The organism is Nonomuraea sp. NPDC003214, assembly GCF_053590035.1.
On sequence record NZ_JBSFSX010000003.1, the window covers coordinates 1 to 115,105 of the forward strand.

95 protein-coding genes (1 of these 95 cut by a window edge) are annotated in these 115,105 nt (G+C 73.3%); 39 read left to right on the plus strand and 56 right to left on the minus strand.

Annotation, left to right across the window (positions count from 1 at the left end; genetic code table 11):
* Positions 1–48: 48 nt before the first annotated feature.
* From ACWDXC_RS09040 to ACWDXC_RS09080, 9 genes are all read right to left on the minus strand, one after another.
* A complete protein-coding gene (locus tag ACWDXC_RS09040; RefSeq protein WP_449979827.1) occupies positions 49–2,058 on the minus strand; it encodes a hypothetical protein in 2,010 nt (669 codons plus the stop codon).
* Positions 2,059–2,063: 5 nt separating this feature from the next.
* Positions 2,064–2,312 carry a hypothetical protein gene (locus ACWDXC_RS09045; RefSeq protein WP_219517961.1) on the minus strand — a complete coding sequence of 83 codons (249 nt, stop codon included), beginning with the start codon at positions 2,310–2,312 and terminating at the stop codon, positions 2,064–2,066.
* 216 nt (positions 2,313–2,528) lie between these two features.
* Positions 2,529–2,831: a hypothetical protein gene (locus tag ACWDXC_RS09050; RefSeq protein WP_449979829.1), complete on the minus strand. Its 303-nt coding sequence runs from the start codon at positions 2,829–2,831 to the stop codon at positions 2,529–2,531.
* Positions 2,832–2,834: 3 nt separating this feature from the next.
* Entirely contained in the window at positions 2,835–3,422 is a 588-nt protein-coding gene (locus ACWDXC_RS09055; protein ID WP_449979832.1) for a hypothetical protein, read from the minus strand.
* The gene (locus ACWDXC_RS09060) at positions 3,419–5,476 is read right to left on the minus strand and encodes a hypothetical protein (RefSeq protein ID WP_449979834.1); all 2,058 of its coding nucleotides are present in this window, start codon (positions 5,474–5,476) and stop codon (positions 3,419–3,421) included. Before ACWDXC_RS09060 ends, ACWDXC_RS09055 begins: the two co-directional genes overlap by 4 nt.
* 148 nt (positions 5,477–5,624) lie before the next feature.
* Positions 5,625–7,169: a hypothetical protein gene (locus ACWDXC_RS09065; protein ID WP_449979837.1), complete on the minus strand. Its 1,545-nt coding sequence runs from the start codon at positions 7,167–7,169 to the stop codon at positions 5,625–5,627.
* 85 nt (positions 7,170–7,254) lie between these two features.
* A complete protein-coding gene (locus ACWDXC_RS09070) occupies positions 7,255–8,331 on the minus strand; it encodes an ADP-ribosylglycohydrolase family protein (protein WP_449979840.1) in 1,077 nt (358 codons plus the stop codon).
* Positions 8,328–8,621: a hypothetical protein gene (locus tag ACWDXC_RS09075; RefSeq protein ID WP_449979842.1), complete on the minus strand. Its 294-nt coding sequence runs from the start codon at positions 8,619–8,621 to the stop codon at positions 8,328–8,330. Before ACWDXC_RS09075 ends, ACWDXC_RS09070 begins: the two co-directional genes overlap by 4 nt.
* Before the next feature lie 33 nt (positions 8,622–8,654).
* Positions 8,655–9,026, minus strand: a complete 372-nt coding sequence (locus ACWDXC_RS09080) for a DUF5997 family protein (RefSeq protein ID WP_449979844.1) — start codon at positions 9,024–9,026, stop codon at positions 8,655–8,657.
* A gap of 54 nt (positions 9,027–9,080) precedes the next feature.
* Between ACWDXC_RS09080 and ACWDXC_RS09085 the strand changes: the two genes are divergently transcribed.
* A complete protein-coding gene (locus ACWDXC_RS09085; protein WP_449979847.1) occupies positions 9,081–9,824 on the plus strand; it encodes a LysR family substrate-binding domain-containing protein in 744 nt (247 codons plus the stop codon).
* Between the two features lie 20 nt (positions 9,825–9,844).
* Here ACWDXC_RS09085 and ACWDXC_RS09090 read toward each other — a convergent pair whose 3' ends face one another.
* Positions 9,845–11,533: an acyl-CoA dehydrogenase family protein gene (locus tag ACWDXC_RS09090; protein WP_449979850.1), complete on the minus strand. Its 1,689-nt coding sequence runs from the start codon at positions 11,531–11,533 to the stop codon at positions 9,845–9,847.
* 31 nt (positions 11,534–11,564) lie between these two features.
* Here ACWDXC_RS09090 and ACWDXC_RS09095 point away from each other — a divergent pair, with 31 nt between their 5' ends.
* On the plus strand, positions 11,565–12,281 hold the full coding sequence (locus ACWDXC_RS09095) for a PaaX family transcriptional regulator C-terminal domain-containing protein (protein ID WP_449979853.1): 717 nt from the start codon (positions 11,565–11,567) through the stop codon (positions 12,279–12,281).
* Here the strand turns inward: ACWDXC_RS09095 and ACWDXC_RS09100 are convergent.
* Positions 12,271–13,272 carry a hypothetical protein gene (locus tag ACWDXC_RS09100; protein WP_375074819.1) on the minus strand — a complete coding sequence of 334 codons (1,002 nt, stop codon included), beginning with the start codon at positions 13,270–13,272 and terminating at the stop codon, positions 12,271–12,273. The two genes, ACWDXC_RS09095 and ACWDXC_RS09100, sit on opposite strands and share 11 nt — an antisense overlap.
* 116 nt (positions 13,273–13,388) lie before the next feature.
* Here ACWDXC_RS09100 and ACWDXC_RS09105 point away from each other — a divergent pair, with 116 nt between their 5' ends.
* The 3 genes from ACWDXC_RS09105 to ACWDXC_RS09115 all read left to right on the plus strand — a co-directional run bounded on the left by ACWDXC_RS09105 (position 13,389) and on the right by ACWDXC_RS09115 (position 16,574).
* A complete protein-coding gene (locus tag ACWDXC_RS09105) occupies positions 13,389–14,786 on the plus strand; it encodes a glutamate--cysteine ligase (RefSeq protein ID WP_357593146.1) in 1,398 nt (465 codons plus the stop codon).
* 64 nt (positions 14,787–14,850) lie between these two features.
* Complete coding sequence (locus ACWDXC_RS09110) at positions 14,851–15,888, plus strand: zinc-dependent alcohol dehydrogenase family protein (RefSeq protein ID WP_449979857.1); 1,038 nt, start codon at positions 14,851–14,853, stop codon at positions 15,886–15,888.
* Between the two features lie 80 nt (positions 15,889–15,968).
* Positions 15,969–16,574, plus strand: a complete 606-nt coding sequence (locus ACWDXC_RS09115) for a response regulator transcription factor (protein ID WP_219517947.1) — start codon at positions 15,969–15,971, stop codon at positions 16,572–16,574.
* Here the strand turns inward: ACWDXC_RS09115 and ACWDXC_RS09120 are convergent.
* The 9 genes from ACWDXC_RS09120 to ACWDXC_RS09160 form a co-directional block, all read right to left on the minus strand.
* Complete coding sequence (locus ACWDXC_RS09120; protein ID WP_449979860.1) at positions 16,458–18,527, minus strand: prolyl oligopeptidase family serine peptidase; 2,070 nt, start codon at positions 18,525–18,527, stop codon at positions 16,458–16,460. The genes ACWDXC_RS09115 and ACWDXC_RS09120 overlap by 117 nt on opposite strands.
* Positions 18,524–20,266 carry an ATP-binding cassette domain-containing protein gene (locus ACWDXC_RS09125; RefSeq protein WP_449979862.1) on the minus strand — a complete coding sequence of 581 codons (1,743 nt, stop codon included), beginning with the start codon at positions 20,264–20,266 and terminating at the stop codon, positions 18,524–18,526. Before ACWDXC_RS09125 ends, ACWDXC_RS09120 begins: the two co-directional genes overlap by 4 nt.
* The gene (locus ACWDXC_RS09130) at positions 20,263–22,695 is read right to left on the minus strand and encodes an ABC transporter transmembrane domain-containing protein (protein ID WP_449979864.1); all 2,433 of its coding nucleotides are present in this window, start codon (positions 22,693–22,695) and stop codon (positions 20,263–20,265) included. The genes ACWDXC_RS09125 and ACWDXC_RS09130 overlap by 4 nt, the downstream gene beginning before the upstream one ends.
* Positions 22,696–22,774: 79 nt before the next feature.
* A complete protein-coding gene (locus ACWDXC_RS09135) occupies positions 22,775–22,906 on the minus strand; it encodes a SapB/AmfS family lanthipeptide (protein ID WP_156325919.1) in 132 nt (43 codons plus the stop codon).
* A complete protein-coding gene (gene lanKC / locus ACWDXC_RS09140) occupies positions 22,878–25,457 on the minus strand; it encodes a class III lanthionine synthetase LanKC (protein ID WP_449979866.1) in 2,580 nt (859 codons plus the stop codon). The genes ACWDXC_RS09135 and lanKC overlap by 29 nt, the downstream gene beginning before the upstream one ends.
* A 93-nt stretch (positions 25,458–25,550) precedes the next feature.
* Positions 25,551–26,675, minus strand: coding sequence for a sensor histidine kinase (locus ACWDXC_RS09145; RefSeq protein ID WP_364168746.1), 1,125 nt, complete (start codon positions 26,673–26,675; stop codon positions 25,551–25,553).
* A 117-nt stretch (positions 26,676–26,792) separates the two neighbouring features.
* Positions 26,793–28,487: an AMP-binding protein gene (locus tag ACWDXC_RS09150; protein ID WP_449979869.1), complete on the minus strand. Its 1,695-nt coding sequence runs from the start codon at positions 28,485–28,487 to the stop codon at positions 26,793–26,795.
* A 130-nt stretch (positions 28,488–28,617) separates the two neighbouring features.
* On the minus strand, positions 28,618–29,052 hold the full coding sequence (locus tag ACWDXC_RS09155; RefSeq protein WP_219507399.1) for a peptidase inhibitor family I36 protein: 435 nt from the start codon (positions 29,050–29,052) through the stop codon (positions 28,618–28,620).
* A 44-nt stretch (positions 29,053–29,096) separates the two neighbouring features.
* The gene (locus ACWDXC_RS09160; protein ID WP_449979873.1) at positions 29,097–29,954 is read right to left on the minus strand and encodes a hypothetical protein; all 858 of its coding nucleotides are present in this window, start codon (positions 29,952–29,954) and stop codon (positions 29,097–29,099) included.
* Between the two features lie 155 nt (positions 29,955–30,109).
* Here ACWDXC_RS09160 and ACWDXC_RS09165 point away from each other — a divergent pair, with 155 nt between their 5' ends.
* The 9 genes from ACWDXC_RS09165 to ACWDXC_RS09205 all read left to right on the plus strand — a co-directional run bounded on the left by ACWDXC_RS09165 (position 30,110) and on the right by ACWDXC_RS09205 (position 45,736).
* Positions 30,110–33,766, plus strand: a complete 3,657-nt coding sequence (locus ACWDXC_RS09165; RefSeq protein WP_449979876.1) for an nSTAND1 domain-containing NTPase — start codon at positions 30,110–30,112, stop codon at positions 33,764–33,766.
* 10 nt (positions 33,767–33,776) lie between these two features.
* Positions 33,777–34,745, plus strand: coding sequence for an aldo/keto reductase (locus ACWDXC_RS09170; RefSeq protein WP_449979878.1), 969 nt, complete (start codon positions 33,777–33,779; stop codon positions 34,743–34,745).
* Between the two features lie 89 nt (positions 34,746–34,834).
* Positions 34,835–37,453, plus strand: coding sequence for a hypothetical protein (locus ACWDXC_RS09175; RefSeq protein ID WP_449979881.1), 2,619 nt, complete (start codon positions 34,835–34,837; stop codon positions 37,451–37,453).
* Positions 37,454–37,456: 3 nt separating this feature from the next.
* Positions 37,457–38,749 (plus strand): hypothetical protein, encoded by a 1,293-nt coding sequence (locus ACWDXC_RS09180; protein ID WP_449979883.1) that lies wholly within the window; start codon positions 37,457–37,459, stop codon positions 38,747–38,749.
* A 62-nt stretch (positions 38,750–38,811) separates the two neighbouring features.
* Positions 38,812–39,708, plus strand: coding sequence for a hypothetical protein (locus ACWDXC_RS09185; RefSeq protein WP_449979886.1), 897 nt, complete (start codon positions 38,812–38,814; stop codon positions 39,706–39,708).
* Between the two features lie 39 nt (positions 39,709–39,747).
* On the plus strand, positions 39,748–41,430 hold the full coding sequence (gene polX / locus ACWDXC_RS09190) for a DNA polymerase/3'-5' exonuclease PolX (protein WP_357590709.1): 1,683 nt from the start codon (positions 39,748–39,750) through the stop codon (positions 41,428–41,430).
* Positions 41,431–41,634: 204 nt separating this feature from the next.
* Positions 41,635–42,681, plus strand: coding sequence for a sulfite oxidase (locus ACWDXC_RS09195; RefSeq protein WP_449979888.1), 1,047 nt, complete (start codon positions 41,635–41,637; stop codon positions 42,679–42,681).
* Positions 42,682–42,851: 170 nt separating this feature from the next.
* Positions 42,852–44,750 (plus strand): wax ester/triacylglycerol synthase domain-containing protein, encoded by a 1,899-nt coding sequence (locus ACWDXC_RS09200; protein WP_449979891.1) that lies wholly within the window; start codon positions 42,852–42,854, stop codon positions 44,748–44,750.
* A gap of 56 nt (positions 44,751–44,806) precedes the next feature.
* Positions 44,807–45,736 (plus strand): aldo/keto reductase, encoded by a 930-nt coding sequence (locus ACWDXC_RS09205; RefSeq protein ID WP_449979894.1) that lies wholly within the window; start codon positions 44,807–44,809, stop codon positions 45,734–45,736.
* 119 nt (positions 45,737–45,855) lie between these two features.
* On the opposite strand, the gene ACWDXC_RS09210 is transcribed toward ACWDXC_RS09205, so the two are convergent.
* Positions 45,856–46,923 carry a polyprenyl synthetase family protein gene (locus ACWDXC_RS09210; protein ID WP_449979897.1) on the minus strand — a complete coding sequence of 356 codons (1,068 nt, stop codon included), beginning with the start codon at positions 46,921–46,923 and terminating at the stop codon, positions 45,856–45,858.
* 121 nt (positions 46,924–47,044) lie between these two features.
* Between ACWDXC_RS09210 and ACWDXC_RS09215 the strand changes: the two genes are divergently transcribed.
* From ACWDXC_RS09215 to ACWDXC_RS09245, 7 genes are all read left to right on the plus strand, one after another.
* Positions 47,045–48,397, plus strand: coding sequence for a cytochrome P450 (locus tag ACWDXC_RS09215; RefSeq protein ID WP_449979900.1), 1,353 nt, complete (start codon positions 47,045–47,047; stop codon positions 48,395–48,397).
* Positions 48,394–49,272: a terpene synthase family protein gene (locus ACWDXC_RS09220; RefSeq protein WP_449979902.1), complete on the plus strand. Its 879-nt coding sequence runs from the start codon at positions 48,394–48,396 to the stop codon at positions 49,270–49,272. The genes ACWDXC_RS09215 and ACWDXC_RS09220 overlap by 4 nt, the downstream gene beginning before the upstream one ends.
* Positions 49,269–51,176, plus strand: a complete 1,908-nt coding sequence (locus ACWDXC_RS09225) for a prenyltransferase/squalene oxidase repeat-containing protein (protein WP_449979905.1) — start codon at positions 49,269–49,271, stop codon at positions 51,174–51,176. The genes ACWDXC_RS09220 and ACWDXC_RS09225 overlap by 4 nt, the downstream gene beginning before the upstream one ends.
* Before the next feature lie 156 nt (positions 51,177–51,332).
* On the plus strand, positions 51,333–53,738 hold the full coding sequence (locus tag ACWDXC_RS09230; protein ID WP_449979908.1) for a nitrate- and nitrite sensing domain-containing protein: 2,406 nt from the start codon (positions 51,333–51,335) through the stop codon (positions 53,736–53,738).
* Positions 53,735–54,139, plus strand: a complete 405-nt coding sequence (locus ACWDXC_RS09235) for a roadblock/LC7 domain-containing protein (protein ID WP_219507418.1) — start codon at positions 53,735–53,737, stop codon at positions 54,137–54,139. The genes ACWDXC_RS09230 and ACWDXC_RS09235 overlap by 4 nt, the downstream gene beginning before the upstream one ends.
* The gene (locus ACWDXC_RS09240) at positions 54,136–54,495 is read left to right on the plus strand and encodes a DUF742 domain-containing protein (RefSeq protein ID WP_219507419.1); all 360 of its coding nucleotides are present in this window, start codon (positions 54,136–54,138) and stop codon (positions 54,493–54,495) included. The genes ACWDXC_RS09235 and ACWDXC_RS09240 overlap by 4 nt, the downstream gene beginning before the upstream one ends.
* Complete coding sequence (locus ACWDXC_RS09245; RefSeq protein WP_219507421.1) at positions 54,476–55,060, plus strand: GTP-binding protein; 585 nt, start codon at positions 54,476–54,478, stop codon at positions 55,058–55,060. The genes ACWDXC_RS09240 and ACWDXC_RS09245 overlap by 20 nt, the downstream gene beginning before the upstream one ends.
* On the opposite strand, the gene ACWDXC_RS09250 is transcribed toward ACWDXC_RS09245, so the two are convergent.
* The 14 genes from ACWDXC_RS09250 to ACWDXC_RS09315 form a co-directional block, all read right to left on the minus strand.
* Entirely contained in the window at positions 55,011–56,204 is a 1,194-nt protein-coding gene (locus ACWDXC_RS09250; protein ID WP_449979911.1) for a hypothetical protein, read from the minus strand. The two genes, ACWDXC_RS09245 and ACWDXC_RS09250, sit on opposite strands and share 50 nt — an antisense overlap.
* Before the next feature lie 75 nt (positions 56,205–56,279).
* The gene (locus ACWDXC_RS09255) at positions 56,280–57,899 is read right to left on the minus strand and encodes a solute symporter family protein (RefSeq protein ID WP_449979914.1); all 1,620 of its coding nucleotides are present in this window, start codon (positions 57,897–57,899) and stop codon (positions 56,280–56,282) included.
* Positions 57,896–58,225 carry a DUF485 domain-containing protein gene (locus ACWDXC_RS09260; RefSeq protein WP_219507426.1) on the minus strand — a complete coding sequence of 110 codons (330 nt, stop codon included), beginning with the start codon at positions 58,223–58,225 and terminating at the stop codon, positions 57,896–57,898. Before ACWDXC_RS09260 ends, ACWDXC_RS09255 begins: the two co-directional genes overlap by 4 nt.
* Positions 58,226–58,377: 152 nt before the next feature.
* Positions 58,378–59,532 (minus strand): trans-sulfuration enzyme family protein, encoded by a 1,155-nt coding sequence (locus tag ACWDXC_RS09265; protein WP_449979916.1) that lies wholly within the window; start codon positions 59,530–59,532, stop codon positions 58,378–58,380.
* Between the two features lie 30 nt (positions 59,533–59,562).
* Positions 59,563–61,047 (minus strand): sodium/solute symporter, encoded by a 1,485-nt coding sequence (locus tag ACWDXC_RS09270; RefSeq protein ID WP_364168783.1) that lies wholly within the window; start codon positions 61,045–61,047, stop codon positions 59,563–59,565.
* Positions 61,044–61,424 carry a hypothetical protein gene (locus tag ACWDXC_RS09275; RefSeq protein ID WP_219507430.1) on the minus strand — a complete coding sequence of 127 codons (381 nt, stop codon included), beginning with the start codon at positions 61,422–61,424 and terminating at the stop codon, positions 61,044–61,046. Before ACWDXC_RS09275 ends, ACWDXC_RS09270 begins: the two co-directional genes overlap by 4 nt.
* Complete coding sequence (locus tag ACWDXC_RS09280) at positions 61,421–62,170, minus strand: LytR/AlgR family response regulator transcription factor (protein ID WP_219507432.1); 750 nt, start codon at positions 62,168–62,170, stop codon at positions 61,421–61,423. The genes ACWDXC_RS09275 and ACWDXC_RS09280 overlap by 4 nt, the downstream gene beginning before the upstream one ends.
* Positions 62,171–62,203: 33 nt before the next feature.
* Positions 62,204–63,373 (minus strand): sensor histidine kinase, encoded by a 1,170-nt coding sequence (locus ACWDXC_RS09285; RefSeq protein ID WP_449979921.1) that lies wholly within the window; start codon positions 63,371–63,373, stop codon positions 62,204–62,206.
* Between the two features lie 13 nt (positions 63,374–63,386).
* Positions 63,387–63,794, minus strand: coding sequence for an HIT family protein (locus tag ACWDXC_RS09290; RefSeq protein WP_219507434.1), 408 nt, complete (start codon positions 63,792–63,794; stop codon positions 63,387–63,389).
* Entirely contained in the window at positions 63,791–64,501 is a 711-nt protein-coding gene (locus ACWDXC_RS09295; RefSeq protein ID WP_449979924.1) for a DUF1838 family protein, read from the minus strand. Before ACWDXC_RS09295 ends, ACWDXC_RS09290 begins: the two co-directional genes overlap by 4 nt.
* A gap of 18 nt (positions 64,502–64,519) precedes the next feature.
* Positions 64,520–65,404: a YihY/virulence factor BrkB family protein gene (locus ACWDXC_RS09300; protein ID WP_308125849.1), complete on the minus strand. Its 885-nt coding sequence runs from the start codon at positions 65,402–65,404 to the stop codon at positions 64,520–64,522.
* A gap of 54 nt (positions 65,405–65,458) precedes the next feature.
* Entirely contained in the window at positions 65,459–66,190 is a 732-nt protein-coding gene (locus ACWDXC_RS09305) for a DUF3618 domain-containing protein (RefSeq protein ID WP_449979927.1), read from the minus strand.
* Positions 66,187–66,567, minus strand: a complete 381-nt coding sequence (locus tag ACWDXC_RS09310; protein WP_219507438.1) for a phage holin family protein — start codon at positions 66,565–66,567, stop codon at positions 66,187–66,189. The genes ACWDXC_RS09305 and ACWDXC_RS09310 overlap by 4 nt, the downstream gene beginning before the upstream one ends.
* Before the next feature lie 81 nt (positions 66,568–66,648).
* Positions 66,649–66,813, minus strand: coding sequence for a hypothetical protein (locus ACWDXC_RS09315; protein WP_219507439.1), 165 nt, complete (start codon positions 66,811–66,813; stop codon positions 66,649–66,651).
* 102 nt (positions 66,814–66,915) lie between these two features.
* On the opposite strand from ACWDXC_RS09315, the gene ACWDXC_RS09320 reads away from it, so the two are divergent.
* Both ACWDXC_RS09320 and ACWDXC_RS09325 read left to right on the plus strand, forming a co-directional pair.
* Positions 66,916–70,041: an SNF2-related protein gene (locus ACWDXC_RS09320; RefSeq protein ID WP_449979930.1), complete on the plus strand. Its 3,126-nt coding sequence runs from the start codon at positions 66,916–66,918 to the stop codon at positions 70,039–70,041.
* Between the two features lies 1 nt (position 70,042).
* Positions 70,043–70,792: an SWIM zinc finger family protein gene (locus tag ACWDXC_RS09325; RefSeq protein ID WP_449979932.1), complete on the plus strand. Its 750-nt coding sequence runs from the start codon at positions 70,043–70,045 to the stop codon at positions 70,790–70,792.
* A 55-nt stretch (positions 70,793–70,847) separates the two neighbouring features.
* Here the strand turns inward: ACWDXC_RS09325 and ACWDXC_RS09330 are convergent, their stop codons facing one another.
* The 8 genes from ACWDXC_RS09330 to ctaD all read right to left on the minus strand — a co-directional run bounded on the left by ACWDXC_RS09330 (position 70,848) and on the right by ctaD (position 79,885).
* Positions 70,848–71,786: a diacylglycerol/lipid kinase family protein gene (locus ACWDXC_RS09330; protein ID WP_219507443.1), complete on the minus strand. Its 939-nt coding sequence runs from the start codon at positions 71,784–71,786 to the stop codon at positions 70,848–70,850.
* 48 nt (positions 71,787–71,834) lie between these two features.
* Positions 71,835–74,582: an immune inhibitor A domain-containing protein gene (locus ACWDXC_RS09335; protein ID WP_449979936.1), complete on the minus strand. Its 2,748-nt coding sequence runs from the start codon at positions 74,580–74,582 to the stop codon at positions 71,835–71,837.
* A gap of 124 nt (positions 74,583–74,706) precedes the next feature.
* Positions 74,707–75,048 carry a fumarate reductase subunit D gene (locus tag ACWDXC_RS09340; protein ID WP_219507447.1) on the minus strand — a complete coding sequence of 114 codons (342 nt, stop codon included), beginning with the start codon at positions 75,046–75,048 and terminating at the stop codon, positions 74,707–74,709.
* An 18-nt stretch (positions 75,049–75,066) separates the two neighbouring features.
* Positions 75,067–75,453 (minus strand): hypothetical protein, encoded by a 387-nt coding sequence (locus ACWDXC_RS09345; protein ID WP_449979938.1) that lies wholly within the window; start codon positions 75,451–75,453, stop codon positions 75,067–75,069.
* Positions 75,450–76,175: a succinate dehydrogenase iron-sulfur subunit gene (sdhB, locus tag ACWDXC_RS09350; RefSeq protein ID WP_357590744.1), complete on the minus strand. Its 726-nt coding sequence runs from the start codon at positions 76,173–76,175 to the stop codon at positions 75,450–75,452. The genes ACWDXC_RS09345 and sdhB overlap by 4 nt, the downstream gene beginning before the upstream one ends.
* On the minus strand, positions 76,168–77,895 hold the full coding sequence (gene frdA / locus ACWDXC_RS09355; RefSeq protein ID WP_449979940.1) for a fumarate reductase (quinol) flavoprotein subunit: 1,728 nt from the start codon (positions 77,893–77,895) through the stop codon (positions 76,168–76,170). The genes sdhB and frdA overlap by 8 nt, the downstream gene beginning before the upstream one ends.
* A gap of 4 nt (positions 77,896–77,899) precedes the next feature.
* Complete coding sequence (locus tag ACWDXC_RS09360; protein WP_219507452.1) at positions 77,900–78,133, minus strand: hypothetical protein; 234 nt, start codon at positions 78,131–78,133, stop codon at positions 77,900–77,902.
* 66 nt (positions 78,134–78,199) lie between these two features.
* Complete coding sequence (gene ctaD / locus ACWDXC_RS09365) at positions 78,200–79,885, minus strand: aa3-type cytochrome oxidase subunit I (protein WP_449979943.1); 1,686 nt, start codon at positions 79,883–79,885, stop codon at positions 78,200–78,202.
* A gap of 173 nt (positions 79,886–80,058) precedes the next feature.
* On the opposite strand from ctaD, the gene ACWDXC_RS09370 reads away from it, so the two are divergent.
* Positions 80,059–81,264: an aminotransferase class I/II-fold pyridoxal phosphate-dependent enzyme gene (locus ACWDXC_RS09370; RefSeq protein WP_449979946.1), complete on the plus strand. Its 1,206-nt coding sequence runs from the start codon at positions 80,059–80,061 to the stop codon at positions 81,262–81,264.
* A 54-nt stretch (positions 81,265–81,318) separates the two neighbouring features.
* Here the strand turns inward: ACWDXC_RS09370 and ACWDXC_RS09375 are convergent, their stop codons facing one another.
* Positions 81,319–81,876: a hypothetical protein gene (locus ACWDXC_RS09375; RefSeq protein ID WP_219507455.1), complete on the minus strand. Its 558-nt coding sequence runs from the start codon at positions 81,874–81,876 to the stop codon at positions 81,319–81,321.
* A 70-nt stretch (positions 81,877–81,946) separates the two neighbouring features.
* Here ACWDXC_RS09375 and ACWDXC_RS09380 point away from each other — a divergent pair, with 70 nt between their 5' ends.
* The 6 genes from ACWDXC_RS09380 (at position 81,947) to ACWDXC_RS09405 (ending at position 91,724) form a co-directional block, all read left to right on the plus strand.
* Positions 81,947–83,308: an FAD-binding oxidoreductase gene (locus ACWDXC_RS09380; protein ID WP_449979948.1), complete on the plus strand. Its 1,362-nt coding sequence runs from the start codon at positions 81,947–81,949 to the stop codon at positions 83,306–83,308.
* A gap of 157 nt (positions 83,309–83,465) precedes the next feature.
* Entirely contained in the window at positions 83,466–85,769 is a 2,304-nt protein-coding gene (locus tag ACWDXC_RS09385) for a protein kinase domain-containing protein (protein WP_449979951.1), read from the plus strand.
* Between the two features lie 84 nt (positions 85,770–85,853).
* On the plus strand, positions 85,854–87,386 hold the full coding sequence (locus ACWDXC_RS09390; RefSeq protein WP_449981001.1) for an acyl-CoA carboxylase subunit beta: 1,533 nt from the start codon (positions 85,854–85,856) through the stop codon (positions 87,384–87,386).
* Positions 87,383–89,269 (plus strand): ATP-binding protein, encoded by a 1,887-nt coding sequence (locus ACWDXC_RS09395; protein WP_449979953.1) that lies wholly within the window; start codon positions 87,383–87,385, stop codon positions 89,267–89,269. Before ACWDXC_RS09390 ends, ACWDXC_RS09395 begins: the two co-directional genes overlap by 4 nt.
* Positions 89,266–90,030 (plus strand): enoyl-CoA hydratase-related protein, encoded by a 765-nt coding sequence (locus ACWDXC_RS09400; RefSeq protein WP_449979955.1) that lies wholly within the window; start codon positions 89,266–89,268, stop codon positions 90,028–90,030. Before ACWDXC_RS09395 ends, ACWDXC_RS09400 begins: the two co-directional genes overlap by 4 nt.
* The gene (locus ACWDXC_RS09405; RefSeq protein ID WP_449979957.1) at positions 90,027–91,724 is read left to right on the plus strand and encodes an acyclic terpene utilization AtuA family protein; all 1,698 of its coding nucleotides are present in this window, start codon (positions 90,027–90,029) and stop codon (positions 91,722–91,724) included. Before ACWDXC_RS09400 ends, ACWDXC_RS09405 begins: the two co-directional genes overlap by 4 nt.
* A gap of 28 nt (positions 91,725–91,752) precedes the next feature.
* Here ACWDXC_RS09405 and ACWDXC_RS09410 read toward each other — a convergent pair whose 3' ends face one another.
* Entirely contained in the window at positions 91,753–92,628 is an 876-nt protein-coding gene (locus ACWDXC_RS09410) for an ROK family protein (RefSeq protein WP_449979959.1), read from the minus strand.
* Positions 92,629–92,695: 67 nt separating this feature from the next.
* On the opposite strand from ACWDXC_RS09410, the gene ACWDXC_RS09415 reads away from it, so the two are divergent.
* The 5 genes from ACWDXC_RS09415 to ACWDXC_RS09435 all read left to right on the plus strand — a co-directional run bounded on the left by ACWDXC_RS09415 (position 92,696) and on the right by ACWDXC_RS09435 (position 96,205).
* Entirely contained in the window at positions 92,696–93,502 is an 807-nt protein-coding gene (locus tag ACWDXC_RS09415) for a GNAT family N-acetyltransferase (RefSeq protein WP_364168812.1), read from the plus strand.
* Between the two features lie 61 nt (positions 93,503–93,563).
* Positions 93,564–94,580, plus strand: a complete 1,017-nt coding sequence (locus ACWDXC_RS09420) for a phosphotransferase family protein (protein WP_449979962.1) — start codon at positions 93,564–93,566, stop codon at positions 94,578–94,580.
* Between the two features lie 103 nt (positions 94,581–94,683).
* Complete coding sequence (locus ACWDXC_RS09425; RefSeq protein WP_357590763.1) at positions 94,684–94,893, plus strand: hypothetical protein; 210 nt, start codon at positions 94,684–94,686, stop codon at positions 94,891–94,893.
* 124 nt (positions 94,894–95,017) lie between these two features.
* Positions 95,018–95,869 (plus strand): helix-turn-helix domain-containing protein, encoded by an 852-nt coding sequence (locus tag ACWDXC_RS09430; RefSeq protein ID WP_449979965.1) that lies wholly within the window; start codon positions 95,018–95,020, stop codon positions 95,867–95,869.
* Between the two features lie 69 nt (positions 95,870–95,938).
* The gene (locus tag ACWDXC_RS09435; RefSeq protein ID WP_219507468.1) at positions 95,939–96,205 is read left to right on the plus strand and encodes a hypothetical protein; all 267 of its coding nucleotides are present in this window, start codon (positions 95,939–95,941) and stop codon (positions 96,203–96,205) included.
* A gap of 58 nt (positions 96,206–96,263) precedes the next feature.
* Here the strand turns inward: ACWDXC_RS09435 and ACWDXC_RS09440 are convergent, their stop codons facing one another.
* The 6 genes from ACWDXC_RS09440 to ACWDXC_RS09465 form a co-directional block, all read right to left on the minus strand.
* Positions 96,264–96,950 (minus strand): SRPBCC family protein, encoded by a 687-nt coding sequence (locus ACWDXC_RS09440; RefSeq protein ID WP_449979967.1) that lies wholly within the window; start codon positions 96,948–96,950, stop codon positions 96,264–96,266.
* Complete coding sequence (locus ACWDXC_RS09445) at positions 96,943–97,524, minus strand: ArsR/SmtB family transcription factor (protein WP_449979970.1); 582 nt, start codon at positions 97,522–97,524, stop codon at positions 96,943–96,945. Before ACWDXC_RS09445 ends, ACWDXC_RS09440 begins: the two co-directional genes overlap by 8 nt.
* A 58-nt stretch (positions 97,525–97,582) precedes the next feature.
* Positions 97,583–98,950 (minus strand): sensor histidine kinase, encoded by a 1,368-nt coding sequence (locus ACWDXC_RS09450; protein WP_449979973.1) that lies wholly within the window; start codon positions 98,948–98,950, stop codon positions 97,583–97,585.
* Positions 98,947–99,642, minus strand: a complete 696-nt coding sequence (locus tag ACWDXC_RS09455) for a response regulator transcription factor (RefSeq protein WP_364168824.1) — start codon at positions 99,640–99,642, stop codon at positions 98,947–98,949. The genes ACWDXC_RS09450 and ACWDXC_RS09455 overlap by 4 nt, the downstream gene beginning before the upstream one ends.
* 290 nt (positions 99,643–99,932) lie before the next feature.
* Positions 99,933–101,435, minus strand: coding sequence for a phytoene desaturase family protein (locus ACWDXC_RS09460; protein ID WP_449979977.1), 1,503 nt, complete (start codon positions 101,433–101,435; stop codon positions 99,933–99,935).
* A gap of 576 nt (positions 101,436–102,011) precedes the next feature.
* Positions 102,012–102,902, minus strand: coding sequence for a LysR family transcriptional regulator (locus ACWDXC_RS09465; RefSeq protein ID WP_219511747.1), 891 nt, complete (start codon positions 102,900–102,902; stop codon positions 102,012–102,014).
* A 316-nt stretch (positions 102,903–103,218) separates the two neighbouring features.
* Between ACWDXC_RS09465 and ACWDXC_RS09470 the strand changes: the two genes are divergently transcribed.
* The 4 genes from ACWDXC_RS09470 to ACWDXC_RS09485 all read left to right on the plus strand — a co-directional run bounded on the left by ACWDXC_RS09470 (position 103,219) and on the right by ACWDXC_RS09485 (position 108,768).
* Entirely contained in the window at positions 103,219–104,316 is a 1,098-nt protein-coding gene (locus ACWDXC_RS09470) for a YeiH family protein (RefSeq protein ID WP_449979980.1), read from the plus strand.
* Between the two features lie 119 nt (positions 104,317–104,435).
* Positions 104,436–105,362 (plus strand): pseudouridine-5'-phosphate glycosidase, encoded by a 927-nt coding sequence (locus tag ACWDXC_RS09475; protein ID WP_449979982.1) that lies wholly within the window; start codon positions 104,436–104,438, stop codon positions 105,360–105,362.
* Positions 105,347–106,288: a carbohydrate kinase family protein gene (locus ACWDXC_RS09480; RefSeq protein WP_449979985.1), complete on the plus strand. Its 942-nt coding sequence runs from the start codon at positions 105,347–105,349 to the stop codon at positions 106,286–106,288. The genes ACWDXC_RS09475 and ACWDXC_RS09480 overlap by 16 nt, the downstream gene beginning before the upstream one ends.
* Positions 106,289–106,359: 71 nt before the next feature.
* Positions 106,360–108,768 (plus strand): hypothetical protein, encoded by a 2,409-nt coding sequence (locus ACWDXC_RS09485; protein WP_449979988.1) that lies wholly within the window; start codon positions 106,360–106,362, stop codon positions 108,766–108,768.
* Between the two features lie 21 nt (positions 108,769–108,789).
* Here the strand turns inward: ACWDXC_RS09485 and ACWDXC_RS09490 are convergent, their stop codons facing one another.
* The 5 genes in view from ACWDXC_RS09490 to ACWDXC_RS09510 are tightly spaced (at most 57 nt apart) and all read right to left on the minus strand, a layout consistent with a single transcriptional unit that may run on beyond the window.
* A complete protein-coding gene (locus ACWDXC_RS09490) occupies positions 108,790–111,675 on the minus strand; it encodes a helix-turn-helix transcriptional regulator (RefSeq protein WP_449979990.1) in 2,886 nt (961 codons plus the stop codon).
* A gap of 57 nt (positions 111,676–111,732) precedes the next feature.
* On the minus strand, positions 111,733–112,167 hold the full coding sequence (locus ACWDXC_RS09495) for a GNAT family N-acetyltransferase (protein WP_219511737.1): 435 nt from the start codon (positions 112,165–112,167) through the stop codon (positions 111,733–111,735).
* Between the two features lie 57 nt (positions 112,168–112,224).
* Positions 112,225–113,361: an acyl-CoA dehydrogenase family protein gene (locus ACWDXC_RS09500; RefSeq protein WP_219511735.1), complete on the minus strand. Its 1,137-nt coding sequence runs from the start codon at positions 113,359–113,361 to the stop codon at positions 112,225–112,227.
* A 2-nt stretch (positions 113,362–113,363) separates the two neighbouring features.
* Positions 113,364–114,275 (minus strand): hydroxymethylglutaryl-CoA lyase, encoded by a 912-nt coding sequence (locus ACWDXC_RS09505; RefSeq protein WP_449979994.1) that lies wholly within the window; start codon positions 114,273–114,275, stop codon positions 113,364–113,366.
* A protein-coding gene (locus tag ACWDXC_RS09510) for an acetyl/propionyl/methylcrotonyl-CoA carboxylase subunit alpha (protein WP_449979997.1) crosses the window boundary here: on the minus strand, positions 114,272–115,105 show its 3' end. Its footprint extends 1,125 nt past the window's final position; only the last 834 of its 1,959 coding nucleotides appear in the window; the start codon falls outside the window, past its right edge; its stop codon occupies positions 114,272–114,274. Before ACWDXC_RS09510 ends, ACWDXC_RS09505 begins: the two co-directional genes overlap by 4 nt.

The following is a 115,105-nucleotide window of genomic DNA, read 5'->3' on the forward strand; positions in this document are numbered from 1 at the left end:
CTGCAGCCCGTGCAAGGCCGGCCACCTGTGCAAGGCCATCTCCGTCCTTCAAAACCACCGGCTCGCGCAGGCCGCGTGAGGATGAAAAGCATTCAGTCTCAGCCATTCGTCGTAGGCGTCGCGCTGATCGGCGTTCATCTCGGCCCAGGGTTTGATTTCGCCGTCCACCATGAAGTGGCCTTTCGAACCCGGGGAGAAGTCCTCGTGACGGTAGGGATGCGTCTTGGCCGGCACGGACCCGTCTCCGAACAGGCCGTGGCGCATCATGACGGACGCCGTGAGGTCGGTGAACATGTGCTCGGCCGCTCCCATGGCGCTGTCCGCGTCCTGGCGGGCCCGGTCCTCGTTGTTGGACTTGATGTTTCCGAAAATCGCACTCTTGGCCTCGTCCACCAGAAGCCCGACGAACTTCCCTTGCGGCCCCGGAGCCAGTCCCACGACCTTCTCCGTCATTTCCTTGAAGGCCGCGACGCGGGCATCGCTCTCCTTCGCTGCGCCGATCTTGGAGATGTTGGCCGCATCGGTGATCACCCAGGTGGTCATGCTGAGCCCGCGTGCCGCTCGGGCGAACTCCTCGCCCCCGCTACGGCTCATGCGCTCTTCGAGTATGTCCTGACGTGCTGCGTCGAGTTGTTGTTGTGTGGCTTCCGGGTGCTGCTGCCGCCATTTCGTGAAGTCGGCCTCGACCTCCTTCGCGGTCTTGGCGGCCAGTTCGTCCAGCATCTTGGCGGCGTACAAGCCGTGTGCGGCGGTCACGGCCTGGAAAGCGCCCTCGTCGGCGAACGCCCACGTCATCGCCTGTTTGAGCTCCGTCGCGGTGAACTTGGCTCCGTACGGCCCGGCGCCCTGCAGGTTCTTGTCCGCATCCTGGTCCGTCACCACGCCGGGCATCTTGGTGGTGAAGGACTGTGTGTCGCGGTGCACGTCACCGATGTACTGGGCCAGGACGTTGCCGAGGTGGGTGCGGGTGTCGGGCAGGTTCGCCTGGACCTTGGGGTCCTTCCAGAAGTGGACCGCCCAGGAGGCGATGAGCGCGGACTTGTAGCCGCGCGAGCTGCCGGGAGGCAGGTCGTGATCGCGGAACTCGGTGCCGGCCGACTGGATGGCCCAGCCGAGTTCCGCGTTCGCGTCGCCGTCCCAGTGGTGTTTCCGCATCAGGTACGCCAGCGGTCTGCGCTGCGGGTCGGTGAAGAAGTCCTGGGCGACGGCGGGATGGTGTGCCAGCGCCACCAGGGCGGTGCCCATGGGGCTGAGGTCGCCGGGTGAGATGTCCTTGGGGCCAGGCATGGTCCAGACATCTCGCGGAAGGCTCGGGTCAGGCGGGTGGGCCACGTCCTTGTCGTACAGTTTCTGGACCACCGAGAGCAGGAATCCGTGGTCGAATTCGCCGTCCTGGAGCAGTCTTTTGACGGCGAACGCGTCCTGCGGGCTTTCGATGCCGTCGACCAGTTGGTCGGCGTAGTTGTCGGAGAGCTTCATCTGGCCGACGCCGCGTGAGGCCGTGCCCAGGATCTTGCTGAGCATGGTGGCGAGCCTGTCCTGGGTGGCGACGTCGCGCTGGGAGGGGCGTCCCGAGGGCGGGAGGCCTGCCCCGTACGCCCTGTTGATCAGGGCTTTGAGCTCGCGCGGTGGGATCTCCTTCGCGAAGGCCACGGCGAAGTACGGATCGTTCTTGTGCCGTTCGAGCTCCGCCACCGTCTTGGCGTCGAGGGAGTGGCTCTTGATCTGGTCGCGGAGCTTCGTGGCCAGGGTTTTGGCCGAGGCCGCGCCCTCAGCGGGCGACTTGGACAGCCAGGCTGATTCGTTGGCCCAGAGGATGCCGCCCTTGCCGGATTTCCGGTCCGGCTCGGCGAGGATCAGGTCGAGGCGGCCCTGGAGCGAGGGGATCTGGTCGCTCAGCTGACGGCCGATGGTCTGCAGGGGGCCCGGTCCCCACAAGGGGATGTCCAGGGAGGTCAGGGCGCGTTCCACCTGGCGGCCGACGTCCGGCAGGGTGTCGCCGGCCCGCTTCATGCCGTTGATGAGCTGGGTCATCAACGTGGGGTTGATGCCGACCATGGGACTCATCCGGCAGGCGCTCCCCTGGTCGGATCGGACGGCTGGACGGAGTCGAGCAACGCCAGAGCCTTGGCGAAAAGGTCCTTGAACGCCCGGTCCCAGCCGCGCAGGTCGGTGATGAGCCGGTCCCCGGCTTCGCCTTTGAGCGCGCCGCCGTCGACCAGGCGAACCAGCGCGATCAGGTCATTGGCATGCTCATCGCGTAGTCGCTCGATGTGCCGTCGAGCGGCTTCGATCTCTTCCTTCGTCGCCATTGCCGCCCGATCTCGGGAGATAACGGGGTCGAGGACATGGTAGCCGTCGGCATGGTGAGGATGAAGCGAAATGCTGTGAGCCCGACGCTATTGCTATGGCCGTCCCTATAAGGGGGGATGACATCCACGCATTTTGCGGGCGCTTCTTTGGGAAGTCATGAAATCAGGTTTATGCACTGAGCCGAAGTAGCCGGGGGGCACGTCCGGTCATCGGCGTCAGCCGAGGCGGTACTTTCGCTTGATCGAGGCGGCCTCCTCCTCGGTCACCTCGGTGGGCGTCCGGCTCAGGACCTGGCGCAGTTCGTCCATGACGGCCTGCTCTGAGCTGCGGGCCCGGGAGCTGAACTGGGCGAGCTGGGCGTCGAACTGCTTGGCGGCCGGTCCGGTCCACACCTTGCCCGTGCGGAACATCCGGGTGGGACGGTCGACGTCCGCGTCGATCTGTTCGAGCATCGGGCCGATCGTGCGGACGGCCTGCTGGAGCGCCTCGTGCAGCGGGTTGCGCACCATGGCGGCCATCGGTCAGTCCTTGGCCCGCTCGGGAGCGGGGGTCGCGTCGAGGATCAGCTTCGGGGCGATGAGTTTCATCATCGCGACCACGTCGGCGGCGTTGTCCCGACCTTTGACGCCGTGGACGAGCTCCACGATCAACTCGTCGAGGCCGTGGACCAGGACCGCGCTGGCATGAGCGTCGCCTGCCTCGCCGATCTGGTCGTAGTAGCCGACCGCGCCAGGAATGATCTCCGGCAGGCGCGCGATTCCCTGACTGATGGTCAGCTCGACCTCCTTTTCCGACCCGGCCGGATACAACGAGATCTGCAGCACCTTCTTCCCGGTCGGCCCGTAGACGCGGCACGAGCCCGTGCCGTATTTCTGCCCGTCCGACTCTTCGCCCGCGGCCATGTTGAAGTCGCCCTCGACGACAGGATCGGGCAGGCCGGTCATCAAACGTACCGCGTCAAGCGGCACATGTTCGCAGACATAGGGTGCGGCCGCGACTGCCGGAAGTGGTGTCCGGTCCACCGGGAGATTCGCCCCCTGCTGGCACCCGGCCAGCAGGGCTAATGCGACCAGTCCGGCAGCCGATGAAGTCATTCGCATGGTTTTCATGCCGGCTTGTTCTCCGAGAAGGCGTCGTTGAAACCGCTCTTCAATTCATCGGCGACGTCTTCCCACGGCTTTCCGGCGAGTCTGCCGGTAAGCCATCTCTCGTAGGCATTGAGCCGCGTATGAATGTCATCGTCACCAGAAGCCATCTCGTTGAAGGGCATCAGCGACTTCCCATCGTCCTTGAGGAAATTGTTGGGCGAGGTGCGGGGGTCGGCCCCCTTGGCCAGCCCGTCGAGCGTGCCCCACGGATGGGTGGTCGCCGGTGGGTCGCCCGAACCGAACAGCCCGTGCCGGAGCATCGCGTCGGCGGCGAGCCCATCGAGCAGGAATTTCGCCTGTTCCTTCGCCATGTTCGCATCGAACACGGCCCGGTCCCGGTTCTCGTCCGACTTGGCGGCATTCTCGATCATGCTTGACCATGAGCCGACAACACCAGCGGTGATCGCCGCCACAGGAAGTTGCGGAATGGAGAGCCCAGTGCCCACCGCCGCCATGATGATTCTCGCCTTCTGCTCCTCCGCCTCGTCCAGGTCCTTGCCTTTCGCAATGGTGGCCAGGCCACTGGCATCAGTGATCAGCCCGATACCGGCTCCCGCCTCTGCCGCGTTCGCCTTGAGCGCGGCGTTCCCCTTGCCCTCGGCGACCTGGGCGGCGCCGTGGTCCAACAGTTCTTTCGACCAGGCAATCTGGGCTGCCGTTACCTGTGCCAGCGCCTTCGGGTCCCGCTCGAACGTCTCTTTCATGACGATGCGCAGGTGTTCTCTCATGAACCTGGCGCCCCAGACCTGGTCTTCTTCCGGAATATGAGGCCGGTCCGGCCCGAAAACCTTTCCCTGGAGATCAGTCCTGGTCGCCTTCGCGGCGTAGCTGACATCGTTGATATAGGCCGACAGAATCCGTGCAACGGTGCCGGTGGTAGCGAAGGACGGCCCGTCCGTGCCGTTCCGGATGCGCTTGGCCTCCCAGCTGATGAAGTCTGAGGCGATGTTGGCTGATGTGTAGCCAGAAGACGGTTCCTGCGGCGTGCCCGCGCCGTCTCGGTAGGTCATGGTGGCCGCTTCCAGGGCCTGCCCGAATGCCTTTCCGTCGTCGTACATCGGCCGTTCGGTGACGTAGCGCTTCATCACCTCCGGATCGCCCACGAAGAAGTCCTGAGCCGCCTTGGGGTGGTTGGCGAGCGCCTTCATGACGCCGATCATCGGATCGTGCGGACTGCCGCTCGCCACGGGGTCGTTCCAGGTTTTCCGGTCGAGTCCCTCCAGCGTTCTGGCCACGGCCACCAGGAAGTCGCGGTCGAATGTGCCGTGCGGAAGCAGTTCGGCGAGTGCGTGCTGATCCACCGGGACGCGCAGGCCGCCGAGCATTTCCTTGCGCCAGGATTCGCTCATTCTCGGACTGGCCGTGCCGAGTGCCTTGCCCAGGGCGGACTGGAGGCGCTGCTTGCGCTCGTCCTGGTGATAGACCAGCGCCGCCATGAGGTGACGGAACTTCTCCGTGCCGAGCGCGTACAGCAGTGACGTGGCGAATCCGGCGTCGCCCGCGCGTTTCTCCAGGCCGGCGACGGTCTTCTCATCGAGTTCGTCGTTACGGCCGAGCTTGCCGACTTCGAGCGCGGTCGCGTACACGTCGGCCTTTCCGGAGGCGGCGGTGTACAGGCTCTCGTCGAACGGTGTCATCCCGCCACCGGCTGCCGGGCCCCAGTCGGCTCTCACCGCCTGGATGGCCTCGTTGCGCTGGCGTAGTTTCGGGCGTTTGGCGGCGATCCAGTGGCCGAGTTCGCGTAGCGCGGTCAGGCGGGAGGTGTCCAGGCCGAGGTCTTCGAGGGTGCGGCGGATGCGGGGTTCGTGGCGGGTGAGGGTGGTTTCGGCTTGGCCGAGGTCGCGTTCGAAGTCGTGCATCAGCGCCGGGTCGATCCCGGAGTAGCCCCAGTCGGGGGGCTGGGTGACGGCCGGTGGGGTGCGGGAGGGCTGTGCCGGGGCCGTGTCGGCGCGGGCCGGGGGACGGTCCGGCGGGCGCTCGGGTGACGGCTGGGGATTCGGCGACGGGGTCGTCATCTCGGGTCTCCGGCACGGTCGAGAACAGCCGGATTATCCCCTGGCGCGGGGCTCCTCACGGGGCACGCATAACGTAACAGCATGGACTTTCCCGGCTTCGCGACGCGCGGACGCCAGGTTGTACGCATCGGGCTGCCCCCGGGTTCAGTCAGTCGGGCGGTGCTGCCGCTATCAGGCAGCGTTCGACCGTGTGGGCGAGTGCGCAGAGTCTGGGGTTGTCGCGGGCGCTGCGCTGGATCCAGCGCAGCACGGCCAGGTCGTCGCCGGTCATCTCGGCGAGCGGGAGGCGCAGGATCGGCTTGATCCGGGGCGAACGGGTCACCCGGGCGTAGCGCGCCAACGCGCGGTCGAGGGTCAGGACGGGGGCGAGCGCGCCCATCTCAGGGACGGAGTGGGTGGCCAGGTGGGGAGCCAGGGTCAGCACGTCGAGGAGGGGCAGGGCGAGCAGGTAGTCGCGCAGCCGGGGCCAGTCGCGCCACGCGGCCAGGGTCTGGGCGACGAAGAGCCGGTCCTCCTCGCGCTCGTGGCCGATGATCGCCGGCAGGTCGAGGCCGCGCAGCGGGCGTAATGCCCGGCGCAGGGGTTCGCGCAGGGGTTCGTGCCGGTAGCAGGCGGCCAGCTTCTCGACGTCCAGGCGGTTGAGCCGGCCGGACAGCAGGTTGAGGAAGGCGTGGCCGCGCAGGGCGGGCATGCGCTCGATCCGGGTGCGCAGCGGCCTCGGCAGCCGGGGTGAGAGCAGGGCGAACGCCAGCAGTTCGTGCGCGGTGGGCTCGACGATCGCGTCCAGCGTGTGCTCGGTGAGCGGGGCGCCTCGTGCCCGGAGGTGGTCGAGCAGGGCGTCGCCGGGGTCGGTCAGCCACAGCCGCCAGCCGTAGGCGCTCGCCTCGGGATCGAGGTCTTGGGGGTTGCCGAGGAGTTCGGGCCAGGTCCGGCCACTGGACAGCGCCTGGGCCCACAGTGCCGTGAGCTCCTCCCCGCACGCGTTGCGGCAGCGCCGCTCGGCCAGGACCACGGTGCCGGAGACCCGGCTGCGCAGGGCCGCCTGGACGACATCGGGCGGCACCGCGGGGAGAACCTCGTGCGGCGTGGTCCAGGAGAGGAAGCTGCACAGGTACGCGTCGTCGCGCTCGGCCAGACGGCGCAGGAACCACTCGTCCAGCTCCAGCGCCTTCAGGTGGCGGGCGACCCGGAGCACCTTTCCGTCGGTGCCGGGGTCCTGGGTGAGGTGGGCGCCGTCGGGGTCGAGGTCCAGGTAGGCGTCGCGGTCCCCCACGGCCAGCAGGACGCGGGCGCGCAGCGCGGGGTCGGCGGGGAGCAGGCCGTGACCGGTCAGCTCGCGCAGCCACGCGGCGGCCTCGTCGTCCGGGCGGCCCCAGCTCTCCCGGTACACCCTGTCGATCTCCGCCGGGCGCCCCCGCGCGACGACGGTCCGCAACGCGACGGCGCGCACCCCGTCGAGGCGGGCGAACACCGCCCGGACCAGCTCGTCCCCGGTGAGGGCGTCGGTGGCGCCCAGCCGGCCGGTGCGTTCCAGCAGCCCCCACAGGACCGGGTCACCGCGCCGGCGCCAGCCCCGCCACAGCGCCCGGATCGCGGTCCGGTTGCCGCGCCGGACCTGCCAGGAGATCCACCGGCGGGCCGCCCGGGCCCGGAGGCCGCTGCCGCAGGCCCGCGTGACGATGTCGTCGATCATTCAGCGGGGCGCCCCCTCGCTCGGCCGGTCGATCCCGCCTCGATGATGATCCGAAATGCCGGGCCGGGCAACGGGCGGGCGCGCGTCACCAGCCGGGGTAGCGGGTCAGCCAGGTGGGATCCTTCGGCCGCCCGTACGCGCCTCCGGACGGGCTCTCGGTCAGCTGGGCCACCAGGTCCCGGGCGAGCGTGTCCATGATCCGCCCCAGCTCCAGCCTGCCGAGCAGCCCGTCCGGCCACACGCCGGCGCCGTGCAGCGCCCCGAGCAGCGCGCCGGTGACGGCGGCGACGGACTGCCCGTCGGGCGCCGTGGCCGCGAACGCCAGCGCGTCCACCGCGTCCACCGGGTCCACCGCCTCGTCCGGACCGGGCCATGACGCCGCGACGTACAGGCCGCCGGACAGCGCCGACCGCGCGGTGGCGTCGGGCGCGATCGCCGCCAGCCGCGCCCGGTCCCGGGGCGCCTGCCGGGCCGCCGCGCACACCGTACGGGCCTCGTCCAGGATCTCCGACACCTCCGGCAGCCGGGGCAGCCCGGGCCCGGATGCCACCGCGTCCGCGAGGGAGCCCGCGGTCAGGCAGCGGCCCGCCAGGATCGCCGCCGCCGCCGTGGTCCGGTACGCCCCCGGGTCGCCGTGGGTCAGCGCGGCCACGTCCTGGGCGAGCTCGGCCAGCGCGTCGGGGGCGACATTTCCGGACAGTACGGCCAGCGGGAGGGAACGAGTGAGGGCGTGACAGCCCCGGCTGTGAGTGGATGGCCGCTCGATGCCGCCCTGCTCGGGCCGGTTCAGCGCCCGTACGGTTGCGGGCGCCGAACCGCGCCGCTCCCGCAGCTCCGGCACGTCGGCGAGCCGGCCGTCCGGCCAGCGCGCCGTGCCCGCCGCCCAGCGACGGTGCCGCTCGTGCGTCTCGATTCCCTGCAGGGCGGCCCATCGGCAGTACGCGTGCCAGATCACCGACGGCGGATGGCAGATGCCCCTGTGCTCGCCCCGGACCCAGGCGCGGATGACGCCCTCGATCGTGAAGGCCGCGAGCTGCGTGCTGACCCCGGCCAGGAGCGGCCCGGCAGGGGGAACGGCCCCGCGGCCGACGCTGTCACCCAGTGCCAGCCCCAGCACCAGCCCGCGCACCCGCCCCACCCAGGCGTCATCGCCCCCGCTCATGCCGACCGGTGCACCCACGAGCCGAAGAGCGACAGAACCAGACCGGGCGCTTCCACGTCGTCACGGCGCACGTCCCGCTGCCCCGGCCAGGTCCGCGCCTCGTCGATCAGCGCGGCCCACTCGCTCCTGCCGAAGGCCCCGGGCACGCCGCACGCGCCGTAGCGGTCGCCGAGCGTCCGGCGGACGGCGGCGAAGTCGTCGTCGCGCTCATCGAGGAAGCAGAGGTTCTCCAGGAACATCCTGGGGACGGTCTCCAGCCAGCGTTGCCGCAGCTCGGTTGCCGGACGCATCCCGTCAACCTACCGCGCCGGGCGGCGGGCGGGTCAGGCCTGCTTGAGGCGCTGGGCTTCCTTGCGGACCTCGGCCTGGACGGAGCGCTCGTGCTCCAGCCACGCCGGGTTCTCCTCCTTCAGGGCGTCGATCTCGGCCGTGGTGAGCGGGTCGGTGATGCCGCCCCTGATCAGGCCGGAGACGGACACGCCGAGCTTGGCGGCGACGACCTGCTTGGGGTGGGGGCCGTTGCGGCGCAGGTCGGCGAGCCACGCGGGCGGGGAGGACTGCATCGCGTTGAGCTCGCTCCGGGAGACGACGCCCTCCTGGAACTCGGCGGGGGTGGCCGAGAGGAGGATGCCCAGCTTCTTGGCCGCGGTCGCGGGCTTCATCGTCTGGGGCGTCTTGGGCTTGGGCGAGGTCATGGGTCAAGGGTAGTCAGTACGGGGCGGTTCCTTTGACATCGGTACCCTGTGGGGGTGACTCATGAGGAGACGTTCCGGCTGGCGTACTCGCCCGGGGTGACGCCCGCGAAATGGGCCGGCGTCTGGGCCGAGAGGGTGCCCGGCGTGCCGCTCACGCTGGTCGCGACGCCCGCGGCCGAGGTGGTGCCGCTGCTGCGTGACGGCGGCGCCGACGCGGGGTTCGTGCGGCTGCCGGTCGAGCGTGACGGGCTCAGCGTGATTCCGCTGTACGTGGAGACCACGGTGGTCGTGGTGCCGAAGGACCACGCGGTGACGGCGGCCGACGAGGTGACCGTCGCCGATCTGGCCGACGAGGACGTGTTCCATCCGCTGGACGACGCGCTGGAGTGGGCGGTGCGGCCGGGGGTGCCCGCGTTCGAGCGTCCGGCCACGACGGCGGACGCGGTCCAGCTCGTGGCGTCGGGGGCGGGGCTGCTGCTGGTGCCGCAGTCGCTGGCGCGGCTGCACCATCGGCGTGACCTCACCTACCGGCCCGTGACCGACGCGCCGCAGTCGCAGGTGGGGCTGGCCTGGCTCACGGAGGCGACGACGGACCTGGTGGAGGACTTCATCGGGATCGTCCGGGGGCGGACGGCCAACAGTTCGCGGGGCCGCGCCCCGGCCGAGCCGGCGCGCAAGCCGAAGAAGCCGGAAGCCCGGCAGCCGGCCCGGGGCAAGGCCGCCCACAAGAAGACGACGCAGCAGAAGACCACACAGCAGAAGTCCGGGCAGCAGAAGAAGGGCCGCCGCCCCCGGTGATCCCAGGCTCGGGCGCGGGGTCAGGCGGTGAACGTCCCGGCGACCAGGTCGTCGAAGTGCTCCAGGTCGTCCGCCGCCGCCCGGTCGAGCCCCCGCAGCGGCCCGTGGTCGGCCAGGTGGGCGTCGGCGTAGAGCCGGGCCACCAGCGCCTTGCGCGTCCCGTGCCCCGCGCGTTCCTCCCATCCCGCCTGCTCGACCAGCAGCGCGGCGGCGTACACGTCGGCCATGAACTGGGCCAGCGGATACAGCCGGGCCTCCGCCACCGCGGGGTCGAGCGCGGACCAGGCGATGATCGCCTTGCGCAGGTCCTCGACGCGCCCCCGTACGAGCGACCAGTCGCCTGAGGGCGGCGACTGGAGGGCGGCCTCGAGGCGGTCGAGGAACGGCTCGTGGGCGTTCTCGCGCAGCATCGCGCGGCGCACGTCGAGGCAGAGGATGTTGTCGCCGCCCTCCCAGATGGGGTTGACCTGGGCGTCGCGCAGCAGCCTGGCGACGGGCCACTGCTCGATGTAGCCGTTGCCGCCGTGCGCCTCGACGGCGTCGCTGGCGGCGGTGAGGCCGAGGCGGGCGGCGCGCAGCTTGATGAGCGCGGGGGCCAGGCGCAGGCGGGGGCCGACGTGGCCGTCGAAGACGAGCGCCTGGGCGGCCTCGGTCTCGACGATGAGCTCGGCGAGCTTGCGGCGCATGAGCGGCTGGTCGATGAGCGGGCGGCCGAAGGCCTCGCGGGCGCTGGTGTAGCAGAGCGCCTCGACGAGGGCGCGCCTGGCGAGTCCGGCGCCCATCATGGCGACGCCGAGCCGGGAGGCGTTGGTGAGCTTCATCATGGTGCCGAGCCCGGAGCCGGAGCCGGGCCCGGCCAGCAGGAACGCCTCCGCGCCGGTGAACTCGACCTCGGCCGAGGCGACGGAGCGGGTGCCGAGCTTGTCCTTGAGGCGGCGGATGCGCACGCCGTTGCGGCTGCCGTCGCGGCGCTCCCACAGGACGAGGAAGGGCGAGACGGTGTCCTCGTGGCGGGCCAGCACGACGAACGCCGAGCCGTTGGCGTTGGAGGCGAACCATTTGAGGCCGGTGAGCACCCAGGCGTCGCCGTCGGGGACGGCGGTGGCCTCCAGGGCGGCCAGGTCGGAGCCGCCGGTCCGCTCGGTGAACATCTGGGCGGCCTCGCCCGAGTAGTGGCCGTCGGCGAAGATCCGCCGGACGCGTTCCTTGACGTCGTCGGGGGCGTGGCGTTCGGCGAGGGAGACGACCATGTCGCCACCGGTGCCGAGCGCGCAGCCCATGCCGATGTCGGCCTGGTCGAGCAGGTAGGTCCAGGCGGCGGCGAGCGCGGCGGGGTCGGCGCCGTGGGCGCGGGCCTGCTCGGCGAAGGCCGGGGAGGTGAAGTTGTCGGCCAGGAGGGCGCGCCGGGCCGTGTGGAACGAGGGCGGCATGACGACCTCGCTGATGTCGCGCCCCCAGGCGTCGTACTTCTCCAGGCGCGGCGGGTTGCGGTCGGTCTCCTCGGCGCACTCGGCGATCAGCCCGCCCATGAGCGCGCCGAGCCGGTCGAGGTGCGGCTCGGCCCAGGCGTAGCCGTCGCCCAGGTGGCGCCGCACGAGCAGGCGCAGTGCCGGGTCGCAGCGCCACCAGTTGCGCCCGGCCGCGCCCTGGTAGCGCTCGGTGGCGTAACGGTCGCTGCCGTCGAACGGTTCGGTGAGATAGCGGCGCATACTCCGGAGTGTTACATATACTCGACACGCGATGGAAGAGCGTAATGGACTGAGTGCCCGGTCGGCGGTGCTGAGCGCGTTGCTGGGCAGCCATCCGCCGAGCCTGCCCGCGCGCCGGCTGGTGCGCATCGGCGCGCTGTTCGGCATCGCCGAGGGCACGGTGCGGGTGGCGCTGTCACGCATGGTCGGCGCGGGCGACCTGACGCAGGAGGGCGGCCTCTACACGCTGTCGGAGCGGCTGGTGGAGCGCCAGGCCAGGCAAGACGAGAGCCGCGCCCCGCACACCCGGCCGTGGGACGGCACGTGGGAGATCGCCGTGGTGACCGCCGAGCGGCGGGCGCCGGCCGACCGGGCGGCCTTCCGCCACACGATGACCGCGCTGCGCCTGGCCGAGCTGCGCGAGGGCACCTGGATGCGGCCCGCCAACCTGCTGCGCGACTGGCCCGGCAGCGTGACCGCGCAGTGCACGCTGATCGACGGCCGCCCGCACGGCGACCCGACCCCGCTGCTGTGGGACCTGGAGGGGTGGGCGGCCGAGGCCCGCAGGCTGGAGGGGGCGCTCGGCCGAGCCGAGGGGCTGGCCGAGGGGTTCCTGGTGTCGGCCGCAGTGCTGCGCCACCTGCTCGCCGACCCGCTGCTGCCGCCGGAGCTGCTGCCGCCCGGGTGGCCGGGCGACGAGCTGCGCGAGCGTTACGACGCCTTCGACCGCCGCTACCGGCGGCTGCTCGAACGGCACCTCACAGACTGACCCCGAAGATCACCCGCTTGCCGCGGAACTCGGTGAGGCTCCACAGCTTGCCGTCGTGGACGGTCAGGTCCTCCGGGCCGACCGGGTACGGCCTGGCGGTCACCTCGCCGCCGCGGTCCACGAGCAGCCTGCCGTTGCCGGAGCTGCCGCGCGACTGGCTGAGATACCAGGTGTCGCCCTGCGAGAGCGCGCCCTGGATCTTCTCGTGCCCCAGCAGGTGGGCGTCCTTGGGCGTGCCGTCCAGCGGCAGGTCCCAGCGGGCGACCCGGCCGCCCGGGCCGTTGTCGTACTCGCCGGAGATGAGCGTGCCCGAGGTCCGGTCGACGGCGGCGAAGGAGAAGACCGCGCCCTTGTCCGCCACCCGCCAGAAGTCGCTCTGCGGGATCACGTAGCGGTAGCCGAAGGCGTGCAGCCGGCCGCCGTGGCGGCCCACCCGGTTGCCGTCGCCCAGGTCGTCCTGGACGGTGCGCAGGTCGAGCACGTGGTTGAGGTCGAAGACGCGCAGCCCTCTGGTGGTGTCGGCCACGTACAGCAGGTCGCCGTGGCAGGCGACGCCGCCCGCGTGGATGTCGATCGGCGCGTAGGCGCCGTCGGGCTTGGCCTCCACGAGCAGCGCGTGCCGGTACTTCAGCGTGCGCGGGCTGAAGAACGTGGCCCTGATGCCCCGCTCCCCCCGCTCCGGCTTGTAGTACCAGGTCGCCACGAACACCGGCACGCCGATCGAGCCCGAGTCGTCGCCGCTGGTCAGGCCCTGCGGGTACCAGTCGAGGGTGTCCTGGTCGCCGGCGTCGAAGGCGTACCACTCGGCGGGGCGCGGGCTCATCGCGCCGAGCGCCGCGCGGGCGCCCCGGCGGACCGCGTCGCGGTTGGCGGCCTCGAGCACCGCCTCCACCGAGGCGGCGCCGATCTCGCCGGCCAGCCTGGCCGCCCCCTCGGCCAGCGAGCCGGTCGCCCGGCGCAACGTGAAGGGCGTCTCGTCCGTGGGAAGCATGTTCCCAGTCTGGCTGATGTGGCGGGGCTTTCAGGGGGGTATCGGCGATCCGGTCCCCCCGCAGGGTCCGCCGCCGTGGGAGGTGTCAACCCGCTCCCCCAGGACAGAGGGGGGTGATGGGACGGGATCTGCACAAGGCGCGTTTTTCCGAGGAAGAGTTCCGGCTGTTCGGCGAACGGCTGGAGGAGCAGCTGGGCGTGCTGCGCGGGCTGCTGGAGCGGCCGGGGTTCGGCGAGGGCCCGGTCACGATCGGCGCCGAGCTGGAGTTGTTCCTCGTCGACGAGGCGGGCCGGCCGCTGCCGCGCAACAGCGAGGTCCGGGCGACGCTCGACGACCCGCGCGTGGTGCTGGAGCTGGGCCGGTTCAACCTGGAGGTGAACCTGACGCCGCTGCCGCTGGCCGGGCAGCCGTTCGAGCGGCTCGGCGCGGAGATCCAGGAGACGTTGCGCAAGGTGGACGCTGCCGTCGACGGGGGCGGGGCGCTGCCGATCGGCATCCTGCCCACGCTCGACGCCGACGACTTCACGCCGGACGCGATCAGTGACGAGAACCGGTACGAGGCGTTGAGCCGGGGCATCCGGCGGCTGCGGCTGGAACCGTTCCTGGTCAAGATCGACGACCTGGAGCTGTCGGTGGAGAACGTGATCCTGGAGAGCGCCAACACCTCCTGGCAGGTGCACCTGCGCACGCCGCCCGGCCGGTTCGCCCGGCTGTTCAACGCCGCGCAGCTCGCCATCGGCCCGGTGCTGGCGGTGTGCGGCAACTCGCCGCTGTTCCTGGGCCGGACGCTGTGGGAGGAGACGCGGATCGCGCTGTTCGAGGAGGCGGCCGACGACCGCGACGTGGAGCGGCTGTACCGCAAGGACGGGCGGGTCACGTTCGGCTCCGACTGGGTGAAGGAGGGCGCCTACGAGGTGTTCGAGCGGTACGTGCGCGACTACGACCCGGTGGTGCCCGATCTGACGGCGGCGGGCGATCCGGCCGAGGTGCCGCAGCTCCGGCTGCACCAGGGCACGATCTGGCAGTGGAACCGGCCCGTCTACGACCCGGCCGACGGCGGCCACCTGCGCATCGAGATGCGGGCGCTGCCGGCCGGGCCGTCGTGCGCGGACATGGCGGCCAACACGGCGTTCCTGCTCGGGCTGACGCTGGCGCAGGCCGAGCGCGACCTGACCGGTTACCGGTTCGCGCAGGCGTACCAGAACTTCTACCGGGCGGCCATGCACGGGCTGGACGCCAAGCTGTCGTGGCCGGGCAGGGACGGCGAGTTCGAGGCCGCCGACCTGGTGCTCAGCCTGCTGCCGGAGGCGCGGGCGGCGCTGCTGGGCGCCGGGGTGGCCGCCAGGGACGTGGAGGACGCGTTCGAGATCATCGAGCAGCGGACGCGGCTGCGCCGCACCGGCGCGGCCTGGCAGCGGGAGACGCTGAAGGCGTTCGGCGGCGACCGGGAGCGGCTGGTGCGCCGCTACCGCGAGCTGGCGCTGTCGGGCCTGCCCGTCCACCTGTGGCCGTAGGGGGCCGGGCACCGCTCCCACCTGCCCTTGCGCGAGCCGCGGCAGTTGACCCTAAGCTCATGAGATGCGAGCGGTTGCCTTTGACGTCTTCGGTGGAGAGCTCGACGTGCGCGAGCTGCCCGACCCCGCCCCCGCCCCGCACGGGGCGGTGATCAGGGTCGAGGCGACCGGTCTGTGCCGCAGCGACTGGCACGGCTGGCAGGGGCACGACCCGGACATCCGGGTCCTGCCCCACGTCCCCGGCCACGAGCTGGCGGGCGTGGTGGAGGCCGTCGGCGCCGAGGTGCGCGGCTGGCGTCCCGGCGCCCGGGTGACGGTCCCGTTCGTGTGCGCCTGCGGATCCTGTACGGCCTGCGCCACCGGCGACCAGCAGGTGTGCGAACGGCAGACGCAGCCGGGCTTCACCCACTGGGGCTCCTACGCCGAGCTCGTGGCCGTCGACCACGCCGACGTCAACCTGATCGCGATCCCGGAGGAGATGGCCGCGGTCACCGCCGCCGGGCTCGGCTGCCGGTTCGCCACGTCGTTCCGGGCCGTGGCCCAGGTGGGGCGGGTGCGGCCGGGCGAGTGGGTGGCGGTGCACGGCTGCGGCGGCGTCGGGCTGTCCGCCATCATGATCGCAACGGCGGCGGGGGCGCGGGTGGTGGCCGTCGACATCAGCACCGACGCCCTCCACCTGGCCGAGCAGGCGGGCGCCACCCACTTCGTCGACGGCTCGGCGGGCGACGCCGCCGCCCAGGTCAGGGAGCTGACCAGGGGCGGCGCGCACGTGTCGCTGGACGCGCTCGGCAGCCCGCAGACGTGCGCAGCCTCGGTCGAGAGCCTGCGCCGGCGCGGCCGTCACGTACAGATCGGGCTGCTGCCCGGCGGGCCCACGCCGGTGCCGATGGACCGGGTCATCTCCCAGGAGCTGAGCCTGCTGGGCAGCCACGGGATGGCCGCGCACGCCTACCCGCCGATGCTGGAGATGATCAGGGCCGGGCTGCTGCAGCCCGACCAGCTCGTCACCCGGACGATCGGCCTGGCCGACGCCGGCAAGGCGCTGGCCTCGATCGGCTCCGTCCCCGGCGTCACCATGATCACACCCGGATTCCCTATCTGACATGGCCGCTTTTCAGCGGGGCGCGTTTGGGTAAGGATGAGACGCCCTGTGTGACTGCCCGCCTGACCACGAGGAACGCGATGATCCGAACCTTGCTGGCCGAGGACATGCATCTCGTCAGGGGGGCGCTCGTCGCCCTGCTCGCCTACGAGGAGGACATCGAGATCGTCGCGGAGGTGGACCGGGGTGACCGGATCCTCTCCACGGCGCTCTCCTGCAAGCCCGACGTCGCGGTGCTCGACATCGCGCTGCCCGGCCAGGACGGGCTGTCGGCCGCGGCTGAGCTGCACCGCGAGTTACCGGAGGTCGGGGTGCTGATCCTGACCGGGGTGGGCACGCCCGGCCTGCTGAAGCGCGGGCTGGACGTGCACGTGCGCGGCTTCATGGCCAAGGACGCGCCGCCCGGCCGGCTCGGCGACGCGATCCGGCGGGTGGCCGCCGGCGAGCGGGTGATCGACTCCGAGCTGGCGATCGCCGCGATGAGCCCGTCCGACGCGCCGCTCACCCAGCGGGAGCTGGACGTGATCGGCGCGGCGGCCGAGGGCGCCTCGGTGCCGGAGATCGCCGCGTCACTGTTCCTGGCTGAGGGCACCGTCCGCAACTACCTGCACCGGAGCACGTCCAAGCTGGGCGCGCGCAGCCGCATCGACGCCATCCGCATCGCCCGCGAAGCCGGGTGGATCTGAGCGGGTGTGCTCCGCCAGGAAGGCCAGCGCGTCGGCAGCGAGCGCGATGGACCTGCTGACCGCCCGCGCGCCGTGGCCCACGTCCGGCTCGTGGCGCAGCAGGATCGGCCGGTCGCCGCCGGTGGCGCGCTGCATCGCCGCGCACATCTTGCGCGCGTGCATCGGGTCCACCCGCGTGTCGGCCGCCGAGACCGTGAACAGCGTCGCCGGGTAGTCCACCCCGTCGCGGACCCGGTGGTAGGGCGAGTAGGCCAGCAGCCACGCGAGCTGCTCGGGGTCGTCGGGGTCACCGTACTCGCCGACCCAGGACGGGCCGAGGCCGCTGCGGTGATAGCGGACCATGTCGAGCAGCCCGGCCGAGCACACCGCCGCCGCGAACAGGTCCGGCCGCTGGGTGACGGCCGCGCCGACGAGCAGGCCGCCGTTCGACTCGCCCCAGACGGCCAGCCGGTCCGGGGTGGTCCAGCCGTCGGCGACGAGCTTCTCGGCCGCCGCCGTGAAGTCGTCGAACACGTTCTGCTTGCGCTCCAGCATGCCGTCGCGGTGCCACGCCTCGCCCTCCTCACCGCCGCCGCGCAGCCCGGCGACGGCCAGCACGCCGCCGGCTTCCACCCAGGCGAGCGAGTCGCTGGCGTAGCCGGGCAGCAGGGGGATGCCGAAGCCGCCATAGCCGGTCAGGATCGCCGGCCGGGGGCCGCCGCCGGACGGGCGGGCCACGACGAGCATCCGCACCGGGGTGCCGTCGGCCGAGGTGTACTCCAGGCGCCGGCTCTCCACGTCCGGCGCCGGCACGTGCCCCGGCGGGGTGGCCCACAGCGTGGCCTCGCCCCGGCGCGCGTCGTAGCGCCACACCTGCGGCGGCGTGACCGCGTCGGTGTAGCTGAACCACGCCTCGTGCCCGCCGCCCGGCCGTGACGTCAGCGGCCCGATCGAGCCGAGCCCCGGAAGGGGCACCTCGCCCAGCCGCTCCCCCGTCTCCGCGTCGTGCACGCCGATCTCGCCCACGGCGTGCCGGGTCGCCGACAGCAGCAGCCTGCCGCCCTCCAGGACGGTGAACGAGCCGAGCACCGCCTCGGGGTCCTCCGCGACCAGCTCGCGCCACCGCTCCGGGGCCTCCGGATCGGCCACGCACAGCCTGCGGCGCGGCGCGTCCCGGTCCGTCAGCAGGTACAGCCGCCCGTCGGGGCCCACCCCCGCGGCCGTGCGCGCCCGCACGCCCTCCTGCACCGCGCGCGGCTCCCCGCCGCGCGCCAGGTCGGCCAGCCAGACGTCGTGGTACGAGGCGCCCGCCGAGATCAGCAGCCAGCGGCCGTCCGGGCTGATCGTCAGCCCGTAGGAGACCGGGCCGCGCTCGAACACCGGCACGTCCTCGGCCTCGCCGATCCGGTGCAGGTAGACGCCCTGGTGGAAGCGTACGTAGTAGAAGGCGTCGCCGCCGGGCAGCCAGGCCACCGGCGAGTAGCGGCAGCCGCCGATCGGGCCGTCGACCCGCTCGCCCGTGGCGACGTCGCCCACGTACAGGTCCGCGCGCTCGTCCCCACTGCGCGAGAGCTGGTACGCCAGCAGGCGCCCCGCCGGGTCCGGCTGCCAGTCGTCGAGCGTCGTCAGGCCGGTCGGGTCGAGCTCCATCGGGTCGAGCACCGGCCGGTCGTCGCAGTACAGCACCGGGTGCTCCTGCCCGGCGTCCTGCCGCAGGTGGAAGCGCCGCTCGCCGCGCCACACCGGGGCGGTGACCAGGCCGACGCGGCTCAGCTCGGTCAGCCGGGCCAGGAAGCGCTCGCGCAGCGGCGGCCGGGCCGCACGCCACAGCGCGTCCTGCTCGGCCAGCCAGGCGCGGGTGTCGGGGCTGGCGGGGTCCTCCAGCCAGCGGTACGGGTCGCGCACCTCGTGGCCGTGCAGGTTCTCGACAAGGGGCAAGTAGGACGCTTCTGGATATTTCACGATTTTTGTCATGACACGGTCTCCGGTTCCCAATGTCCGGCCAGATCGGCATACAACGGTGAGGCGGCCACCAGCTCGTCGTGCCCGCCCACGATCGCGCGCCCGCCGTCCAGCAGCAGGATCCGCCGGGCGCGCAACGCCGACGTGAGCCGGTGCGCGACCACCACCAGCGTCCCGCCCCGCCGCACGAACGCCCGCTCCACCCGCGCCTCGGCCGCCGGATCCAGATGGCACGTCGCCTCGTCCAGGATCACCAGCCGCGCCGGCGCCACGTACGCCCGGACCAGCGCCACGAGCTGCCGCTGCCCCGCCGGCAGCGCCCCCGGATCCACCACCGCCCCGTAGCCGCCCACCGCCTCCACCAGCTCCCTGGCCCCCAGCTCCGCCACCGCCCGGTCCAGCACCGCGTCCACCTCGTGGCCCCCGCCGGAGCCGGCCCCCCGCACTCCCCGAGGAACGCCCCCCGGGGTCTCCGCCTCTTCGGTGGGGGGTTCGCGGAGGTAGGTGAGGTTGTCGCGGAGCGTGCCGCGGAAGACGTACGCCTCCTGCGGGATGAGGACGCGGGCCGCCGGGTGGACGTCCGGGGCGGGAATGCCGCCGACGAGGACCTCGCCGGCACCGGGCCGCAGGGTTCCGGCGACGAGCGCCGCCAGCGTGGACTTGCCCGCGCCGCTCGGCCCGACGACGGCCAGGTGGTCGCCCTCCGGGATGCGCAGGTCCAGGCGGTCGACGACGGGCTCGGAGTGGGGCCCGTACGCGAACGTGACCCCGCGCAGCCGCACCTCGGCGCCCGGCGGCGTGAGTCGGGCCGAGGCGGGCGGGCGGGGCGGGGCCGCGGCGGTGATGCGCGCCAGCGTCGCCGCGAGCCGTACGCCGCTGACGCCCAGCCCCTGGATGAGGCCGTTCAGGGCGGGGGCGAGGGACTGGGTGACGTACGCGAGCGTGCCGACGATGACGCCCGCGCCCGCGCCGCCCGCCAGCAGCCGGGGCGTCCCGGCGAGCACGAGCACCACCGGCAGCCAGCCGCCGACGGCGAGCGCGGCGGTGCGCACCGCCGTCATCCTGGCCAGCGACCGGGCCGCGGCGGCCTGCCGGGCGACGCGCGCGGACAGCCGGGCGTCGGCGCGGTCCTCGTCCCCGCAGGCCACGATGTCGCGCAGGCCGCCCGCCAGGCCGGTCATCGCGTCGGACAGCTCCTCGTCGGCCACCAGGAACGCGCGCTGCCGCCGGGCGAGCGCGGGCAGCGACGCCAGGAACAGCACCAGCCCCGCCACGAACGCGGGCAGCACGAGCACGAGCGCGCCCGGCACCAGCGTCGACAGGCCGACCACCACTCCCGCCACCGTGAACGCGAACCCGCGCACGGTGGTGACGACAGCGGCGAACGCGTCCCTGGCCAGCTCCACCTGCAGCCCGGCCCGCGCGACGGCCGCGCTGTCGCGGGGCTGGCGGGCGTGCACGGCGTCCTCGACGACCCGGGTGAGCAGGTCGTCGCGGAACGGCTCGGCGATCCCCGCGACGGCGAGCACCACCTGGCGCGCGGCCACGGCGGCCAGCGCCCACGCGCCGCCCAGCGCGGCCAGCCACGCCAGGCCCGTCCCGGGGCTTCCGGCGGCGAACCCGTCCTCGATGGCGCGCGCGACGGCATGCCCGATGAGCACCGCCGGGGCCGCCTCCAGCAGCGACCACACGCCGATCCTCACCAGCAGCCGCGGCTCCCGCCGCAGCGCCCCCCACACCACCCCCCTCACCGCCCACCACCGAGCCCGAACCCCCCGCTTTGCCGAGGCGCCAGCCCACCCCGCCCCTGACGGGGAGCAGCCGCCCTCCGGCCCTCTCCCGAGGTGGGAGCACCGCCCGCAAGGTGGGCGTCCCGCCGGGGAGCGGGAGCCGAAGGGGTGCCCGCGAAGCCCTCACCCTCGCGGGGAGCGGGCGCCGCCCCGCCCTCCCCTGAGGCGGCAGGACCGCCCGGAAGGTGACCGTCACGGCGGGAAGCGGGGGCCGAAGGGGCGCCCGCGAAGCCCTCACCCTGGCGGGGAGCGGGCGCTGCCCGGTCCTCCCCCGAGGCGGAAGCACCGCCCGCAAGGTGACCGTCACGGCGGGGAGCGGGGGCCGAAGGCGCGCCCGCGAAGCCCTCACCCTCGCGGGGAGCGGGCGCCGCCCCGCCCTCCCCTGAGGCGGCAGGACCGCCCGGAAGGTGACCGTCACGGCGGGAAGCGGGGGCCGAAGGGGCGCCCGCGAAGCCCTCACCCTGGCGGGGAGCGGGCGCTGCCCGACCCTCCCCCGAGGCGGCAGGACCGCCCGCAAGGTGACCGTCCCGGCGGGGAGCGGGAGCCGAAGGGGTGCCCGCGTGGGGAGGGGGTGGGGGGTGGGGCTTGCCCGAGGCGGCGGGGGTGTCCGTGGGGTGGGGGGTGGACTGGAAGATGGCTCGGTAGGCGGGGTCCTGCCAGAGGTCGCGGTGGGGGCCGGTGGCGCGGACGGCGCCGTTGTCGAGCCAGATGACCTGGTCGGCGCGGGCGGCCGTGGCGAGGCGGTGGGCGACGATGAGGCGGGTGCGTCCGCGCGGGTCCTCGGTGAGTGCGCGGGCGACCTGGCGTTCGGTGACGGTGTCGAGGCTGGAGGTGGCGTCGTCCAGCACGAGGAGCCGCTCGCCGCGGGCGAAGGCGCGGGCGAGGCCGAGGCGCTGGCGTTCGCCGCCGGACATGGGGGCGTCGGCGAGCGGGGTGTCGTAGCCGTCCGGCAGCCGCCGTACGAAGGAGTCCGCGCAGGCGGCGCGTGCGGCCTCGGTGACGTGCTCGGGCAGGCCGTCGCCGGAGGGGCCCGGGTACGGGGTGAGGGCGTCGGCGATGGTGTCGCCGGTCAGGACCGGGCGTTCGACGGCGTACCCGATGGCGCGGCGCAGGGTGCGGCGGGGCAGCTCGGTGAGGGGGACGCCGTCGAGGAGGACGGCGCCGCCGGACGGGTCGGCGAGGCGGGCGGCGAGGGCGGCGAGCAGGGACTTGCCTGATCCGGAGCGGCCGACGACGGCGGTGACGGTGCCGCCGGGGATGACCAGCTCGGGGACGGCGAGCCCGGCGGCGGTGACGGACCGGAACTCGAGGGTGCCGGGGGTGGGGCCGGCGACCGTGCGGGAGGCAGGCCCGGAGGCGGCCCCACCGACCGTGCCGGAGGCGGCCTCACCGGCCGTGCCGGAAGGCTTGGGAGGGTACGGCGGTAAGGGGCGGGTGCCGTAGCGGGGGGTGGGGAGAGTGAAGAGCTCGGCGACGCGGGCGGCGGCGGAGCGGGCGCGGGCGAGGCCGCCGAGGTAGCCGAGGGCGCCGCTGAGGGCGGCGCCGAGGACGGCGTAGCGGGCGGCGGCGTAGAGTTCGCCGATCGTGAGGTCGCCGGCGGCGAGCAGGAGCCCGCCGGCGGCGAGGACGGCGATCTCGACGACGGGCACGACGAGGCCCGCCTGGACGCCGGCGGTGGCGTTGGCGCGCCACAGTCCGAGGCCGCGGGCGCGCAGGCGGGGCAGGGGGCCGAGGACGCGGCGGGCCTCGCGGTCGGCGGTGCCGGCGGCGGTGATGGTGCGGGCGCCGCCGAGCGCGTCGACGAGGCGGGCGGCGATCTCGCCCTGGACTTCCTGGTAGCCGCCGGCGACGGCGGTGGTGGTGCGCAGGAAGGCGCGCAGGACGAGCAGGATGGCGACCACGCCGGCGGCGAGGGCGGCGGCGAGCCGGGGGTCGATGAGGACGAGGGCGACGAGGGCGCCCACGGTGGGGACGAGCGGGGCGAGGGCGCCGGTGACGGCTTCGGGGGCGCGGCCGACTTCCTCGGTGTTGAGCCCGGTGCGGGTGACGAGCTCGCCGCCGGGGTAGCGGCGGGTCACGGGCAGGCCGGCGGCGAGGACGTGGCGCAGGAGGCGCAGGCGGAGTCCGGCGGCGGCGTGGGCGGCGCTGGCGCCGCGGGCCCAGACGCCGAGGCTCTCGCAGAGCATGACGGCGGCGACGACGGCGGCGCTGAGCGCGAGCCAGAACGTCTGCTGGGGGGCGGCGGCGGTGAAGGCGTCGACGGTGCGGCCCACGAGGTAGGGCAGGGCGAGTTCGGCGGCGGCGCCGGTGATCGCGGTGACGGCGAGGATCGCGGGCCAGGGCCCGCCGCGCCGTACCGTGTCGAGCACGAGCCGGTCTGCGGCCTGCATCCGTCGTCTCCTCGGGGGGCATGAAGGTGAGCGGGTCCCCGCGCCGGCACCTGCGGTGCGGGGACCCGTGCCACAGGATCTAGTGGCAGATGGCGACACTCAGGTTGCTGGGCTTGCCGGAGTGGCACGTGAGAACCGTGAGCGTGCTGCCGCCGCTGGCCACGTCACTGGCAGCGGGAGCCTCAAGACCCTGCAGGTCGAGAAGAACCATGTGAAGACACCTCCTTCCGAGGCTCGTCGGGGACAGGCCGCTCGGGTGCGGCCTCAAGGAACGGCAGTCGGACGGTCCGCTCCGCGTGCCCCGTGCCGTGCACGGTGCCGAGGGCGAACAGGACGCCGGCCGTTCCGGTCGCGAAATCCATGGACAGGCGCAGGAGCTGGTCGCCGGGGAAGGCGAGCCCGCCCGCGTGGGGCAGGGCGTGCCAGCTCAGGGCCTTGACGTGCTCGTCGGCCAGGGGGTCTCCGGCGAGCGCGGCGACGATGCCGGCGCGGCCGGTGAACAGCCCGGACTGGACGAAGAAGCCGGAGCGTGCGACGAGGCGCAGCGCGTCCAGCTCGCCGGCGAGTTCGTCGCCGGGGCGGTGGGTGAGGTAGCGGGCGAGGACGAGGGCGATGCCGACGGATCCCTCGTCGAGGTAGGGCAGCAGCCGCCAGCCCTGGTTCACCTGGAGGGAGCCGTCCTCGGCGCGGCGGCAGCGGCGCAGGTCCTGGCGGAGCGCGGTGGCGGCCAGGTCGAGCAGCGCGGTGTCGCCGGTGCGCTCGTAGGCGTGGAGGAAGAGCAGGGCGGGCCCGGACGAGCCGTACATGAGGCCGGCTCGCGGGTTGTCGCCGCCGCTGAGCTCGGGCACGTCGTCGGGGCCGCCGAGCCGGTCGGCGCACAGTTCGACGGCGCGGCGGGCCTCGTCGGGGAAGCCGAGGTGGAAGAAGGTGAGGCCGAGGCCGGACAGGCCGGAGTGCAGCGCCGGTTCGAGTCCTTCCCAGTGCTCGCGCAGGCTGATGCCGATGGTGTCGAGCGCGGTCTGGCGGTGGCCGAGCCGGTCCAGGACGTACGCGATGCCGTGCAGGCCGTCGTAGAGGCCGAGGCCGGAGCCGGGGGCGGGCCGCAGGGCGCGGGCGAGCAGCCACTCCTCGTATTCGGGGAAGCGGCCGGCGCCGGTGGCCTCCAGCGCGTACAGGACTCCGGCGGCGCCGGTGGCGAGGTTGAGGCCGCCGCCGGGCTTGAACTGGGCCACGTCGCCGGGGAAGAGCCGGTCGTCGCGTCCGGGGGTGGCGCTGGCGCGGATGGCCTTGACCATGGCGTCGCGCAGGTGCGGCCAGGGGGTGACGCCGGGCAGCGGCGGGGGCGGGGTCTCGGCCTCGCCGCCGAGGATCGTGGTGACGGCGCGGGTCACGCTCTCGCGGGGCACGGGGAAGGTCTCGGTGACGAGCTCGCCGAGGTGGGCGACCTTGGGCCGGTGCAGCGGCAGCATGATCGTGCACTGCGGGGCGAACAGGCCTAGCCGCAGGCAGGCGAGCGCGTACCTGTCGACGTCGGCGCCCTGCCGGTCGGGGGGCGCGGCGAAGGCGGGGTGGGCGAGCGCGGCGCGGGCGCCGTCGCCGGTGAGGGTGGCCACCTCGTAGTCGATGAGCACGACCCGGCCGTCGTCGGTGAGCAGGATGTTGTCCGGGTGCAGGTCGCCGAAGACCACGCCGCGTCCGTGCAGCTCGTCCACGGCCGCCTCGACCTGGTCGAGGGTGTCGAGCGCCCAGCGCGTGTAGTCGGCGAGGTCGGCGTCGGTGCAGGTGGCGCGGGTGAGCGGGTAGCGGTGGACGAGCCGGCGTTGCAGCGGCGTCCCGTCGACGAACTCCTGCACGAGGAAGTGGTGCTCGCCGAGCGTGAAGTAGCCGCGCAGGCCGGGCGCGGCGCTGAGCCCGTCGAGGCGTTCCAGGATGTCGCGTTCGTGCTCCAGGCGGGCGACGGCGTCGCGCCCGGCGGCGTCCAGCCCGGCGTACGGCCTGGCCTCCTTGAGGACGACCCGCTCCCCGGTGCCCGTGTCGCGGGCCAGGTAGACGCCGCCGCCGTTGGAGAAGTGCAGGACGCTCTCGATCGTGTACGGGAGCCCGCTCGTGGTGACGGCGTTGCGCGCGGCCAGGTGGGGTTCGAGGAAGCCGGGCAGCGTCGTCCAGGGGGGCACCGTGAAGGTGGCGCCGCGCACGTCGGGCACGAGCTTGCCGCCGCCGTCCTCGACGGCGAGCACGCGCTCGCCGGAGCCGGACAGGCAGTGCCGCTCGGCGAACCCGCCGTAGCGCACGTACAGCGGGCCGTCGCCGTAGCGCAGGTCGCTGAGGATGTACGGGCCGCGCACCCCGCGCAGCAGCTCGTCGAGCTCCTTCAGGACGAGTTCGAGCTGGCCCTCGTCGCGCGGGTAGATCGTGACGAGCTTGCCGCTGGAGGCGCGGGAGGCGGCCTTGGAGTTCAGCATGATCAGGACGGGCGCGCCGCGCAGGAACTTGAACGCGATGCCGCGCGGGACGCAGTAGTCCCAGACGGCGGCTATGGCGCGCTCGGCGTCGTCGGCGCGGGCGGACACGTGGATCTTCCAGCCCTGGGCGGGCAGGGGCGGCTCACCGGTGGGGGCGTAATAGCACCAGGTGTCGGTCGTGTCATGAAACCAGCCCTCCGGCACGGGCCGGCGGGGGAATTCCGCGCCATCGGCTGCGCTGTGGTCGAGATTGTCGTAGAACAATCTGTCGGCCAGGCAGTACAGCTCATACTGATCCATGCGTTAGAGATTGCCCGCCAAGCCCGGATTGCGTCTAGTAACACATAACATGACTGATGTGTGGCAATTTAATTCGCATTTGTGAATTTTTCACTATAAGGCGCGTGGGAGATATACGGTGAATGTGAATTCGCCGCTGCGCAGGGCCGTGGCCTCCAGCCAGCCGCCGAGCACCGACACGCGTTCGGCCAGGTTGAGCAGCCCCTGGCCGGCGTCTCCCGGCTTGCGCGGCGGGCCGACGCCGTCGTTGCGGATCGACAGGCGCACCAGGCCGTCACGTTCCAGCAGGTGCACGACGCACTCGCGGGCGGTGGCGTGGCGCAGCACGTTCGTCACGCCCTCGCGCAGCGCGTGGGTGAGCGCCTCGGCGACCTCCCACGGCAGCTCACGGCACGACACCTTGACCTGGCAGCGCACCCCGACCGACTCCAGCAGCGCGCGGGCCGAGCTCAACTCCCGCTCCAGCGACGAGCGCCGTACGCCGTGGGCGACCGCGCGGACGTCGGCGGCCAGCCCGCGCGCCAGCGCGAGCGTCTCGTGCACCTCGTTCTCGCACTTGTCCAGGTCGTCGCGCAGCAGCCGCTGGATGAGCTGCACCTTCAGCACCAGGACGGTGAGCCGGTGGCCGACCAGGTCGTGCAGGTCGCGGGTGAAGCGGCGGCGCTCGAACGACACGGCCTTGCCGATCATCTCGGTGCGCGCCTCCGACAGGCGGTGCGCCCGCACGGCCAGGCTCACGACCGCGAACTCGGCCAGCCCGACCACCGGCGCGGAGACCGCCCACCCGAGGTCCACCGACGCCTGGTCGGGCGCGGCCAGCAGCAGCGGGCCGGTGACCAGCGCCAGCGCGACCAGCACGAACGAGCGGATCCGGTCGGCGGCCAGCAGCAGCGCCCCGGCGAGCAGCCCGCACACGGGCGTCCACGCCGCCCCGAACAGCGGCAGCGGCAGGTAGGTCAGCCACGACTGCAGCCCGGCCGCCCACCACCCCGGGCTGCCGCCGGTCAGCAGCCCGAGCACGAACCTGGCGTGCACGGCCAGCAGCACCAGCAACGTCACCGACCCGGCCAGCTCCCGCCCGGTCCCCGCCAGGCTCGACTGCACCGCCACGGAGACGCCGAGCAGCCCTGCCGTCAGCCCGATGCCACCCGTCCACAGCGGGGACGAGGGGCCGGCCGTCCAGGAGCGCGACCGGCGAACGCTACGTGTCTCTTCCACCCGTCTCCCGCCATGCGGCTGACCCGACAGGACCGTACCGTCGCGAGAGCGCCCACCACCCCCGCCTCTTTACCCATCGGACCCGACCAGGCCGGTGTTGCACACCTCAGGTCGTGCTCAGCCCTTCAGTTCGGGGAACTGGTCGTCACGCCACTCCGTGGCGGCGCCGCCGGGCAGCTCGGCCTCGCGGGTCCGCAGCTCGACGCGGCGGATCTTCCCGGAGACCGTCTTGGGCAGCTCGGCGAACTCCAGGCGCCGGACGCGCTGGAACGGGTTCAGGTGGTCGCGGGCGTGCTTGAGGATCGAGTACGCGGTCTCCCTGGTCGGCTCGTAGCCCGGGGCGAGCGTGACGTACGCCTTGGGCACGGCCGTGCGGACCGGGTCGGGGGCCGGGACGACGGCGCTCTCGGCCACCGCGGGATGCTCGATGAGCACCGACTCCAGCTCGAACGGGCTGATCTTGTAGTCGCTGGCCTTGAACACGTCGTCGGTGCGGCCCACGTAGAAGATGTAGCCGTCCTCGTCCACGGTCGCCACGTCACCCGTGTGGTAGTGGCCGCCGGCCATCGCCTCGGCGGTGCGGCCGGGGTCGCCCTGGTAGCCGCGCATGAGCGGGACGGGCCCGCGCGCCAGGTCGAGGCAGATCTCGCCCTCGCCCGGCCCGTCCAGCGGCCGGCCGGTGACGGGGTCGACCAGCACCACGGGGACGCCGGGCAGCGGGCGGCCCATCGAGCCGGGCTTCACCGGCGAGCCGGGGGTGTTGCCGACCTGGGCGGTGGTCTCGGTCTGGCCGAAGCCGTCGCGGATGGTCAGCCCCCAGGCCCGGCGCACCTGCTCGATGACCTCCGGGTTGAGCGGCTCGCCCGCGCCGATGACCTCGCGCAGGCCGGGGGGCCGCTCTCCCAGGTCGGCGTTGATGAGCATGCGCCACACGGTCGGCGGCGCGCAGAAGGTGTTGACGCCGCGCTCGCGCAGCTGGGCGAGCAGCGCCGCCGCGTCGAAGCGGCCGTAGTTGTAGACGAAGATCGTCGCCTCGGCGATCCACGGCGCGAAGAAGCACGACCAGGCGTGTTTCGCCCATCCCGGGGCCGAGATGTTGAGGTGCACGTCGCCGGGCCGCACGCCGATGAAGTACAGGGTGGACAGGTGCCCGACCGGGTACGACACCTGCGTGTGCTCGACCAGCTTCGGCCGCGACGTCGTGCCGGAGGTGAAGTAGAGCAGCACCGGGTCGCCGGTCGCGGTGCCGGGGTGCGGGATCGGCTCCCACGCGAGCGCGGCGGCCTCCCGGAGGTCGGCCCAGCCGTCGGCCGGCCCGACGCTGATGCGCGTGTAGCCGCCGGGCACGCCGGCGAAGCGGCCGGTGTCGGCGGCGTTGCAGACGACGTGCCGGGCGCCGCTGCGCTCGATCCGGTCGGCCAGGTCGGCGGTGGTGAGCGCGGTGGTGGCGGGCAGGATGACCGCGCCCAGCTTCATCACCGCCAGCATCGACTCCCACAGCTCGACCTGGTTGCCCAGCATGATCATGACCGGGTCGCCCTTGGACACCCCGCGGGCCGCCAGCCACGACGCCAGCCGGTCGGAGGCGCGGGACATCTCCTCGTAGCCGCGCTCGGTGACGGTGCCGTCCTCCTCCACGATGACCAGGGCCGGCCGGTCGTTGCCCCGGGCGACGGCGTCGAACCAGTCGACCGCCCAGTTGAATCGCTCGCCCAGCTCGGGCCAGCGGAACTCGGCCACCGCCCGCTCGTGCTCACCGCGCAGCGACAGCAACAGGTCCCGGCTCGCCCTGTAAGCCTCGGTCACGTCCATGTCGGGCACTCCTTCGTCGATCAGCGCTGCGTCTCATCTCATACCGCCGATCGCGATCTGTCACCCGTGGCCCGCCCGTACGCCGGACGGGCGGCCCGGGGACGCCCCGGACCGCCCGGCCGTGTTCAGGTCAGGTCAGGATCGTGGTGCACTCGCCCGGAGTCACCCACTTGTGCGAGGTGATCCTGTCGTTCACGATGACGCCGTTGCTGAACCGGTTGTCGGTCAGGTTGTCGGCGTACAGCTCGCCCGCCAGCAGGCAGGTGTGGCCGCCGCCGTGGTTGATGTCCTGGTAGAACTTGACCGCGTCACGCCCGCCGGTGAAGCCCCGGTTCATCACGGACGAGGCCTTGTCGGTGGCCCCGGCGCCCCAGTACGAGCTGTTGCCCGCGGTGGCGATCAGCCGGGTGCCCTCGCAGTTGAGGTCCTGCCAGGCGTACATGTAGCCGTTGCGCGGCCCCCAGTCGTCGTCGCAGCCGCCCGCCGCCTGCGCGGCGGTGGCGGGCACGGTGACGCCGAGGCAGGCGAGGCCGAGGAGCATCGCCGAGATGGTGATCTTGCGCATGGTGCTTTCCTCTCGTTGGGTGGGTGGTGCGTGGACGGTGAAGGTCAGCGGCGTTCCGGGACGATGCGCACCGCCCGCTCGTAGGCCCGCAGGCCGAGCCTGCGGTAGGCGTCGAGGTCGGCGCCGAACCGGTCGCGCAGGCGGTCGCGGTAGTGCTCCTCCCGGGCCGTGGCCACGGCGCGCAGGGAGGTCGCGCGGGCGCAGGTCGCGTCCGCGACGGCGGTCTCGCGCTCGGCCGCGAAGCCGCTGGGGCCACGGCCCAGGACGGCGTCCCGGGCCTGCTGGGGGTCGGCGTACGGGTGTCCCGCGGCCTTCATGCACCGCGACCAGGCCCGTACCGCCGCGGTGAGCCGGGCGTCCCGCATGAGGTCGTCGCCGTAGAGCGCGCCCAGGCTCATGGCGACCTTGCTGACGCGGAACCACTCGGCCGGGTCGCCGTACAGCTCGCGGTCGGCCTCCTCCCCGCAGCCGCCGAGGCGTTTGCGGATCTCGCCGCCGCCCGGCAGCCGCGCGGTGAGCAGGCGGGCGCCGCGGCCCCCGTCGAGCGCGGCGTCGAACGCGGCACGCCGGGCCTCGGGCAGGCCGCGCCGGTAGGCGGCGTTGGGGTCGTGCGCGTCCTTGCCGCCGATCCGGCTGCCGTACCCGTAGGCACGCGCCCAGGCCACGTCGTCCTGGACGTAGCGCACCGGGCGGCTCTCCTGGAGCGTCAGCTCCCGGTCCTCCCAGTAGCCGAAGCCGTGCCGGTTCATGCACTGCCGGATCAGCCGCTGCTGGGCGTCGGCGATCCGCAGCTCCTGCCGCCAGGTCAGCGCCGGCGCGGGCGGTTGCGCCGCCGCCCCGCCCGAGCATCCGGTCGCGGCGGCCGCCATGACCGCGCAACAGGCTATGAGCACGCCTCTCATGGCCCCGAACCCCCGTTTCCCCGTGTCGCCGTGGCCGTTCGCTCCGGTCCTATCGCGGCGGGGCCTGTTCGGTGTCGGTGGCAGGCGCCGAACAAACACATGACGAACAAAGGGCCCTGATGCAGAATGGTTTGACCGGCTCTACGGGGGTGGGCGTGCCACGAGGTGAGCTCCCGCTGCCGCCCGGCGACGACGCGCTGGTGAGGTTCGCGGCGGACCTGCGTGAGCTGCGCCGGCGCGCGGGCGGGCCGACCTACCGGGAGCTGGCCAAGCGGGCCCATTACTCGCTGGCGACGCTGTCGGGGGCGGCGAGCGGGCAGCGGCTGCCGAGCCTCGCGGTGACCCTGGCCTACGTGACGGCGTGCGGCGGCGACGCCGTGGAGTGGGAGAAGCGCTGGCACGCCACGGCGGCCGAGCTGGCCTCCGCCGAGGACCCCGAGCCGGACCTGCGGGCGCCCTATGCGGGGCTGTCGGCGTTCCGGGAGGAGGACGCCGATCTGTTCTTCGGCCGGGAGCGGTTCGCCGACGAGCTGACGACGCGGCTGGAGGCCGATCGGCTCGTCGCGGTGTTCGGCGCCTCGGGCGCGGGCAAGTCGTCGCTGCTGCGCGCCGGGCTGCTCGCGCGCTGGCCGCACCGGTCGATGATCCTCACTCCCGGCGCGCACCCGCTGGAGGAGTGCGCCGTCCAGCTCGCCCGCCTGACGGGCGCGTCCCCGGCGCGCATCCGCGCCGACCTGGCCGCCGGGCCGCGCGCCCTGCACCTGCTCGCGTGCCAGGCGGCCGGCGACCCGCCGGGCGACCTGCTGGTCGTCGTCGACCAGTTCGAGGAGGTCTTCACCCTGTGCCGCGACGAGACCGAGCGGGCCCGGTTCGCCGAGGCGCTGGTCACGGCGGCGCGGACGGGCAACTCGCGGTGCCGGGTGGTGCTGGGCGTCCGCTCGGACTTCCACGCCCACTGCGCCGGGCATCCGGCCCTGCGCGGCGAGCTGGAGCGCCCGCTCGTGCTCGGCCCGATGACGCCCGGCGAGCTGCGGCGGGCCATCACCACGCCCGCCACGCGCGCCGGCTGCGTGGTCGAGCAGGCGCTGCTGGTCGAGCTCGTGGCGCAGGCCGGCGGCCGGGTCGGGGTGCTGCCGCTGCTGTCGCACGCGCTGCTGGAGACCTGGCGGCGACGGCGCGGCAACACGCTCACGCTGACCGGCTTCCAGGCGGCGGGCGGGATCGACGGCGCGCTCGCCCACACCGCCGAGCGGGTCTACGGCCGGCTCGGACCGGCCGGGCAGGAGCTGGCCAGGGACCTGTTCCTGCGGCTCACCGCGCTCGGCGAGGGCACCGAGGACACCCGGCGGCGCGTCACCCTGGCCGAGCTCGACACCGGCGACCCCGGCACCGAGGTGGTGCTCGGCCGCCTGGCGGCGCAGCGGCTGATCACCGTCGACGACGGCGCCGTCGAGCTCACCCACGAGGCGCTGATCCGCTCCTGGCCGCGCCTGCACGGCTGGCTGACCGAGGACCGCGACGCGCTGCGCGCCCACCGGCGGCTCACCGAGGCCGCGCGGACCTGGCGTGAGCTGGACCGCGACCCGAGCGCCCTCTACCGGGGCGTCCGGCTGGAGGCGGCGGCCGAGGCCGGCGGCAGGCTGAGCGCGCTCGAACGCGAGTTCCTGGCCGCGAGCCGGGCGGCCGAGGCGGCGCAGGAGGAGGCGGCCCGGCGCGGCGTCCGGCGGCTGCGCCGGCTGGTGGTGCTGCTCAGCGCGCTGCTGGTGCTGGCCGTGGCCGCGAGCGCCGTGGCCGTCGCGGCCCAGCGGCAGGCGGCCCGCGAGCGCAACACCGCCACCTCCCAGCGGGTCGCCGAGCGGGCGGCGGCGCTGCGCGCCACCGATCCGGCGCTGGCCGCGCAGCTCAGCCTGGCCGCCTACCGGCTGTCGGCGAACGAGGTGACCCGCGGCAGCCTGCTCAGCGCGTTCGGCACCCCGTACGCGACCCGGCTGACCGGGCACGGCGACGCGGTGACGGCGGTGACGCTCAGCGGCGACGGGCGGCTGGCCGCCACGGCGGGCGCCGACGGCACGATCAGGCTCACCGACACCCGCGACCCGCGCCACCCGCGCCCGCTGGCCGCCCTCACCGCCGACGCGGCCTCGGCGGCGCTGAGCCCCGACGGCCGCACGCTGGCGGCGGGCGCCGGCGACGCGGTGCTGCTGTGGGACACGACCGATCCCGCCAGGCCCGCACCGCTGCCGGGCCTGGCGGGCGAGGCCGGCGCCGGGGCGGTCGCGTTCGGCCCGGACGGCCGGACGCTGGCGAGCGCGGGCGCCGACGGGGCCGTCCGGCTGCACGACCTGGACGGCGGCGAGCCGGTCACGCTCGACGGCCACTCCGGCGGCGTGACGGCGCTGGCCTTCGGCCCGGACGGGCGCACGCTCGCCTCCGCCGGGGCCGAAGGCACCGCCCGGTTGTGGGACCTCGGGACCCGTACGCCGGTCGTGCTGGCGGGGCACACCGGCGCGGTCCACGCGGTGGCGTTCACCGGGTCCGCGCTGGCCACGGCGGGCGAGGACCGCACCGTGCGCCTGTGGGACCTCGACGGCCGCCCGCTGGCCACGGCCGAGGGCCACACCGACGCGGTGCGCTCGCTGGCGTTCACCGGCGACGCGCTCGTGTCGGGCGGGGCCGACGCCTCCGTGCGGGTGTGGGACGTGGGCGACCCGCGTGAGGTGCGCGAGCTGGCCGTGCTCGCCGGGCACACCGGCGCGGTCACCTCCGCCGCCTCCGCCGGGCGCACGCTGGCCACGGCCGGCGCGGACCAGACGACGCGGCTGTGGGACCTGCCGGGCGACACGCTCACCGGCCACCGCAGCTCCGTGTACGGGGCGGCGTTCAGCCCCGACGGCCGCACCCTGGCGACCGGCGGCTACGACCGGACGATCCGGCTGTGGAGCGTGCGCGAGCGCACCTCGCGGGTGCTGCGCGGGCACGACGGCCCGGTCAACGCGGTGGACTTCAGCCCCGACGGCCGGACGCTGGCCAGCGCGAGCGCCGACGGGACGGCCCGGCTGTGGAACCTGCGCGAACGCACCTCGGCCGTGCTGGCCGAGCACCCGGACGCGGTGGAGTCGGTGGCGTTCGGCCCCGGCGGCCGGCTGCTGGCCGTGGCGAGCTCCGACGGCACCGCCGCGCTGTGGGACGTCCCGGCCCGCGCCCGCCTGGTCACGCTGCGCGGGCACGCCGGGCCGGTCAACGACGTGGCGACGACCGGCAGCCTCGTCGCCACCGCGAGCGCCGACCACAGCGTGCGCCTGTGGGACGTGTCGGGGCGGCTGCTCTCGTTCACCCACGGCCACGAGGACGCGGTCAAGTCCGTGGCGTTCAGCCCCGACGGCCGGACGCTGGCCACCGCGGGCTCCGACCGCCGCGTCATGCTGTGGGACGTCGCCGACCCCGCCGCGCCCAGGCGCGTCGCGGTGCTCGACGGCTACACGGACGCGGTCAAGTCGGTCGCGTTCAGCCCGGACGGCCGCGTCCTGGCGACGGCGAGCTCCGACCGGACCGCCGTGCTGTGGGACGTGGCCGGCCGCGCCAGGCTGGCGACGCTGCGCGGCCACGCCAAGCCCGTCGACGCCGTCGCGTACGCCCCCGACGGGCGGACGCTCGTCACGGCGGGCGAGGACTGGACGGCCAAGCTGTGGGCCACCGACCCGGAGCGGACGGCGGCGCGGATCTGCGCGACCGCCAGCCCGCCGATCACCGCCGACGAGTGGTCCCAGCACTTCCCGGGTCTGCCCGCCCAGCCGCTCTGCCCCGAGCCCTAGGGTGGGCCGCATGGAATACATGCGCTTGGGTGACAGCGGCTTGAAGGTCTCGCGGGTCTGTCTCGGCATGATGAGCTACGGCGACCCGGCCAAGCAGGAGTGGGCGCTGACGGAGGAGCAGGCCGAGCCGATCGTGCGCCGCGCGGCCGACGCCGGGGTCATGTTCTTCGACACCGCCGACTACTACAGCGCCGGGGCCAGCGAGGTCGTGACCGGCAACCTGCTGCGCCGCGTCTTCGCGCGGCGTGAGGACTACGTGCTCGCCACCAAGGTCTATTTTCCGATGGGGCGCGGCGTCAACGACCGGGGGCTGTCGCGCAAGCACATCCATGCCGCCGTCGACGCCTCGCTGACCCGCCTCGGCACCGACCACGTCGACCTCTACCAGATCCACCGCTGGGACGACGAGACGCCGATCGAGGAGACGATGGAGGCCCTGCACGAGGTGGTCAAGGCCGGCAAGGCCCGCTACCTGGGCGCCTCCTCCATGTGGGCGTGGCAGTTCGCCACGGCGCAGCACGTGGCCGAGCGCAACGGGTGGACGAAGTTCGTCTCGATGCAGAACCACTACAACCTGCTCTACCGGGAGGAGGAGCGGGAGATGCTGCCGCTCTGCGCCGACCAGGGGGTGGGCGTGATCCCGTGGAGCCCGCTGGCGCGCGGCGTGCTGGCGCGCGCCGGGTCGGCCTCGGCGACCTCGCGGGCCGGCTCCGACGAGCGCATCGGCTACCTGTACGAGCCGGACGCCGACCAGGCGATCGTGGACCGGGTCGCCGAGGTGGCGCGCGAGCGCGGGCTGCCGCCGGCGCAGGTCGCGCTCGCCTGGCTGCTGCACCGGCCCGGCGTGACGGCGCCGATCGTGGGCGCCACCAAGGACCGCCACGTCGACGACGCGGTGGCCGCGGTGGACGTCCGGCTGTCGGACAAGGAGCTCACCTTCCTGTCCGAGCCGTATCGCCCCCGCGAGGTGCGTTTCTAGCCGGGAGAGGGCTGGGCACGGGGCTCCGGCTCGTCTACTGTTGGGGCCTCGCGTCACGAACCCCCTCGTAACCGCAAGGGGGTTTCGTCATGCCGTCATCACCCGACAATTCCGCGCCGATCCTGGAGAATTCAGCGCGTGAGGTGCTGAAAGGCACGCTCGTTCCCGTCCGGGTCGACGTCCCTCAGGACGAGCCGGGCGGCGGGCTGGTCAAGCTGGGCGCGGTCCGGCAGCTCGCGCTGGCGCCCGGCGAGGCGGAGGAGGTCCGCCGCAGGCTCGGCGCCCACGACGCCGTGAACGTGTCGGCGGGCGCGTTCGACCTGCTCGGCGCGTTCGCCCGGCCGCTGGTGCCCTCGCTCAGGCCCGACCCGGAGGCGCTGGCGCGGATTCCCGCCCGGCAGCTGGCGGCGTTCGCCGAGACGCTGGTGGAGCTGCGCGCCGAACGCCTGCGCGAGGCCGAGGAGCGGCGCTCCCCAGAGGAGGCCGGGCCGGCCGCGCAGGCGCTCAACACGGCGGTCGTCGCGCTGCGCGGGCTGCGCGCCGCCACCGCCACGCCGCCGATCGGCCTGCTCAACCTCGAACGGATCGAGATGGTGCCGGTCGGCATCCAGCGCGGCGAGCTCGTGGCGACCGTGCCGCTGGCGCCCGGCGAGGAGACCGCCGTCACGCAGACGGAGTGGTCGGTGACCTCGCGGGAGTTCACCACGATCGTCACCGACGCGCTGGAGGAGGTCAGCGAGACCGGCGTCACGGACAACACGGACCTGTCGCAGTCGACGTCCTCGCAGAGCCAGCACTCCAACCAGTTCAACATCACCGGCACGGTTCAGGGCGGCATCCCGATCATCTCCGGGTCGAGCACCACCGGGTTCACCTCGCAGGGGTCGCAGTCGGAGTCAGCGACCGAGAGCATCAAGCACGCCCGGTCCACGACGCAGAAGGCGTCGTCGCGGTCGCGGCGCGAGCACAAGGTGACGATCTCGACCACGACCGTCACGGGCACGTCGTCGACCTCGACGCGCGTCCTGAAGAACCCGGGCCGCGAGCCCATCCGGATCGACTACTTCAGCATGATGCGCAAGTGGCGGGTGCGGCTCTACCGCTACGGGCTGCGGCTCACGTACGACATCGTGGTGCCCGAGCCGGGGGCGGCGATGCGGCGGGCGTACGCGGAGCTGGAGACGCTGCGCGCCCAGCAGGGGCCGTTCACGTTCGGCGTGAAGCTCTCCGACGTGACCACCGAGCTCGTGGACGAGCACGGCAACCCGTCTCCCACGGGCAAGCCGAAGTACCAGTGGCTCGCCGACCGGCACGGCGTGACCGTCCGGCCGCATCCGGAGCCGCCCACGCCGCTGACGGCGAGCTCGACGGCCGACACCGGCGGCGGCTGGTTCTTCCTCGGCCTGGAGTTCGACGTGCCCGGCGGCACCCGCGTGCGGGAGATCATCCTGGACGCGCAGATCGGCAAGGACGACTCCGACGACCGGATGAACTTCGACGTGCTCGGCGCCCGGCACGAGCCCGGCTGGAACGGGCAGACCGGTGCGCTGATCATCCGCAACCACCGGATCATGTCGGTCGGCGCGGACCGGCCGTTCATGGCGGGCTTCACCGGACGACACAAGATCACGTTCTTCTTCCACCACGCCGAGCAGGTGTTCGTCGGGCTGACCGTGCACCGGGAGCTCATGCCGGAGACGATCGAGCAGTGGCGCGCCGACGTGTGGAACGCCCTGCACGGCGCCGCCCAGGCCCGCTACTTCGCCCAGCAGCAGGAGGTCGCCGCGCGCATCGCCGCCATCGAGGAGCGGCTGTCCAGCGTCGACACGCTGACGCTGCGCCGCGAGGAGAGCGACGAGATCATGAAGAGCGTGCTGCGGTTCGTCCTCGGCACCGACTTCGACTTCATGCCCGCCGACGTGCTGGCCGCCTTCGTCGCCGCCGGCGTCGACCTCCAGCACGGCATCGGCTTCGACGGGCCCGGCCTCGGGCTGAGCCAGGACCAGTGGACGCTGCTGCGCCAGCACGAGGACCTGATCCGCTTCATCAACCAGGCTATCGAGTGGGAGAACGTGGTGACGTTCCTCTACTCGTACTTCTGGGACGTGCCGCCGAGCTGGGCGTTCATCCGGCAGTTGCGCCATCCCGACCCCAACCGGCAGGCGTTCCTGCGCGCGGGCAGCGCGCGCATCGTGCTCACCGTCCGCAAGGGCTGGGAGGAGCGGTGGATGCGCTTCGCCGAGGGCGGCGGGGTCGGCGCGCCCGTGCCCGGCCCCTACCTGACGATCGCCAGGGAGATCGCCGCGTACGACGACCGCAACTATCCGGGCATTCCGCCGGCGAACCCCGGCAAGGAGGCCGTGCACCTGCAGGACGCCGTCTTCACCACCACGACGGCGGACCTGGCGCCCAGCGCGGCCCCGGTGACGATCAGGGTGGCGAGCAGCGCCGGGTTCGTGGTCGGGCTGCCGGTCGTCATCGACTCCGAGGACGAGCGGCGCGTGCAGGAGGCCCAGGTCGTCACCGCGATCCCCGACAACACGCGCATCACGGTCGCCCGGCTGGACTTCGCGCACCGGGGCTCGCAGGCGCCGGTGCCGATCCTGCAACCGGGTGAGAAGGGCGCGCTCATCGCCGAATGGCACGAGTACACGCCGTCGTCCGGCACCGACATCGCCGTGACGTCCAACCTCTCCACGATCGCCTGACCGATGGCGATGCGGGACGTCAGCCGCCGGGTCCTGGAGCTCCACCCCGGCGAGCCGTTCCGGGCCGGGCCGGGCGGCGCCGCCGAGACGGAGCCGCGCGCCCTGCTCGGCGGGGGCGAGCTGCGCAAGTTCGGCTGGAAGGTGCTCGACGCCAGCATGCCCGACGGCATCACGTACGCGCCGGTCCCGTTCGGCTCCGCCTCGATCACCGAGGCCAACCGGGCCGTCGTGGCCGGGCGGGCGTTCGCGCTGGAGCGCGACACGGGCACCACCAGGCTGTTCTTCGTGTGGCTGCCGAGCGCGCTGGCCGACCGGCTGGCCAAGGGCACGATGACGGGCCCGCTGAACTTCCACGTCATCTTCCACACGCCGACCTACCTGGACAGCTACGTGAAGAGCCGCCCGTACTGGACCGGCAAGCACCCCTCGGACGGGGTGCCCTACTACGTGCGGCTGGGCGCGCGCTACCTGTCCACGGACTTCCGGGCGGTCGCCCACCACGTCATGGCCGTCACCGCCCGCGACCCGAACCTGGCCTACGTCGTCCCGATCGCCGACCTGAGCGGCAACCTGTCCGACCTGATCACGCCCGGCGGCCTGCTCGGCGCGCTGACCGAGGTGAACGCGGCGCTGGCCGCCCTGCTGTCCGGGCCGGCGCCGTCCGGCAAGGTGGGCGGCATCATGCTGTCGGCCTACAGCCGCAGCGGCGACCGGCTCGTGGCGCTGATGCGCCAGGTCAGCGGGTCGCCGTTCTTCACCGAGCACCTGCTGCAGATCAACGCCTTCGACGTCAACCTCGGCGACAAGGACGAGCAGCGGCTGCCCGAGCTGGCCCGGATGTGGGAGGGGGTGCGGCAGTGGGCCACGCTCAACCGCCGCGCCCGCGCGTACGTCTACACCGCCTACCGCAGCCACTACGCCCAGTGCCTGGCCTCGCCCGTGCCGCGAGGGGCCGCGTGGACGGACCGGGCGGACGTCAAGCTCGACGACGTGACCTGGTCCGACAGCGCCGCCAAGGCCGCGCCCGGCCAGTCCCGGGGGGTCGCGTCGGAGGCGTACGGGCCGGACGGGCGGTTCGGGGTGGTCTGCCTGCCGGTGTCGTTCTTCCGCTTCTACCTGGAGAACCATCACCACGGCAAGACGGAGATCATCGGCAACACGGCGCGTGGCTGGCACGACGGCGAGTACGACATCGGCCGCGCCCACGGCCACGGCCTGTTCCTGCGCGGGCTCATGTCGCACGCCGTCGCCCGCGCCGACCCCGTCTTCTTCGCCCCAGTCCGGCGCGTGCCGTGACCCGCTCCCCGGTTGGCCGGAACCTACAAGACCGCAGGTCGCCGGCGTAGCAGGATGGCCGTATGACCTTCGACCGTTCCGTGGCCGCCGCGTTCATGGCCGGCCACGCGAGAGTTCTCGACCGGCGCCGCTTCGACCTGCTGTGGGGCGGCGGGGACCGGGCGGGCGTGCTGGCCGCGCTGGACGCCTACCGCAATCCCGACGGCGGCTACGGGTGGGGCCTGGAGCCGGACCTGCGCTCGCCCGAGAGCCAGCCGGGGGCCGCGCTGCACGCGTTCGAGGTGTTCGCGGAGATCGCGCCCGCGACCTCGCCGCACGCGGTAGCGCTGTGCGACTGGCTGGCCTCGGTGACGCTGCCCGACGGCGGGCTGCCGTTCGCGCTGCCGCTGGCCGTCCCGGCGGCGACCGCGCCGTGGTGGGCGGGCGCTCCCCACGACGTCTCGTCGCTGCAGATCACCGCCGTGTCGGCGGCAGCCGCGTACCGCGTCGCCGCGCACGACCCAGCCGTGGCCGCCCATCCGTGGCTCGCGCGGGCGACCGGCTACTGCCTGGAGGCGATCGAGGAGCTCACCGACCCGCACGCGTACGTGCTGTCGTTCGCGGTGCAGTTCCTGGACGCCGTGCACGAGTCCGTGGCGGAGCTGCGCGGCGAGGCGGCGCGGCTGCTGGAGCGGCTGGGCGGGCACTTCCCCGCCGAGGGCGTGCTGCCGGTGGCGGGCGGCGCCGAAGGGGAGGTGCTCAGGCCGCTCGACGTCGCGCCGTACCCGGACCGGCCGGCCCGCACGCTGTTCGCGCCCGAGGTGATCGCGGCCGACCTGGACCGGCTGGCGGCCGGGCAGCAGGACGACGGCGGGTGGAGCGTCGACTACGCCCGGATCTCCCCGGCGGGGGCGCTGGAGTGGCGCGGCGCCGCCACCGTGCGGGCCGTCGACGTGCTGCGGCGCAACGGGCGCAGCTGACCTCCGGGACTGTCGGTGCGGGCTTCTAAGCTTGGGGCCATGGCACGGGCAAACGAGGAGGCTGCGGCCGCCCTCCAGGAATACGCGGAGCTGTTCGCGCTCACCGGGGGCGACGCGTTCCGGGTGCGCAGTTATCAGAAGGCGGCCAAGGCGATCGCCGGCTACCCCGACGACATCGCGGCCGTCGACGTGCGCGCCGTTCCCGGCGTGGGCGAGGCGATCGCCAAGAAGATGGAGGAGTTCCTGCAGCGCGGGAGCTTCCGGCAGCTCGACGACCTGCGCGGGCGGGTGCCCGACGGGGTGCGGCGGCTGACCCGGGTGCCTTCGCTCGGGCCCAAGACCGCGATCATGCTGTTCGAGGACTTCGGCATCGACTCGCCCGTCGCGCTCGGCGAGGCGATCGCCGCCGGCCGCCTCGACGGGGTCAAGGGCCTCGGCCCCAAGACGCTGGCCAACCTGGCCAAGGGCATCGAGCAGCTGGAGCAGTCGGGCCGCCGCGTCCACATCGGCGTCGCGATGGCGCTGGCCGAGCAGGTCATGGGCTCGCTGGAGGCCGAGCGCATCGGCTACGCGGGCTCGCTGCGCCGGATGAAGGACACGATCGGCGACATCGACATCCTGGCCGTGGCCGACGAGTCGATCATGACGGCCTTCCGCGCCCAGCCGTACGTGGCCGAGGTCATCGCGGCCGGCGACAAGAAGACGTCCGTGCGCACCACCTCCGGCATGCAGGTCGACCTGCGGGTGGTGCCCGCGGGCTCGTGGGGCGCCGCGATGCAGTACTTCACCGGCTCCAAGGAGCACAACGTGGCCATCCGGGAGATGGCGGTGAAGAAGGGCTGGAAGCTGTCCGAATACGGGCTGTTCGACGGTGAGCGGGTGATCGCCGCCGAGTCCGAGGAGGAGATCTACGCGGCGCTCGGCATGCAGTTCGTGCCGCCGCCGATGCGTGAGGACGGCGGCGAGGTGCAGGCCGCGCTCCGCGGCGAGCTGCCCGCCCTGCTCCAGCTGGCCGACCTGCGCGGCGACCTCCACACGCACACCGACCTCACCGACGGCATCGCCTCGCTGGAGGACATGGTGGCCGCCGGCGCCGCCCGGGGCTACTCCTACTACGCCGTCACCGACCACGCCCCCGACCTGGCCATGCAGCGCATGACCCTCGACAAGGCGCTGGAGCAGCGCGAGCGCGTCGCCGCGCTGCAGCCGCGCCATCCCGGCATGCGCATCCTGCACGGCACCGAGCTCAACATCGCGCCCGACGGGTCGGTCGACTGGCCCGGCGAGGTGCTGCGCACGTTCGACGTGTGCGTGGCGTCGGTCCACTCCCACTTCTCGATGCCGCGCGACGAAATGACCCGGCGCTTCATCACCGCCTGCGAGAACCCGTACGTGGACATCATCGGCCACCCCACCACCCGCAAGATCGGCAAGCGGGAGCCGGTCGACGCCGACTGGGACGCGATCTTCCGCGCGGCGGCGCGCACCGGCACCGCCATGGAGATCGACTCCTACCCCGACCGCTCCGACCTGCCCTCCGACCTGGTGCGGCTGGCCAAGCACCACGGGGTCAAGTTCTCCGTCGACAGCGACTCGCATGCCATCCCGCACCTGGCGCACCAGCGGTTCGGCGTGGGCATCGCGCAGCGCGCCTGGCTCACCGCCGACGACGTGATCAACGCCTGGCCGCTCGACCGGCTGCTCGCCTTCCTCGGCCGCTGACCGGGCGGCCCTGGGCCCGCCTGCCTCACGCCACCGTCCTTCCCCGGGCCACCCGGGGAGGGGGCGGGATGTTACCGGTTGTCACCGTTGGGCATGGATCGGTGAAGGGGGAATCGATCGGAGGAGGAGGGTGTGGCTTGCGCTGCGGCCGATTACATGGTTAACAGGTAGGAAATGTGGATGGGGAGAGGTGGGAGGTCAGGCATGGCGCATTCGCTGGTGACGATGGTGAAGCCGGTGCCGGCAAGCCTGTTCGTGCTGCGCGACAGCGGCGCGGAGATGCGCTGGGAGGGCATGGCGGGCCAGGGCTACCACACGCCCACCGACCGGTTCTTCGTACGCAACCACACCTACACGCCGATCATCGACGCGGCCACCTGGCGGCTGCGGGTGCACGGCGAAGGGCTGCGGCAGGCGGCCGGCTACTCCTACGACGACCTGCTCGCCATGCCGTCGCGCACGATCGACGCCGCCATCGAGTGCGCGGGCAACGGGCGGCGCTTCTACGAGACGCAGCAGGGCGAGCCCGCGCCGGGGACCCCGTGGGGCCTGGGCGCCGTCGGGGTGGCGCGGTGGCGGGGGGTGCCGCTGCGCGACCTGCTGAAGGCGTCCGGCATCCGGCGCGAGGCCGTGGACGTGCTCGCCCAGGGGCTCGACGCGCCGTTCGAGCACTACGGCCGGGTGCGCCGGCCGCTGCCCGCGGACAAGGCGATGGACGACGTCCTCGTCGCGTACGAGATGAACGGCGAGTCCCTCCCGCACGACCATGGATTTCCGGTGCGCCTGGTGGTGCCGGGATGGGCGGGAATAGCGTCCATCAAGTGGCTGGGCGACATCGAAGTTCTCACCCGGCCGGTATTCACGCCGTGGAACACCGAGTTCTACCGCGACGTCACCGAACTCCCCGTGAAGAGCGCGTTCGAGCTTCCCTGGGACGCGACGCTGCCGGCGGGCCTGCCGCTCGTGCTCCACGGCAGGTCGTGGTCCGGGCACGGCCGCGTCGTCCGGGTGGAGGTCAGCGTCGACGGCGGCACGACCTGGCGCACCGCCGAACACCACGGCCACCACCTGGTCAGAGCCTGGCTGCCCTGGCACGTGGAGTGGGCGCCGAACCGGCCGGGACGGCACGTGCTGATGGCCAGGGCGACGGACGAGACCGGCGCGACCCAGCCGATGGAGGCGCCGTGGCATCCGCAGGGCTACGGGTTCGGCGCCGTCGTCCGGCATCCGGTGCAGGTGGTCCTCGGTTAGGGAAATGTCACGGAAGCGCGCTGAGCTGGCCAATCAGCGAATGGGCCGCACGGGGCCGCCGAATTCATCTGTAAGACTTTCGCGGAAACGTCCGGGAAATTCTTCTGTGCGATCGTCGGCTTACTCGCTGGGGAAGTCGCTGGGGAAGTCGCTGGGGAAAAGGAGAGCAGATGCGCCAGCTGACCGCGCTCGACGCGCAGTTCCTCAACGTCGAGTCCGCGACGACCGCCGCGCACGTGGCGGGGCTGGCGATCGTGGACCCCGCCGGCGGACGGCTCAACCGGCAGGCGCTCGCCGACCTCCTGCGGCGGCGGCTCCACCTCGCCCCGGCGCTGGGGCTGCGGCTGGCCGAGGTGCCGTTCGGGCTGGACCGGCCCTACTGGGTCACCGATGCGGAGCTCGACCTCGACCAGCACCTGTTCGAGCTGACGCTCCCGGCTCCGGGCGGGGATCGGCAGCTCGCGGAGGCGGTGGCGCGGATCCACGCCCGGCGGCTGGACCGGGCGCGTCCGCTGTGGGAGATGCACCTCATCCACGGGCTCGCCGGTGGTCTGGTCGGCGTCTACACCAAGGTCCATCACGCGGCCATCGACGGCGTCTCGGGCGCCGAAACGCTGGCCGCCCTCCTCGACCTGACCCCCGACGGCCCCCTGCCCACCGGCCTCACGACCTCCCCCAGCCGGGGGTCGGCGTCCCCTGGCCCGGAGTCGGCGTCCGCCGCCCGGCAGCCGACGTCCGCCCTGGAGCCGACGTCCGCCGCCCGGGAGCCGGCGTCCGTGACCCCGGGAGGCCCGGCCGGTCAGGTCCTCGCGCCGACCGGCTCGGACGCGTCCCCGCTACTGGGGCACCTCGCCACCGGCAACGCACCGGCAGCCCGTGCCGACGGGGGCGCGGCGGAAGCCCGTGCCGACGGGGGCGCGTACGGGGTAGGGGCCTGCTCCGAACCTGGGGGCGCAGTTGGCGGTGGAGGGTTCGGCCCCTCGGCGGCTGCTGCCGACGGGGGCGTGGCGTGCTCCGAGCCCAGGGCCGCGGTCGGCGGGGAGGGGCTTGGCTCCTCGCCGGCTGCCGGCAAGGCGGGCGCGTACGGGTGGGAGGGGGAGCCCGGGGTGGTGGGGATGCTGGCCGGGGCGGTGGCGCGGGTGGCGGGGCAGCCGGTGCGGGCGGCGGGGGCGCTCGTGCGGGCGGCCGCGGATCTGGACGTGATCCCGCTGGCCGGGGCGCTGCCCGGGGCACGGCTGGTGGCCAGGGCGGCGCGGGCGCTGGCGGGTGATCGGCGGCCCCGGCCGGAGGTGCCGGAGGGGCCGGGGGTGATCGCGCCGCGGACGCCGTTCAACGGCCCGATCAGCGCGGGACGGCGGCTGGCGTTCGGGTCGGTGTCGCTCAAGGACGTGAAGACCGTCGCCCGCGCGTACGGTCTGAGCGTGAACGACGTGGTGATGGCGTTGTGCACGTCGGCGCTGCGGTCGTGGCTGTCGGAGCGGGACGCGCTGCCAGAGGGGCCGCTGGTCGCGGCGGTGCCCGTGGCGGTGCGGGAGCCGGAGGCGCGGGACGCGGTCGGCAACCAGATCTCCGCGCTGATCGCCCCGCTGCCCACTCACGAGCCCGACGCCCGCGTACGGCTGCGCACGGTCGGGGCGGCGATGGCGGCGGCCAAGCGGCGGTTCGCGGTGGCGCCCGCGCGGTGGCTGGACGAGCTGTGCTCGATGCTGCCCGCGCCGGTCACCGCCCTGGCGACTCCGGCGATCTTCCGGCTGGCGTCGGTGGCGTTCCCTCCGATCAACCTGATCATCAGCAACGTCCCCGGCCCGCAGTTCCCGCTCTACCTGTGCGGGGGGCGGGTGCTGTCGTACTATCCGATGTCGGTGCTGACGGACATGACGGGCGGCGTCAGCATCACGTGCTTCTCCTACGACGGCATGCTCGACTTCGGCGTGGTGGCGTGCCCGGAGCGCATGTCCGATGTGTGGAGCCTGGCCGGGCATCTGCGGGCGGCGCTGGACGAGCTGCTGGAGGGCGTGGCGGCCGAGGCCGACGCCTACAGCGACGCCGCCGCCCCGGCCTCCGGCTAGCCCCGCGGCTCGCGCGGCTCCCCGATCTTCGGGCCGGACGTGCCGATAATGACGAGATGAGATCGATCGGCACCACGGACCTGTCCGTGCACCCCATAGCGCTCGGCACCAACGTCTTCGGCTGGACGGCGGACAAGGAGACCTCGTTCGCGATCCTCGACGCCTACACCGAGGCCGGCGGCAACTTCATCGACACCGCCGACGTCTACCCGTACTGGGTCACCGGCGAGTCCACGTCGGAGTCTTTCATCGGCGAGTGGATGGCCGCCCGCCGCAACCGTGACACGCTCGTGCTCGCCACCAAGGTCGGCACGCTGGAGGGGCTGAAGGGCCTGGCCCCGCGGACGATCCGCACCGCCGTGGAGAACTCGCTGCGCCGTCTGCGCACCGACCGGATCGACCTCTACTGGGCGCACGTGGACGACACCGACACGCCGCTGGCCGAGTCGCTGGGCGCGTTCGGCGAGCTGGTCGCCGAGGGGAAGGTGCGGCACGTCGGCGCCTCCAACTACGCCGCCGACCGGCTCGCCGAGGCGCTGAAGGTGGCGCGTGAGGAGGGCCTGCCGGCGTACGTCGCCCTCCAGCAGCCGTACAACCTGGTGGAGCGCGGCTACGAGGGCGAGCTGCGTGACGTCGTGGAGCGCGAGGGGCTGTCCAGCACGCCGTACTTCGGGCTGGCGCGCGGCTTCCTGACCGGGAAGTACGCGCCGGGCGTCACCGTCGACAGCCCGCGTGCCGCCCAGGCGGCCCGCTACCTGAAGTTCGAGTACGGGCTGCGCACGCTGGAGGCGCTGGCCAAGGTGGCCGCCGAGCGCGGGGTCAAGCCCGCCACGGTCGCGCTGGCGTGGCTGGCCGCCCAGCCGACGATCACCTCGGCGATCACCAGCGCGCGTGACCTCACGCAGCTCGGGCCGCTGCTGGCGGCGGCGGAGCTGACGCTGTCGGACGACGAGCTCGCCCTCCTCGACGAGGCCTCCCGCTCCTGACGGTTCCGCCGCATCCGGGAGCGAGGCAGCGGAGCTCGACGGGCGTCGGCGGGGTTCGGCGGGGTTCAGCGGAGTGCGACGTGGTTCGGCGGAGTCAGCCGGTACGGCCTCGCCCGGGGTCAGCGGATGCGGTCGACGAGCGCGAGGCAGAGGGCGCGCAGGGCGGTGTCGCCGGGGAGGCAGGCGTCCATGAGCTCCAGGGCCGAGGCGGCGTGCCGGGCGGCCAGGTCGAGGGCCGCCCGCCTGCCTCCGGCGTGCTCGACGAGCCGGGCGGCGTGCCGTACGGCGTCGTCGCCCGGGGCCGCGTGGCCCGGCGCGGGGTCACCCGGGGCGGGGCCGTCCAGGGCGGCGGCGTCGAGGGCGGCGGCCAGTTCGGCGGCCGGCGGGCCGCCCGCGGACAGGACGGCCAGGACGGGGAGCGTCTTCTTGCCGCGCCGCAGGTCGCTGTGGATGGGTTTGCCCGTGACGGCCGGGTCGCCCCAGATGCCGAGCACGTCGTCGTAGATCTGGAAGGCGACGCCGAACGCGCACCCCATGTCCCAGGCGGTTTCGGCGAGCTCGGGCCGGCCGCCGAGCGCGACGCCGGTCGCGGCGGCGGCGGCGAGCAGGCTGCCGGTCTTGCCCGCGGCCATCACCTCGTACTCGGCGACGGTGACGGCGTCGCGGCCGAGCCAGGGGCGGCTCTCGAAGGCCAGGTCGCGCGTCTGCCCCTGGACGAGCTCGACCAGCGCCCTGGATAGGTGGCGCATGGGCTCGCCGGTCCCCGCCAGCCGGGCGACGGCCAGCGCGAGCAGCGCGTCGCCGGTCAGCAGGGCGGGCCCCACGCCGTACGCCTTCCACAGCGCCTGGCGGTGCCTGCGCCGCTCGTCGGCGTCCATGATGTCGTCGTGCACCAGCGAGAACGCGTGCACGAGCTCCACCGCGACCGCGCCCGGCAGCCCGGCCTCGAGCGGCGCCCCGGCGGCCTCGGCCGCGAGCATCGCGATGGCGGGCCGCAGGTGCTTGCCGCCGTCGCCGTCGGCCGGTCGCCCGTCCACGTCGGACCAGCCGAGCGTGAACGCGGCCATCCTGGCGCCCCACGGATGCAGGCCCGACACGGCCTCCCGCAGCGCGGGCTCCAGCAGCCGGCGGCAGCGGGCGATCGCGTCGCCGGCGGGGCCGGGGGCCGCGGACTGGCCGACGGTCATGACATCTCCTACCCAACGTACGATCTTGAATCTATATGCAGCATCATGTGATACTCCACCCTGATCACTAACTTTTGTCAGGAGATGTCCGACAGCTGAGACGGACATGGAGGAGAGCCGCGTGTCCACCGGGACCGAAGCCGCCAGACGAGCCAGGACCCTCCCCTTCCTCCGCGCGCTGGCCAGGCACCACCGCTCTCCCATCGACGCCTTCGAGGAAGCCGGCGCCCGGGCGGGCGGCGAGCTGGTCCGTCTGAACATGGGACCGTTCCAGCCGTACCTGATCACCCATCCCGATCACGTCCAGCACGTGTTACGCGGCAACCAGCCCAACTACGTGCGCGAGGGCATGTTCTGGGACCCGCTGGCGCCGCTGATCGGCAAGGGCATCCTGTCAGACGGCCCCGACTGGGCGGAGAGCAGGCGCATCGTACAGCCGCTGTTCACCGCCCGGCAGCTCGAAGGGCTCGGCGAGCGGATGGCCGCGATCATCGCCGAGCTGGTGGACGGGACGATGGCGCCGGGGCGGCCGTTCGACGTGGCGGCGGCCATGTCCGCGATCGTGCACGCGACGACCGTGCGGCTGTTCTTCGGCGAGTCGATCTCCGGCGCGGACATCGACCGGCTGGCCCCGGCCTACGACACCGGCGTGACGGCGCGGGCCATCAGGCTCGTGCTGCCGTCGGTGCCGCAACGCTGCCCGATGCCCGGCGACCGGGCGTTCGGACGTGCCGTGGCGACCATCGACGAGGTCGTGTACCCGCGCATCGAGCACGCGCGGCAGCGCGAGGGCAGCGGAGACAGGGCGGGCGACGTCGTCTCGGCGCTGTGCCGGGCCCCGTACGCCGACAAGGGCGACCGGCGGGTGCGCGACGACATGGTGGCCATCCACGGCGCCGCCACCGAGACCGCCGCCACGGCGCTGACCTGGGTGTGGCCGGTGCTCGACGCACATCCGGAGATCGCGGCCAGGGTGTACGAGGAGATCAGCCGGGTCGTCGGCGACGGTCCGGTCACGGTCGGCCACCTGCCCGCGCTGACGTACCTGCGGATGTTCCTCAGCGAGCTGCTGCGGCTGTACCCGCCGGGCTGGATCCTGCCGCGCAAGGCGCTCGCGGACGACGTGATCGACGGCGTGGCGATCGAGGCGGGCGCCACGGTGGTGCTGAGCCCGTTCCTGACGCAGCGGCTGCCGCAGGTGTGGGAGCGCCCGCTGGAGTTCGACCCCGAACGGTTCGCGCCGGGGAACGAGAGACGGCGGTCGCGGTACGCGTACTTCCCGTTCGCGGCCGGGCCGCACTCGTGCGTGGGGCCGCACCTGTTCATGATGGAGGCGCAACTGCTGCTCGCCGGGATCCTGCGCTCGTACCGGCCGGTGCTGCACACGCCCGGGCCGGTGGCGCCCCGGCTGGCCTCGACGCTGCGGCCCACGGCGGGGCTGACGCTGACGCTCGTCCCGGCGGCACGGTCATGATCGCGGACAGCGGGACCGGCCGGACGAGCGGGATCGACGGGTCGATGCCCGCCGTCGGCGGCGCGGAGCTGGGGCGGACCTGCGCGCTGGCCGTCGAGTGCGCCCGCGAGCTGGCACGCGACGCCGGGCGGCACCCCGAGCTGTTCCCCGCCAAGCCGTTCGACGCCGGGTTCTACCACTCGCTGGCGCTGGTGGGCGCGTTCGGCTCGCCCTGGGCGACGGCCCGCGAGCTGCGCGCGGTCAACCGGGCGGCGCTGTGGGTGTTCGCGGTGGACCTGCTCATCGACCACGTCGCCACCTCCCGCGACGAGGTGGCCGACCTCGTCGGCGCCTGCCTGGCCGTGGCCGACGGCGCCGAACCGCGCACCCCCGCCACCCGCTTCCTCGCCGAGCTGCGCGACGAGGCCGGCTCCCCCGCCTGGCGCGACCAGCTCGGACGCATGCTGGCCGCGATGGCCCGCGAATGGGACTGGCGCACCGGCGACCGGCCGGACCTGGCGACGTACCTGGACAACGCCGACAGCACCGGCTCCTCGTTCGTCAACCTCGCGCACTGGAACGTCACCGGCGACCCGTGGACGCTCGCCAACCTCGACCGCGTCCGCGCCGTCGGCGACGAGGTGCAGCGCTACCTGCGGCTGCTGAACGACCTCGCCACCCGCGACCGCGAAGCCGGCTGGGGCGACGTGAACGCGCTCACGCTCGGCGCCGGGCAGGCCGAGGTGACGGCCCGGATGGGCGAGCTGTCGCAGCGCGCCGTCGCCCTCATCGAGCCGCTGCGCGACACCGCGCCGCGTACCGCCCTCTACCTGGAGCGACAGTTGACGTTCAACACGGGCTTCTACGGCCTGGCGGACTTCTGGGGGGCGCTGTGAACGTCGCCCGCGAGGCGGCGGCCCTGGTCTCCACGCTGATGGCGCTGCCGTGGGGGCAGGTGTCGGCGTCCATCTACGAGACGGGCCGCCTCGTCACGCTCGCGCCGTGGCTCACCGGGCACCGCGAACGGGTCGCGTACCTGCTGGAGCGGCAGCTTCCCGACGGGTCGTGGGGGGCGCCCGACGGGTACGGGCTGGTGCCGACGCTGAGCGCCACGGAGGCGCTGCTGTCGGCGGGCGGCGCCTCCGGGGCCGAACATGACGCCGAGCTGCGGGAGGCGGCGGAGCGCGGGCTGCGGGTGCTGCGGCCGTGGCTGGCCGGGCCGGTGGAGCTGCCCGACATGCCGGCGGTGGAGCTGATCGTGCCGTCGCTGGTCGCGCTCATCAACGCGCACGGGGTGGGGGCGCCGCTGCCGCTGCCCGACGGGATGGACTTCGCGCGGGTCGAACGGCTCCGGCACGTGGTCCGGTCCGGGGCCGCGCTGCCGGAGAAGCTGCTGCACGCGCTGGAGGTGGCGGGGCCCGCGGCGGGCAACGCGCACGCGGTGCGGCCGACGCCCATCGGCACCGTCGGCGCCTCCCCCGCCGCCACCGCCGCCTGGCTCGGCGCCGTACACGCGGACCCGCGTCCGGACCCGCGTCCGGGCACGCGCTCCGGCGAGCCCGCCGACGCGCTCGCGGGCCGCGGGCCGGCGGGAAGGACCGCCCTGCTCGACGCCCCGGCGCGCCCGGTCCCGACGGGGCCGGCGACGGTGGCGGGGCCGCTCCTCTTGGCCGGACCGGCCGCCCCCGGCGACCTCCACGCCCCAGCCGACCTCCACGCCCCAGCCGACCTCCACGTCCCGGCCGACCTCCACGTCCCGGAGGGGCCCGGCGGGTACGCGTCCCGCGCCTCCGGTGGGCGCTCCCGGTCCCAAGGCGGCCTCGTCCCGGACGGGCCGGTCCGCTCCGACGGGGCCGCCTCCCGGGAGTCGTTTCCCTTCGACGGCGGCCTCGTCCCCGGTGCGGACGGGGGGCAGGGGGAGGTGGTCCGGGCGCACCTGGAGGCGGTGGTCAGCCGGTACGGGGGGCCGGTGCCGGTGGGGTTCCCCATCACCGTGTTCGAGCGCGGATGGGTGCTGAGCTGGCTGGTCAGGGCCGGGGTGCCGGTGACGGCGCCGCCGGAGATGGTGGCGGACCTGCGGGCGGCGATCGGCCCGGCGGGCACGCCGGCCGGTCCGGGGCTGCCGGCGGACGCCGACACGACGTCCGTGGCGCTGTACGCGCTGGCGCTGGTGGGGCAGCCGCACGATCCGGCGAGCCTGCTGGAGTTCGACGTGGGCACGCACTTCTGCACCTGGCAGGGCGAGGACGGCTTCTCCGTGAGCGTGAACGCGCACGTCCTGGACGCGTTCGGGGCGTACGCGGCGCGCCGCCCGGACCGCGCGCGGGCGTACGCGCCGGTGGTGCGCAGGCTGTCGGCGCTGCTGGCCGACCGGCAGCAGCCCGACGGGAGCTGGGACGACCGCTGGCACGCCTCCCCCTTCTACGCGACGCTGAGCTGCGTGCTGGCGCTCGGCGAGTACGGCGGGCCGGGGCGGGCGGAGGCGATCCGGCGGGCTCGCGCGTGGGTGCTGTCCGCGCAGCGGCCGGACGGCTCGTGGGGCCGCTGGGAGGGCACGCTGGAGGAGACCGCGTACGCGCTGCAGACGCTGCTCGCGTGCGACGGGGAACTGGACGAGCAGTACGAGTCTGCCGTCGACCGTGGATATCGGTATTTGCGCACGGTAGCGGATATTTCGGAGCATCCGCCGTTGTGGCATGACAAGGACCTTTACACGCCGTTCGCGATCGTACGGTCCGCGATCCTGGCGGCGTTACACCTGTGCGAGACCAAGGCGAAGACAGGACAAATTCGGACGTAACGCTATTAACGGGCAGGTACCCGGCTTGAGGTGGGTTTGAGCCATTGCTAAGGTAAGCCCGGCACTGGATGTCGGAAATATCGCTCTATAGCTTGACTTCCAGTTTGACGCAATCCCCTTACCTGGATGGCTTATATGCGTTTGCGCAATACGCGCGTGCGAACAAAGGTGACAGCACTGCTGGTGTCCCTGGTCGCGCTGTGGGCGTTCGCCGCATGGGTGACGCTGCGCGAAGGCGTGAACCTGGTCGGCGCCACCACGGTCGACAGCGAAGCGGTGCAGCCCAGCGAACGGCTGCTGGCCGAGCTCCAGCGCGAGCGCCGCCTGACGATGGCCGGCATCGGCGCGGGCGGCCCCCTGCCCGGCCAGGCCCTGCGCGAGCAGCGGGCCAGGACCGACGCCGCCGGCGCCGCCCTGCGGGAGAGCGCGGGCGGCACCCTGGTGCAGCTCGCGGCCGACGACGTGCTGACCGGCCGCCTGAACGAGGCGCTCACGAGCGTCGCCAAGCTCCCCGCCACGCGCAAGGCCATCGACGCGGCCGGGCCGGGCCGCATGACGGCGGCGAGCGCGTACGACCACATCATCGACTCGCTCTACGACATGTTCGACTCGGTGGCCTCGCTCGACGACAAGGAGATCGCCAAGGACGCCCGGACCATGCTGGCGCTCAGCCGGGCCAGCGAGAGCCTGGCCCGCACCGACGCGATGGTGGCGCGGGTGCTGGCGCGCGGGCAGTTCACGCCCGCCGAGTACACCGCGTTCGTGCGCGGCACCGGCATCTACCGCTACAACCTGGAGCAGGCCGCCGAGCAGCTGCCCGCGCCCGACCGGGCCGCGTACGAGGCGTGGACCAGGAGCAAGCCCGCGCTGCGGCTGCAGGAGCTGGAACAGCGGCTCGTCACGCAGATCGACAACGCCGGGCCGCCGCCGGTCACCGCCGCCGAGTGGCAGGCGACCGCCGAGCCGGCCCGCGCCGGCATCGAGAAGATCATCACCGACGGCGGTGACCGGCTGGTCGAGCGGGCCGTCCCCGGCGCGGTCGGCGTCATCGCCCGCCTGCTGCTGGCCGGCGGGCTCGGCCTGGTCGCCGTCGTGGCCTCGATCGTGCTGTCGATCACCACGACGCGGTCGCTGCTGGCCCAGCTCAAGAAGCTGCGCGACGCCGCGCACGAGCTGTCGGACGAGCGGCTGCCCGGCGTGGTCGAGCGGATCGGGCACGGCGAGGTCGTGGACGTCTCGCGCGAGGTGCCCGACCTGGACTTCGGCGACGACGAGATCGGGCAGGTGGGACAGGCGTTCAACACGGTGCAGCGCACCGCGGTGAGCGTCGCCGCCGAGCAGGCGGAGCTGCGGCGCAGCATCCGCGACATCCTGCTCAGCCTGGCCCGCCGCACGCAGGGCCTGGTGCACCGGCAGCTCACCGTGCTGGACGTGATGGAGCGCCGCGAGACCGACCCCGAGGAGCTGAAGGAGCTCTTCCGGCTGGACCACCTGGCCATCCGCATGCGGCGCAACGCCGAGAACCTCATCGTGCTGTCCGGCTCCTCCCCCGCCCGCACCTGGCGGCGGTCGGTGCCGATGGTCGACGTGGTGCGCGGCGCGCTGGCCGAGGTCGAGGACTACACGCGGGTCACGCTCATGCCGATGGGCGACGTGGTGCTCGTCGGCCGGGCCGTGGGTGACGTCATCCACCTGCTGGCCGAGCTCATCGAGAACGCCGTGTCGTTCTCGCCGCCGTACACGAGCGTGCAGGTGAGCGGGCAGATGGTGGCCAACGGGTACGTGGTCGAGATCGAGGACCGCGGGCTGGGCATGAAGCCCGAGGACCTGGCGGCGGCCAACGAGCGGATCGCCGACCCGCCGGAGTTCCGGATCACGGGCACGGCGCGGCTCGGGCTGTACGTGGTGAGCCGGCTGGCCGAGCGGCACGACATCCAGGTGGTGCTCAAGCCGTCGCCGTACGGCGGCACCACGGTGGTGGTGCTGCTGCCGCAGGAGCTGGTGGAGCTGAGCGAGGGGCCGGAGCCCGGCGGCGAGCCGGTGGCGAGCCTGCCCCGCCGCCCGGCGGCGCTGGCGGGAGTGCCGGGCCCGGCGGGTCAGTCCGCTGGTCAGGGCGCGGGCACGGCCACGGCCGTGCGGCGCGCCCCCGCGGACGCCGGCCGCCCGCTGCCCGGCGAGAACGTGCGGGCGCTGCCGACGGAGAACGTGCGGCCGCTCAAGGTGGCGGCGGCGCCGGAGGACGCCCGGGAGGCCGAGCCGCCGGACCCCGGGCCGTCAGAAGGGGAGGCGACCACGACCGCCCAGCCGGACAGGAGCGCGGAAGGCGACGGCGAGGCGGCGAGGTTCACGCCCGGCGGGCTCCCCCTGCGGGTGCCGCAGGCGAACCTGGCCCCGGCGCTGCGCGAGGAGACCCCGGCCGTCCCGCCCGAGCCCGAGCGGGACGAGGACGAGCCGACCCCGGAGGAGATCCGGGCGCGGATGGGATCTTTGCAGTCGGGCACCCGGCTCGGCAGGACCGAGGCGGCCAAACTCATGGACGAGCGGGCAGGAGGCGATACGTGACACCGGGTGCCGGCACAGACCTGAACTGGCTTCTCGACGACCTGGTCGGCCGCGTGAAGGACGCCGAGCACGCGATCGTGCTGTCGTCCGACGGGCTGCTGATGGCCTCGTCGGCCGGGCTGCAGCGGACCGACGGCGAGCACCTGTCGGCCGTGGCCTCCGGCCTGCAGAGCCTGGCCAAGGGCGTCTCCGAGCACGTGGGCGGCGGCCCGGTCAAGCAGACGGTGGTGGAATGGCGTTCGCAGTTTCTCGTGGTGACCGTGGCGGGGCAGCGGGCGTGCCTGGCCGTGCTCTGCGGGCAGGGCGCCGACATCGGCCTGGTCGCCTACGAGATGGCGATGCTGGTGGCGCGCGTCGGCCAGTACCTGACGTCCGGGGCCAGGGCCGGGAGCGACCTGTGACCGAGGAGCACTGGGTCGACCCCGAGATCGTCCGTCCGTACGTGGTGACGCGCGGGCGCACCGCGCCCGTGCACGGCAAGTTCGACCTGATCTCCATGGCGGTCTCCGTCGGGCCGCCGCCGGGGCCGGAGGCGGGGCTCGACCCGGAGCACCACTCGATCCTCCGGCTCTGCCGCGAACCGAAATCCGTGGCGGAGATCGCCGCCCATCTTGACCTGCCCGCGGGCACCATCCGCGTGCTGCTCGGCGACCTGTTCGACAGGGAGCTCGTCTCGGCCCAGGAACCGCAATCCGAGGTGGACATGCGTGACATGAAGATGTACAGGGCGGTGCTCGATGGTCTTCGATCGCTCTGACCGCCCGCGCCTGCCGACGGCGATCAAGATCCTCATCGCCGGAGGGTTCGGCGCGGGCAAGACGACGCTGGTCGGCGCGGTCTCCGAGACCAGGCCGCTGCGCACGGAGGAGGTGCTGACCGACCGGGGCGTCGGCGTCGACGACCTGTCGAGCGTCGAGGCCAAGCGGACGACGACGGTCGCGATGGACTTCGGCCGGATCACGCTGGGCGACGAGTACGTCCTCTACCTGTTCGGCACGCCCGGGCAGGAGCGGTTCTGGTTCGTGTGGGACGAGCTGGCTGAGGGTTCGCTCGGGGCGGTCATCCTGGCCGACACGCGGCGGCTGGCCGACTGCTTCCCGTCGGTCGACTACTTCGAGCGGCGCGGCACGCCGTTCGTGGTGGCGGTCAACTGCTTCGACGGCGCGCCGACGTTCGAGGTCGACGAGGTACGGCTGGCGCTCCAGCTCGACCCGTCGGTTCCGATCATCCTGTGCGACGCGCGGCGGCGGCACTCCAGCCGGGAGGTGCTCATCACGCTGGTGAAGCACTCCGCCCGGCTGCGGGCCGAGCCGGTGGGCTGAACCAGCGGTCCGGCGGGATCCGTACGGGTTCCGGGAACGTCCTCAGGTGCGCGAGCTGCGGCAGCACGCGCGCCAGGCGGTAGGCGGACGGCGGGGTGGCGAGGGCTCCTGACAGCCGCCCGGCCGGGCCCGCCGCCGCCTCGGCCCGCTCCGGCTCGCACACCGGGGCGAGCTCGACCGCGTGGTGCACCACGAGCAGCAGCGCCAGGTCCTCGGCGACGGTCTTGGGGCGCAGGCGTCCCTTCGTGGCCAGCCGGTGGCCGACGTCCTCGACCGTGGCGAGGAAGCGGCGGGTGAAGGCGTCGTCGTAGGCCCCGGCGTACGGCCACGGCAGCTCGGCCAGGGCCCGCACCCGGTGCGGGCCCAGGTCGGCGAGAGTGCGCACGCGGTGCGGGCCCACGCCTGCCGGGCCCACGTCGGTCGGGCCCTCGTCGGCCGGGGCGTCGTCGCCGAGCGCCGCCGCGTCGTGCCGCAGGCCGTCGGCCAGCGTCCGGGCCGCCCGCACGAAGGCCCCGGCGAGCCGGCGCGCCTCGTGGGCGGGCAGGCCGAGCCGCCGCACCAGCGCCTGCTCGGCGGGCGCGTGGGCGAGGGCGGACAACCGCGCCGCCTCCGCCCGGCGCTCGTCGCCGGCGAAGGGCCCCGGCCGCTCCTCGTCGTCGGCTCGTGCCCGGCGGGCGTCGCGGGGCGGCATGGTCGTCCAGGAGTAGCCGGGATCGTGCGGCGGGTCGAGGCAGGTGCGCGCCCCGGCGGCCAGCGCCCGCAGGTACGGCTCCAGCGCCCGACGGTAGTGCGCGTCCCCGTCCGGGTCGCGCCACAGGCCGTACAGGCAGCACGCGCCGGTGCGCCGGTCCCACGGCTGGACGAGCGACTCCATGACCTCCAGCGCGGTCGTGCGGAGCCGGTCGTCCACGGGGACGGGCAGCCGGGGGAACGACGGGTCGAGCGCCGGGTCGAGGAGCAGGGCCACCTCGCCGGCGGCGGCCAGGCCCGCCTCGGCGACGTCCGGCAGGATCAGGCTGTCCTCGGCGTGCACCGCCTCCAGGATCTGGACCAGCGCGGGCAGCGGGTCGGCCAGGCCGTGCAGGTGGTCCTGGACGTCCATCGCCTCGTCGCTGCCGAAGGGGTCGTACCCGTGTCTGCTCACCCGACGATCATGGCGTGGCCGGGGCGGCGGGGGAAGGCGGGCCCGGCGGAGGGGGTGCCGGGCCCGCGGCGGCCGTCAGTGGTCGGCGGCCTTCTCCGCCCCCACCCCGGTGAGGGAGCGGACCTCGATCTCGGCGTACTTGGCCGCGTTGTACTCCTTGCTCAGGATCGTGCCGAGCCAGCCGCACAGGAAGCCGAGCGGGATGGACACGATGCCCGGGTTGCTGAGCGGGAACCAGGCGAAGTCGGCGTCCTTGAACAGGGCGGCCTTGCTGCCGGAGACGACCGGCGAGAAGATCACCAGCACCAGGGCGGACAGCAGGCCGCCGTAGATGGCGCTGACGGCGCCGGTCGTGTTGAACCTCTTCCAGAACAGGCTGTAGAGGATCGCCGGCAGGTTGCCCGAGGCGGCCACGGCGAAGGCCAGGGCGACCAGGAAGGCGACGTTCTGGCTCTGCGCCAGGATGCTCAGGCCGATGGCGACGGCGCCGATGACCAGGGCGGAGATCCGGGCCACGACGACCTCCTGCCGCTCGCTGGCCTGGCCGCGCCGGAAGACGTGCGCGTACAGGTCGTGGGCGAAGCTGGAGGAGGAGGCGAGCGTGAGGCCGGCGACCACGGCCAGGATGGTGGCGAAGGCGACGGCGCCGATGAAGGCCAGCAGCAGCGTGCCGCCGACCGAGCCGAAGATCTCCTCGCCGATCCGGAGCGCGAGCAGCGGCGCGGCGGTGTTGCCTCCGGGGTCCTGGGCGACGATGGCCTCCCTGCCGACCAGGGCGGCGGCGCCGAAGCCGAGGACGAGCGTGAGCAGGTAGAAGACGCCGATGATGCCGATGCCCCAGAGCACGGACTTGCGGGCGTCCTTGGCGGTGGGGACGGTGTAGAAGCGGATGAGGATGTGCGGCAGGCCGGCGGTGCCGAGCACGAGGGCGAGGCCGAGGCTGATCAGGTCGATCTTGCCGGCGATGCCCTGCGCCTCGGTGCCGTACTTCAGGCCGGGGATGAGGAAGCTGTCGGGGTTGGCCTTGGGTCCGCTGGTGGCGGCGGCCTGGCCGAGCAGCGCCGACAGGTTGAAGCCGAACTTGCCCAGCACCAGCACGGTCACCAGGGCGGCGCCGGTCATCAGCAGCACGGCCTTGACGATCTGGACCCAGGTGGTGCCCTTCATGCCGCCGAAGACCACGTACACGATCATGAGGGCGCCGACGGCGACGATCGTCCAGACCTTGCCGGCCTCGGAGGTGATGCCGAGCAGCAGGCCGACCAGGGCGCCCGCGCCGACCATCTGGGCGAGCAGGTAGAAGATGCTGACGACGATGGTCGAGACGCCGGCGGCGGTGCGGACGGGTCGCGGGCTCATCCGGAAGGCCAGCACGTCGGCCATGGTGAACTTGCCGGAGTTGCGCATGAGCTCGGCCACCAGCAGCAGCGCGACGAGCCACGCCACGAGGAAGCCGATGGAGTAGAGGAACCCGTCGTAGCCGGACAGCGCGATGATGCCGGCGATGCCGAGGAAGGAGGCGGCGGACATGTAGTCGCCGCCGATGGCCAGGCCGTTCTGCACGCCGCTGAAGGAGCGCCCGCCGGCGTAGTAGTCGGCGGCGGTCTTGGTCTGGCGGCTGGCCCAGAAGGTGATGCCGAGCGTGGCCGCGACGAAGACGAGGAAGAGGATCGTGGCGAGGGTGGTGGAGCTCACTTGGTCTTCTCCTCGACCTCGTGGCGGAGCTTGTCGGCGATCGGGTCGAGCTTCTTCCCGGCGTGCCTGGAGTAGGCCCAGGCGATGAGGAACGTCGTCACGAACTGCAGCAGCCCGAGGATCAGCCCGACGTTGATGTCACCGAGCAGTTTGATGCCCATGAAGTCGCGGGCCCATCCCGACAGCACCACGTACAGCAGGTACCACACCAGGAAGGCCGCCGTCATGGGGAACGTCCACCGCCTGAAGCGGCTCTTCAGCTCCTGGAACTCGCTGCTCCTCTGCACCTGTTCGTATACGGACGCGTCATGTTCTCTGGTCGTCACGAGACCTCCACTGTGATGCGGATCACGCACAAGGTAAGAGCGCAACCTACCCGCGGTGGAGGGGTCTCGCAGGGCTGTTCGGCGAGCCGCCGCCCAACGGCGTTCAGCTGGTCAGGGGTTGCGGTGAATGGTCCCTTATGTACGACGAACGGTCAGGCGATTCCGCCCAGCGCGCCGCCCAGGTCCTCGATCAGCGTGGCGGCGGGCTCCAGGCCGACCGCAAGGCGCACCAGGCCCACCGGGATCTGCATGGTGGCCCGTACGCTCTCCTCGACGGTCAGCGCGGGCGCGTTGACCAGGCTCTCGAACCCGCCCCACGACACGCCGATCCGGAAGTGCCGCAGCCCGTCGAGGAAGGCGCCGACCTCGGCGCGCAAGTCCGTGTCCAGCTCGACGCTGAACAGGCTGGAGAAGCCCGACATCTGGCCGCGCGCGACACCGTGGCCTGGGTGCGAGGGCAGGCCGGGGTGGTTGACCCGGCGCACCGCCGGATGCCCCTCCAGGAACGCGGCGACCGCCAGGCCGCGCTCCTGGTGCGCCGCCATCCGTACGGGCAGCGTGCGCAGGCCCTTGATCACCCGGGCGGCGTCGTGCGGCGACATGGCCGCGCCGTACAGCTGGTACTCGGTCAGCGCCAGCGGCCTGATCAGCCGCGCCGGGCCCGCCACCACGCCGCCCACCACGTCGCTGTGCCCGCCCGCGTACTTCGACAGCGAGTGCACGACCAGGTCCACGCCCTTCGTCAGCGGCTTCTGGAACAGCGGCGTCGACCAGGTGTTGTCCATCACGGTCACCAGCCCGTGGCCGCGCGTCCACCCGGCGACGGCCTCCAGGTCGAAGATCTCGTAGCGCATGTAGGAGGGCGACTCGAAGTACAGCAGCCGGGTGCCGGGCCGCACCGCCTCCTCGCACGCCGCCAGGTCGGCCGCGTGCGTGTGGGTGACGCCGAACTTTTCCAGGTAGCGCAGGAACTGCGTGGTCGGCCCGTAGACGGCGCCCAGCACCAGCACGTGGTCCCCGGCCGACACCAGCGACGAGATCGCCGCCGAGATCGCGCCCATCCCGGAGCCGAAGCACTTGGCCCGCTCGGCCCGCTCCAGCGCGGCCAGCTTGCGCTGCAGCAGGTCGACGGTCGGGTTGGTGCCCCGCCAGTAGACGTAGCGCTCGTCCTCGTCCCTGATCGCCGCGCCGAGCTCCGCCATCGAGCCGAAGGTGAACACGCTGTTGCCGAACACCGGCGGGTTGACCGCGCCGAGCTGCCACGGCTCGTCCTCGCCCAGCCGGGCGCAGATCCACTCGTCATCCATGACGGCCCACCCTAGGACAGCGCCCGCCCGTCACCCCCGGGGCCGCCAGTCGCCCCGGTCGAGGTCGAGGTTCTCCGGGGTGTGCAGGCGGACCATCGTCCTGGCCACGCCCAGCGGCACCCGGTCGGGCGTCAGGAACGACACCGACACCATCACCGCGAACGCGATCGGCACCGTCCAGGCGGCGGGCTGGGCCAGCAGGGCGCCCGCCAGGCCCTCGTACGGGCCGCCGGTGATGGTGGCGAGCACGGCCGAGCAGGCCAGGCCGCCGCCGACGAACAGCCCGGCGAGCGCGCCGGTGGTGGACAGGCGGCGCCACCAGATGCCGAGCACGAGCAGCGGGCAGAACGACGAGGCGGCGACCGCGAACGCCAGCCCCACCACGTCGGCGACCGGCAGCGCCCGCGCCCACAGCGCCAGCCCGAGCGGCACGGCGACGGCCATGAGCGTGGCGATCCGGAACGAGCGCACGCCGCCCTTGAGCAGGTCCTGGGCGATCACCCCGGCGACCGACACGGTCAGCCCGGACGAGGTGGACAGGAACGCCGCGAACGCCCCGGCGGTGACCAGCGCCGTCAGCAGGTCGCCGAGCGTGCCGCCGACCATGCGGGCCGGCAGCGTCAGCACCACGGCGTCGGTGCGGACGAGGTCGGGCGCGTAGATGCGGCCGAGCCAGCCGTACAGCGCGGGCAGCAGGTAGAAGGCGCCGAGCAGCGACAGCACGACGAGCGTGGTGCGGCGGGCGGCCCGCCCGTCGGGGTTGGTGTAGAAGCGGACGAGCACGTGCGGCAGCCCCATCGTGCCCAGGAACGTGGCAAGGATCAGCGAGTACGTCGAGTACAGGGCGTAGTCCTTGGCCCCGGCCAGCGGCACCTGCCAGACGGCGGCGTCCACCGGGTCGAGCGCCGGGGCGCCGTCGGCCTTCCACGCCATCAGCAGGAACACCAGCGGCACGGCCAGCGCGGTCAGCTTCAGCCAGTACTGGAACGCCTGCACGAACGTGATCGAGCGCATGCCGCCCGACAGCACGTTGACCGCGACCACGACGGCCACCAGCAGCCCGCCGGCCCACACCGGCGCCCCGGTGATCGTGCGCAGCACCAGGCCGGCGCTCTGGAACTGCGGCATCAGGTAGAGCCAGCCGATGAGCACGACGAGCACGCTGGCCGTGCGCCGCACCACCATGGACTCCAGCCGCGCCTCGGCGAAGTCGGGCAGCGTGTAGGCGCCGGAGCGGCGCAGCGGCGCGGACACCAGCACGAGCAGCACCAGGTAGCCGCCGGTCCACCCGACGGGCAGCCACAGCATGTCGACGCCGTAGCTGAGGATGAGCCCGGCCACGCCGAGGAAGGAGGCCGCCGACAGGTACTCGCCGCCGATCGCGGAGGCGTTCCACAGCGGGCTGACGGTGCGGGAGGCGACGTAGAAGTCGGAGGTGGTGCGCGAGAAGCGGATGCCGAAGGCGCCGATGAGCACGGCCGCGACCATGACGACGACGACGGCGGCCAGGCTCATGAACGGTCGACCAGGTCGGCGAAGTGGCGTTCGTTGCGCTCGGCCTGCCGGACGTACAGCCAGGCGCCGATGACGAAGGCGGGGTAGATGAGCCCGGCGAGCACCGCCCACGGGAGCGGGACGCCGAGCAGGTGGGCGTCGCGCAGTTCGGGGATGAGCAGGAACAGCAGCGGCAGCCCGCCCACGACGCAGCCGAGCACCGTGCACACGAACAGCGCCAGCCGGAACTGGGTGCGCAGCAGCGAGCGCATGTAGACCTCGCCGAGGTGGGTCTGCTCGTCGATCTCCCGGGTGGCGGGGCGGCGGGGCCGGCGGGCGGCGGCGGTGCGCGGGCTGGTGACGGCGGTGCGCCGGCCCGGCCGCGGCTCGGGGCTCACTCGTGCCGCCCCTTCCTGGCGCGGCGGACGAGCAGGTCGCGCAGCTCGCGGGTGTGGCGGCGGCTGACGGGCAGCTCGGTGTCGTGGACGCGGACCGAGCACCGGCCGGAGTCGATGTGCAGCTCCTCGATGTGCTTGACGGCGACCAGGTGGCTGCGGTGCACGCGCACGAACCCGGCCGCCGACCAGCGCTCCTCCAGCGTGGCGAGCGGGATGCGCACGAGGTGGCTGCCGGTGGCGGTGTGCAGGCGGGCGTAGTCGCCGTGCGCCTCCACGTAGATCACGTCGGCGCTGGAGACGAACCGGGTCACGCCGCCCAGCTCGACCGGGATGGTGTCGCTCTCACCGCCGTCGGCGGGCACGTCGGCGGAGACGGCCACCCGCCGGATAGCCTCGGCCAGGCGCTCCGGCCGCACCGGTTTGAGCAGGTAGTCCTCGGCCTTGATCTCGAACGCGTCGACGGCGTGCTCCTCGTACGCGGTGACGAACACCACCCGCGGCGGGTTGGCGAACTGCGACAGCAGCCGGCCGAGCACGACCCCGTCGAGGCCGCGCATCCGGATGTCGAGGAAGACCGCGTCGATGGGCCTGCCCTCGGCGATCGCCCGGTCCAGCAGCCGCAGCGCCGCCGAGCCGTCCCTGGCGGTCGCCACCTCGCCGATCCGCGGGTCGGCACGCAGCAGGTACGACAGGTCTTCCAGGGCGGGAAGCTCGTCGTCGACCGCGAGGACCCGAAGTTGTGCCATAGACAGTGATAAAACCGACAACGAAGATCCAGGTCAACGGGCCGAGACGCCCGGGTGATACTTCGGCAACCTGACGTTGACCTTCGTGCCCGCCCCGCGCCCGGTCTCGACCACCAGCCCGTACTCGTCGCCGTAGACCTGGCGCAGCCGCTCGTCCACGTTGGCCAGGCCGATCCCGCCGTCGGAGGCGCTCTCCCCGGCCAGGACGCGGCGCAGCCGGTCGGGGTCCATGCCGAGCCCGTCGTCCTCGACGCTGATGCTGCACTCGGCCCCGGCGTCCTCGGCCACGATGGAGATGCGGCCGACGCCGTCCTTGCTCTCCAGGCCGTGGCGCACGGCGTTCTCCACGAGCGGCTGCAGGCACAGGAACGGCACCGCCACCGGCAGCACCTCGGGCGCGATGCGCAGCGTGACCTGGAGCTGGTCGCCGAAGCGGGCCCGCTCCAGGATGAGGTAGCGGTCGATCGAGCGCAGTTCCTCGGCCAGCGTGGTGAACTCGCCGTGCCTGCGGAAGGAGTAGCGGGTGAAGTCGGCGAACTCCAGCAGCAGCTCGCGGGCCCGCTCCGGGTCGGTGCGGACGAACGAGGCGATCGTCGTCAGCGAGTTGTAGATGAAGTGCGGCGAGATCTGCGCGCGCAGCGCCCGCACCTCGGCCTCCATGAGCAGCGTGCGCGAACGGTCGAGCTCGGCCAGCTCCAGCTGCGAGTCGACCCAGCCGGCGACCTCCTGGGCGGCCCGGACGAGCCCGGCGGAGGCGTGCGTGCCGTAGGCGGTCAGCGCGCCGACGACCCGCTCGTCGGTGGTGAGCGGCACCACGACGGCGTTCCTGACCGGACATTCGAGCAGGTCGCAGTCGATCGCCAGGACCTGGGTGCGGCCGTCCTGCAGGGTCGCCCTGGCGTGCTCGAAGGCGTCCTCGGCGTGATGGTCGCCGGCGCCGTCGTACACGAGCAGGCGCTCGCCGTCGGTGATGGCGAGCGCGGCCGAGCCGAGCAGCTCGCGCAGGTGACGCGAGGCCCGCTGGGCGCCGTCGGCGGTGAGCCCCGCGCGCAGCGGCGGCCCCGCCAGCGAGGCGGTGTGCAGAGTCTCGAACGTGGCCCGCTCCGCCGGGCTGGTGCCCAGGTCGCGGCGGCCCCGCATGACCCGCCACAGCACGATCGCGGGCACGCCGACGAGCACGGCGACGCCGACCAGGTATTCCACCGTGCGGCCCGGCTCAGCCCAGCGCCTTGGCGATCCGCTCCGCGTAGGAGGCGGCCTCGTCGGCGGAGGAGTAGGTGGTGCGCGGCCAGAAGAAGCCGCGCAGGCCGTCCTTCTTGACCCGGGGCACCACGTGCACGTGCAGGTGGGGGACGCTCTGGCTGATCCGGTTGTTCATCGCGACGAACGTGCCGCCCGCCTCCAGGCCCTCCTCCACGGCGCGGGCCATGCGCTGGACGCTCTCGAAGAACGGCCCCACCCCGGTCAGGTCGGCGAGCGTCTCGGCGTGCACGCGCGGCACCACGAGCACGTGCCCCTTGAACACGGGCCGGGTGTCGAGGAAGGAGACGGACACCTCGTCGGAGCCGACGATCGTCGCCGGGCGCTCCCCCGCGACGATCTCGCAGAACAGATCGGTGCTCATCGGCCGACCTTATCCGCGAACGCGGTCCAGCTCGTCACGTTGGGGGCCGACCACTCCTGCGGCGCGTGCAGGAACCGCTCCCCCGCGCGATCGCGCAGCCTCGGCGGCACCTCGGCGCCCTTGCCGCCCCGGCAGTGGTAGACGAGCCCGCCCGGCCGCTGCGCCATCGCCATCCACGGCAGCCACGGCGACACCCGGCACCAGGAGAACACGCTCGGCACGTCCGGCAGCTCCGACTCGACGTCGGCCGCCCGGGCGAAGAACTGGAACAGCTCCATCGCCCGGTACGTGTCGTCCGCCGAGTTGTCCGGATAGTCGGCCACCTTGAGCGGCGACGGGTAGGCCAGGCGCACGTCCACGTTGAACACCACCTGCTCGCCCAGCCGCGTCACCGGCACCGGGTAGCCGCCCAGCCGCTGGTTGACCGGGTCGTTGAAGACGTGCTGCACCTCCACGCGGCGGCCGGTCAGCGGGTTGTCCCACACGTCGAGCACCTCGCGGGTGCGCGGGTCGAGGTAGAGGGCGGCCTCCCGGGTCAGCAGCAGCCAGCCGCCGTCGTCGCCGCGCACCGCCCTGGCCACGTTGACGCCCTCGAACCCGAACAGGTGATGCGGCCCGCCGCCGGGCTCCCAGCCATAGACGTCGCCGGTCCACGAAGAGATCGTCTCCGCGCCGTCGGAGGAGGCGCGCACGCGGATGAAGTCCATGCGCGAAGCCTCTCACTTTCAGCCCGGCAGATCATCCGGCTCCGGCGGGTCGCGCGGCACCGCGTACGGCTCCCGCCCGGGGGGCCGGCCCTGGGCCGCGGCGCGCTCCCTGATGAGCTCGGCGTCCAGCTCGGCGCCGAACAGCAGCGCCATGTTCGACAGCCACAGCCAGATGAGGAACACCACGACCCCGGCCAGCGCGCCGTAGGTCTTGTTGTAGGAGCCGAAGCCCGCCACGTACAGCGCGAAGCCGCCCGAGACCAGCGCCCACAGCACGACCGCGAGCAGGCCCCCGGGCGTGATCCAGCGCATGCCCGGCTGGCGGACGTTCGGCGCCGCCCAGTACAGCACCATGATCAGGCCGGCCGCGATGAGCGCCAGCACCGGCCACTTGAGGATGTCCCACGCCGTCACGGCGGCGTCGCCGAGGCCGAGCGCCTCACCGGCCGCGGCGGCCAGCTCGCCCGTCAGCGTGACCGCGATCGCGCCCACGACCAGCAGGATCATCATCATGACCGTGAGGCCGAGGCGCAGCGGGGTCAGCTTCCAGAACGGGCGGCCCTCCTCGATGTCGTAGATCTCATTGCACGCCCGGATGAACGCGGCGATGTACCCGGAAGCCGACCACAGCGCGACCAGCAGGCCGGTGATCGCCACCAGGCCCGCGCCGCCGGTGCTGCGCACCCCGCGCACGCTCTCCGCGATCAGGCCGCGCGCCTCCTCCGGCGCGAGCACGACGAGGGAGCCCACGACCGTGCCAAGGTCGTCGCGGCCCAGCAGGCCGAACAGCGACACCAGCACGATCAGCGCCGGGAACACCGACAGCACCGCGTAGTACGTCAGCGCCGCCGCCAGGTCCTGGACGCGGTCGTTCTTGAACTCGGCGAACGTTCTTCTGATCACCCGCCACCATGACCGGCGTGGCAGCTCGGCGGGTCCGTCGGGGGCTTCCACGCGTCACTTGGCCTTGTTGCGCCTCACCATGCGGCGCACGACCAGGGCCACCACCGTCCCGAGCGCGACCATCACGAACACCGGGCGCTTCTTGACCTGCTCCGGCGCGGCGTCACCGACCTTTTCGCCGACCCTGCCCGCGACCTCGTGCGCCTTGCCGGTCACCTCGTGCGCCTTGCCCTTGGCGGCGCCCGTCATCTCGTGGGCCTTGCCCTTGGCCGCGCCGGTCATCTCGGCCGTCTTGCCCTTGGCCGTCTCCGCCAGCTCCGTGGCCCTGTCCTTGGCCGTGCCTGCCATCCTGCTCGCCTTTCCTCTGGCCGTGGCCGCCGCGTCGGCTGCCCGGCTCTTGACGTCCGCCTTGTGCGCCAGGGCGCTCACGGTCTCGCCGAGCTCCCGGCGGGTCTGCCTGATGTCCTCCCGGACCGCGTCCGCGTCGTCACCCTGGGTACGGTGCTCGCTCCCGGACCGTTTCGCGGCCCGGCCGCCGGTCAGGGACTCCTCCTCCGTGGCGCGCGACCTGACCGCGTCGGTGCGGTCGTCGGCCTGGGGAGGTTCGGGGATGAAGGTCTCGTGCTCCTCGCGGGCCAGCTCGGCCTCGTGCGCGTTCTCGGCCGCGCCCGGCCTGGTCGGCGGCACGTTGATGGACTCGGCGTCCGTCGGCGTGCCGACGGTGGCCCGGCGCGCGCCGACCGTGCCGGCGTGCTGGTCGCTGCGTCCCGGATCGGTCTCGCTCATCGCCGCGCCCCTTCCTTGACCGCGTCGACGTCGGCCCGCAGGCTCGCGATGGTCTCGGTCGGGACCGGCGGCGTCGCCTGCTTCACCTTGCTCTTGCCGGCCAGCCCCAGCAGGGCGGCCACGATCAGCAGGACCACTCCGACGATGGCCGCGGCGACCCACGCGGGCATCACCAGCGCGAGCAGCATCACCACGGCGGCCACGAGCACCGCGCCGCCGAAGAACGCGACCAGCCCGGCCGCCCCGAACATGCCCGCGCCGAACCCGGCGCGCTTGCCCTTCTCCGTGAGTTCGAGCCTGGCCAGCCGCAACTCGTCCTTGACGAGCCGGGAGACCTGCTCGGAAAGGTCGTTGACCAGTTTGTGGGTGTCGTTCACGACGTCGCCTCCTCCGTCGCGAACCCGCCTACCCGAAGAGCCCGGCTTCTATCACCCCGCGGTTTTCCGCCGGGCCGGGTCCTACCGCTTGGCGGCGCGCAGGAGCAGGCCGACCAGCGACTCGACCGGCGACTTGGGCGCCTCGCACCAGTTGTCCGGCTTCTTGGGGGCGCTCCACGGGGACGGGAGCTCACACGACGGAGCCGGCGGCTTGGGCCGCTCGCACCACGATCCCGGAGTATTCATGCCTCCAGTCTACGACTTGCACTGATTTTTCCCACGAGCCGGCCAGTGCGCCGTCGGCGGACGCGGGCCACCGGCCCCTCCCGGTCCGGGTACCCTGCCGGGGTGCTGGTCGTGCATGGGGTCTGGGCCGGGGACGGGGTCGCCTTCTGGGCGGAGGACACCGCCCTCGCGCCGCGCGCCGCCCGTGGCCCGGCGCCGCGCGCCCATCCCTGGGCCGCGCCCGTCGAGCGCCTCCCGGCGGGCGGGCCGCGCATGCTGGAGCTCCTGCTGCCGGGGTCCGCGGCCGAGCCGCTCCCCTCCCCCGAGACCGGGCTCCTGTCCGCGGTCACCCGCCCCTCGCTGCGCCCCTGGCGCGTCCCCGCCGTGGTCCCGCCCCTGCCCTCCGCCGTACACCTCCTCACCCCCGACCCCGCCTCCGCCGCTGACGCCAGCCCCGACGCTGCCCCCGGCCCCGACGTTGACGCCGGCTCTGGCTCCGAGGCCGGGCCCGGCCTCACCGGCTGGGGTGACGCCGTGCCGGGCGCCACGGTGCGGCACTGGCGGGCCGTCGCCGCGTTCGCGCGGGATCTCGTACGCCGCGGCCGGGTCGTCCCCCAGCTGGAGCTGACGGAGACCGACGGCGAGGCCCGGGCGGCCTGGCGCGCGGTCGTCACCGGCGCCGACGCCGCCTACTTCCGCGACCTCGCCCTCACCATGCCCCCCGCCTGCCGCACCTGGGCGGTCGAGCGCCCCTCCCACGAGGTGCTGCGCCAGGCCCTGGACGCCTTCGCCGACACTTTCGCCCGAACCGCCCTGAACGCCCGGCCCCCGCAAGCGGACACGGGCACAAGCACAGGCACGGGCACGGGCACGGGGCGGGGGCGGTGGCTGGCCGCACTGACCTCCCCTGGCGCCGCTTCCTCCGACACCGCCTCCCCCGACGCTACCTCCCCCGGCGCCGCCTGCCCCGATGACCCGGACCTGCGGCGGGCCCTGGAGGAGTGGCGCCGCTCCGTGGAGTCGGCCGAGGGCGCCACCCGCGTGTGCTTCCGCCTCACCGAGCCGGTCGACCCCCCGGCCTCCGCCGGGGACGGCCGCGACGACGCGGGCGGTGAGCACCGGTGGCGGGTGGAGCTGGCGGTGCAGGCGGCCGACGACCCGAGCCTGTACGTGCCCGCCGGGAAGGTGTGGGGCGGCGGGCCGGTGGCCGGGTTGCCGGCCGGGGCGGAGCGGGAGCTGCTGGCCGGGCTGGGCCGGGCGGTGCGGCTCTATCCGGAGCTGGACCGGGCGTTGCGGGTGCGGGAGCCGGAGGAGCTGGTGCTCGACACGGCCGGGGCGTTCGCGTTCCTGCGGGAGGCGGCGCCGTTGCTGCAGGCGGCCGGGTTCGGGGTGCAGCTGCCCCGCTGGGCGGGCCGGGCGAGGCTGGGGCTGAAGGTGACGACGCGGACGAAGACGCAGAGCGCGGCGGCGAGCCAGGGGTTCGGGCTGCGTGAGCTGGTGGACTTCCGGGTGGACCTGGCGGTGGGCGGGGAGACGATCGGCGAGGAGGAGCTGGCCGAGCTGGCCCGGCTGAAGGTGCCGCTGGTGCGGGTGCGCGGCCAGTGGGTGGAGCTGGACGAGCGGCAGCTCGCGGCGGCGCTGCGCGCGGTCGGCGGTGAGCGCGCCGGAGTGCTCCCGGCGGCGGAGGTGCTGCGGCACGTGGTCCAGGGCGACGATGAGCTGCCGCTGCTGGAGGTGGACGCCGACGGGGTGCTGGGCGAGCTGCTGTCGGGCCGGCCGGAGGGGCGGCCGGAGGGCGGGCCGGAGGGGCGGCCGGCTGTGATCGGGACGCCGCCGGGCCTGGACGGGACGTTGCGCCCCTACCAGGAGCGCGGGCTGGCGTGGCTGAGCTTCCTGTCGGAGCTCGGGCTGGGCGGAGTGCTGGCCGACGACATGGGGCTGGGCAAGACGGTCACCACGCTGGCGCTGCTGGTGCACGAGCAGGCTGCGGAGCCGACGCTGCTGGTGTGCCCGATGTCGCTGGTGGGCAACTGGCAGCGGGAGGCGGCGAGGTTCGCGCCTGACCTGCGCGTGCACGTCCATCACGGCAGCGGCCGGGACGCGGCGCGCATCGCGGACGCCGACCTGGTGATCACCACGTACGGGACGGCGCAGCGCGACCTGGAGACGCTGCGGCGGGTCCCGTGGCGGCGGGTGGTGTGCGACGAGGCGCAGGCGATCAAGAACAGCGGCACCCTCCAGGCGCAGGCGGTGCGGTCGATCCCGGCGGGCACCCGGCTGGCGCTGACGGGCACCCCGGTGGAGAACCACCTGGCCGAGCTCTGGTCGATCATGGAGTTCGCCAATCCGGGCCTGCTGGGGCCGAAGGCGCGCTTCCGCACCCGGTTCCAGGAACCGATCGAGGCACGGCAGGACGAGCAGGCCGCGCAGGCGCTGCGGCGGGCGACGGGGCCGTTCATCCTGCGCCGGCTCAAGGCCGACGCCTCGATCATCTCCGACCTGCCGGAGAAGCTGGAGGTCAAGGAGTGGTGCACGCTGACGCCGGAGCAGGCGTCGCTGTACCAGGCGGTGGTGGACGACATGCTGGGCAGGATCGACGACAGCGAGGGGATCGAGCGGCGCGGCCTGGTGCTGGCGGCCATGGCCAAGCTGAAGCAGGTCTGCAACCATCCGGCCCACCTGCTGAAGGACGGCTCCCGGCTGGCGGGCCGGTCGGGCAAGCTGGCGCGGCTGGAGCAGCTCGCGGAGGAGATCCTGGCCGAGGGCGAGAAGGCGCTGCTGTTCACGCAGTACGCGGAGTTCGGCAGCATGCTGCAGCCCTATCTGGAGCAGCGGCTGGACCGGCCGGTGCTGTGGCTGCACGGCGGGCTGCCGAAGAAGGCGCGCGACCGGCTGGTGGACCGGTTCCAGCAGGACGACGAGCCGATGCTGTTCCTGCTGTCGCTGAAGGCGGCCGGGGTGGGGCTCAACCTGACGGCGGCGAGCCACGTGGTGCACGTCGACCGCTGGTGGAACCCGGCGGTCGAGGACCAGGCGACCGATCGGGCGTTCCGCATCGGCCAGCGCAGGAACGTGCAGGTGCGCAAGCTGATCTGCGCGGGCACCCTGGAGGAGCGGGTGGACGAGATGATCGAGCGGAAGAAGGCGCTGGCGGAGCGGGTGGTCGGCGCGGGCGAGGACTGGCTGACGGACCTGTCGACCGGGGAGCTGCGCGAGGTGTTCCGCCTGACGGCCGGGGCGGTGGGCTGACGTGCCGGGCTGGAGCACCCCGATCAGCGTCGAGGGCGGCATCCGGGCCAGGTCGCGGCGCGGTTCGATCGGCTCGACCTGGTGGTCGAGGCGGTTCATCGACGTGCTGGAGCGGATCTGCGACAAGGGCCGCCTGTCGCGCGGGCGCGGCTACGCCAGGGCGGGCCAGGTGCTGTCGATCGACCTGTCACCGGGCCTGGCCAGGGCGTCGGTGCAGGGGTCTCGCCCGGCGCCGTACGAGGTGACGATCGCCGTCGAGGTGTTCGGCGAGGAGCTGTGGCAGGCGGTCGAGCGGGCGGTGGCCGAGCAGGCCGTCCACCGGGCGAGGCTGCTGGCCGGGGAGATGCCGGAGGAGATCGAGGAGCTGTTCGCGGCGCTGGGTGCCGACCTGTTCCCGCGCGATCTGGACATGGCGTGCTCGTGCCCCGACTGGGGTTTCCCGTGCAAGCACGTGTCGGCGGTGCTCTACCTGCTGGCCGAGTCGTTCGACGACGACCCGTTCCTGGTGCTGGCCTGGCGGGGGCGCGCCCGTGAGGAGCTGCTGGGCTCGCTGGCGGCGGGCGGCGGAGCCGCGCTGGAGGTGGCGGACGTGCCGTTCGCCGACCGGCTCGCCGACTTCTACGCGCCCGCCGGCACGGCCAGGCCCGAGCGCCGCCCGTCCGCCGTGGAGCCGGGCCTGCTGCTGCGCGTCTTCCCGCCGCCGGCGGGCCTGTCGGCGCCGCTGAGCGAGCTGTACGACCGCCTGCGTTAGAAGACCGCCTGCGTCAGAGGACCGTCTGCGGCAGGGGAACGTCCGGCTGTGAGGGTCAGCGGTCCTCGAAGTCGGCGGGCACCATGACGCGCACCCCGTTGGGCACCACCCGCAGCCGGATCGGGGTGCGCAGCCGCACCTCGCCGTCGACGTCGGCGGCCATCGGCGGGTCGGTCTCCAGGAGCATCTCGCGGCCGACGACGAACGGCCCGCCCGCCAGGCTGCGCCACCGCCCGGTCGTGGCGCGGGCCAGCGTCTCGACGAGCAGGCGCACCTTCTTGCCGGAGCCGAGCTGGTAGGCCACGAGCATGCCGTCGTCGATGCTGATGTCGCGGGCCACCTGCCAGCCGCCGTGGAAGCGCCCGTTGGCGATGTTGAGCTGGTGGGTGAGCAGCTCGTGGCGCTGCCCGTCGACGGTGATGTAGGCGCGGAAGGGCCGGTGCCCCGGCAGCACGGTCAGCGCGGTCAGCGGGTAGGCGGGCCGGCCGAGCACCCGCTTGAGCCACGGCTTGACCTTGCCCGCGACCTCGACGGAGACGCCGAAGCTGGCCAGGTTGGCGAAGGGCCGGTCGTCGGCCATGCCCAGGTCGATGTCGGCGACCTTGCCGGTGTCGAACACCCGGATCGCGCCGGCCAGGTCGAGCGGCAGGCCGAGGCTGCGGGCGAAGTTGTTGGTGGTGCCGAGCGGGAGAACGCCGAGCGCCACGTCGCGGTGGGCGACGTGGCGCACGGCGGAGGACAGCGTGCCGTCACCGCCGCCGACGATCAGCAGGTCGGGCCCCGTCGCCAGGGCCGTGTCGAGCAGGTCGCGCAGTCGCTTGGGGTTGTAGACGCCGATCTCGGCCAGCGGCTCGTAGCCCAGCTCGTGCAGCTGCTCGATCACCTCGAAGTAGTGGCGGCGGCCACGGCGTGAGCGAGTGTTGATCACCACCGCCACCCTGCGGTCCTGACGGATCGCCTCGGTGTGCTCGGCCTTGGTGCGCAATTCGCTCATGGTCATCAATGTTAGGGCCGCCGGGACACCGCCCGGCGGCCCCTTGGATCACTTCTTCGGCGGGGTCACCTGGACGAGCGCGCCCAGGTTGCCCGGCAGCGGGGTGACCAGCTTGAACTGGACGCCCAGCGCCTTGCCCTCGTCGCCGGGGTTGCCGGTGCCGAGGACGTGGCCGTTGCCGAGGTCGGTGCCGTAGAGCTCGGTCGCCGGGGTTCCGTCGACGTTGACCACGCGGGTGCTGTACGGCTGGTCGCCCTTGCTCGGGACGACGACGGAGGCGTCGAAGTCCCGGTAGTACAGCGAGCCGTCCTGCAGCTCAAGGCCCGGGTACCAGGTCTTGGCGTCGGTGAAGCTCGGCACGCCCTTCAGCGCGGGGACGTCCGTGCAGTACTCGCTGAACGGCTCGTCCGCGGCCTCGAGGCACTCCTTGAACGGGTAGGTCTTCTTGAAGGAGAACGCGGCGTTGGAGGTCTGCGAGCGGCCCTCCATGTTCTTGTGCCGTGACGGGTCCTTCGCGGCCGCCTCGCCGGTGCGGCGGAGCGGGTCGTAGTGCGAGTCCACGAGCAGCAGGCTGCCCTTGGAGCCGATGCTCGGCGCCGCTTCGAGGTTGTTGGCCAGCACGTTGTTGGTGTAGGTCGAGTCGCGGTACCAGACCAGCAGGCCCGGCGCGTTGTACTTGACCTTCTCCACCTTCCACGCCCCGTCACGCGAGTACGTGGTGTCGTAGGCGTACTGCAGGCCCTTGTCGAAGCCGTCGAAGTTGCGCCACTCGGCGAGGTAGAACCGGTCGATCTGGCGCTCGCCGTTGTTGATCGTCCAGCCCTGGCCGCTGGTGTTGGTGAACGTGCCGCCGAAGGCGCGCCAGCCGTTCTCGCCGTTCTCCACGTCGTCGCTCCACACGGAGGCGCCGCCGTTGGTGATCGAGAAGTCGTCGGCGTGCCAGCCGCGCGGCGTGAAGGCGGCGTCGGTGTTGTACGCCAGCCGCAGCTTGATCGTCTGGCCGGCGAACGGGGTCAGGTTGACGTAGTCGTGCCGCCAGCCGTCGGTGTTGCCGGTGATGCCGTACTTCTTGTTGCCGAACGTGGCGAGGTTCTTGTTCGGGTCCGGGTAGCCGTCGGGCGTGGTGATCTCGGTGCCGGCCTCGTCGTAGACCTTCTGCTGGGTCCAGGTGTTGCCGCCGTCGGTGGACACCTCGACGAAGCCGAAGTCCCAGTCGGCCTCGATCTCGTAGTTGTTCCACATCCAGAAGCGGACGTCGGTCCCGGCGGGCACCTGGATGTCGCGGGCCAGCGAGACGTTGGCCCACTCCTGGTCCATGCCGGACCACCAGGCGTTGGCGCCGCTGTGCGGGTCGATCATCTTCAGCGGCTCGGAGGCGAGGTTGACGCGGACGCCGTCCTCGGTGAAGCGGGGCGTGCGCGAGGTCTGGCCGACCGTGACGAGCTTCTTGCTGTCACCCGGGTTGAACACCTTCGGGTTCGCCCAGCCGAGCACCCACTTGTCCCAGAGGCCCATGTGGGTGGGCATCGACTGGAAGATGGGGCCGGAGTGGGAGCCGCTGGACATCAGGTCCCAGAAGTCCACCGCGGAGCTGGCCTGGCCGGAGGTGTCGTACAGGTCGGGCAGGCCGAGGTCGTGGCCGTACTCGTGGGCGAAGACGCCGACGCCGGAGTCCTCGGGCTGCACGATGTAGTTGGAGATCTTCTTGTCGGTGCCGGGGACCTGGTAGCCGCCGGCGACCGCGCTGGAGTGCGCCCAGATGGCGTACGTGCCCTCGGCGCCGCCGTCGGAGGACTTGTCCTTGCCGGCGTGGACGAGCACGAGGTGGTCGATCACGCCGTCGGGCTCGGCGAAGTTGCCGTCACCGTCGGCGTCGGAGACGTCCTCGATGTCGTAGTCGGCCCACGGGAAGTCGGGCTGGGTCTGCGACAGGACGTTGACGGCGTCGATGGCGAGCTGGCCGGCGCCGAGCGGGTTGTCCGGGTGGCCCGACATGTCCTGCGGGACCCCGCCGCAGGCGGCCGCGCCGTACCACGCCTCGGAGTGCGGGGCCTTGATCCAGCCGACCGCGGAGCCGGTGACGGAGTAGGCGCCCTTGGACATCTCCTCGTACATCTTCTTCAGCGTGTGGCCGGAGATGTCGATGCCGGGCTTGCCGTCGCGCGGGTCCTTCAGGTCGGGGCGGACGCGCTCGGTGATGCCCTTGTCCGTGTAGAGCATCTTGTTGAAGTGCTCGGGGCTGAAGTCCTTGACCCAGAAGGAGTTGTTGTCCTTGTGCGGCAGCGTGGCCGGGTCCGGGATGTTGTTGTGCAGCGGGCCGTTCTTGAGCGTGCCGGCCGGCTCGACGACGCAGTCGTCGGGGGCGCTGTCGACGGTCCGCAGGCGGTTGAAGCCGGAGAAGTCGTCGTTGGCGTTCTCGTTGAACTCGACCAGCAGCGTGAGAAGCTTGGCGGTCTTCGTCTGCTTGGACTTTTTGAAGATCCATTCAGCGGGGTTTCGGCCGGTGCGGATGGCCTCGGCCTCGCGGGCCGCGAGCACCCGGGCAGCGGCCGGGTTTCCGCTGCTGAACTTCTGGTCGATCTTCTTCGCGGCGGAGATCGACCGCTTGTTCTTGCCCGGGACTCCCGGCTCGGCCGGCGGGTCGTCGTCCCTCGGTGGTGCGTAGTTAATGTAGTAGTCAGACGCGCTGGGCTGGTAAGACGCGACCGAGTCGGCCTGAGCGCTGGGTACGGTCAGGGCGGCGCCGAGGAGGGCTACCGCCGGGATCGTGGCTAATAGGCGCTTCTTGCTGGGCACCAGTAACCCCTTCTGCCCGGGATCGCCGGGCGCAATGGCCATAGGGTCTTGCAAACCGGCACGGTAGACCGTTTCTAAAGATTGCGTAAAGTAGGTTGTGGAAATGTGATCAAACTACGACATTTCACAACAACCGCATCGCGGCAATGATCCCGCCCGTAACTGCTCCCCCGTAACAGACGACCGCGATGAACCCGTCGTACCGCCCGATCCCCAGCAGTTCCTCACTGGTGAACCTGATCCGGTGCGCCGCGTGGAACAGGCACAGCACCACCGCCACCACCAGCCCCGCCCGCACCCACAGCGGCTCCAGCAGCGCGGCCAGGTGCGCCGCGTCGGGCCAGCCGATCACGCCGAGCGGCATGAGCACCCCGAACAGCAGCGCCAGCACCGGCAGCACCAGCGCCGCGACGATCCCCCCGCCGCTGAACAGCAGCCACAGATACGGCTCAGGCGTCCTTCTCACGGCAACTCCCCCGGCTTCTCATGGCGTCCGCAGGACGACGTACGCGATCACCGCCGAGACGAGCAGCCAGCCGGAGTGGTTGCCGCCCTGGATCACCCAGGCGGGCACCCGCCAGCCGTCCAGCCGCACCACGGTCGCCTTCGGCGCGAGGTTGAGGAACGTGATCGCGTGGTAGGCGGTCGCCGCCAGCGCCACCGCGTTCAGCGCGATCATCCACGGGCGCGCCGCCAGCGCCGTGAACTGCGCGTACGTCCCGGCGACCACCGAGTCGGCCAGCAGGACCAGGTACGCGACGGTCCAGGCGACGAAGACGCTGGTCAGCTCGCGCAGCACGAACAGCGTGTAGCGCCTGCTGCGGGCGAACCAGAGCGGGTCCCTGGGCGGGCGGCGGGCGGGCGCGGTCATCGCCGGCTCCACGGCAGCACCGAGCGCAGCGCGGCGGTCAGCTTGTAGCGCTGGATCGCCTCGGCCGGGTCGACGTGCTTGGGGCAGGCCCGGGTGCACTCGCCGACGAACGTGCACCCCCAGACGGCGTCGTCCAGGTTGAGCACGTCGAAGCGGTCGCCCATGTCGCGCGAGTCCAGGTTGTAGCGCTGGGCCAGCGCGATCGCCGCCGGGCCGAGGAAGTCCGGGTCGAGCACGTACACCGGGCAGGCCGAGTAGCAGAGCATGCAGTTGATGCACATGCTGTACTGCTTGTACGCCTCGAGCTGGTCCGGCGTCTGGGCGTACTCGGCGGTGAGCGGCAGCTCCTCCCCTTCCCGGATCAGCCACGGCCGCACCGACGACAGTTTGGCCAGGAAGTCGTCGATGTCCACGACCAGGTCTCTGATGACGGGGAAGCCCTTGAGCGGCTCGACCCTGACCGGCCCGGCGCCGTACTCGGTGAGGAAGGTGCCGCAGGTCAGCCGGGGCTCGCCGTTGACGGTCATGCCGCACGAGCCGCAGATGCCCATCCGGCACGACCAGCGGAACGACAGGCTGCCGTCGAGCCGGTCCTTGACGTGGGCGAGCCCGTCGAGCACGGCCCAGTCGGGGCGCAGCGGCACGTCGTACGCCTGGAACACCGGCTCGTCGTCCTGGCCGGGCCGGTAGCGGGACACTTCCAGCCGGATGGAGTCAGTCACGGCCGTACACCCTTTCCCCGGGAGGCCAGCGGGTGATCGTCACGGGCAGCAGGCCGACCGAGGGGCTGCCGTCGGGGGCCCGGTGGACCAGCGAGTGCGCCAGGTAGGCGGCGTCGTCCCTGGCCGGGAAGTCGGTGCGCTGGTGGGCGCCGCGCGACTCGCGCCGCTCGGCCGCGCAGGCCACGATCGTGCGCGCGACGTCGAGCATGGCATGCAGCTCCAGCAGGGCGACCAGCTCGGTGTTGAAGGCGGCGCTGGAGTCGTCCACGAGCGCCCCTGCGGCCCGTTCGCCCAGCTCGGCGAGGGTGTCGGCGGCCTTGGCGAGGACGTCGCCGGTGCGGTAGATGCCGGCGGCGCCTTCGAGCGTGTGCTGCATCTCCTCGCGCAGCACGGCGATCCGCTCGCCGCCGCCCTCGCGCGCCCGCTCCAGCCGCCGCCGCTCGTCGGCGCCCTGGCTGCGTACGGCGGCCGCCTCGCCGTCGCGGTGGCCGCGGGCGAAGCGGGCGGCGGCCAGCCCGGCGCGCCTGCCGAAGACGAGGATCTCCGGCAGCGAATTGGAGCCGAGCCGGTTGGCGCCGTTGATGCTCACGCAGGCCGTCTCGCCCGCCGCGAACAGGCCGGCGATCGGGGTGGCGCCGTCGAGGTCGGTGTGGACGCCGCCCATCATGTAGTGCACGACGGGGCGGACCGGGACGAGGTCGGTGACCGGGTCGAGGTTCTGGTAGCTGCGGCACAGCTCGCGCACGAACGGGATGCGCGCCTCGATCCTGTCCTCGCCCAGGTGGCGCAGGTCGAGGTGGACGACGGGACCGTACGGCGTGTCGACGGTGCGGCCCTTGCGCTGCTCGTGCACGAACGCCTGCGAGAGGCGGTCGCGCGGGCCGAGCTCCATGCTGCGCAGCCGGGGCGCCGGGGTGGGGGTGCCGAGGTCGTAGTCCTGGAGGTAGCGGTAGCCGTCCTTGTTGATCAGCCAGCCGCCCTCGGCCCTGGCCGCCTCGGTGATGAGGATGCCGGTGAACGGCAGGCCGGTGGGGTGGTACTGGACGAACTCCATGTCCTTCAGCGGGGCGCCCGCCCGGTAGGCCAGGGCCATGCCGTCGCCGGACTTGATGGCGGCGTTGGTGGTGAAGGGGAAGGCCCGGCCGCAGCCGCCGGTGGCCAGGACGACGGTCCTGGCGGGGATCGCCTCGACGCGGCCGGTGCGCAGCTCTATGGCCACGACGCCGTGGACGCGGCCGTCGTCGACGACGAGCCGGGTGACGTACCACTCGTCGTACCGGGCGATGCGCGGGTGTTTGAGCGTGGTCTGGAACAGCGTGTGCAGCAGGTGGAAGCCGGTCTTGTCGGCCGCGTACCAGGTGCGCATCCGCTTCATGCCGCCGAACGGGCGCACCGCGACGCGCCCGTCGCGCTCGCGGCTCCACGGGCAGCCCCAGTGTTCGACCTGGACGAGCTCGCGCGGCGCCTCGGCCACGAACGCCTCCACCGCGTCCTGGTCGCACAGCCAGTCGCCGCCGGAGATCGTGTCGTAGCAGTGCTCGTCCAGCGTGTCGCCGTCGGCGACGACCGCGGCGGCGCCGCCCTCGGCCGAGACCGTGTGGCTGCGCATCGGGTAGACCTTCGACACGACCGCCACGCTGAGTGAGGGGTCGCTCTCGGCGACGGCGACGGCCGCCCGCAGTCCGGCGCCGCCGCCTCCCACGATGAGCACGTCGATCATCGGTTCAGCTCCCGCGGTCCGGTTCGATCGGATCCTTCACCCGCTTGCCGTCGCAGCGGATGGCGGACAGGTGGATGCTGCCGTCGTGGTACTCGTGCCGGATCCGGCGGCAGCCGCAGTCGAAGAGCTGGTCACGGATCACCAGGCCGTAGCCGTCGTCGTCGAGGAGACGCTCACCGCCGTGCTTCTTGCCGCAGGGGGCGGTCTCGGGGGTGAAGGGGCTCTTGGCGCCTGTCATCGCCGATCTCCTTAGATGGGCGAAACGTAACCTCCACACAAGCACCGCGGCCCGGTCCGGGAAAGGTCAGTCGGGCGTTTTCTCGCCAGGTTCGGCCCGCTCCCCCGTCTCGTCCGTCTCGTCCTCGTGCGGGTAGTGGAGGTCGAAGGCGGGCCGTTCGGAGCGGATCGGCGGCATGAACGTGAAGTTGTGCCGGGGCGGCGGGCAGGAGGTCGCCCATTCGAGGGAGTTGCCGTAGCCCCAGGGGTCGTCGAGCGTGACCTTGGGCGCGTGCCTGGCGGTCTTCCAGACGTTGTAGAGGAACGGCAGCGTCGACAGCCCGAGCAGGAACGCGCCCAGCGACGAGAGCTGGTTGAGCGCGGTGAACCCGTCAGCCGGGCCGTAGTCGGCGTAGCGGCGCGGCATGCCGATCTGCCCGAGCCAGTGCTGCACGAGGAACGTGGTGTGGAAGCCGATGAACAGCGTCCAGAAGTGCACCTTGCCGAGCCGGTCGCCGAGCATCCGGCCGGTCATCTTGGGCCACCAGAAGTAGAACCCGGCGAACATGGCGAACACGACGGTGCCGAAGACCACGTAGTGGAAGTGCGCGACGACGAAGTACGTGTCGCTGATGTGGAAGTCGAGCGGCGGCGAGGCCAGGATGACACCGGTCAGCCCGCCGAGCAGGAACGTCACCAGGAACCCGATCGCGAACAGCATCGGCGTCTCGAACGTCAGATGCCCCCGCCACATGGTGCCGATCCAGTTGAAGAACTTCACACCCGTGGGCACCGCGATGAGGAACGTCATGAACGAGAAGAACGGCAGCAGCACCTGCCCGGTGGGGAACATGTGGTGCGCCCACACGGTCATCGACAGCCCGGCGATCGCGATCGTGGCCCCGACCAGGCCCATGTAGCCGAAGATCGGCTTGCGGCTGAAGACCGGGATGACCTCGGTGATGATCCCGAAGAACGGCAGCGCGATGATGTAGACCTCGGGGTGGCCGAAGAACCAGAACAGGTGCTGCCACAGGATCGGCCCGCCGTTGGCCGGGTCGTAGATGTGCGTGCCGAGCTTGCGGTCGGCCTCCAGCGCCAGCAGCGCGGCGGCCAGCACCGGGAACGCCAGCAGCACGAGCATGCTGGTCAGCAGCACGTTCCAGGTGAACAGCGGCATCCGGAACATCGTCATGCCCGGCGCCCGCATGCCGATGATCGTGGTGATGAAGTTGACCGCGCCGAGGATCGTGCCGAGGCCCGACATCGCCAGCCCCATGATCCACAGGTCGCCGCCGACCTGCGGCGAGTAGGCGGACGACGACAGCGGCGTGTAGGCGAACCAGCCGAAGTCGGCCGCCCCGCCCGGTGTGAAGAACCCGGCCACCACCATGAGCCCGCCGAACAGGAACAGCCAGTACGCCACCGCGTTCAGCCGGGGGAAGGCCACGTCGGGGGCGCCGATCTGCAGCGGCATGACCACGTTGGCGAACCCGGCGAACAGCGGCGTGGCGAACAGCAGCAGCATGATCGTGCCGTGCATGGTGAACAGCTGGTTGTACATGTCCTGGTTGACGACCTGCATCCCCGGCTGGGCCAGCTCCGCGCGGATGATCATGGCCATGACGCCCGCGATCAGGAAGAACGCGAACGAGGTGATCAGATACAGGTATCCGATGACCTTGTGGTCGGTCGTGGTCAGCCAGGACGTGAGCACGGTCCCGGTGCGGCGCCGCCTGACCCGCTCGATCGACGTCTCGCGCACGCTGGTCACGGCTGCTCCATCCGGTCGAGAGGTATGGCCTGCCCCGATCACCCCATTCCACGCCACCGGCCGCCGTCCGTGAAGTCGTTCCGGGCAAAGACATCCACATCCCGGACCCGTGCCTGCCTCGGCGGCGAAGTCTTCTATCCTTCGTAGCGACCCGATCGGAGGAGAAGAATCCCGTGAACGCTTCGCGTGACTATGCCGCCCTTGTCCAGCAGGGACTCAAGCTCGACCTCACCAGGGGCAAGCCGTCACCGCGCCAGCTCGACCTCTCCGACGACATGCTCAAGCTGCCGACCACCCACGTGACCGCGGGCGGCCTCGACGCGCGCAACTACGGCGACCTGCAGGGGCTGCCGGAGCTGCGCGAGCTGTTCGGGCCGCTGCTCCAGGTGCCGCCCGCGCAGCTCGTGGTGGGCGGCAACGCCAGCCTGGCGATGATGCACGACACCGTCGTGCACGCGCTGCTGAGCAAGGTGCCCGGCGCCGAGCGCCGCTGGGTGGAGGAGCCGGAGATCACGTTCCTGTGCCCGGTGCCCGGCTACGACCGGCACTTCACCATCTGCGAGGAGTTCGGGATCAAGATGGTCCCGGTGCCCATGAACGCCGAGGGCCCCGACATGGACGTCGTCGAGCGCCTGGTCGCCGAGGACGCGAGCGTCAAGGGCATCTGGTGCGTGCCCAAGTACAGCAACCCGTCCGGCATCGTCTACAGCGACGAGACCGTGCGCCGCCTGGCCGCCATGCCCGCCGCCGCGCCCGACTTCCGCATCTTCTGGGACAACGCCTACGCCGTCCACCACCTGACCGACACCCCGGCCGAGCTCGCCGACCTGCTCGCGCTCTGCGCCGAGCACGGCAACCCCGACCGCGCCTTCGTCTACGGCTCCACCTCGAAGGTGACCCTGGCCGGCGCGGGCGTGGCGTTCTTCGGCTCCTCCCCGGCCAACGTCGCCTGGTTCCTCGACAACACGCGCAAGCAGTCCATCGGCCCCGACAAGCTCAACCAGCTGCGCCACGTGGAGTTCCTGCGCGACGCCGACGGCGTGGCCGCCCACATGCGCAAGCACGCCGAGCTGATCGGGCCCAAGTTCGAGGTGGTCGACCGGGTGCTCGCCAAGGAGCTCGGCGACCTGGCCACCTGGACCAGCCCGAAGGGCGGCTACTTCATCAGCCTGGAGGTGCCGCACGCCGCCGAGGTGGTGGCCAAGGCCAAGGCCGCGGGCATCGCGCTGACCCCGGCCGGCGCCACCCACCCCTACGGCCAGGACCCCGACGACCGCACGATCCGCATCGCGCCCACCTACCCCGGCCTGGAGGAGCTGGAGCAGGCCATCACCGGCCTGGCCGTCTGCGTCCGCCTCGTCGCCGAGGAGCACGCGTAAGCACGCGTAAGCACCCTGGCCCCGGAGTGACCGCCCGGCCGGTGACATGACCGGTCAGGCGGCGCCGGAGCGGCGGAAGCCGAAGATGTACTCGCGCGTCTCGCTCGGATGGAACGAGACGCCGACCCCCGGCTCGAACGCGACGTTGTCGCGCGAGCAGTAGTAGAGCCCCTCCCAGACGGCGAGCGCCTTCTCCCTGGCCGGCCCCTCGGCCAGGTCGCGCTTGCGCGCCGCGTGCGCGCCGAGCACGAACAGCATCCCGAACCCCCACAGCACGCCCGTCAGGCAGAACGGCGCGAGCAGCACCTCGGCCCACCCCGAGTGCTTGCCCATGGCCAGCACCAGCCCCACCACCAGGTGGGCGAGTGCGGCGACGAGCAGCAGCAGGTAGCCCTGGTTCCTCGACCAGGGCGCGTAGTGGCGGCTGGGGAACGACAGCCACACGGCGAGCTGCGTGCGGCTCATCTGGTGCTTGGACGCGCCCAGCGCGGACCCGGTGGGCAGATCGGCGACCTGACGGTCGCCGGGCATGCGTACCCTGCCGATCCGGTACGTGGTCCCCGCCGCGACCGCTCCGGGCACCGAGACGACCTGGTCGACCTGCGTACACACCGGACAGCTCACTTCCACCCGGGCAGTCTGGCCGTAAGCCACCGTCCACGCAAACCGTAAGGTTTCTCATGTGAGACCCATTGACGCTCTGGTGAACTCCCTGCCCGGCGGCCGTGTCGTCACCGACCCGGACGTGATCGACTCCTACGCCCGCGACCGCACGTTCGTGGCCCCGGGCAAGCCGCTGGGAGTGGTGCTGGCCGCCTCCCGCGACGACGTGGTGACCACCATGCGCTGGGCCACCGAGCACCGGGTGCCCGTGGTGCCGCGCGGCGCGGGCAGCGGGCTGGCGGGCGCCGCCACGGCCACCGACGGGTCCGTGGTGCTGTCGCTGGCCAGGATGACCGCGATCCGGGAGCTCTCGCCGGTGGACGAGATCGCCGTGGTCGAGCCCGGCGTGATCACCGCCGACCTCGACAGGGCCGCGCGCGAGCACGGGCTCATGTACGCGCCCGACCCGTCCTCGTACGAGATCTCCACGATCGGCGGCAACCTGGCCACGAACGCGGGCGGGCTGCGCTGCGTCAAGTACGGGGTCACCCGCGACTCGGCGCTGGGCCTGGAGGTCGTGCTGGCCGACGGCCGGGTGCTCCAGACCGGGCGGCGGACCGTGAAGGGCGTCACCGGGTACGACCTGACCGGGCTGTTCGTCGGCTCCGAGGGCACGCTGGGCGTGATCACCTCGGCCACCGTCCGGCTGCGGCGGGCGCCGGTCGCCCCGCCCGCGACGTTCGCCGCCGAGTTCGGCTCGCTGCGTGACGCGGGCGCCGCCGTGACCGCGATCATGGCGGCCGGGTGCCAGCCGTCGCTGATGGAGCTGCTGGATCGGGCCACGCTCCAGGCCATCGACGACTGGCGCAACATCGGCCTGGAGCCCGCCACGATGGCGATGCTGATCGGGCAGTCCGACGCCGCCGACAGCCAGGAGGTGGCCGCCCGCATGGAACGCCTCTGCCTCGACAACGGCGCCACGTTCGTGGCCGTGTCGTCCAGCCCGCAGGAGACCGAGGAGCTGATCGGGCTGCGCCGGATGGCCTACCAGGCCAAGGAGCGCCTCGGCGCCTGCCTGGTCGAGGACGTGTGCGTGCCCCGCTCGGTGCTGCCCGACATGATCGGCGCCATCGAGGCCGCCGCCGTCCGGCACGGCGTGCGCATCTGCACGGTCGCGCACGCGGGCGACGGCAACCTGCACCCGACGTTCGTCTTCGAGCACGGGACGACCGAGCCGCCCGCCGAGGTGTGGGCGGCGGCGGACGAGATCTTCACCCGGGCGCTCGAACTCGGCGGCACGCTGACCGGCGAGCACGGCGTCGGGGTGCTCAAACGGCGCTGGCTGGCCCTGGAGTCGGGGCCGGTGGCGCACGAGGTGCAGCACGGGATCAAGACCGTCTTCGACCCGCTGGGACTGCTGAACCCTGGCAAGGCCATCTGATCAGCTATTGTTCACCAACCCGTGACCTGAGCCACGACCTGCGCAGAAACCCTGACTTGCGGGGGTAAAGGTGAATGATCTAGCAGGTCGGCGTACGTACCAAGTGTCACGCTGGTAGCGTTTCGCCCCAGAGATCGTTCTGTTATGGGGGTCCGGGGTGAATCAGTTCCAGCCGCTGATGGCGGACGACCCGCGGCGGCTGGGCGAGTACGAGATCGTCGCCCGGCTCGGCGAGGGTGGTCAAGGGGTCGTCTATCTGGGCAAGGCCGAGTCCGGTGAGCAGGCTGCCGTCAAGCTCCTGCACCACGCGCTCGTCGCCGACCCCGAGGCGCGCAGCCGCTTCCTGCGCGAGGTCGCGGTCGCCCAGCGGGTCGCCCGCTTCTGCACCGCCCCCGTGCTCCACGCCGACCTCGAAGGCAGCCGGCCCTACATCGTCAGCGAGTACGTGCCCGGGCCGTCGCTGCGCGAGCTCGTCATCAACGAGGGCCCACGCCGCGGCGCCGCCCTCGAACGGCTCGCCATCAGCACCGCCACCGCGCTGGCCGCCATCCACCGGGCCGGCATCCTGCACCGCGACTTCAAGCCCGCCAACGTGCTCATGGGCCCCGAAGGCCCGGTGGTGATCGACTTCGGCATCGCCCGCGCCCTCGACTCCCCCGGCGCCACGGCCACCGGCATGGCGATGGGCACGCCGTCCTACCTCGCGCCCGAGCAGCTCACCGCCGCCTCCCCGGTGTCGGAGGCCGCCGACGTGTTCGCCTGGGGCGTCACGATGGTGTACGCGGCCACGGGCAAGCCGGCCTTCGGGGCCGACTCGATCCCCGTGGTCATGAACCGCATCCTCCACGAGGAGCCGCAGCTCGGCGGCATGGACGGCACGCTCGCCGAGCTGGTGGCGGCCTGCCTGTCCAAGGACCCCGCCCAGCGGCCCACGGCCGACCAGCTCATCGTCCGCCTCACCGGCCAGCCGGCCCCCAACGCGGCCATCGAGCCGCTCACGGGGCCCACCGCCCAGATCGCCCCCCAGGGCTGGACGCCCCAGGCGGCGGCCTGGCGGGGCGGCGACAACCCCGTCCCGGAGACCGGCCCGTACGGCCGCCCCGTCCCGAGCGGCCCCGCGGCCGGCCCCCAGCCGGGATCCGCCCCGGCAGCCGCTCCCCAGCCGGGACCTTCCTCCGCAGCCGGTCCCCAGCCGGGACCTTCCTCCGCAGCCGGTCCCCAGCCGGGACCCGCCCCCGCGGCCGCTCACCAGGCGGGACCCGCGCCCGCAGCCGGTCCCCAACCGGGGCCTGTGCCCGCAGCCGGTCCCCAGTCGGGGCCCGCGCCCGCCGGGACGCAGGGCGGGGCTCAGCCTCAGGCCGCCGCCCAGCCGCAGGGCCAGGGCGGCCCCCAGGGCCAGGGCACCGCGCACGGCCGGCCCCCGCACGGCCCCAGCGGGCCGCACGGCCAGGGCGCCCCGCAGGGTTACGGCGCCCCGCACGCCCAGGGCGGCGCGCAGCCGCCGCACGGCCAAGGCGGCGCGCAGCCGCCGCGAGGGCCCGGTGGGCCTCAGGGGCCGGGGACGGCGCAAGGACCCGGGGGGCCGCAGGGGCCGGGGCAGCCCGCTAAGGGCGGGCAGCCGGGGCAGCGGCGGACGCTGACGTTCGCGCTGTCCGGCGCGGCGGCCGCGGCGCTGCTGGTGGTGGCCGGGGCCGTGGTGGTCCAGGCGAACTCCAAGCCGCAGACCGTGGTGGCCGTCGGCAACACCTCGGTGACCTCCCCCGCCACGGACGCGCAGATCCCGCCGGAGGTGGTCAACCCGCCGAGCGTCGCCCCGTCGACGGTCCCGGAGCTGGACATCGACGAGCCGAAGCCGACGAAGACGAAGGCCAGGCCGAAGGACGACGGCGTGGCCCAGGTGCCGGACCCGATCACGCAGCCGACGCGGCAGCCGGCGACGCGCCGCCCGGAGCCGACGAAGACCAGGACGCGGACCCAGGAGCCGACGCAGAAGCCGGCGGACCGGGTCGAGCCCGAGTCGGAGCCGACGGGCTCGCCGACGGCGGACGTGTCGCAGCAGCCGACGAGCGTCCCGACGAAGAAGCCGACGGTCAAGCCCACGGTCAAACCGACGGTCAAGCCGACGCAGCTCAAGCCGAACCCGTACACGCCGGCCGGGGTGTGCGGCTCCGGCTACAAGGTGATCAACAAGCACGCGCTGGGCACCAAGGCGACGATCTACCTGCTCTACAACAGCGGCGCGGGACGGAACTGCGTGGTGACGATGTCGCGCCTGGTGTATCCGGGCAAGGTCCAGATGAACGCGATCCTTCAGGTGAAGGGCGGCTCGACCGGCAGCAACCCGGGCAAGTTCACCGCCTACGCGGGCCCGGTCCGGCTGCCCGGGAAGGGCAAGTGTGTCATCTGGGGCGGCACCTGGGCCGGTCTGACCTGGAAGTCGGGCTGGAGCCACTGCGGCTGACCCGGGCGACGGGTTACGGTATGCGTCGTGATCGTCAGCACGCTCGACACGTCCGGCCCCGACTACGCGCGGCGGCGGGAGGCGATGCTGGGCAAGCTGGCCGAGCTCGACGCCGAGCACGCCAAGGCGGTCGCGGGCGGCGGTGAGCGCTACGTGCGCCGCCACCGCGACCGGGGCAAGCTGCTGGCGCGCGAGCGGATCGAGCTGCTGGTCGACGCGGATTCGCCGTTCCTGGAGCTGTCGCCGCTGGCGGCGTGGGGCAGCGACTTCCCGGTGGGCGCGAGCGTGGTGACGGGCATCGGGGTGGTCGAGGGCGTCGAGTGCGTGATCACCGCGAACGACCCGACGGTGCGCGGCGGCGCCTCGAACCCGTGGACGCTGCGCAAGACGCTGCGCGCCGCCGACATCGCGCTGGCCAACCGCCTGCCGTACGTCAATCTGGTGGAGAGCGGCGGCGCGGACCTGCCGACGCAGAAGGAGATCTTCATCCCGGGCGGCCGGATCTTCCGGGATCTGACGCGGCTGTCGGCGGCGGGGATCCCGACGATCGCGCTGGTGTTCGGCAACTCGACGGCCGGGGGCGCGTACGTGCCGGGGATGAGCGACCACGTGGTGATGGTGCGCGAGCGGGCGAAGGTGTTCCTGGGCGGGCCGCCGCTGGTCAGGATGGCGACCGGCGAGGAGTCCGACGAGGAGTCGCTGGGCGGCGCGGAGATGCACGCCCGGGTGAGCGGCCTGGCCGACTACCTGGCGGCCGACGAGCACGACGCGCTGCGGATCGGCCGCCGGATCGTGCGCTCGCTCGGCTGGCGCAAGCTCGGCGCGCGGCCTGGCCCCGTGCGCGATCCCCTCTATCCGGCGGAGGAGCTGCTGGGGATCGTGCCGGAGGACCTGAAGGTGCCGTTCGACCCGCGCGAGGTGATCGCCCGCATCGCCGACGGCAGCGCGTTCGAGGAGTTCAAGCCGCTGTACGGGGCGTCGCTGGTGACGGGGTGGGCGCGGCTGCACGGCTATCCGGTGGGCGTGCTGGCGAACGCGCGCGGGGTGCTGTTCAGCGAGGAGGCGCAGAAGGCGGCGCAGTTCATCCAGCTCGCCAACCAGTCGCGCACGCCGCTGGTCTTCCTGCAGAACACGACGGGTTACATGGTCGGCAAGGAGTACGAGCAGGGCGGCATCATCAAGCACGGCGCCATGATGATCAACGCGGTGTCCAACTCGACGGTGCCGCATCTGACGGTGGTGATGGGCGCCTCCTACGGGGCGGGCAACTACGGGATGTGCGGGCGGGCCTACGATCCGCGGTTCCTGTTCAGCTGGCCGAGCGCCAAGTCGGCGGTGATGGGCCCGGCGCAGCTCGCCGGGGTGCTGTCGATCGTCGGCCGGGCGTCGGCGCTGGCGCGCGGCCAGGCGTACGACGAGGAGGCGGACGCGGCGATGCGGGCGATGGTGGAGGAGCGGATCGAGGCGGAGTCGCTGCCGTTCTTCCTGTCGGGGCGGCTCTACGACGACGGCGTGATCGACCCGCGTGACACGCGGACGGTGCTGGGGCTGTGCCTGTCGGCGATCAACAGCGCGCCGGTGCCGGAGCCCGCCGGGTTCGGGGTGTTCCGGCCGTGATCACGCGTCTGCTGGTGGCCAACCGGGGCGAGATCGCCCGCCGGGTCTTCCGCACCTGCCGCGAGCTCGGCGTCGAGACGGTCGCGGTCTTCTCCGATGCCGACGCCCGCGCCCCGCACGTCGCGGAGGCCGACCGCGCGGTGCGGCTGAGCGGGGTCACGCCCGCCGAGACCTACCTGGCGGCCGACCGGCTGATCGAGGCGTGCCGGGTGTCGGGGGCCGACGCGGTCCATCCGGGTTACGGGTTCCTGTCGGAGAACGCGGCGTTCGCGCAGGCGGTGCTCGACGCGGGGCTGGTGTGGGTGGGGCCGCCGCCCTCGGCAATCGCCGCGATGGGCTCGAAGCCGGCGGCCAAGCGGCTGATGGCGGAGGCGGGCGTGCCGGTGCTGCCGTCGCTGCCGGTGGACGGGGAGCCCGGCCCGGGGTGGGAGTTCCCGCTGCTGGTGAAGGCGAGCGCGGGCGGCGGCGGGCGCGGCATGCGGGTCGTCCGCGATCCGGGCGAGCTGGCGCGGGCGGTGGAGTCGGCGCGGCGGGAGGCGGAGGCGGCCTTCGGCGACGGCGGCGTGTTCGCCGAGCCGCTGCTGGAGGGCGCCCGGCACGTCGAGGTGCAGGTGCTGGCCGACCGCCACGGCGGCGTGTGGGCGCTGGGCGAGCGCGAGTGCAGCGTGCAGCGCCGGCATCAGAAGGTCGTCGAGGAGTGCCCGTCGCCCGGCGTCACCGCCGCCCTGCGGGCCGAGCTGGAGGACGCGGCCGTGCGGGCGGCGCGGGCGATCGGCTACGTCGGCGCGGGCACCGTCGAGTTCCTGGTCAGGGGCGAGCGGGTGGCGTTCCTGGAGATGAACACCCGGCTGCAGGTCGAGCATCCGGTGACCGAGCTGGTCCACGGGATCGACCTGGTCCGATGGCAGATCGAGGTGGCGCGGGGCGCGGCGCTGCCGCCGGGGCCGCCGCGCCCGTCGGGCCACGCGGTGGAGGTGCGGCTGTATGCGGAGGACCGCGACTTCCTGCCGCAGGCGGGGGTTCTGCACCGGTTCGAGGTGCCGGAGGGGGTGCGGGTCGACGCGGGGGTGGAGAGCGGGTCGGCGGTGCCGCCGCACTACGACGCGCTCCTGGCCAAGATCGTCGGGTACGGGGCCGATCGGGACGAGGCGGTGCGCAGGACGGCCCGGGCGCTGCGCGGGGCCAGGATTCACGGGCTCACCACGAACCGCGACCTTCTCCTTCACATCCTGAAAAATCAGGACTTCTTGCGGGGGGAGACGCACACCGGGTTCCTCGACCTCCATCCGGAGCCCGCCCCCGCGCCCCCGTCGGACCTCGCGGTGCTGGCCGCCGCGCTGGCCCTGGCCGCCGCCAACCGCGAGCGCGCCCCGGTCCTGCGCGGCCTTCCCAGCGGGTGGCGCAACGTCCGCTCGCAGCCGCGCACGGCCCGCTTCGAGGAGGCCGAGGCGGTCTACGACCCGCTGCCCGAGGGCGTGACGGTGACCGAGGTCGCCCGCGCCGGTGACGCGTACCGGGTGGTGCTGGAACGCGGCACGGTGCGGCAGGCGTTCGAGGTGGCCCGCTACGACGGCGGGAAGGTGTACGTGGACGGGCCGGACGAGTCGGTCACGCTGACGCCGGTGCCGAGGCTGCCGGAGCCCGCCGAGCACGTCGCCCCCGGGTCGCTGCTGGCCCCGATGCCGGGCAACGTGCTGCGCGTCGAGGTCGAGGCGGGCGCCCGGGTGGAGAAGGGCCAGCCGGTGCTGGTGCTGGAGGCGATGAAGATGGAGCATCTGATCACCGCCCCGGCGGGCGGCGTCGTCTCGGCCGTGCACGCGCGCCAGGGCCGCCAGGTCGAGGCGGGAGCCGTACTGGCGATCATCGAAGAAAGGGAATCATGACGCGCCTGGTCCACAAGGAGCTGTCCGGCGGCATCGCGACGATCACGCTCGACTCGCCGCCGAACCGCAACGCCCTGTCCACCCGCCTGCTCGCCGACCTGACCGACCGCCTGGAGTGGGCGCTGGCCGAGCCGTCGGCGCGGGTGATCGTGCTGACGGGCACCGGGCACGTGTTCAGCTCCGGCGCCGACCTGAAGGAGCAGCGGGCCGCGGGCTCCGACGCGCCGGTCACCTCCGCGTTCCCGCAGGTGATGGCCACCCTCTGGGAGAGCCCGAAGCCGGTGATCTGCCGGCTCAACGGCACCGCCCGCGCGGGCGGGCTCGGGCTGGTCGCCTCGTGCGACTTCGCGATCGCGCCGCTGACGGCGTCGTTCGCGTTCACCGAGGTGCGGCTGGGCGTGGTGCCCGCGATGATCTCGGTGCCGGTGCTGCGGCGGCTGGACCCGAGGGCGGCGGCCGAATACCTGATGACCGGCGAGGTGTTCCCGGCGGCCCGGGCGGTGGAGATCGGCCTGCTGACCCGCGCCGTCCCGGAGGAGGAGCTGGACGAGGCCGTCGCCCACTACGCCGGCATGCTGCTCAAGGGCGGCCCGGAGGCGCTGGCCATCACCAAGCGCCTGGTCAGGGAGGTGCCGGCGCTGTCGTTCGAGGAGGGGCTGCGCCGGATGACGGAGCTGTCGGCCGAGCGCTTCACCTCCGACGAGGGCCGCGAGGGCATCGCCGCCTTCGCCGCCAAGCGCCCGCCCCGCTGGGTCCCGTGACCGAGACCGGGAGCGGGCCGCTGCGGGTGGCCAACTGCAGCGGCTTCTACGGCGACCGGCTCTCGGCCGCCCGCGAGATGGTCGAGGGCGGCCCCATCGACGTGCTGACCGGCGACTGGCTGGCCGAGCTGACGATGCTCATCCTGGCGGGCAACCGGCTCAAGGGCCGACCCGGCTACGCGCCCACGTTCCTGCGGCAGCTGGAGGACGTGCTCGGGCCGTGCCTGGACCGGGGCATCAGGATCGTCGCCAACGCCGGCGGCCTCGACCCGGCGGGCTGCGCGGAGGCCGTGCACGAGCTGGCCGCCCGGCTCGGCCTGTCCCCCAGCGTCGCCTGCGTGACCGGCGACGACCTGACCGGGACGGACCTCGACCTGGTCAACGCCGACACCGGCGAACAGCTGACCGCCACGCCGCTGACCGCCAACGCCTACCTGGGCGGCCGGCCCATCGCCGCCGCGCTGTCGGCGGGCGCGGACGTGGTGGTGACCGGCCGCGTCACCGACGCCGCCCTGGTCACGGGGCCGGGCATCTGGCGCTACGGGTGGCGGCCCGGCGACCTGGACGCGCTGGCGGGCTCGGTCGTCGCCGGCCACGTCATCGAGTGCGGCTGCCAGGCCACCGGCGGCAACTACGCGTTCTTCCGCGACGTGCCCGACCTGGCGCACTGCGGCTTCCCGCTGGCCGAGCTGCACGCCGACGGCTCCAGCGTGATCACCAAGCATCCCGGCACGGGCGGCCTGGTGTCGGTCGGCACGGTGACGGCGCAGCTCCTGTACGAGATCGCCGGACCCGCCTACCCGGGGCCCGACGTGGTGGCCCGCTTCGACACGATCACGCTGTCCGGCGACGGGCCCGACCGGGTGCGCATCAGCGGCGTGCGCGGCGATCCGCCGCCCGGCACGCTCAAGGTCGCGGTCACGTACCCGGCGGGCTACCGCAACACGATGACGCTCGTGCTGACCGGCCTGGACCAGGAGGCCAAGGCCCGGGTCGCCGAGGAGGCCATCTGGGCGCGGGTGCCCAAGGAGTCGTTCGAGCGGGTGGAGGTCTCCCGGGCGGACGGGCTGCTGCGCATCACGGTCATGGACCCCGACCCGGGCCGGGCGGGCCGGGCGTTCTCCTCCGCCGTGGTGGAGACGGGCCTGGCCAGCTACCCGGGCTTCCACGCGCTCTCCCCGCCCGGCGCGGCGTCGCCGTACGGCGTCTACTGGCCGGTGCTGGTCCCGGCGTCGGCGGTCACGCCGGAGGTCCGCGTGGACGGCGAGCTGCTGCCCCCGGACGGCCCGCCCCCGCCCTTCCCCGACCCGCCCGAGCGGCTCGTCCCTGCCGTCCCGGACGCGCCGGTGGCCGATGGGGAGCCGGTACGGGTCCCGCTGGGGCGGCTGGCCGGGGCGCGGTCGGGCGACAAGGGCGGCAACGCGAACCTGGGCGTGTGGACCATCACGGCCGCGCAGTACGCCTGGCTGGCGGCCCACCTGACCGTCGGGCGGCTGAAGGAGCTGCTGCCGGAGCTGGCCGCCCACCGGGTGGACCGCTACGAGCTGCCCAACCTGAACGCGCTGAACTTCGTCGTGCACGGCCTGCTGGGCAGGGGTGTCGCGGCCAGCGCCCGGCCCGACCCGCAGGCCAAGGCGCTGGGCGAGGAGCTGCGCGCCCAGGAGGTGGAGATCCCGGCGTCCCTCCTGGATTGAGCGGCTGCACGGCTGTTCTTCGGCGCGGTCAGCCGAGTGTGCGGAAGCCGAGCAGGGCCGCGCCGAGGAGCCCCGCGTCCACGCCGAGCGCCGAGGCGCGCACCCGGGGCGGGCGGCGGAAGGTCAGCCGGCCCGCCAGGTGCTCGCGCAGCGGGCCCAGGAGGGCGTCACCGGCGCGCGAGAGGCCGCCGCCGATGACGATCAGCGCCGGGTCCAGCAGCAGCGTGCAGGTGGCCAGGGCGGTGGCCAGAGCCGCCACGGCGTCGTCCCAGACCTCGGCCGCCACGGGGTCGCCCTCGGCCGCGCGGCGCACCACGTCGGCCGCCGACGACTCGCCGCACCGGGCGGCGATGGCCGACGCCGACGCGTACAGGGTCAGGCAGCCGCGCTGGCCGCACGCGCAGGACGGGCCGGCGGGGCGTACCGGGATGTGCCCGAGCTGCCCGGCCCAGCCGGACGCGCCGCCGTACAGGGAGCCGTTCAGCACCAGCGCGCCGGCGATGCCGGTGCCGATCGGCACGTACAGCACGTGGCCGGGCGTCCGCTCGGTGACGCCGTAGGCCAGCTCGGCGTCCCCGGCGGAGCGGACGTCGTGGCCCAGGGCGAGCGGCAGGTCCAGGGTGGTGAAGGCGCCCGCCGGGACGTCGCGCCAGCCGATCGCGGCCGAGTAGACGGCGTGGGTGGGCGTGACGAGGCCGGGCACGGCCAGGCCGACGGCCTCGGGCGCGGCCCCCGGGCGGGCGGCGAGGTCGGCGATGAGGGCGGAGACGGCGGCGACGACGCGGTCCGGGCCATCGGCGCGCGGGGTGGGACGGCGCTCGTGGTGGAGGATTGTGCCGTCACGAGCGACAAGCCCACCTTTGATGGTGGTGCCGCCGACATCTACCGCTATAACGCATTGCATCCCTCCATGGTCGCGGTGACGGAAAACACTTTGAGCCGCCGGGGTGCCGTACAGGAGGATGGCGGCCATGCACGTACGCCGTCTGACCCTCGACGACCTGGACGCCTGCGGCCGGCTGGCCAAGGACCGGGGCTGGCTGCCCGAGCGGCACAAGTGGACACTGCTGTTCGAGGTCGGCGAGGTCTACGGGATCGACGCGCCCGACGGCGACGGCCTGGCCTCGACCACGATCCTGACCCGCTACGGCGACGACCACGCGGTGATCAGCATGGTGCTGACCGCCTCCCGCTACGGCCGGCAGGGGCTGGCCCGCCGCCTGATGGAGCACGTGATCGCCCAGGCGGGCGACCGGATCGTGTCGCTGCACGCCACCGAGAACGGCCGCCCCCTGTACGAGCGGCTCGGCTTCCGCACGGTCGGGCACGTCGCCAAGCGGACCGGCGTTTTCGGCGGCGAGCACTCCGGCCGGACGCGCCCGGCGACGGAGGCCGACCTGGAGACGATCCTGGCGCTCGACGCCGACGCGTTCGGCACCGACCGGTCGCCGCTGCTGCGCCGGATGTTCACCTTCGGCGAGCGGGTGCGGATCGCCGAGGGCGGCTTCGGGCACTGCTGGCGCAACGACGACAACGTGGTCATCGGCCCCGTCGTGGCGGGGGACGAGGAGACCGCGCGGGCGCTGATCGGCGACCTGGCCCTCGACGTGGGCGGCGAGGTGCGCCTGGACCTCGACCTGGCCAAGGAGGACCTGGCCGGCTGGGCGGCCGAGCACGGCATCGGCGCCCCCTGGCAGGTGTCGCTCATGGTGCGCGGCGGCGACCTGCCGGGTGACCGCGCGCGGCAGTTCCTGCCGTTCATGCAGGCGCTGGGTTGACCGGCGGATCGGCGCTCTCGTAGGGTCGATCACCAGAATATCGTTCTGTCGAAGGGCCGTCATGTCCGCCACCCACATCGACGTCAACGCCGTCGACCTCGCCGGTCTCGGCGCCTGGATGGACGCGCAGGGCCTGCCCGAAGGGCCGATCACCGGCCTGGCGCCGGTGCCCGGCGGCACCCAGAACGTCATGGTCCGCTTCGAGCGCGGCGGCCGCCCGTACATCCTGCGCAGGCCCCCGCAGCACGCCCGCGCCAAGAGCAACGAGGTGCTGCGGCGCGAGGCGCGGGTGCTGGCGGCGCTGCGTGACACGCCCGTGGCGGCGCCCCGGCTGATCGCCGCGCAGACGGCGGAAGAGCCGGTGTTCTACCTGATGGAGCCGGTCGACGGCTTCAACCCGTCGACCGGGCTGCCCGAGCCGCACGCCTCCGACCCGGCGATCCGGCACCGGATGGGCCTGGAGGCCGCCTCGGCGCTGGCCGAGCTCGGGCGCGTCGACCCGGGGGTGCTGCCGGGGTTCGGCCGGCCGGAGGGGTTCCTGGAGCGGCAGGTGCCGCGCTGGATGCGGGAGCTCGACTCCTACGGGGAGCTCGACGGCTACCCGGGGCCGCGGATTCCCGGGCTGGCCGAGACGGCGGCGTGGCTGGAGGCCAACCGGCCCGCGTCGTTCACGCCGGGGATCATGCACGGCGACTATCACTTCGCCAACCTGATGTTCGCCCACGACGGGCCCCGGGTGGCGGCGATCGTCGACTGGGAGATGTGCACGATCGGCGATCCGCTGGTCGACCTCGGCTGGCTGGTGGCGATGTGGCCGCAGGCCGCGGGGCTGGTGCCGGGGCTGGCCTCGCCCCGGGAGATCGTCGACTGCTACGCGGCGCTGTCCGACCGCGACCTGTCGGCGATCGACTGGTACGCGGTGATGGCGTGCTTCAAGCTCGGCATCGTGCTGGAGGGCACCCACGCCCGCGCGTTCGCCGGCAAGGCGCCCAAGGACATCGGCGACCTGCTGCACGCCACCACACTGTCGCTGTTCGAACGGGCCGGGCACATCATGCGCGACTCGATTTCGACATAACCCCCACATAGCCCAATATCCCGATTTTTCCGAAAAAGGATCACAAGTAGGAAGTTGTCCCCTACAATTGCGCGCAATTGCAGTTGTTCGGGGAAGGATCGTCATGCGGATGCGGTTCCTGGGTTCCACGTCGGACGCCGGCGCCTGCCCGACCCTGTACGAGACGGACCGGGGCACCATCGTCATCCAGGGGCTCCAGGTCACCGACGCCGAGGCCCTGGCCGACCTGCGGGACGTGCTCGACGGCGAGACCGCGGTCGAGGTGCCCCGCGAGCTCATCACCGAGATCGCCCGCCGGGTCCTGCCCGCCTGACCCGCTGCTCAGCCCCGCGTGGCCTCGGGACATCGGGAAAGTGACCACCCCACGCGACCGGCTGGTTACGATTGCGTGACTGGGCCTGGCATGATCCACCGGCCCGGGGCTAGCCTCTTGCGTCGTGACGTCGTTTCAACAGGCGCGCGCCGACCTCGGCGGGCAGCTCCGGCAATTGCGTGAGGCGGCCCGCCTCACGGGCAAGGAGCTGGCCGAACGGCTGCGCTGGCAGCCGTCCAAGGTCTCCCGCCTGGAGAACGCCCGGCAGACCCCGTCCGAGGACGACGTCGTGGTGTGGGCGCAGGCGGTGAAGGCGCCACCCGAGGTCACGGACGAGCTGATCGCCCAGGCCATCGCCCTGATGGAACGGCACGACGGGTGGAAGCAGCGCCACCGCAGCGGCCTGGCCGCCCTCCAGGAGGACGTGCGCGACCTGGAGGCGCGCACCAAGCTGTTCCGGGTGTTCGAGCCGGGCATCCTGGCCGGCCTGCTGCAGACCTCCGAGTACGCCCGCCACGTGTTCCGCAAGGTCAGACGCCTCTACAGCGCCGCCGACCAGATCGACGCGGCGGTGCGGGTGCGGATGCAGCGCCAGGAGATCCTCTACGACCGCACGCGCACGTTCAGGTTCGTGGTGCCGGAGGCGGTGCTGCACACCCGGCTGGCCCCGCACGACGTGATGCTCGGCCAGGTCGACCGGCTGCTCGCGGTCAGCTCACTGCCGAACGTGCAGTTCGGCGTGATCCCGTTCACCCAGGAGCTGCCGTCGGCGCCGGTCAACGGCTTCTGGATCTACAACGAGGCCATGGTGGGGGTCGCCACCATGACGAAGGATCTGGTGCTGCGCGATCCCGACGACGTGGCGTTCTACGTTCGCGCCTTCGACGATTACGCGAAAGTCGCGGAGTTCGGCGAAGCCGGGCGGGACACCATCATCCGGATTCTTAACGAATACCGCAAACAATCCCCACATTAATCCTCGCAATTGCTTGCCCTCCTCCTCAAGATCGTGCAATTCTGGCGCGAGACGATGCGGAGGTGACGCATGATGCTTGACACCGCGCTCTGCCTGGAGCAGTTCGCGAGGTTCGCGGGTCGTCACGCCGACCTGTCCGTCCAGAGCCTGTCCCTGGCGAGCGACCCGGCGTTCGTGTGCGTGCGCAACCGTTTCTCCGCCACCCTGGCCGAGAACGTCACCTGCTCCGACGACGGCAGCTTCGTCACGTCGTGGGGCTACCGGCTCGGCACGGCCGACGACGTGGAGGCCGCCGCCGCCCGCCTCGCCTACCTCCTGGCCGCCCTCCCCGCCTGACGGGGAGCGACGGGAACGAAGCCGGAAGTGGCCCCAGGTCCCCTGGGCGGCGCAACGGTCAGGACAGCACCGTCTCCGTCCACCAGTCGTTCCACTGCTTGCTCAGTTCGGCGTGGCGGCTCTCGCCGACCTCGTACAGGCTGAGGACGGCCATGCACGCACCGCTGTCAGGATTGTGGCTCAGGACCAGGAGTCCGTCGTTCCAGCCGTCGACGGTCAGTCCGAGCTGGTGCTGCGAGCGGTAGAAGACCTGGCCGGTCGCGGTCTCGCCCGGGAGCTCCAGCTGATGCCTCTGGCCGGGGGACAGCTCCGCCGTGTCGAGCGCCGTCAGCGGTGAGGTCTTGCCCGTGCCTGACAGGAAGACGGTCCGGCGGGCGTCGGCCGGGTGCCGCTCGAGCATGAACTTGAGCTGGTGCAGGAAGGTGATCCAGCCCTCGGTGATGTCGTCGTAGTACTTGGCCCAGTCGGGATCGTCGCCGGGCGCCGCGCGGGTGAGTGTGACCCGGGTACCGCTCTCGACCGGTTCGAGTTCGACTCGGTCGCCGCCGTTCAGGTTGATCACGCGATCGTCGGCGGCCACGTCGGTGAAGTAGATGAGCTCGATCTCCTCGTCCAGGCTTCCGTCCGGGCCACCGTCGAACTCCCAGCCGTGCCAGTGCCGGATCCTGTCCCTGTCCCGGAACGCGCCCCGGACGGCACTGGGCGGTGCGGCCACAGTGACCTGGATCCGCGGGGTGTCAGTCATCGCTGTCTCCTCCAGTGTGTGGCTTGCGCGGTGCCGGGTGGGCGCCCACGATCAATCGGTACGGGCGGCCGCCGGGAGAGTCGAACGCCTCCACCGTCCGGCGGACGGCCTCGGCCAGGGTGTCGGCGAACCGGTGCAGGTCGCCGGGCTCGGCGAACCGGACCTCGGCCTCGACGGTGAAGGTCAGCAGCCGTTGCCCGGCCTTGTCGGCTTCGGCCTGCATCCGCGCGATCTCGCGCACGGTCCCGGCGGCCACCTCCACCAGGTGCTCGGCCGAGTACTGATCCTGAATGCGATCGAAGGCGCGGCCCATCACCGCGGGATCGACCACCAGCGTGGCGCCGGTGGCCTGCAGCACCCGCTCGGTGAACCCACGCCGCTGCCGCTCCTCGACCAGCTCGACCAGTCCGGCCTTCTCCAGTGCTTTCAGGTGGTAGTTCACCCGCTGCCGGGGCAGGTCGAGTTCCTCGGCCAACCGGCTCGCCGACGACGGCTCGCGCAGCAGCTCAAGCAGCCGCCGCCGGATCGGCGACAGCGCCATCCGGACCTGGTCGGGCTCCTCGAGGTATCTCATGGCCGACAGTCTGCCAATTGACAGAAAAAACTGTCAATTGGGTCCTTCCTCGCTGCCGTCAGCTCGGGGTGGCGCGGCCCGGCAGTTCGAGGGTCGCGATCACGCCGCCGTCCGGCGCGTTCCCGAGCCGTACCTCTCCGCCCACCTCGGCGACGGCCTGCGCGACGATCGCCAGGCCCAGCCCCGAGCCCGGCAGCGAGCGAGCCGACGGCGAGCGCCAGAACCGCTCGAACACGTGCGGCAGCTCCTCCTCCGCGATGCCCGGCCCCCGGTCCCGCACGGTCAGCACGCCGTCGCGCAGCACGACCTCCACCCGGCCGCCGGGACTGAACTTGGCGGCGTTGTCGATGAGGTTGAGCACGGCACGTTCCAACGACGCGGCGCCGCCGACCACGTACCAGGGGCTCAGGTCGGTGCTGACCTCGGCGCCGCGCAGCCTGGCCCGCCCGGCGGCTGCCGTGACGACGTCGTGCAGCGGCAGCTCGGCGTGCGGCTCGTGGTCGGTGTCGCCCCTGGCGAGCTGCAGCAGGTCGCCCACCAGCGTGGACAGCTCGGCGAACTGCGCCTTGACGTTGACCAGCAGCCGCTCCTTGGCGCCCGGGTCGAGGCTGCGGCCCGTCTGCTCGCTGCGCAGCAGCAGGTCGATGTTGGTGCGCAGGGTGGTGAGCGGCGTGCGCAGCTCGTGCCCGGCGTCGGCGACGAGCTGCCGCTGGCGGTCGCGCGACCCGGCCAGCGCGGCGGTCATCGCGTTGAACGACGCGCTCAGCCGGGCGATCTCGTCGCTGCCGTCGATCGGGATGCGGGTGTCGAGGTCCTCGGTCTGCGCGATGTGCTCGACCGCCCTGGTCAGGCGGCCCACCGGGCGCAGCGCGGCGCGCGAGACGAGCAGCCCCGCCGTGGCGGCGACGAGCACGCCGAGCGCGGCCACGGCCGCCAGCAGGATCGACACGCTGCGCAGCGTGCTCTGCAGCTCGTGGGTGGGGCGGGCGATGACGAACGCGGCGTCGCGGTCGACGTTCCTGACCAGCACGCGCAGCGGGGTGCCGTCGTCGGCGTAGCCGTCGTAGACGAGCTCCTGGCCGTGGTTGCCGCCGGCGACCTCCTCCTCCCGGCGGGTGACCTTGATCGCGGTGTTGCCCATGACGCAGCGGGTGCCGTCGGGGAAGACGATCTGCATCGGCTCGGGGAACGGCGGGTACTTGCCGTAGCCGGTCGCGCTCACCGGCTCGGCGGAGCACTCGCGGGTCGCCTTCTGCATGCGTTCGAAGGGGACGCGCTCGCCGGTCTCCCGCAGCGACTGGTTGAGCTGCCACGACAGCTCCCTGCGGACGAAGTACCAGGTGCCGACGGCCGAGACGCCCACCGCGATCGCCACCGCCGCGGCCACCAGGAGCGTCAGGCGGGCGCGCAGGCTGCGCTTTCTCACGAGGAGCCTCTGAGCACGTAGCCGACGCCGCGCACGGTGTGGATCACCCGGGGCTCGCCGCCGGCCTCGGTCTTGCGCCGCAGGTACATCACGTACACGTCGAGCGAGTTGGACGTCGGCTCGAAGTCGAACCCCCACACCTCGGCCAGGATCTGGTCCCGCGTCAGCACCTGGCGGGGGTGGGCCAGGAACAGCTCCATCAGCAGGTACTCGGTCCTGGTGAGGTCCAGCCGCCGCGCGCCCCGCGTCACCTCGCGGGTCGCCGGGTCCATGCGCAGGTCGCCGAAGGCCAGCGTCTGCTCGGGCTCGCCCGCGCTCAGCGCGCCGCGCCGCAGCAGCGCCCGCACCCGGGCCAGCAGCTCGTCCAGCTCGAACGGCTTGACCAGGTAGTCGTCGGCGCCCGCGTCCAGCCCCGACACCCGGTCGCCGACGGCGTCGCGGGCGGTCAGCATGAGCACCGGGACGTGGTTGCCGGTCCCGCGCAGCCGGCGGCAGGCGGTCAGCCCGTCGAGCCGCGGCATCATCACGTCGAGCAGCACCGCGTCGTACGGCTGCCGGGCCAGCTCCTCCAGCGCCGCCTGCCCGTCGTCGGCGGTGACGACCCGGTAGCCCTCGAACTCCAGGCTCGACTGCAGCGCCTCGCGCAACGCGGGCTCGTCGTCCACCACCAGCAACCGTGCGGGCTCACTCATGCCACCACGCTAGAGGAGCAATCTGAGAAGGCGATGAACGCGACCCCCCGCCCGCCCGACCCGTCCGACCACCCCGCCCGGCCCGCCGTCCGGCCCCTGCCCGTCCGGCCCACCCTGTCCGGCCCTGTCCAGTCGTACGGGCGGACGCGGGCGGGCGGACACGGACCGGCGGAGGCGGACCGGCGGACACGGACCGGCGGAGGCGGACCGGCGGAGGCGGACCGGCGGAGGCGGACCGGCGGAGGCGGACCGGCGGAGGCGGACCGGCGGAGGCGGACCGGCGGAGGCGGTCAGCTGAGGAGGGCCATCGCCGCGTTGTGGCCGGGGATGCCGCTGACGCCGCCGCCCCGGCGGGCGCCCGCGCCGCACAGCAGGATCCGCTCGTGCCCGGTCTCGACCCCCCAGCCGCCCTCGTCCCCGTACGGCCAGCTCAGGTCGCGGTGGAAGATGTGGCCGCCGGGCAGCCCGGCCTCGTTCTCCAGGTCCACCGGCGTCTTGGCCTCGACGCACGGCGTGCCGTCGGGGGCGCGCAGGAGGCAGTCCTCGATGGGCTCGGCCAGGACCGTGTTGATCGACGCGAACGTTGCGCGCAGGGCATCCTCCCGGGCCTTGTCTGGATTTTTCCGGAAAAGGCGGGCGGGCATGTGGAGGCCGAACAGCGTCAGCGTCTCCGCCCTCCCCCGCAGCTCCGGCCCGAGGATCGACGGGTCCGTGAGCGAGTGGCAGTACACCTCGGCCGGCGGCAACTCCGGGATCATGCCCGCCGCCGCCTGCGCGTACGCCCGGGCGAGCTGGTCGCGGCCCTCGTTGATGTGGAACGTCCCGCTGAAGGCCGCGACCGGGTCGACCGTCCCGTCCTTGAGCCTGGGCAGCCGGCTGAGCACCATGTTCACCTTGAGCTGGGCGCCCTCCGGCTCCTCGGGCGTCCTGCCGAGCACCTTGTCCAGCACGGCCGGGGGCAGGTTCACCAGGACGTGCCCGCCGGTCACCGTGTGCTCGGCGCCCTCCGTACTGAACGTGACCTCCCCCGACGGCGAGATGCCGACGATCTCGGCGCCCGTCCTGATCTCCGCGCCCGCGCGCCGGGCCACGTCCTCCAGCGCGCCCGAGACCGCGCCCATGCCGCCGACCGGCACGTTCCACTCCCCCGTGCCGTCGCCGATCACGTGATAGAGGAAGCACCGGTTCGCCAGCAGGTCGGTGGCCGGATCGGCGAACGTCCCGATCAGCGCGTCCGTCAGCACCACCCCGCGCACCGTGTCGTCGCCGAACCGCTCGTCCACCGTCTCCCCGATGGGCCGCGCGAACAGCTCACCCCACGCCCGCGCCCCCACCATGCGCTCGACCTCCGCCGCCGTGCGCAACGGCTCCAGCAGCGTGGGCGCGAGCACCTGGGCGGTACGGGCCACCATGCCGTAGAAGTCCTGCCATGCGGTGTGGTCGGCCTCCCCGCCCGTCACCTCCAGGAACGACCGCCTCGTCCGCTCGGCGTCCCCGCCGTCCACGAGCAGCCCGGTGTCCCCCTTGGGGGTGTACGAGGCATACCGGCGCCTGCGCAGCTCCAGGCCGAGACCCAGATCCTTGACGATCTTCGTCGGGAGGAGGCTGACCAGGTACGAGTAGCGCGACAGGCGTACGTCCACGCCCGGGAACGGCCGCGCGGAGATCGCCAGGCCGCCCGCGTGGTCCTGTCGCTCCAGCACCAGCACCCGCCGCCCGGCCCCCGCCAGGTAGGCCGCCGCGACCAGCCCATTGTGACCCCCACCGGCCACAACCACGTCATACGCACCCATCCCGGCACCATATCCCGCACCACCTCCCAGAGACACGCCCTCCCAACCCCTGCCCAGCCCGAGGCGTCTGCCGTGGGAAGGCCACCCCAGCGGCTTGTCCACCCCGGGCACCTGCCGTTGGAAGCCCCCGGTGGGCTGACCGCCCGGACGCGCCGCAACCTCCCACCCGGCGCCCCCGGCGACCAAACCACCCGCGCGCCACCGCCGACCGCCCGGGCGACCCCCGGCGGGCCCCTGCGGCGCCCGTCCCCACGGAGCGGTGGGGCCGCAGCCCGGGCCGAGCCGAGGAGCGGGCTGGTGGGGCCCGGGGCCGGGGGCCGGGGCCGGGGCCGGGACGGGGGCCGGGGCCGAGGGCTGGGGGCCGCCCCTGGCCCCAGCCCCGACCCCCGGGTCCGGTCGGGGCCGACCGGGGCTAGCTGGCCGGGGCCAGGGCGATGCAGGGCAGACCGGTACGCCGAAGGCCGGCCAGCCTGAGCGCCGGGGCCGGGGCCGGGTGCCGGGGGTCGGGGCGGGCGGCCAACGGGTCGGGCGGGAGTGAGTCAGGGGACAGAGGCGGGGGTGGGTGGCCAGGGTGGGTCAGGGGCGGCTGGAGATGGCGAGGAGGGTGGCGGCCGGGTGGGTCAGGGGGCGGCCTTGGCGCCAGACGGCGCGCAGGGTGCGGACGAGGTTGATCCCCGCCAGGGGGACCTCGACGAGGCGGCCGGTGGCGAGCTCGGCCTCGACGGCGTAGCCGCTGAGGACGGCGGGCGCGGCACCGGCCTGGGCGGCGCCCTTGACGGCGGAGTTCGAGCCGAGCTCCAGCCGGGGGCTGGCCTGGCGGAGTTCGCGGAAGGCCCGGTCGAGCGTCTCGCGGGTGCCCGACCCGCGTTCGCGCACGACGAGCGGCGTGCCCGCGAGCTCGGGTCCTCGCAGCGCGGTGCGGCGGCGCGTCCAGGGGTGGCCGGGCGCGACGACGACCACGAGCCGGTCGGTGCCGACGACGCGGCTGGCCAGCCCGTCCGGCACGTTCGGCCCCTCGACGAAGCCGAGCTCGACCTCCTCGCCCAGCACCCGCGCGGCCACGTCGGCGGAGTTGACCACGTCGAGGCCGACGGGCACGCCGGGTTCGCGGTTCTGGAGTTCGCCGAGCCAGCGCGGGACCAGGTACTCGGCGATGGTCATGCTCGCCGCGACCCGCAGGTGCGCCGCCGCCCCGTGCCGGACGGCCTGCGCGGCCCGTACGAGCTCCTGGGCGGCGGACACCAGCTCAGCGGCCCATCCGGCCACCATGCGGCCCTCGGCGGTGAGCGTGGACCCGCGCGGCGTCCGCTCCAGCAGCGGCAGGCCCAGGCGGCGTTCGAGGTGGGCGATGCGCTTGCTCGCGGAGGGTTGGGCGATGCCCGCGGCCTTGGCGGCGCGGCCCAGGCTGCCGAGTTCTCCGACGTCGACCAGCAGTTTCAGCGACGCGAGATCCGGCAGCTCACTCATAGCCCCAGGCTATGACCTCCCACCCAAGCCACGGCTACCGGCGCCCGCCGGCCCGCCGAAGACTGAAACCATGCCGCTCAGCCGCCGTTTCCGCTTCCCCCGCCAGGGCCCGTCCCGTCCCGTCCCCGGCCGCCCGCGAACCGTCCGCCTGCCGTCGCCCGGCGTCCCGTCCTCCTCCCGCGCGCACCGGCAGCCGGAAGGACCGCGTACGAGCTGGTCGCCGGACGGGTCGCGGACGAGGTGGGCATCGGAAGGGTCGCGGACGAGCTGGTCGCCGGACGGGTCGCGGACGAGGTGGGCATCGGAAGGGTGGCGCATGGGCCGGAGGGTCCGGTCGCGCCGGTGGTCCGCGGGGTCGGTGCGGCCGGGCGGTGGGGCGGCCGGCCGGGGCCGGGCGCGGGCCCAGGGGGCGGTCCGGTCGCGTGGGGGCCGCCTGTCCGAGGGGTGGTCGCGGGTCCGCGGGCTGGGCCCGGGGGTGGGGGTCGCGGCGGTGGGGACCGGGGTGGCGATGGGGGTGAACGCGGTGGTGCCGGCGTTCAGCGCGGCCGTCGTCGCGGTGGTGGCGGGGGCGGGGCTGGCCGCGGCGGGCGGGGTGGGCGCCGCGTCGCGGGCGGGGCTGCACTTCGTGTCCCGGCGGGTGCTGCGGGTGGCGATCGTGCTGCTGGGGCTGCAGATCTCGGTGCCGCAGCTGCTGGCGACGGGGTGGCGGGCGATGGCGGTCGTGGTGGTGGCGACGGGCGTGACGTTCGTGCTCACGCCGTTGATCGGCCGCCGCCTGGGCGTGAGCCCGGGTACGTCGCTGCTGGTGGGGACCGGGGTGTCGATCTGCGGGGCGGCGGCGATCGCGGCCATGCGCGACAGCGCGGGGGGCGACGACGACGAGGCGGCGAGCGCGCTGAGCGTGGTGGTGCTGTACGGGAGCGCGGCCATCGTGGTCGTGCCGCTGGTGGCCTCATGGCTGGGGCTGTCGCGGGAGCAGCTCGCGATCTGGACGGGCGCGGCGGTGCACGAGGTGGCGCAGGTCGCCGCGATCGGCGCGGCGACAGGCGTGCTGGCGGTGGCGGTCACGGTCAAGCTCGGCCGGGTGATCCTGCTCGCGCCGCTGGTGGCGCTCGCCGCTCGCCGGTCCGTGCGCTCCGGGCCCCGGGCGGGGAGGAGGCCGCCGGTGGTGCCGTTGTTCGTGGCCGGATTCCTCGCGATGGTGCTGGTGCGGGCCACCGGGGTCGTGCCGGACGACGTGACGCGGAAGCTGCCCTCGGTGACGAATATGCTGATGGCGGCCGCCCTGTTCGGGCTGGGCACCGGGATCGACGTGCGGAGACTGCTCCAGGGCGGGCGGGCCGTGCTGCTGGGCGGGATCGCCACCGCGCTTGTCGGGGGCGTCTCGCTGGCGGGTGTGGCGCTGCTGATCTGATCTCCGAGTGGACGTGCGAGCGGTCCGGCCGTAACGTGCTCAGTTTGGAACAAAGTCTGCAAAAGACGCCGTTCACCCTAGGCACTGCCTGGACCCACCCGAGGAGCAAGAAACCCACCATGCGCGCCACCGCCGACTCCCTTCTCCAGCCTTCCGACGAGGTCGCCCAGGCCCTGGCCGCCGGTGCGCCGGTGGTGGCGCTGGAGTCCACGATCATCTCCCACGGGCTGCCGCAGCCGCGCAACCTGGAGGTCGCCCGGGAGCTGGAGGAGATCGTCCGGTCCGCCGGCGCGGTGCCGGCGACGATCGCGGTGCTCGACGGCGTGGCCAGGATCGGGCTGACCGAGGTGGAGCTGGAGCGCATCGCCACCGAGTCGGGGCTGCGCAAGCTGGGCCAGCGTGACCTGCCGGTGGCGGCGGCGCTCAAGGCGAGCGGCGCGACGACCGTGTCGGCGACGTCGTTCCTGGCGGCGCGGGCCGGCATCCGGGTGTTCGCCACGGGCGGGCTCGGCGGCGTGCACCGCGGCTGGACCGAGGAGCAGGACGAGTCGGCCGACCTCGACACGCTGGCCCGCACCCGCATCACCGTGGTGTGCGCCGGGGTCAAGTCGATCCTGGACGTGCCCGCGACCCTGCAGCGCCTGGAGACGCGCGGCGTGACCGTGGCCGGCTACCGGACGGAGACGTTCCCCGGCTTCTACTTGCACTCGTCGGGCCAGCCCGTGGAGTGGCGGATCGAGTCGCCGGAGGACGCCGCCGCGATCATGCGCGGCCAGGACGCGTTCGGCGGCCAGGAGACCGCGCTCATCGTCGCCAACCCGGTGCCCGTCGCCCAGCAGCTCGACCCGGAGCTGCACGACCGCGTGCTGGCCGAGGCGCTGGCCGCCGCGGAGGCCGGCGGCGTCACGGGTCAGGCGATCACCCCGTTCCTCCTCGGCTACCTCGTGCGCGGCACGTCCGGCGCGTCCCTGGAGGCGAACCTGGCCGCCGTACGCGGCAACACGGCACTGGCGTCACGCATCGCCCTGGCGTGGTCGCGATCGTGAGCCACAAGGGGCTCCTGGTCATCGGCGACGTGGTGACCGACGTGGTGGCGCTGCACGGCGCCCCCGTCATGTCGGCCTCCGAGATCGCCGCCGACATCGTGCTCCGCCCCGGCGGCTCCGGCGCCAACACGGCCGCCTGGGCCGCCACCCTGGGAGCCGACGTGGGCCTGCTGGCCCGCTGCGGCTACGACAGCAGCGAATGGCACATCGCCGAGCTGGCCAAGGCGGGCGTCCGCCCGTACGTCCGGATCGACGCCGACAACCCGACGGCCGTCGTCATCGCCATGGTGGACAAGTCCGGCGAACGTTCCATGCTGACGAACCGGGGCGCGGGCGGCCTGATCTCCGAGGCCGACTGGGACGACTCCCTGCTCGACGGCGTCGGCCGCCTGCACGTGTCGGGCTACCTGCTGTTCAGCGAGCCCGGCCTGGGCCTGGCCCGGCTCGCCATGGCCAAGGCGGCCGCCGCCGGCGTCGCCATCAGCGTCGACCCCGCCTCCACGAACCCGCTGCGCGAGTTCGGCGTCGAACGGTTCCTGCACGAGTCGGCACTGGCCCACCTGATCTTCCCGAACCGTGACGAAGCTCTCCTCCTCAGCGGCGCCGCCACTCCCGAGCGCGCCGCCGAGGTGCTCAGCGAGAGGTACGGGACCGCCGTGGTGAAGCTGGGGTCCCAGGGCGCCATCGTGGCCACGGGCGGGCAGGTCGTCGCCGAGGCGGGCCCGGCCGACACCGAGACGATCGACTCCACCGGCGCTGGCGACGCGTTCGCCGCCGGGTTCCTCGCGGCCACGCTCGACGGCGCGGGCGAAAGGGCCGCTCTGGAGGCGGGATGCCGTGCGGGGGCGGAGTGCGTGGCCCTGGTAGGCGGTCGGCCACGGTACGGTTTGGACGTGAAGCGTCTTTACCCTATTCACACCGATTGATAGCTTGCCGCGTAGGCTGCACCAACAGTCACATGCGCCACGTGGTTCACTGGGGAGGATAAGGTCCGCCGATGGAAGTCGAGTCATCGATCTGCCTGAGCGACCTGGTCCCTGCCCTGCGCTGGAGCCGGCCGCAGCAGGTGGCGGAGGCCCTGGCCGACCCCCGCCTGCCCGCCGCCTGGTGGTCCTCGCAGGCGCTGACCAGAGCCCTGGGCACGGCCGGGCTCGACTGGATCTGTGACCGGCTGGCGCTGCTCGCCTCGTCCCGCTGGGACTACCTGGCGCTGGGCGATCTGCTGCCCGCGCTGACGCTGCACCCCGTCGACCCGGGGCTCTCCGGCTGGCCCGAACCCGCCCGTACGGCCATCGCCGGGCTGGGCGGCTGGCACCGGCTGCGCCGCCTGTCGCCCGCCGACCTGAAGACGCCGTCGGCGACGCCCGAAGCGGTGATGGGCACGGTGTTCCGCGAGGTGCTCGGCCACCTGGCGGCCCAGCCCGAGTCGGCGGCCCGCGCCGTCCAGTCGCCCGAGGTCACCCGCCCGGTCCAGCAGCGCCGCGACGCCACCGGCCCGCAGCCCGTCACCGGCCCGCAGCCGGCCGTCGGCCCGCACCCCGCCACCGGCCCGCAGCCCGCCGTCGGACCCGCGCCGGGAACCCCTGGCGGCTCCGTTCCCAGCGGGCCCGTCCCCGGAGGTCTGGTCCCGGGCAGTCCCGTACCTGGCGGTCCGGTCCCCGGCGGCCCCGTCCCCGGGCCGTACCCGGGACAGCGCCCGTCCGGCCCGCCCCCCGCGCAGACGCCCGCCCCTCTCGCCGCCCAGGGGGAGGCCGCCCCGCAGGAAGGCGCCGCCTACCCGGGCGGCCCGTCCGCGCCGGGCTTCCCGCCCGGAGGCGGCCCCACGGGCACCGGCCCGTTCCCCGCGCCCGCCGCCCCCGGCGCCGTCCCCCCGGGCGCGACCTTCCCGCCCGACGGCGGCTCCTCCGACCGCAACACCGGCTCCTTCCCCGCCACGAGCGGCAACGCACCGACCGGCCCGGGCAGCGGCCCGTTCCCCGCCGTGGGCGGCGACCAGTTCCCGGGCAGCCCCACCAGCGGCCCCTTCCCGGCCGCCGGGCCGACGCAACCGGGCGCGCCCGGGAGCGGGGCGCCGCAGCCGGGCAACCCCGGCCCGCCGCAGGCGGGCGGCTCCGCGCAGCCGGGCACGCCCCTCCCCGGGAGCCCTGGCAGCCCGGCGTTCCCGGGTGGTCCCGGTACGGGGTCCTTCCCCGCCGTGGGGGAGAGCGCTCCCCAGCGCGGCACCGGCTCCTTCCCCGCCGTGAACGAGAACGGCACCCCGCTCCCCCAGCGCCCCACCGCCTCCCGCCCCCCGCAGGGCGCGCCGGCCGCCCCAGGGGCGCCGCGCCCGACCCCGGCGCTCTCCGACACCGACCACGCCATGGTGCGGGTCGTGGACGGCCTGTTCCGCGGCCTCAACAAGCTCGAACTCGCCGTCGCCGTACACCGGCTGTTCGCCGAGGACCCGGTCAGCCTGCGCACGCTGGCGCACAAGATGCTGGTCGAGCGTGAGGTGCTGTCCCAGGCGCAGCGCACCGCCGAGGAGCGGGTGCTGCACTGGCTGCGCTCGTCGGAGTCGGCCCCGGTGACCGGGCACATGTTCCGCCTGACGGAGTGGCTGGGCGCGGCGGCGACACAGGATCAGCTGATCGGCGCCGACCCGGCGCACCCGGTGACGGTGCCGAGCCTGCGCACGCCGCTGTGGCGGGTGCTGGTGACGCTCATGCCCGACCGCAGGCTGCAGGACGGCTGGCTCGTCGTCGGCGACATCCACGGCCTTCAGGCCCGCACCCGTCAGCTCCTGGCGTCGGCCCCGCCGGACGCCGACCCGGTGGAGCTGCTGGCGGAGCTCGGCATCCGCACCCATTCGGCGAAGGCGTGGCTGGACGCGCTGCCGTCGGAGTCGGCCGACCCGGTCGCGGCGGCCTCGGCCCCGGCGCAGCCGCTGCCGCGCCGTACCCCGGGAGCGAACGGCCACCACCATCGCGGCGGCCAGCCCATCCCGCCGGCCCCGGCCGGGTCGATCGACCCGTCGGCGGCCCTGGCGACGCTCTCGGCGCTGTCGGGCGGCCGTTCGCCGGTGCTGCCCGGCGGCGGCCTGGCGGGCGCCCCGTCGACGCCGCCGCCCCCGCTGCCGAGCCCGTCGTCGGACCCGCGCCGCTGGCAGCGCATCGAGGTCACGCCCGAGCACCTGCGCGGCGGCCCGGTGCCGGTCCCGGAGGGCTACGCGGCGCAGCTCGGCATGCGGCCGGGCACGCTGCTGTCGGTCACCGGCCCCGGCGACAACGCCATCGTGCTCGTGTGGCAGGGCCACCAGCCGGTGTTCGACTCGCTCCAGCCGGTGCTCATGCGCCTGAACGCCCGTCCTGGCGACCAGGTGTACGTGACGGTCGACGGCTACAGGCTGGAGGCCCAGCTCACCGGTTGAGCCGGGCGCCCCCGAGCCGCGTCACCTGTCGAACAGGCGCATCGCGTGGGCCTTGGCGGCGGCCTCGCCCCGGGTGGAGGCGCCGAGCTTGCCCAGGATGTTGGAGACGTGCACGCTGACCGTCTTGATCGAGATGAACAGCTCCGCGGCGATCTCCCGGTTGCTGCGTCCGCGCGTGACCTGCTCCAGCACCTCCAGCTCCCGGGCCGTCAGGCCGAGCGGCTGCCCCTGGGGGGCGGCGCCGTCGGCGACGGCCAGCCGGGCGCGGCGGGCGAACGCGTCGAGCTGGTCCAGCAGCGGCATCGCCGCCAGCCCCTCGGCGAGATCACGGGCGCGGGCGAGCCGGGCCGTGGCCTCCTGCCGGTCGCCGAGCGCCTGCGCGGCGTGCGCGGCCCCCAGCGACGCCCTGGCCTCGGCGTAGGGCTGCTTCAGCTCCGCCCAGGCGGACGCGGCGGCCTGCCAGGCGGCCAGGCGCCAGGCGCCGGTGTCCTCGGCGTCATCGCCGGGGGCGGGGCCGGTGAGGGCGAGGAAGGTCTGGCGCTGGGCCCGCTGGAGGCGGCCCTCGACGGCGACCCACCCGGCGGTCGAGCGCAGCTCGGGCAGGAACGGGCCGCCGAGCTGGGCGAGCGTGAGGAGCAGGTGCCAGGAGTAGCGGGAGTCGTCCATCAGGTCGTGCTCGCGCAGCGCCCGCGCGGCGGCCTCGCGTGCCTCGTCGAGGCGGCCCCGGGCCTCCAGCAGCTCGATCTCGCGGCAGGCGTGCGGCAGCACCGACTGGGACCGGAACGCGCCGCGCGAGAACACCTTGCGGGAGGAGGCCATCAGCGCCTCGGCCCGGTCGGTCTGCCCCCGGGCCAGCGCGATGTCGGCGGCCAGGCCCTGGAGGCTGGCCTGGTGCGGGGCTGGCGGCAGCAGGGCGAGGGCGTGCTCGATGACTTCGAGCGCCTCGTCCCAGCGGCCGAGCGAGAACAGCGGCTCGGCCAGGTTGATCGCCTGGAAGGTGCCGGAGGAGCGCGCCATGCCGTACTGCTCGGCGATCGCGATGCCCTCGCGGGCCACCTGGACGGCCTGCTCGTGGCGGCCGGCGCCCTCCAGCGCGTCGGACTCGGAGATGGTGCCGCGCAGGACCGCGAAGTACGCGCCGGCCCGGTCGGCGATGCGCCGCGCCTCGGCGAACCCGGCGATGGGGCCCTCGGCGTCGGTGTAGCGGCACTGGGCCCAGGTGAGGTCGATGAGCGCGTGGGCGTGGGTGGAGTCGTCGCCCACCTGGCGGGCGATCTCGATGGCCTGGCGGGCGGTCGAGATCTTCTCCTCCAGCTGGTCGGGCCTGGTCAGCATGCGGGACAGCGTCTCCAGCACCTGGCCGCGCAGCCTGGTGGGCGGGTCGGCGGGCACCAGCCCGGCGGCCTCGCGCAGGTCGTCGACGTAGCCGGGGCGGCTCAGGCTGAAACGAATGAGCCCGCGGTGGCGCAGCAGCCGGGCGGCGGTGTCGGGCTCGGCCTGCCGGTCGGTCTCCTCCAGCGCGGCCGAGGCCAGGGCGGCGCCGCGCTCGAACTCGCCGGCCTGGTAGGCGGCGACGGAGGTGAGGCGGAGCACCTCGGCGTGCGGGGCGCCGATGCGCTCGGCGGCGTCGGGCACCCGGTCCCACAGCTCCAGCACGCGCGACAGCATGCGGAGCTGCTCGTCGAAGGCGGTGGCGGTGCGGGCGGCGGCGGCCGCTCCCCAGGCGCTGATGAGGGCCCAGGTGCTGTCGCGGGCGGCGTGCCAGTGGTGGGCGAGCTCGATGGCGCCGCGCGGCGCGGGCAGCATGGACAGGTCGCGGCTGATCGCCTCGGCGTAGCGGGTGTGCAGGCGGATGTGCTCGCCGGGCAGCAGGTCGTCGTGCAGGGCCTCGCGGATGAGCGCGTGGCGGAAGGCGTAGCCCTCGCCGTCGACAACGAGGACGTTGCCGGCGACGGCGGGCCGCAGCGCGCCCGAGAGCGCGGTCTCGTCGAGGCCGGCGACGGCGGCGAGCAGGTCGTGCTCGATGCGCTGGCCGCCCGCGCTGGCCACGCGCAGCAGCTCCTGGGTCTCGTCGGGCAGCCGTTCGACGCTGGCCAGGAGCAGGTCGCGCAGCGACTCGGGGAGCGTGTCGCCGCCGGGGTCGCCGAGCAGCGCCTCGACGAACAGCGGGTTGCCCTCGCTGCGGCTGTAGATCATGTCCATGTCGGCGGGCGACGGGCGGCGCTCCAGGATGCCGGCGGCCTGCTCCAGGACCTCCCTGCGGGTGAGCCTGCCGAGCTCCAGCCGGGTCACCCAGCCGACGCGGGCCAGCTCGGCGAGCAGCGGGCGGAGCGGGTGGGCGCGGTGCAGCTCGTCGGAGCGGTAGGTGACGACGATGAGCAGGCGGGCCTCGCCGCGCTGGTAGCGCACCAGGAAGGAGAGCAGGTCGCGGGTGGAGCGGTCGGCCCAGTGGGCGTCCTCGACGACGAGCACGACCGGGCGGTCCTCGGCCAGGCGCTCCAGCAGCCCGAGCACCTGCTCGAACAGCCGGGCGCGGGCCTCGCGGCCTTCGGGGCCCGGCTGGCCGAACTCGGGCAGCAGGCGGGCCAGCCCGCGCGTGTCACCGCCGGGGACGAGGGCGGCGACCTCGTCGCGGCCCAGCCGGCGGACCAGGTCGCGCAGGACGGCGGTGAAGGGGGCGAACGGCAGGCCCTCGGTGCCCAGTTCCATGCATCCGCCGATGAAGGTCAGGGCGTCGCCGGCCGAGGCGGTGAACTCGCCGACCAGCCGCGTCTTGCCGACCCCCGCCTCGCCGCCGACGAGCACGGTGCAGGCCCCGCCGGCGCGTGCCTCGTCGAGCGCGCCGCGTAGCGCGGCCAGCTCGCGGGCACGCCCGACGAACTGGGGGCTCACGGTGTGGATGCTCACACCCCAAGCATGCCATCCCGCTATGACAGCTTTACCTCAAGGACCTTGGGTTTCACGTCATTTGAGCACCTTGCGGTAGAAGGTGGCGGAAGCTTCGTAGCCGAGCGCGTGGTAGAACTCCGGCGCCCGCCTGGTCGCCATCGCCACGTAACGGGCCTGGCGGGACCTGGCCCACGTCTCGAACTCCTCCAGCAGCGACCGCCCGATGCCCTGCCTGCGGCTCCCGCTGCGCACCATCGCCTCCTCCACCCAGGCGACGGGCCCGTTGGCGAACAGCGTCAGGTGCACGTACCCCAGCAGGTAGCCGTGCACCCGCCCGTCGACGACGGCCGCCAGCACCATCGTGTCGTCGTCGCGCAGCAGCGCGGGCAGCGCGCGGTCGAAGGCGTCGCGCTCGGGCCGGAACGTCAGCCCGAACTCCCGCGCGAGCGCGAACACCTCGTCCGCGTCCGCCTCCTCGACTCTCCGGATGAGAAGATCGTCAGCCGTCATGCCGTGTGACCCTAGATCCTGCTCGACGCCCCGTCCAATCCCCACGTCAGCGCCGTCTCACAGGTCGCCGAGGCCGAGCTGCCTGGCGATGAGCATCCGCTGGACCTCGCTGGTGCCCTCGCCGATCTCCAGGATCTTGGCGTCGCGGTAGAAGCGGCCGACGGGGAACTCGTTCATGAACCCGTAGCCGCCGAAGATCTGCGTGGCGTCGCGGGAGTTGTCCATGGCGGCGTTGGAGGAGACGAGCTTGGCGATCGCCGCCTCCTTCTTGAACGGCACCCCGGCCAGCATCTTCTCGGCCGCGTGGTAGTAGGCCAGGCGGGCGGTGTGGGCCCGGGCCTCCATGTCGGCGATCTTGAACTGGATGGCCTGGTAGTGGCCGATCGGGTGGCCGAACGCGCGCCGTTCGCGCACGTACTTCAGGCACTCGTCCACGCACCCCTGCGCGAGGCCGACGCTGAGCGCGGCGATGGCGACGCGGCCCTCGTCGAGCGTCTGCAGGAACTGGGCGTAGCCCCGGCCGCGCTCGCCGAGCAGGTTGGCGGCGGGCACCCGGCAGTCGGAGAAGGACAGCTCGCGGGTGTCGGAGGCGTTCCAGCCGACCTTGGAGTACTTCTTGGAGACGGTGAAGCCGGGGGTGCCGCTCGGCACGAGGATCGTGGAGATCTCCCGCTCGCCGGTGATGGCGGCCACGCCGACGACGCCGGTGATGTCGGTGCCGGAGTTGGTGATGAACGCCTTCGTCCCGTTGATCACCCATTCGTCGCCGTCGAGCACGGCGGTGGTGCGCATGCCGCCGGCCACGTCGGAGCCGCCGCCCGGCTCGGTCAGGCCGAACGCGCCCAGCATCTCGCCCGAGGCGAGCTTCGGCAGCCAGCGCTCGCGCTGCTCCGGGCTGCCGAACCGGTAGATCGGCATCGCGCCCAGCGACACGGCCGCCTCCAGCGTGATCGACACGCTGGAGTCGACCCTGGCCAGCTCCTCCAGCGCCAGGCAGAGCGCGAAGTAGTCGCCGCCCATGCCGCCGTGCTCCTCCGGGATCGGCAGCCCGAACAGCCCCATCGCGCCCATCTGACGGACGATCTCGTACGGGAACTCCTCCCGCTCGTAGTAGTCGCCGATCACCGGGGCGACGACGTCGCGCGCGAACGCCTCGACGGTCTTGCGCAGCTCTTCGTGTTCAGGGGTCAGCATGGTCAGCCTTTCGAGAGGGCCTGGACGACGCGCGACGGGCTGGGCCGGCCCAGCCGCTGGGCCAGCCAGGTGCTGGTGGAGACGAGTTTGTCCAGGTCGAGGCCGGTTTCGATGCTGAGCCCGCGCAGCATCCAGACCAGGTCCTCGGTGGCGAGGTTGCCGGTGGCGGACTCGGCGTAGGGGCAGCCGCCGATGCCGCCGGTGGAGGCGTCGACGGTCGTGACGCCGGCCCGCAGGGCGGCCAGCGTGTTGCCCAGCGCCTGGCCGTAGGTGTCGTGGAAGTGCACGGCGAGCCGGTCCGGGGAGCCGAACGCCTCGATGAGCGCGGCGACGTGGCCGGGGGTGCCGACGCCGATCGTGTCGCCGAGCGAGAGCTGGTAGCAGCCGAGTCCGAGCAGCCGCTCGCCGACGGCGACCACCTGGCTGACGGGCGTCGGGCCCTCCCACGGATCGCCGAAGCACATCGAGACGTAGGCGCGCACCCGCACGCCGTTCTCGACGGCGGTGGCGACGACCGGCTCGAACATCTCGAACTGGCTCTCCAGGCCGCGGTTGAGGTTCTTGGCCGCGAACGTCTCGGTGGCGCTGGCGAACACGGCGATCTCCTCGACGCCGTGGGCGAGCGCCCGTTCCAGGCCGCGCTCGTTGGGGACCAGCACCGGGTAGCGGACGCCGGGCCTGCGGCGCAGCTTGCCGAGCAGTTCCTCGGCGTCGGCGAGCTGCGGCACCCAGCGGGGGTGCACGAAGCTGGTCGTCTCGATGACCTTGTGCCCGGCGTCGGCGAGGCGGTCCACGAACTCGGCCTTGATCTCGACGGGCACGATCGCCGACTCGTTCTGCAGCCCGTCGCGCGGGCCGACCTCGTACACGGTGACCTGCCTCGGCAGGCCCTCGATCGGGTAGGCGGGGCTCATCGCTCCTCCTCCTCGGCGACCACGGCCAGGACGGCGTCCATGTCGACCGGCTGTCCCGCGCGCACGGGCAGCTCGGCGACGACGCCGTCGCGGGGCGCGGTGACGGTGTGCTCCATCTTCATCGCCTCCACGATCAGCAGCGGCTGGCCCTCGGCGACCCGTTCGCCGGGCTGCGCCTTGACCACCAGGACGGTGCCCGGCATGGGGCTGCGGACCACGCCGTCGCCCGCCAGGGCGGCTCCGGGCCGGTCGCCGGGGTCGCCGACGCGGTGCCGGGTCAGCGCCCAGGCGGCGCCGTCGCGGCCGAGCCAGAGCGTGTCGCCGTCGCGGGCCTGCTCGTAGCGGGTGGTCCGGCCGCCGGCGGTCACCTCCAGGCCGGAGCCGTCGGCGCGGAGGACCGCGTGCTGGGCCGGGCCGTCGTCGCCGGTGCGGACGTGCGCGGACTCGTGCGGCAGCCCGCTGACCCGGACGGTGTGGACGCCGTCACGCGCCTCGACGCGCCAGGTGGTCCACGCGGGCTCGCCGACCCGCCAGCCGTCGGCGACGTCCCACGGGTCGGCGCCGCGCGGCCGGTCGTGGAAGGCCAGCGCCGCCGCGACCGCCACCTCGGAGGGCGTGGGGGCGTCGAGGTCCAGCTCGGGCAGGGCGCGTTCGACGAGGCCGGTGTCGAGGTCGCCGTCGCGTACGGCGCGGTGGGCGAGCAGCGACCGCAGGAAGGGCACGTTCGTGGTGACGCCGAGCACGACGGTGCCGGCCAGCGCCCGGTCCAGGCTCCGCAGCGCCTGCTCCCGGTCCGGGGCCCAGGCGATGACCTTGGCGAGCATCGGGTC

Bases quoted from the DNA above. Each gene is read 5' to 3' on its own strand.
- ACWDXC_RS09195 (WP_449979888.1), top strand. From the start codon at position 41,635: ATGGCGCATTCGCTGGTGACGATGGTGAAGCCGGTGCCGGCAAGCCTG.
- ACWDXC_RS09180 (WP_449979883.1), top strand. From the start codon at position 37,457: ATGGCGATGCGGGACGTCAGCCGCCGGGTCCTGGAGCTCCACCCCGGC.
- ACWDXC_RS09470 (WP_449979980.1), top strand. From the start codon at position 103,219: ATGGGCCGGAGGGTCCGGTCGCGCCGGTGGTCCGCGGGGTCGGTGCGG.
- ACWDXC_RS09105 (WP_357593146.1), top strand. From the start codon at position 13,389: ATGGGACGGGATCTGCACAAGGCGCGTTTTTCCGAGGAAGAGTTCCGG.
- ACWDXC_RS09305 (WP_449979927.1), bottom strand. From the start codon at position 66,190: ATGAGCGAGACCGATCCGGGACGCAGCGACCAGCACGCCGGCACGGTC.
- ACWDXC_RS09330 (WP_219507443.1), bottom strand. From the start codon at position 71,786: ATGAGCGAATTGCGCACCAAGGCCGAGCACACCGAGGCGATCCGTCAG.
- ACWDXC_RS09315 (WP_219507439.1), bottom strand. From the start codon at position 66,813: ATGAATACTCCGGGATCGTGGTGCGAGCGGCCCAAGCCGCCGGCTCCG.
- ACWDXC_RS09090 (WP_449979850.1), bottom strand. From the start codon at position 11,533: ATGCGCCGCTATCTCACCGAACCGTTCGACGGCAGCGACCGTTACGCC.
- ACWDXC_RS09185 (WP_449979886.1), top strand. From the start codon at position 38,812: ATGACCTTCGACCGTTCCGTGGCCGCCGCGTTCATGGCCGGCCACGCG.
- ACWDXC_RS09100 (WP_375074819.1), bottom strand. From the start codon at position 13,272: ATGCTTCCCACGGACGAGACGCCCTTCACGTTGCGCCGGGCGACCGGC.
- ACWDXC_RS09160 (WP_449979873.1), bottom strand. From the start codon at position 29,954: ATGAGAGGCGTGCTCATAGCCTGTTGCGCGGTCATGGCGGCCGCCGCG.
- ACWDXC_RS09425 (WP_357590763.1), top strand. From the start codon at position 94,684: ATGCGGATGCGGTTCCTGGGTTCCACGTCGGACGCCGGCGCCTGCCCG.
- ACWDXC_RS09495 (WP_219511737.1), bottom strand. From the start codon at position 112,167: ATGACGGCTGACGATCTTCTCATCCGGAGAGTCGAGGAGGCGGACGCG.
- ACWDXC_RS09040 (WP_449979827.1), bottom strand. From the start codon at position 2,058: ATGGTCGGCATCAACCCCACGTTGATGACCCAGCTCATCAACGGCATG.
- ACWDXC_RS09150 (WP_449979869.1), bottom strand. From the start codon at position 28,487: ATGGACGTGACCGAGGCTTACAGGGCGAGCCGGGACCTGTTGCTGTCG.
- ACWDXC_RS09465 (WP_219511747.1), bottom strand. From the start codon at position 102,902: ATGAGTGAGCTGCCGGATCTCGCGTCGCTGAAACTGCTGGTCGACGTC.
- ACWDXC_RS09120 (WP_449979860.1), bottom strand. From the start codon at position 18,527: ATGACAAAAATCGTGAAATATCCAGAAGCGTCCTACTTGCCCCTTGTC.
- frdA (WP_449979940.1), bottom strand. From the start codon at position 77,895: ATGATCGACGTGCTCATCGTGGGAGGCGGCGGCGCCGGACTGCGGGCG.
- ACWDXC_RS09095 (WP_449979853.1), top strand. From the start codon at position 11,565: ATGGAAGAGCGTAATGGACTGAGTGCCCGGTCGGCGGTGCTGAGCGCG.
- ACWDXC_RS09210 (WP_449979897.1), bottom strand. From the start codon at position 46,923: ATGACCGTCGGCCAGTCCGCGGCCCCCGGCCCCGCCGGCGACGCGATC.
- lanKC (WP_449979866.1), bottom strand. From the start codon at position 25,457: ATGGATCAGTATGAGCTGTACTGCCTGGCCGACAGATTGTTCTACGAC.
- ACWDXC_RS09060 (WP_449979834.1), bottom strand. From the start codon at position 5,476: ATGACGACCCCGTCGCCGAATCCCCAGCCGTCACCCGAGCGCCCGCCG.
- ACWDXC_RS09440 (WP_449979967.1), bottom strand. From the start codon at position 96,950: ATGACTGACACCCCGCGGATCCAGGTCACTGTGGCCGCACCGCCCAGT.
- ACWDXC_RS09420 (WP_449979962.1), top strand. From the start codon at position 93,564: ATGTCCGCCACCCACATCGACGTCAACGCCGTCGACCTCGCCGGTCTC.
- ACWDXC_RS09475 (WP_449979982.1), top strand. From the start codon at position 104,436: ATGCGCGCCACCGCCGACTCCCTTCTCCAGCCTTCCGACGAGGTCGCC.
- ACWDXC_RS09200 (WP_449979891.1), top strand. From the start codon at position 42,852: ATGCGCCAGCTGACCGCGCTCGACGCGCAGTTCCTCAACGTCGAGTCC.
- ACWDXC_RS09390 (WP_449981001.1), top strand. From the start codon at position 85,854: ATGCTGGGCAAGCTGGCCGAGCTCGACGCCGAGCACGCCAAGGCGGTC.
- ACWDXC_RS09270 (WP_364168783.1), bottom strand. From the start codon at position 61,047: ATGAGCCTGGCCGCCGTCGTCGTCGTCATGGTCGCGGCCGTGCTCATC.
- ACWDXC_RS09115 (WP_219517947.1), top strand. From the start codon at position 15,969: ATGATCCGAACCTTGCTGGCCGAGGACATGCATCTCGTCAGGGGGGCG.
- ACWDXC_RS09485 (WP_449979988.1), top strand. From the start codon at position 106,360: ATGGAAGTCGAGTCATCGATCTGCCTGAGCGACCTGGTCCCTGCCCTG.
- ACWDXC_RS09205 (WP_449979894.1), top strand. From the start codon at position 44,807: ATGAGATCGATCGGCACCACGGACCTGTCCGTGCACCCCATAGCGCTC.
- ACWDXC_RS09075 (WP_449979842.1), bottom strand. From the start codon at position 8,621: ATGCGTCCGGCAACCGAGCTGCGGCAACGCTGGCTGGAGACCGTCCCC.
- ACWDXC_RS09170 (WP_449979878.1), top strand. From the start codon at position 33,777: ATGGAATACATGCGCTTGGGTGACAGCGGCTTGAAGGTCTCGCGGGTC.
- ACWDXC_RS09265 (WP_449979916.1), bottom strand. From the start codon at position 59,532: ATGGATGACGAGTGGATCTGCGCCCGGCTGGGCGAGGACGAGCCGTGG.
- ACWDXC_RS09455 (WP_364168824.1), bottom strand. From the start codon at position 99,642: ATGAGTGAGCCCGCACGGTTGCTGGTGGTGGACGACGAGCCCGCGTTG.
- ACWDXC_RS09460 (WP_449979977.1), bottom strand. From the start codon at position 101,435: ATGGGTGCGTATGACGTGGTTGTGGCCGGTGGGGGTCACAATGGGCTG.
- ACWDXC_RS09345 (WP_449979938.1), bottom strand. From the start codon at position 75,453: ATGACCGCGCCCGCCCGCCGCCCGCCCAGGGACCCGCTCTGGTTCGCC.
- ACWDXC_RS09065 (WP_449979837.1), bottom strand. From the start codon at position 7,169: ATGATCGACGACATCGTCACGCGGGCCTGCGGCAGCGGCCTCCGGGCC.
- ACWDXC_RS09400 (WP_449979955.1), top strand. From the start codon at position 89,266: ATGACGCGCCTGGTCCACAAGGAGCTGTCCGGCGGCATCGCGACGATC.
- ACWDXC_RS09360 (WP_219507452.1), bottom strand. From the start codon at position 78,133: ATGACAGGCGCCAAGAGCCCCTTCACCCCCGAGACCGCCCCCTGCGGC.
- ACWDXC_RS09070 (WP_449979840.1), bottom strand. From the start codon at position 8,331: ATGAGCGGGGGCGATGACGCCTGGGTGGGGCGGGTGCGCGGGCTGGTG.
- ACWDXC_RS09045 (WP_219517961.1), bottom strand. From the start codon at position 2,312: ATGGCGACGAAGGAAGAGATCGAAGCCGCTCGACGGCACATCGAGCGA.
- ACWDXC_RS09445 (WP_449979970.1), bottom strand. From the start codon at position 97,524: ATGAGATACCTCGAGGAGCCCGACCAGGTCCGGATGGCGCTGTCGCCG.
- ACWDXC_RS09245 (WP_219507421.1), top strand. From the start codon at position 54,476: ATGGTCTTCGATCGCTCTGACCGCCCGCGCCTGCCGACGGCGATCAAG.
- ACWDXC_RS09505 (WP_449979994.1), bottom strand. From the start codon at position 114,275: ATGAGCCCCGCCTACCCGATCGAGGGCCTGCCGAGGCAGGTCACCGTG.
- ACWDXC_RS09410 (WP_449979959.1), bottom strand. From the start codon at position 92,628: ATGCAATGCGTTATAGCGGTAGATGTCGGCGGCACCACCATCAAAGGT.
- ACWDXC_RS09500 (WP_219511735.1), bottom strand. From the start codon at position 113,361: ATGCTGACCCCTGAACACGAAGAGCTGCGCAAGACCGTCGAGGCGTTC.
- ACWDXC_RS09050 (WP_449979829.1), bottom strand. From the start codon at position 2,831: ATGGCCGCCATGGTGCGCAACCCGCTGCACGAGGCGCTCCAGCAGGCC.
- ACWDXC_RS09130 (WP_449979864.1), bottom strand. From the start codon at position 22,695: ATGCAGGCCGCAGACCGGCTCGTGCTCGACACGGTACGGCGCGGCGGG.
- ACWDXC_RS09220 (WP_449979902.1), top strand. From the start codon at position 48,394: ATGATCGCGGACAGCGGGACCGGCCGGACGAGCGGGATCGACGGGTCG.
- ACWDXC_RS09280 (WP_219507432.1), bottom strand. From the start codon at position 62,170: ATGGCACAACTTCGGGTCCTCGCGGTCGACGACGAGCTTCCCGCCCTG.
- ACWDXC_RS09435 (WP_219507468.1), top strand. From the start codon at position 95,939: ATGATGCTTGACACCGCGCTCTGCCTGGAGCAGTTCGCGAGGTTCGCG.
- ACWDXC_RS09290 (WP_219507434.1), bottom strand. From the start codon at position 63,794: ATGAGCACCGATCTGTTCTGCGAGATCGTCGCGGGGGAGCGCCCGGCG.
- ACWDXC_RS09080 (WP_449979844.1), bottom strand. From the start codon at position 9,026: ATGACCTCGCCCAAGCCCAAGACGCCCCAGACGATGAAGCCCGCGACC.
- ACWDXC_RS09295 (WP_449979924.1), bottom strand. From the start codon at position 64,501: ATGGACTTCATCCGCGTGCGCGCCTCCTCCGACGGCGCGGAGACGATC.
- ACWDXC_RS09175 (WP_449979881.1), top strand. From the start codon at position 34,835: ATGCCGTCATCACCCGACAATTCCGCGCCGATCCTGGAGAATTCAGCG.
- polX (WP_357590709.1), top strand. From the start codon at position 39,748: ATGGCACGGGCAAACGAGGAGGCTGCGGCCGCCCTCCAGGAATACGCG.
- ACWDXC_RS09155 (WP_219507399.1), bottom strand. From the start codon at position 29,052: ATGCGCAAGATCACCATCTCGGCGATGCTCCTCGGCCTCGCCTGCCTC.
- ACWDXC_RS09415 (WP_364168812.1), top strand. From the start codon at position 92,696: ATGCACGTACGCCGTCTGACCCTCGACGACCTGGACGCCTGCGGCCGG.
- ACWDXC_RS09135 (WP_156325919.1), bottom strand. From the start codon at position 22,906: ATGGTTCTTCTCGACCTGCAGGGTCTTGAGGCTCCCGCTGCCAGTGAC.
- ACWDXC_RS09110 (WP_449979857.1), top strand. From the start codon at position 14,851: ATGCGAGCGGTTGCCTTTGACGTCTTCGGTGGAGAGCTCGACGTGCGC.
- ACWDXC_RS09055 (WP_449979832.1), bottom strand. From the start codon at position 3,422: ATGAAAACCATGCGAATGACTTCATCGGCTGCCGGACTGGTCGCATTA.